At 71.8% G+C, this 112,633-nt stretch carries 101 protein-coding genes, 2 tRNA genes, 1 pseudogene and 1 riboswitch (2 of these 105 only partly in view); of the genes and pseudogenes, 44 read left to right on the top strand and 60 right to left on the bottom strand.

The annotated features are described in order from the left end of the window. From ACIRPX_RS11905 to ACIRPX_RS11895, 3 genes are all read right to left on the bottom strand, one after another. Positions 1-756, bottom strand: partial view of a carbohydrate ABC transporter permease gene (locus ACIRPX_RS11905; RefSeq protein WP_404191930.1) — the 5' portion only. Its footprint begins 102 nt before the window's first position; the window shows 756 of its 858 coding nt (coding positions 1-756); its start codon is at positions 754-756; its stop codon lies beyond the left edge, outside the window. After that, complete coding sequence (locus ACIRPX_RS11900; RefSeq protein ID WP_404191928.1) at positions 753-1,739, bottom strand: carbohydrate ABC transporter permease; 987 nt, start codon at positions 1,737-1,739, stop codon at positions 753-755. Before ACIRPX_RS11900 ends, ACIRPX_RS11905 begins: the two co-directional genes overlap by 4 nt. 106 nt (positions 1,740-1,845) lie before the next feature. Further along, on the bottom strand, positions 1,846-3,129 hold the full coding sequence (locus tag ACIRPX_RS11895; protein WP_404191925.1) for an extracellular solute-binding protein: 1,284 nt from the start codon (positions 3,127-3,129) through the stop codon (positions 1,846-1,848). Between the two features lie 305 nt (positions 3,130-3,434). Here ACIRPX_RS11895 and ACIRPX_RS11890 point away from each other — a divergent pair, with 305 nt between their 5' ends. The 7 genes from ACIRPX_RS11890 (at position 3,435) to ACIRPX_RS11860 (ending at position 12,942) form a co-directional block, all read left to right on the top strand. Beyond that, the gene (locus ACIRPX_RS11890) at positions 3,435-4,199 is read left to right on the top strand and encodes a GntR family transcriptional regulator (protein ID WP_404191922.1); all 765 of its coding nucleotides are present in this window, start codon (positions 3,435-3,437) and stop codon (positions 4,197-4,199) included. A 174-nt stretch (positions 4,200-4,373) separates the two neighbouring features. Further along, positions 4,374-4,637 carry a DUF3311 domain-containing protein gene (locus tag ACIRPX_RS11885; protein WP_404191919.1) on the top strand — a complete coding sequence of 88 codons (264 nt, stop codon included), beginning with the start codon at positions 4,374-4,376 and terminating at the stop codon, positions 4,635-4,637. Next, the gene (mctP, locus tag ACIRPX_RS11880) at positions 4,634-6,262 is read left to right on the top strand and encodes a monocarboxylate uptake permease MctP (RefSeq protein WP_404191916.1); all 1,629 of its coding nucleotides are present in this window, start codon (positions 4,634-4,636) and stop codon (positions 6,260-6,262) included. Before ACIRPX_RS11885 ends, mctP begins: the two co-directional genes overlap by 4 nt. A gap of 169 nt (positions 6,263-6,431) precedes the next feature. Then, positions 6,432-6,514: riboswitch (cobalamin riboswitch) on the top strand. Positions 6,515-6,659: 145 nt separating this feature from the next. Beyond that, positions 6,660-9,020 (top strand): ribonucleoside-diphosphate reductase subunit alpha, encoded by a 2,361-nt coding sequence (locus tag ACIRPX_RS11875; protein ID WP_404191913.1) that lies wholly within the window; start codon positions 6,660-6,662, stop codon positions 9,018-9,020. Then, positions 9,020-10,033 (top strand): ribonucleotide-diphosphate reductase subunit beta, encoded by a 1,014-nt coding sequence (locus tag ACIRPX_RS11870; RefSeq protein WP_404191910.1) that lies wholly within the window; start codon positions 9,020-9,022, stop codon positions 10,031-10,033. The genes ACIRPX_RS11875 and ACIRPX_RS11870 overlap by 1 nt, the downstream gene beginning before the upstream one ends. Positions 10,034-10,303: 270 nt before the next feature. Next, positions 10,304-12,352, top strand: a complete 2,049-nt coding sequence (locus tag ACIRPX_RS11865) for a putative Ig domain-containing protein (protein WP_404191907.1) — start codon at positions 10,304-10,306, stop codon at positions 12,350-12,352. Positions 12,353-12,462: 110 nt separating this feature from the next. Next, on the top strand, positions 12,463-12,942 hold the full coding sequence (locus tag ACIRPX_RS11860; RefSeq protein WP_404191904.1) for a hypothetical protein: 480 nt from the start codon (positions 12,463-12,465) through the stop codon (positions 12,940-12,942). Here ACIRPX_RS11860 and ACIRPX_RS11855 read toward each other — a convergent pair. After that, positions 12,909-13,133 carry a hypothetical protein gene (locus ACIRPX_RS11855; protein WP_404191902.1) on the bottom strand — a complete coding sequence of 75 codons (225 nt, stop codon included), beginning with the start codon at positions 13,131-13,133 and terminating at the stop codon, positions 12,909-12,911. The two genes, ACIRPX_RS11860 and ACIRPX_RS11855, sit on opposite strands and share 34 nt — an antisense overlap. A gap of 93 nt (positions 13,134-13,226) precedes the next feature. Here ACIRPX_RS11855 and ACIRPX_RS11850 point away from each other — a divergent pair, with 93 nt between their 5' ends. Then, on the top strand, positions 13,227-14,192 hold the full coding sequence (locus ACIRPX_RS11850) for a GlxA family transcriptional regulator (protein WP_404191899.1): 966 nt from the start codon (positions 13,227-13,229) through the stop codon (positions 14,190-14,192). Between the two features lie 5 nt (positions 14,193-14,197). Here the strand turns inward: ACIRPX_RS11850 and def are convergent, their stop codons facing one another. The 8 genes from def to ACIRPX_RS11810 all read right to left on the bottom strand — a co-directional run bounded on the left by def (position 14,198) and on the right by ACIRPX_RS11810 (position 21,503). Then, a complete protein-coding gene (gene def, locus ACIRPX_RS11845) occupies positions 14,198-14,848 on the bottom strand; it encodes a peptide deformylase (protein WP_404191895.1) in 651 nt (216 codons plus the stop codon). Positions 14,849-14,975: 127 nt separating this feature from the next. Continuing rightward, positions 14,976-15,956, bottom strand: a complete 981-nt coding sequence (locus tag ACIRPX_RS11840; protein ID WP_404191892.1) for a tetratricopeptide repeat protein — start codon at positions 15,954-15,956, stop codon at positions 14,976-14,978. 108 nt (positions 15,957-16,064) lie between these two features. After that, a complete protein-coding gene (locus tag ACIRPX_RS11835; protein ID WP_404191890.1) occupies positions 16,065-17,306 on the bottom strand; it encodes an HD-GYP domain-containing protein in 1,242 nt (413 codons plus the stop codon). After that, positions 17,303-18,613 carry an HD-GYP domain-containing protein gene (locus ACIRPX_RS11830; RefSeq protein WP_404191887.1) on the bottom strand — a complete coding sequence of 437 codons (1,311 nt, stop codon included), beginning with the start codon at positions 18,611-18,613 and terminating at the stop codon, positions 17,303-17,305. Before ACIRPX_RS11830 ends, ACIRPX_RS11835 begins: the two co-directional genes overlap by 4 nt. A 149-nt stretch (positions 18,614-18,762) precedes the next feature. Beyond that, a complete protein-coding gene (gene rsrA / locus ACIRPX_RS11825) occupies positions 18,763-19,065 on the bottom strand; it encodes a mycothiol system anti-sigma-R factor (protein WP_384250450.1) in 303 nt (100 codons plus the stop codon). After that, positions 19,062-19,745, bottom strand: coding sequence for an RNA polymerase sigma factor SigR (sigR, locus tag ACIRPX_RS11820; RefSeq protein WP_404191883.1), 684 nt, complete (start codon positions 19,743-19,745; stop codon positions 19,062-19,064). Before sigR ends, rsrA begins: the two co-directional genes overlap by 4 nt. Before the next feature lie 257 nt (positions 19,746-20,002). After that, positions 20,003-20,632: an alpha/beta family hydrolase gene (locus ACIRPX_RS11815; RefSeq protein WP_404192153.1), complete on the bottom strand. Its 630-nt coding sequence runs from the start codon at positions 20,630-20,632 to the stop codon at positions 20,003-20,005. Positions 20,633-20,687: 55 nt separating this feature from the next. Further along, entirely contained in the window at positions 20,688-21,503 is an 816-nt protein-coding gene (locus ACIRPX_RS11810) for an SOS response-associated peptidase (RefSeq protein ID WP_404191881.1), read from the bottom strand. A gap of 104 nt (positions 21,504-21,607) precedes the next feature. On the opposite strand from ACIRPX_RS11810, the gene ACIRPX_RS11805 reads away from it, so the two are divergent. From ACIRPX_RS11805 to ACIRPX_RS11790, 4 genes are all read left to right on the top strand, one after another. Continuing rightward, entirely contained in the window at positions 21,608-22,327 is a 720-nt protein-coding gene (locus ACIRPX_RS11805) for a M50 family metallopeptidase (RefSeq protein ID WP_404191878.1), read from the top strand. Between the two features lie 52 nt (positions 22,328-22,379). After that, a complete protein-coding gene (gene aroA, locus ACIRPX_RS11800) occupies positions 22,380-23,696 on the top strand; it encodes a 3-phosphoshikimate 1-carboxyvinyltransferase (protein WP_404191875.1) in 1,317 nt (438 codons plus the stop codon). Positions 23,697-23,708: 12 nt separating this feature from the next. After that, positions 23,709-24,719 (top strand): ribosome small subunit-dependent GTPase A, encoded by a 1,011-nt coding sequence (rsgA, locus tag ACIRPX_RS11795; RefSeq protein ID WP_404191872.1) that lies wholly within the window; start codon positions 23,709-23,711, stop codon positions 24,717-24,719. Between the two features lie 112 nt (positions 24,720-24,831). Next, positions 24,832-25,155 (top strand): DMT family transporter, encoded by a 324-nt coding sequence (locus ACIRPX_RS11790; RefSeq protein ID WP_404191869.1) that lies wholly within the window; start codon positions 24,832-24,834, stop codon positions 25,153-25,155. Between the two features lie 49 nt (positions 25,156-25,204). Here the strand turns inward: ACIRPX_RS11790 and ACIRPX_RS11785 are convergent, their stop codons facing one another. After that, positions 25,205-25,813, bottom strand: a complete 609-nt coding sequence (locus ACIRPX_RS11785; protein WP_404192150.1) for a TetR/AcrR family transcriptional regulator — start codon at positions 25,811-25,813, stop codon at positions 25,205-25,207. Between the two features lie 190 nt (positions 25,814-26,003). On the opposite strand from ACIRPX_RS11785, the gene hisN reads away from it, so the two are divergent. The 4 genes from hisN (at position 26,004) to ACIRPX_RS11765 (ending at position 28,816) form a co-directional block, all read left to right on the top strand. After that, positions 26,004-26,804 (top strand): histidinol-phosphatase, encoded by an 801-nt coding sequence (hisN, locus tag ACIRPX_RS11780; RefSeq protein WP_404191866.1) that lies wholly within the window; start codon positions 26,004-26,006, stop codon positions 26,802-26,804. A gap of 208 nt (positions 26,805-27,012) precedes the next feature. Then, on the top strand, positions 27,013-27,696 hold the full coding sequence (locus ACIRPX_RS11775) for an alpha/beta fold hydrolase (RefSeq protein ID WP_404191863.1): 684 nt from the start codon (positions 27,013-27,015) through the stop codon (positions 27,694-27,696). A 206-nt stretch (positions 27,697-27,902) separates the two neighbouring features. Further along, positions 27,903-28,295 carry a cyclic nucleotide-binding/CBS domain-containing protein gene (locus tag ACIRPX_RS11770; protein ID WP_404191861.1) on the top strand — a complete coding sequence of 131 codons (393 nt, stop codon included), beginning with the start codon at positions 27,903-27,905 and terminating at the stop codon, positions 28,293-28,295. A gap of 104 nt (positions 28,296-28,399) precedes the next feature. After that, entirely contained in the window at positions 28,400-28,816 is a 417-nt protein-coding gene (locus ACIRPX_RS11765; protein WP_404191858.1) for a Fur family transcriptional regulator, read from the top strand. Between the two features lie 133 nt (positions 28,817-28,949). Here ACIRPX_RS11765 and ACIRPX_RS11760 read toward each other — a convergent pair. From ACIRPX_RS11760 to ACIRPX_RS11745, 4 genes are all read right to left on the bottom strand, one after another. Then, positions 28,950-29,023, bottom strand: a tRNA-Met gene (locus ACIRPX_RS11760). Positions 29,024-29,092: 69 nt separating this feature from the next. Beyond that, complete coding sequence (locus ACIRPX_RS11755; protein WP_404191855.1) at positions 29,093-30,913, bottom strand: sel1 repeat family protein; 1,821 nt, start codon at positions 30,911-30,913, stop codon at positions 29,093-29,095. Between the two features lie 204 nt (positions 30,914-31,117). Next, a tRNA-Met gene (locus tag ACIRPX_RS11750) sits at positions 31,118-31,191 on the bottom strand. A 54-nt stretch (positions 31,192-31,245) separates the two neighbouring features. Continuing rightward, positions 31,246-34,203 carry a UPF0182 family protein gene (locus ACIRPX_RS11745; protein ID WP_404192147.1) on the bottom strand — a complete coding sequence of 986 codons (2,958 nt, stop codon included), beginning with the start codon at positions 34,201-34,203 and terminating at the stop codon, positions 31,246-31,248. 165 nt (positions 34,204-34,368) lie between these two features. Between ACIRPX_RS11745 and ACIRPX_RS11740 the strand changes: the two genes are divergently transcribed. After that, the gene (locus ACIRPX_RS11740; RefSeq protein ID WP_404191853.1) at positions 34,369-34,911 is read left to right on the top strand and encodes a PPA1309 family protein; all 543 of its coding nucleotides are present in this window, start codon (positions 34,369-34,371) and stop codon (positions 34,909-34,911) included. Positions 34,912-34,929: 18 nt separating this feature from the next. On the opposite strand, the gene ACIRPX_RS11735 is transcribed toward ACIRPX_RS11740, so the two are convergent. From ACIRPX_RS11735 to ACIRPX_RS11720, 4 genes are all read right to left on the bottom strand, one after another. Then, positions 34,930-36,024 (bottom strand): PDZ domain-containing protein, encoded by a 1,095-nt coding sequence (locus tag ACIRPX_RS11735; RefSeq protein WP_404191850.1) that lies wholly within the window; start codon positions 36,022-36,024, stop codon positions 34,930-34,932. Between the two features lie 56 nt (positions 36,025-36,080). Next, entirely contained in the window at positions 36,081-36,245 is a 165-nt protein-coding gene (locus ACIRPX_RS11730; protein WP_404191848.1) for a hypothetical protein, read from the bottom strand. Positions 36,246-36,366: 121 nt separating this feature from the next. Continuing rightward, positions 36,367-36,828, bottom strand: coding sequence for a molybdenum cofactor biosynthesis protein MoaE (locus ACIRPX_RS11725; RefSeq protein ID WP_404191845.1), 462 nt, complete (start codon positions 36,826-36,828; stop codon positions 36,367-36,369). Between the two features lie 272 nt (positions 36,829-37,100). Beyond that, positions 37,101-38,264 (bottom strand): SDR family oxidoreductase, encoded by a 1,164-nt coding sequence (locus ACIRPX_RS11720; RefSeq protein WP_404191842.1) that lies wholly within the window; start codon positions 38,262-38,264, stop codon positions 37,101-37,103. Positions 38,265-38,456: 192 nt separating this feature from the next. On the opposite strand from ACIRPX_RS11720, the gene ACIRPX_RS11715 reads away from it, so the two are divergent. Continuing rightward, positions 38,457-39,917 carry a zinc-dependent metalloprotease gene (locus tag ACIRPX_RS11715; protein WP_404191840.1) on the top strand — a complete coding sequence of 487 codons (1,461 nt, stop codon included), beginning with the start codon at positions 38,457-38,459 and terminating at the stop codon, positions 39,915-39,917. Further along, positions 39,914-40,450, top strand: coding sequence for an NUDIX hydrolase (locus tag ACIRPX_RS11710; protein ID WP_404191837.1), 537 nt, complete (start codon positions 39,914-39,916; stop codon positions 40,448-40,450). Before ACIRPX_RS11715 ends, ACIRPX_RS11710 begins: the two co-directional genes overlap by 4 nt. 64 nt (positions 40,451-40,514) lie before the next feature. Here the strand turns inward: ACIRPX_RS11710 and ACIRPX_RS11705 are convergent, their stop codons facing one another. The 4 genes from ACIRPX_RS11705 to ACIRPX_RS11690 all read right to left on the bottom strand — a co-directional run bounded on the left by ACIRPX_RS11705 (position 40,515) and on the right by ACIRPX_RS11690 (position 44,393). Then, on the bottom strand, positions 40,515-41,270 hold the full coding sequence (locus tag ACIRPX_RS11705) for an AIM24 family protein (protein ID WP_404191834.1): 756 nt from the start codon (positions 41,268-41,270) through the stop codon (positions 40,515-40,517). An 18-nt stretch (positions 41,271-41,288) separates the two neighbouring features. Further along, positions 41,289-41,969, bottom strand: coding sequence for an AIM24 family protein (locus tag ACIRPX_RS11700; protein ID WP_404191832.1), 681 nt, complete (start codon positions 41,967-41,969; stop codon positions 41,289-41,291). An 11-nt stretch (positions 41,970-41,980) separates the two neighbouring features. Next, positions 41,981-43,672, bottom strand: a complete 1,692-nt coding sequence (locus ACIRPX_RS11695; RefSeq protein WP_404191829.1) for a TerD family protein — start codon at positions 43,670-43,672, stop codon at positions 41,981-41,983. Between the two features lie 124 nt (positions 43,673-43,796). Beyond that, positions 43,797-44,393: a M48 family metallopeptidase gene (locus tag ACIRPX_RS11690; RefSeq protein WP_404191826.1), complete on the bottom strand. Its 597-nt coding sequence runs from the start codon at positions 44,391-44,393 to the stop codon at positions 43,797-43,799. A 270-nt stretch (positions 44,394-44,663) separates the two neighbouring features. On the opposite strand from ACIRPX_RS11690, the gene ACIRPX_RS11685 reads away from it, so the two are divergent. Both ACIRPX_RS11685 and ACIRPX_RS11680 read left to right on the top strand, forming a co-directional pair. Next, on the top strand, positions 44,664-45,878 hold the full coding sequence (locus ACIRPX_RS11685) for a TOMM precursor leader peptide-binding protein (RefSeq protein WP_404192145.1): 1,215 nt from the start codon (positions 44,664-44,666) through the stop codon (positions 45,876-45,878). Continuing rightward, positions 45,871-47,238, top strand: a complete 1,368-nt coding sequence (locus tag ACIRPX_RS11680; protein ID WP_404191824.1) for an ABC1 kinase family protein — start codon at positions 45,871-45,873, stop codon at positions 47,236-47,238. Before ACIRPX_RS11685 ends, ACIRPX_RS11680 begins: the two co-directional genes overlap by 8 nt. A gap of 113 nt (positions 47,239-47,351) precedes the next feature. Here the strand turns inward: ACIRPX_RS11680 and ACIRPX_RS11675 are convergent, their stop codons facing one another. The 4 genes from ACIRPX_RS11675 to ACIRPX_RS11660 all read right to left on the bottom strand — a co-directional run bounded on the left by ACIRPX_RS11675 (position 47,352) and on the right by ACIRPX_RS11660 (position 50,902). Next, on the bottom strand, positions 47,352-47,675 hold the full coding sequence (locus tag ACIRPX_RS11675) for a hypothetical protein (protein WP_404191822.1): 324 nt from the start codon (positions 47,673-47,675) through the stop codon (positions 47,352-47,354). Continuing rightward, on the bottom strand, positions 47,672-48,040 hold the full coding sequence (locus ACIRPX_RS11670; RefSeq protein WP_016437873.1) for a WhiB family transcriptional regulator: 369 nt from the start codon (positions 48,038-48,040) through the stop codon (positions 47,672-47,674). The genes ACIRPX_RS11675 and ACIRPX_RS11670 overlap by 4 nt, the downstream gene beginning before the upstream one ends. A 177-nt stretch (positions 48,041-48,217) precedes the next feature. Then, positions 48,218-48,541: a hypothetical protein gene (locus ACIRPX_RS11665; protein WP_404191819.1), complete on the bottom strand. Its 324-nt coding sequence runs from the start codon at positions 48,539-48,541 to the stop codon at positions 48,218-48,220. Positions 48,542-48,706: 165 nt separating this feature from the next. Continuing rightward, the gene (locus ACIRPX_RS11660) at positions 48,707-50,902 is read right to left on the bottom strand and encodes an ATP-dependent DNA helicase UvrD2 (RefSeq protein ID WP_404191817.1); all 2,196 of its coding nucleotides are present in this window, start codon (positions 50,900-50,902) and stop codon (positions 48,707-48,709) included. 185 nt (positions 50,903-51,087) lie between these two features. On the opposite strand from ACIRPX_RS11660, the gene ACIRPX_RS11655 reads away from it, so the two are divergent. Next, the gene (locus ACIRPX_RS11655) at positions 51,088-51,345 is read left to right on the top strand and encodes a mycoredoxin (RefSeq protein ID WP_404191814.1); all 258 of its coding nucleotides are present in this window, start codon (positions 51,088-51,090) and stop codon (positions 51,343-51,345) included. 823 nt (positions 51,346-52,168) lie between these two features. Here the strand turns inward: ACIRPX_RS11655 and ACIRPX_RS11650 are convergent. Continuing rightward, a complete protein-coding gene (locus ACIRPX_RS11650; RefSeq protein ID WP_404191811.1) occupies positions 52,169-53,854 on the bottom strand; it encodes a recombinase family protein in 1,686 nt (561 codons plus the stop codon). Positions 53,855-53,919: 65 nt separating this feature from the next. Here ACIRPX_RS11650 and ACIRPX_RS11645 point away from each other — a divergent pair. Next, positions 53,920-54,005 (top strand): annotated as a pseudogene (locus ACIRPX_RS11645) (NrdH-redoxin); the annotation flags it as partial. A 72-nt stretch (positions 54,006-54,077) separates the two neighbouring features. On the opposite strand, the gene nudC reads toward ACIRPX_RS11645, so the two are convergent. The 5 genes from nudC to ACIRPX_RS11620 all read right to left on the bottom strand — a co-directional run bounded on the left by nudC (position 54,078) and on the right by ACIRPX_RS11620 (position 64,529). After that, on the bottom strand, positions 54,078-55,022 hold the full coding sequence (gene nudC / locus ACIRPX_RS11640; protein WP_404191808.1) for an NAD(+) diphosphatase: 945 nt from the start codon (positions 55,020-55,022) through the stop codon (positions 54,078-54,080). A gap of 157 nt (positions 55,023-55,179) precedes the next feature. Then, positions 55,180-56,592, bottom strand: a complete 1,413-nt coding sequence (locus ACIRPX_RS11635; RefSeq protein ID WP_404191806.1) for a dipeptidase — start codon at positions 56,590-56,592, stop codon at positions 55,180-55,182. A 10-nt stretch (positions 56,593-56,602) separates the two neighbouring features. Then, positions 56,603-60,229, bottom strand: a complete 3,627-nt coding sequence (locus ACIRPX_RS11630; protein ID WP_404191803.1) for a UvrD-helicase domain-containing protein — start codon at positions 60,227-60,229, stop codon at positions 56,603-56,605. 101 nt (positions 60,230-60,330) lie between these two features. Further along, positions 60,331-63,885 (bottom strand): ATP-dependent helicase, encoded by a 3,555-nt coding sequence (locus ACIRPX_RS11625; protein ID WP_404191800.1) that lies wholly within the window; start codon positions 63,883-63,885, stop codon positions 60,331-60,333. Between the two features lie 257 nt (positions 63,886-64,142). Then, positions 64,143-64,529 carry an MGMT family protein gene (locus ACIRPX_RS11620; RefSeq protein ID WP_404191797.1) on the bottom strand — a complete coding sequence of 129 codons (387 nt, stop codon included), beginning with the start codon at positions 64,527-64,529 and terminating at the stop codon, positions 64,143-64,145. 186 nt (positions 64,530-64,715) lie between these two features. Between ACIRPX_RS11620 and ACIRPX_RS11615 the strand changes: the two genes are divergently transcribed. The 3 genes from ACIRPX_RS11615 to ACIRPX_RS11605 all read left to right on the top strand — a co-directional run bounded on the left by ACIRPX_RS11615 (position 64,716) and on the right by ACIRPX_RS11605 (position 70,876). Next, entirely contained in the window at positions 64,716-67,541 is a 2,826-nt protein-coding gene (locus ACIRPX_RS11615) for a lysylphosphatidylglycerol synthase domain-containing protein (RefSeq protein WP_404191794.1), read from the top strand. 94 nt (positions 67,542-67,635) lie between these two features. Then, positions 67,636-69,183: an alpha/beta hydrolase gene (locus ACIRPX_RS11610; RefSeq protein ID WP_404191791.1), complete on the top strand. Its 1,548-nt coding sequence runs from the start codon at positions 67,636-67,638 to the stop codon at positions 69,181-69,183. Positions 69,184-69,319: 136 nt separating this feature from the next. Next, positions 69,320-70,876, top strand: a complete 1,557-nt coding sequence (locus tag ACIRPX_RS11605; protein WP_404191788.1) for an alpha/beta hydrolase — start codon at positions 69,320-69,322, stop codon at positions 70,874-70,876. A gap of 80 nt (positions 70,877-70,956) precedes the next feature. Here ACIRPX_RS11605 and moeZ read toward each other — a convergent pair whose 3' ends face one another. The 7 genes from moeZ to ACIRPX_RS11570 all read right to left on the bottom strand — a co-directional run bounded on the left by moeZ (position 70,957) and on the right by ACIRPX_RS11570 (position 79,847). Then, positions 70,957-72,135 carry an adenylyltransferase/sulfurtransferase MoeZ gene (moeZ, locus tag ACIRPX_RS11600; RefSeq protein ID WP_404191785.1) on the bottom strand — a complete coding sequence of 393 codons (1,179 nt, stop codon included), beginning with the start codon at positions 72,133-72,135 and terminating at the stop codon, positions 70,957-70,959. Positions 72,136-72,198: 63 nt separating this feature from the next. After that, the gene (locus ACIRPX_RS11595) at positions 72,199-72,948 is read right to left on the bottom strand and encodes a spherulation-specific family 4 protein (protein ID WP_404191782.1); all 750 of its coding nucleotides are present in this window, start codon (positions 72,946-72,948) and stop codon (positions 72,199-72,201) included. After that, entirely contained in the window at positions 72,936-73,895 is a 960-nt protein-coding gene (locus tag ACIRPX_RS11590; protein WP_404191779.1) for an NAD-dependent epimerase/dehydratase family protein, read from the bottom strand. The genes ACIRPX_RS11595 and ACIRPX_RS11590 overlap by 13 nt, the downstream gene beginning before the upstream one ends. 175 nt (positions 73,896-74,070) lie before the next feature. Beyond that, positions 74,071-75,330, bottom strand: coding sequence for a hypothetical protein (locus ACIRPX_RS11585; RefSeq protein ID WP_404191776.1), 1,260 nt, complete (start codon positions 75,328-75,330; stop codon positions 74,071-74,073). Further along, positions 75,327-77,042: a DUF3492 domain-containing protein gene (locus tag ACIRPX_RS11580; protein WP_404191773.1), complete on the bottom strand. Its 1,716-nt coding sequence runs from the start codon at positions 77,040-77,042 to the stop codon at positions 75,327-75,329. Before ACIRPX_RS11580 ends, ACIRPX_RS11585 begins: the two co-directional genes overlap by 4 nt. 307 nt (positions 77,043-77,349) lie before the next feature. Then, positions 77,350-78,813 (bottom strand): DUF3152 domain-containing protein, encoded by a 1,464-nt coding sequence (locus tag ACIRPX_RS11575; RefSeq protein WP_404191770.1) that lies wholly within the window; start codon positions 78,811-78,813, stop codon positions 77,350-77,352. Positions 78,814-78,821: 8 nt separating this feature from the next. Next, a complete protein-coding gene (locus ACIRPX_RS11570) occupies positions 78,822-79,847 on the bottom strand; it encodes an alpha/beta fold hydrolase (protein ID WP_404191767.1) in 1,026 nt (341 codons plus the stop codon). 165 nt (positions 79,848-80,012) lie between these two features. Here ACIRPX_RS11570 and ACIRPX_RS11565 point away from each other — a divergent pair, with 165 nt between their 5' ends. From ACIRPX_RS11565 to ACIRPX_RS11550, 4 genes are all read left to right on the top strand, one after another. Continuing rightward, on the top strand, positions 80,013-80,237 hold the full coding sequence (locus ACIRPX_RS11565; RefSeq protein WP_404191764.1) for a hypothetical protein: 225 nt from the start codon (positions 80,013-80,015) through the stop codon (positions 80,235-80,237). Between the two features lie 206 nt (positions 80,238-80,443). Continuing rightward, the gene (locus ACIRPX_RS11560; protein ID WP_404191761.1) at positions 80,444-81,088 is read left to right on the top strand and encodes a TetR/AcrR family transcriptional regulator; all 645 of its coding nucleotides are present in this window, start codon (positions 80,444-80,446) and stop codon (positions 81,086-81,088) included. A gap of 145 nt (positions 81,089-81,233) precedes the next feature. Then, positions 81,234-81,461, top strand: a complete 228-nt coding sequence (locus ACIRPX_RS11555; RefSeq protein WP_404191759.1) for a DUF3107 domain-containing protein — start codon at positions 81,234-81,236, stop codon at positions 81,459-81,461. Positions 81,462-81,637: 176 nt separating this feature from the next. Beyond that, entirely contained in the window at positions 81,638-81,910 is a 273-nt protein-coding gene (locus ACIRPX_RS11550) for a hypothetical protein (RefSeq protein ID WP_404191756.1), read from the top strand. An 82-nt stretch (positions 81,911-81,992) separates the two neighbouring features. Here the strand turns inward: ACIRPX_RS11550 and ACIRPX_RS11545 are convergent, their stop codons facing one another. Beyond that, on the bottom strand, positions 81,993-82,730 hold the full coding sequence (locus ACIRPX_RS11545; RefSeq protein WP_404191753.1) for a ferritin-like fold-containing protein: 738 nt from the start codon (positions 82,728-82,730) through the stop codon (positions 81,993-81,995). A gap of 469 nt (positions 82,731-83,199) precedes the next feature. Here ACIRPX_RS11545 and ACIRPX_RS11540 point away from each other — a divergent pair, with 469 nt between their 5' ends. Further along, positions 83,200-85,674: a DEAD/DEAH box helicase gene (locus tag ACIRPX_RS11540; protein WP_404191750.1), complete on the top strand. Its 2,475-nt coding sequence runs from the start codon at positions 83,200-83,202 to the stop codon at positions 85,672-85,674. A gap of 124 nt (positions 85,675-85,798) precedes the next feature. Further along, positions 85,799-86,680, top strand: coding sequence for an alpha/beta fold hydrolase (locus ACIRPX_RS11535; protein ID WP_404191747.1), 882 nt, complete (start codon positions 85,799-85,801; stop codon positions 86,678-86,680). A gap of 343 nt (positions 86,681-87,023) precedes the next feature. Here ACIRPX_RS11535 and ACIRPX_RS11530 read toward each other — a convergent pair whose 3' ends face one another. Continuing rightward, entirely contained in the window at positions 87,024-87,917 is an 894-nt protein-coding gene (locus tag ACIRPX_RS11530) for an NYN domain-containing protein (protein ID WP_404191744.1), read from the bottom strand. Between the two features lie 173 nt (positions 87,918-88,090). Here ACIRPX_RS11530 and ACIRPX_RS11525 point away from each other — a divergent pair, with 173 nt between their 5' ends. Then, positions 88,091-88,243: a hypothetical protein gene (locus ACIRPX_RS11525; protein WP_384250585.1), complete on the top strand. Its 153-nt coding sequence runs from the start codon at positions 88,091-88,093 to the stop codon at positions 88,241-88,243. 123 nt (positions 88,244-88,366) lie between these two features. Here the strand turns inward: ACIRPX_RS11525 and ACIRPX_RS11520 are convergent, their stop codons facing one another. The 3 genes from ACIRPX_RS11520 to ACIRPX_RS11510 form a co-directional block, all read right to left on the bottom strand. Beyond that, positions 88,367-88,972, bottom strand: a complete 606-nt coding sequence (locus tag ACIRPX_RS11520; protein WP_404191741.1) for a MarC family protein — start codon at positions 88,970-88,972, stop codon at positions 88,367-88,369. 57 nt (positions 88,973-89,029) lie between these two features. Further along, a complete protein-coding gene (locus ACIRPX_RS11515; protein WP_404191739.1) occupies positions 89,030-89,887 on the bottom strand; it encodes a PHP domain-containing protein in 858 nt (285 codons plus the stop codon). A 180-nt stretch (positions 89,888-90,067) separates the two neighbouring features. Then, a complete protein-coding gene (locus ACIRPX_RS11510; protein WP_384250589.1) occupies positions 90,068-90,709 on the bottom strand; it encodes a DUF6758 family protein in 642 nt (213 codons plus the stop codon). 170 nt (positions 90,710-90,879) lie between these two features. On the opposite strand from ACIRPX_RS11510, the gene ACIRPX_RS11505 reads away from it, so the two are divergent. After that, positions 90,880-92,139 (top strand): MFS transporter, encoded by a 1,260-nt coding sequence (locus ACIRPX_RS11505; protein WP_404191736.1) that lies wholly within the window; start codon positions 90,880-90,882, stop codon positions 92,137-92,139. Between the two features lie 41 nt (positions 92,140-92,180). Here the strand turns inward: ACIRPX_RS11505 and ACIRPX_RS11500 are convergent, their stop codons facing one another. Further along, the gene (locus ACIRPX_RS11500) at positions 92,181-92,765 is read right to left on the bottom strand and encodes a suppressor of fused domain protein (RefSeq protein ID WP_404191733.1); all 585 of its coding nucleotides are present in this window, start codon (positions 92,763-92,765) and stop codon (positions 92,181-92,183) included. Positions 92,766-93,240: 475 nt separating this feature from the next. Here ACIRPX_RS11500 and ACIRPX_RS11495 point away from each other — a divergent pair, with 475 nt between their 5' ends. Beyond that, positions 93,241-94,359, top strand: a complete 1,119-nt coding sequence (locus ACIRPX_RS11495; RefSeq protein ID WP_404191730.1) for a magnesium and cobalt transport protein CorA — start codon at positions 93,241-93,243, stop codon at positions 94,357-94,359. Between the two features lie 23 nt (positions 94,360-94,382). Beyond that, entirely contained in the window at positions 94,383-94,895 is a 513-nt protein-coding gene (locus ACIRPX_RS11490) for a hypothetical protein (RefSeq protein WP_404191728.1), read from the top strand. 4 nt (positions 94,896-94,899) lie between these two features. Here ACIRPX_RS11490 and ACIRPX_RS11485 read toward each other — a convergent pair whose 3' ends face one another. Further along, positions 94,900-95,643 (bottom strand): hypothetical protein, encoded by a 744-nt coding sequence (locus ACIRPX_RS11485; RefSeq protein ID WP_404191725.1) that lies wholly within the window; start codon positions 95,641-95,643, stop codon positions 94,900-94,902. 215 nt (positions 95,644-95,858) lie between these two features. Between ACIRPX_RS11485 and ACIRPX_RS11480 the strand changes: the two genes are divergently transcribed. The 3 genes from ACIRPX_RS11480 to ACIRPX_RS11470 are packed head-to-tail and all read left to right on the top strand — an operon-like array spanning position 95,859 to position 98,906. Continuing rightward, a complete protein-coding gene (locus ACIRPX_RS11480) occupies positions 95,859-97,139 on the top strand; it encodes a magnesium transporter MgtE N-terminal domain-containing protein (RefSeq protein WP_404191722.1) in 1,281 nt (426 codons plus the stop codon). Beyond that, positions 97,136-97,729, top strand: coding sequence for a DUF1003 domain-containing protein (locus ACIRPX_RS11475; RefSeq protein ID WP_404191719.1), 594 nt, complete (start codon positions 97,136-97,138; stop codon positions 97,727-97,729). The genes ACIRPX_RS11480 and ACIRPX_RS11475 overlap by 4 nt, the downstream gene beginning before the upstream one ends. A gap of 43 nt (positions 97,730-97,772) precedes the next feature. Next, positions 97,773-98,906: an Mrp/NBP35 family ATP-binding protein gene (locus tag ACIRPX_RS11470; RefSeq protein ID WP_404191716.1), complete on the top strand. Its 1,134-nt coding sequence runs from the start codon at positions 97,773-97,775 to the stop codon at positions 98,904-98,906. Between the two features lie 54 nt (positions 98,907-98,960). Here the strand turns inward: ACIRPX_RS11470 and ACIRPX_RS11465 are convergent, their stop codons facing one another. The 5 genes from ACIRPX_RS11465 to sigE form a co-directional block, all read right to left on the bottom strand. Further along, positions 98,961-99,632: a hypothetical protein gene (locus ACIRPX_RS11465; protein ID WP_404191713.1), complete on the bottom strand. Its 672-nt coding sequence runs from the start codon at positions 99,630-99,632 to the stop codon at positions 98,961-98,963. A gap of 280 nt (positions 99,633-99,912) precedes the next feature. Further along, positions 99,913-100,350, bottom strand: a complete 438-nt coding sequence (locus ACIRPX_RS11460; protein ID WP_404191710.1) for a sec-independent translocase — start codon at positions 100,348-100,350, stop codon at positions 99,913-99,915. Between the two features lie 284 nt (positions 100,351-100,634). Beyond that, positions 100,635-102,428 carry a S1C family serine protease gene (locus tag ACIRPX_RS11455; protein ID WP_404191708.1) on the bottom strand — a complete coding sequence of 598 codons (1,794 nt, stop codon included), beginning with the start codon at positions 102,426-102,428 and terminating at the stop codon, positions 100,635-100,637. Positions 102,429-102,566: 138 nt separating this feature from the next. Further along, the gene (locus ACIRPX_RS11450; RefSeq protein ID WP_404191705.1) at positions 102,567-103,565 is read right to left on the bottom strand and encodes an anti-sigma factor family protein; all 999 of its coding nucleotides are present in this window, start codon (positions 103,563-103,565) and stop codon (positions 102,567-102,569) included. Beyond that, positions 103,562-104,263, bottom strand: coding sequence for an RNA polymerase sigma factor SigE (gene sigE, locus ACIRPX_RS11445; RefSeq protein ID WP_404191702.1), 702 nt, complete (start codon positions 104,261-104,263; stop codon positions 103,562-103,564). The genes ACIRPX_RS11450 and sigE overlap by 4 nt, the downstream gene beginning before the upstream one ends. Before the next feature lie 301 nt (positions 104,264-104,564). On the opposite strand from sigE, the gene ACIRPX_RS11440 reads away from it, so the two are divergent. Then, a complete protein-coding gene (locus ACIRPX_RS11440) occupies positions 104,565-105,212 on the top strand; it encodes an O-methyltransferase (RefSeq protein ID WP_404192142.1) in 648 nt (215 codons plus the stop codon). A gap of 93 nt (positions 105,213-105,305) precedes the next feature. On the opposite strand, the gene ACIRPX_RS11435 is transcribed toward ACIRPX_RS11440, so the two are convergent. Next, positions 105,306-105,473, bottom strand: coding sequence for a DUF3117 domain-containing protein (locus tag ACIRPX_RS11435; RefSeq protein WP_003966491.1), 168 nt, complete (start codon positions 105,471-105,473; stop codon positions 105,306-105,308). Between the two features lie 373 nt (positions 105,474-105,846). On the opposite strand from ACIRPX_RS11435, the gene ACIRPX_RS11430 reads away from it, so the two are divergent. After that, positions 105,847-106,650 carry an enoyl-CoA hydratase/isomerase family protein gene (locus ACIRPX_RS11430; protein WP_404191699.1) on the top strand — a complete coding sequence of 268 codons (804 nt, stop codon included), beginning with the start codon at positions 105,847-105,849 and terminating at the stop codon, positions 106,648-106,650. A gap of 70 nt (positions 106,651-106,720) precedes the next feature. Here ACIRPX_RS11430 and ACIRPX_RS11425 read toward each other — a convergent pair whose 3' ends face one another. Next, complete coding sequence (locus tag ACIRPX_RS11425; protein WP_404191697.1) at positions 106,721-107,305, bottom strand: DNA-3-methyladenine glycosylase I; 585 nt, start codon at positions 107,303-107,305, stop codon at positions 106,721-106,723. Then, entirely contained in the window at positions 107,302-107,658 is a 357-nt protein-coding gene (locus tag ACIRPX_RS11420) for a DivIVA domain-containing protein (RefSeq protein ID WP_404192139.1), read from the bottom strand. Before ACIRPX_RS11420 ends, ACIRPX_RS11425 begins: the two co-directional genes overlap by 4 nt. Positions 107,659-107,800: 142 nt before the next feature. Here ACIRPX_RS11420 and folP point away from each other — a divergent pair, with 142 nt between their 5' ends. Then, complete coding sequence (folP, locus tag ACIRPX_RS11415; RefSeq protein WP_404191694.1) at positions 107,801-108,661, top strand: dihydropteroate synthase; 861 nt, start codon at positions 107,801-107,803, stop codon at positions 108,659-108,661. 7 nt (positions 108,662-108,668) lie between these two features. Here the strand turns inward: folP and ACIRPX_RS11410 are convergent, their stop codons facing one another. Both ACIRPX_RS11410 and dapE read right to left on the bottom strand, forming a co-directional pair. Next, positions 108,669-109,427: a TIGR00730 family Rossman fold protein gene (locus ACIRPX_RS11410; RefSeq protein ID WP_404191691.1), complete on the bottom strand. Its 759-nt coding sequence runs from the start codon at positions 109,425-109,427 to the stop codon at positions 108,669-108,671. A 114-nt stretch (positions 109,428-109,541) separates the two neighbouring features. Continuing rightward, entirely contained in the window at positions 109,542-110,621 is a 1,080-nt protein-coding gene (dapE, locus tag ACIRPX_RS11405) for a succinyl-diaminopimelate desuccinylase (RefSeq protein WP_404191689.1), read from the bottom strand. An 85-nt stretch (positions 110,622-110,706) separates the two neighbouring features. On the opposite strand from dapE, the gene ACIRPX_RS11400 reads away from it, so the two are divergent. Both ACIRPX_RS11400 and ACIRPX_RS11395 read left to right on the top strand, forming a co-directional pair. Further along, positions 110,707-111,675: a heavy metal transporter gene (locus tag ACIRPX_RS11400; RefSeq protein ID WP_404191687.1), complete on the top strand. Its 969-nt coding sequence runs from the start codon at positions 110,707-110,709 to the stop codon at positions 111,673-111,675. A 279-nt stretch (positions 111,676-111,954) separates the two neighbouring features. Then, on the top strand, positions 111,955-112,419 hold the full coding sequence (locus ACIRPX_RS11395) for an ATP-binding protein (protein ID WP_404191684.1): 465 nt from the start codon (positions 111,955-111,957) through the stop codon (positions 112,417-112,419). 79 nt (positions 112,420-112,498) lie between these two features. Here ACIRPX_RS11395 and ACIRPX_RS11390 read toward each other — a convergent pair whose 3' ends face one another. Continuing rightward, positions 112,499-112,633: the 3' portion of a bifunctional succinyldiaminopimelate transaminase/glutamate-prephenate aminotransferase gene (locus ACIRPX_RS11390; RefSeq protein ID WP_404191681.1), read on the bottom strand. It continues 957 nt past the right edge of the window; only the last 135 of its 1,092 coding nucleotides appear in the window; its start codon lies beyond the right edge, outside the window; its stop codon occupies positions 112,499-112,501.

Here is a 112,633-nt window from a genome sequence, read left to right as displayed (position 1 = left end):
CATCGGGGCGTATTCGGTGCCGTGCTTGGTGGTGAAGTTGCCGAGCCAGACGGTCGCGGTCTGGTGCTTCTGGCTGAGCAGCATGAGGGCGTAGATGTACTCGTTCCAGGCCTGGATGAAGGCGTAGACCGAGGTGGCGACCATGCCGGGGGCGAGCAGCGGGAAGACCACGCGGACGAAGGCGCTCGTGCGGCTGCACCCGTCGACCATCGCCGCCTCCTCCAGCTCCTTGGGGATGTTGACGATGAAGCCGCGCAGCGTCCACACCGTGAAGGGGAGGATGAAGGTCAGGTACGTGATGATCAGGCCCGTGAGCTTGTCGTACTGCTCCAGGTCGTTCAGCAGCAGGAAGACCGGGATGATCATGGCGACCAGGGGGACCATCTGCACCGCCAGGATGCCGACGATGACCACCTTGCGGCCGCGGAAGGCGAACCGGGAGATGGCGAGGGCGGCCAGCACACCGACGACCATGCCGATCACGACGACCGAGAGCGACACGACGAGGCTGCGGCCGACCGGGCCCCAGAAGTCCGCGATGTCCATCGCCCGGCGGAAGTTGTCGAGCGTGAACCCGGTCGGGAACAGGCCCGGGTCCGGGTCGATGGCGTCCTTGGCCGGCTTGAAGGCCGTGTTGAGCATCCAGTAGAGGGGGAAGCCGGCGATCAGGAAGACGAGGAGGCCGAGCAGGTTCCAGCCGAGCTTCGACCTCCCGCGAGCCCGGCCGCCCGTCGTGGCGACGCTCGTGCTGGTCATTCGACCTCTCCGATCTTCAGCATCTGACGCATGTAGACGGCGACGACACCGAGCAGCAGCAGCACGGTCAGCAGGGCGATCGCCGAGCCCTGGGCGTAGTCGTTGACCACGAACGCCCGGTCGTAGGAATAGGTGTTGAGGATCTGGAACTCGGGCTCCGGGTGGCCGCCGCGCATCACGAAGACCTGCGGGAAGACGCCCATGTCCCAGATCACCGACAGGGTCGTGAGCATCACGATGATCGGCTTCAGGATGGGCAGGGTGACATAGCGGAAGACGCCCAGGGCGCCCGCGCCGTCGAGCCGGGCCGCCTCCTCCAGCTCCTTCGGGACCTGGGTGAGGCCCGCGCTGAGCGTGATGACGACGAAGGGCACGGCGCCCCACACCACCAGCAGCATGATCACGGCGAGCCCCTGGGGCCCGCTCGCGAACCAGTTGTGGCCGACCATGTCGACGCCGGGGAGCTTGCTCATCAGCGCGTTGAGGACGCCGTAGTCCGAGTCGAAGAGCCATTTGAAGACGGTCGTGGCCACGATGACCGGCATGCCCCAGCTGGCGATCAGCACGATGTTGATCATCGTCTTCACCCAGCCGGAGACCTTCTGCAGCAGCAGGGCCACCAGCATGCCGAGCACCATCGTGAGGATCACGCAGCCGGCCGCGAAGATGACGGTCCGCAGGACGACCGCCCAGAACTCGCTGTCGCCGAGCACCTTGGAGAAGTTGTCGAAGCCGACCCACTCGGCGGGCTTGAAGCCCCACAGCTGGGACTGCCCGAAGGTCTGGAAGGAGAGCGTGACCAGCCTGAAGAGCGGATACGCCATCACCAGGGCGAGGACCAGCAGGCAGGGCGCGAGCAGCAGCCACGGCGTGGCCGCGCCGCCCGAGGTCCGGCTTCTGCGCGGGTCCTTCGCGACCGGTGGTGGTGGCGCCTGCCGCGGCGGCGGCACCTTGGCGGGGGTGGTCGTGTCTGCGGCACTCATGGCGCGCTCCTCAGCGGTCCCTCAGGTCGTTCGAAAGCGAAGCCCGTACGCGTACGGGAAGCAGGGCCCCCGGCCTTCGAGGCCGTAGGGGGCCCTGCTGCGAAGGTCACTTGGTGTTGATGACCTTGTCGATCGCGGCGTCCGCCTCCTTCGCGGCGGCCTCGACCGACTTCTTGCCGGTGCCGATGTTCTGCAGCATCGTCTGCAGGACCTGGGCCTTCTCGACCTGACCCCAGCCGGGGGCCATCGGGACGAACCAGTTGGACTCGGCGGCGGTGGCCGGGACCGCGGTGGCCGGGTCGTTCTTCAGGGACGCGAGGTCCGTCTTGTTGTTGGGCAGGTTGCCCTTGGCCATCAGCCCCTTCTGGCCGGAGGGGCCGGTGAAGGCGTTGATCCACTCGGCGGCGACGGCCTGCGCCTTGGACTTCACCGGGACGGCGAGGTCCGAACCGCCCAGGAAGACGGGCATGTTCTTGCCGGACGGACCCGGCATCACGAAGTTCTCGAGGTTGTTCTTGAGCTTGCCGGTCTTGTCGTTCTTCGGGTCGGCGGAGGTCGCGCCCTCCCAGGCCGCGCCGAAGATCATGCCGGACTTGCCCTGGCCGTAGACGATGTAACGGTCCGACTCGTCCTTGGTCTTGTCGCCGTGCATGTACTTGTCGACGACGTTCTTGAACTCGGTGAGGCCCTTGACGGACTCGGGCGAGGACAGGTTGCCCTTCCACTGGCCGCCGTCCTCCTTGGCGATGGAGCCGCCGGCGTCGTAGACGAAGGACATGGCCGCGTACCAGTCACGGGTGGGCTGGTACCACGCGGAGAACTTGTCGCCCTCCTTCTTCTGCACCTTGTCGAGGGCGGCGGTGAGTTCGGCGTACGTCGTCGGCGGGGTCTTCACGCCGACCGAGGCGAAGACGTCCTTGCGCCAGTTGGCGACGCGGCCACCGGCGTAGTAGGGGACGCCGTAGGTCTTGCCCTGGTACGTCACCGAGGCCTTGAGGCCGTCAAGCCAGGCCGAGGAGTTGGCGAACTTCGCCGGGTCGAGGGGCGCGAAGGCGCCCTTGACCATGTAGCTCAGCATCTCGGTGTTGCCCATCTCGACCACGTCGGGCGCCTTGTCGGTGGCGAGGACCGCGTCGAGCTTGGTGTTCTTGTCCGGCCAGCCGTAGTACTCGTGGTTGATCTTGATGCCGGGGTGTGCCTTCTTCACCGCCGCGTCGGCGGACTTCACCAGGTCCGGCCAGTTGTTCTGGGCGTCGACGGTGAGCCAGACGGTCAGCTCCTTGGCGTCCGCGCCGCTGCTGGAAGAGCCTTTGTCGTCGTTGCCACCACACGCCGCGATGGAGACCATCATGCCCGCGATACCGATCGCGGCTATGAGCTTGCGCTTCACGCCACCCTCCTCAGGGATGCCCACACCTCCCGCCCCCAGGCCGGGACCTGAACCAATGGTGTAGACCAGTAGGGGGAGCTTGGACCAGACCAGAAGACCTGTCAAGAGTGCTCGAAACCCCTCTGACCAGCCGTTATGCGACCTACATATGCAAGGACCTTTAAGTAAGAAGGCAGCGAAAATCCCAACGCCGGAGTACTCTCTTCCGCTAGACCACTTGACCTGTGGACTAGACCAAAAGAGACGGCGCCGGTATACAGAAGGGATCACGAAGTGACCCTCATCCGGAGCCGGGAAGGCAGAACATGAGCACCGAGGTCAGCAGTGCGGAGAACGAGGGTGGAGCGAGTGTCCGTACCGCGCGCGTGCCCAAGTACTACCGCCTGAAGAAGCACCTGCTCGAGATGACGGAGACGCAGTCCCCGGGCACCCCGGTACCGCCCGAGCGCACCCTGGCCGCCGAGTTCGACACCTCCCGGACCACGGTGCGCCAGGCGCTCCAGGAGCTGGTGGTCGAGGGCCGCCTGGAGCGGATCCAGGGCAAGGGCACCTTCGTCGCCAAGCCCAAGGTCTCGCAGGCGCTGCAACTGACGTCGTACACCGAGGACATGCGGGCCCAGGGCCTGGAGCCGACCTCGCAACTGCTGGACATCGGCTACATCACGGCCGACGACCGGCTCGCCGAACTCCTCGACATCACGGCGGGCGGCCGGGTGCTGCGCATCGAGCGCCTGCGCATGGCCAACGCCGAGCCGATGGCGATCGAGACGACGCACCTCAGCGCCAAGCGCTTCCCCGCCCTGCGCCGGTCCCTGGTCAAGTACACCTCTCTCTACACCGCCCTCGCGGAGGTGTACGACGTCCATCTCGCCGAGGCCGAGGAGACCATCGAGACCTCACTGGCCACCCCGCGCGAGGCCGGCCTGCTCGGCACCGATGTCGGCCTGCCGATGCTGATGCTCTCCCGCCACTCGCTGGACCGGGACGGGCAGCCGGTGGAGTGGGTGCGCTCGGTGTACCGCGGCGACCGCTACAAGTTCGTGGCTCGCCTCAAGCGCCCCCAGGAATAGGGCCTGTTGCGAACGTCCCGCCGGAAGACGGGCCCGTCCGCCCGCCGCCGGGCCTTCACTGAATCGATACACCGATATGCGGACGAGGTCTTCCGTTTCCGGGACATGGTGACCTACATTGCCTGCGCATTACACAGGTGATCACAGGTGAACGCGAGGGGACGGAGCCGCACCATGTCCGAAGTGCCCGAAGTGAGACCACCGATGGTGACGCCGGTGCGCGTGGTCATCGCCATCTGCCTGATCGCACCGTTCGTGGCGACGCTCTGGGTCGGTTCGTACGCCAGGACCGGCCCCGAGTTCATCGGTATCCCGTTCTTCTACTGGTACCAGATGCTCTGGGTGCTGATCTCCACCGCGCTGACGATGACCGCGTACCAGCTGTGGCAGCGTGACCAGCGCGCCCGCGCCGCGCAGAAGGGCGGTGCGTCGAAGTGAAGGACGGCGTGAACGGCGTCGCGCTCGGCGTCTTCATCTTCTTCTTCGTGGCCGTGACCGTCATGGGCTTCCTGGCGGCACGCTGGCGCAAGGCCGAGAACGAGCACTCGCTCGACGAATGGGGCCTGGGCGGCCGGTCGTTCGGCACCTGGGTCACCTGGTTCCTGCTCGGCGGCGACCTCTACACGGCGTACACGTTCGTCGCCGTACCCGCGGCGATCTACGCGGCGGGCGCGGCCGGCTTCTTCGCGGTGCCCTACACCATCCTGGTCTACCCGCTGATCTTCACGTTCCTGCCCCGCCTGTGGTCGGTCTCGCACCGCCACGGGTACGTGACGACCTCGGACTTCGTGCGCGGCCGCTTCGGCTCGAAGGGCCTGTCGCTGGCCGTCGCGGTCACCGGCATCCTCGCCACCATGCCCTACATCGCGCTCCAACTGGTCGGCATCCAGGCCGTGCTGGACGTGATGGGCGTCGGCGGCGGCGACAGCACCAACGGGTTCGTGAAGGACCTGCCGCTGCTGATCGCCTTCGCCGTCCTCGCGGCGTACACCTACTCCTCGGGACTGCGGGCCCCCGCGCTCATCGCTTTCGTGAAGGACGCGCTGATCTACATCGTCATCGCGGTGGCGATCATCTACATCCCGATCAAGCTCGGCGGCTTCGACGACATCTTCGCGAAGGCGAGCGCGGCGTTCGCGCACACCAACCCGGCGACCGGCAAGCCGCGCGGCGCCCTCGTACCGCCGGGGACGGGCCAGTGGGCGTACGCCACGCTGGCGTTGGGCTCCGCGCTCGCGCTGTTCATGTACCCGCACTCGATCACCGCGACGCTCTCCTCGCGCAGCCGTGAGGTGATCCGCCGCAACACCACGATCCTGCCGCTGTACTCGCTGATGCTGGGTCTGCTGGCCCTGCTGGGCTTCATGGCGATCGCGGCCGGGGTGAAGGTCACCAACGGGCAGCTGGCGATCCCGCAGCTGTTCGAGAACATGTTCCCGGACTGGTTCGCGGGGGTGGCCTTCGCGGCCATCGGCATCGGCGCCCTGGTGCCGGCGGCCATCATGTCCATCGCGGCCGCGAACCTCTTCACCCGCAACATCTACCGGGACTTCATCAAGCCGGACGCGACACCGAAGCAGGAGGCCCAGGTCTCCAAGGTCGTGTCGCTGCTGGTGAAGGTCGGCGCGCTGGTCTTCGTCCTCACCATGGACAAGACGGTCGCCATCAACTTCCAGCTGCTGGGCGGCATCTGGATCCTGCAGACCTTCCCGTCCCTGGTCGGCGGCCTGTTCACCCGCTGGTTCCACCGCTGGGCTCTGCTCGGCGGCTGGGCGGTCGGCATGGTCTACGGCACCGTCGCCGCCTACGGCGTCGCCTCGCCGAGCCAGAAGCACTTCGGCGGCTCGGCGAAGGAGATCCCCGGTATCGGCGAGATCGGCTACATCGGCCTGACCGCGTTCGTCATGAACGTGGTGGTGACGGTGGTGCTGACCTTCGTCCTGAAGGCCGTGAAGGCGCCGGAGGGCGTCGACGAGACCGCGGTGGACGACTACACCGTGGACGCCGGCGACCCGGGCGTGCAGGTGGAACTGCCGCCCGCGACGGCGGCGGAGTCGCACTAGCGGAGGGCCGCTCGACGGGCCGCCGGGCAGACCCGGCGGCCCGTCGCCGTACCCCGGCACTCACTCTCCTCACCCATGAGTTGACGCTCTGACATCAGCGCGACACAACATATGGGGGTGCTTCTCACGCCCGGCACAAGATGTATGCTCATGCTCGCTGTCGCCGCAGGGGAATCCGGTGCGAATCCGGAACTGTCCCGCAACGGTGTACCCATCCGTGTTCGCACACGTATGGGCGTCAGTCCGAGGACCTGCCGACAGTGCGCCCGGCCGCCGTGGCCCGGGTGCTTCGACGTCCGGGCCTCGTGGAGTGGGCCGGTGGACGCGGCGCCGTCGTGCGCTCGTGGCTGCCCCCTGCCCTCCGCAAGGCCCCGTGCCGAGCGAGGGAGAGCCCCACGTGACCATCGCGCCAGCCGATCCGGCTTCAGCGACACCGTCCGCGACATCGGCCGACGACGGTCCCGGTGCCGCACTGCTGCGGACCCTGGCCGAACTGACCGCCGACCTCCCCGACGCCGACCCCGGCAGGGTCGCCGCCGCCGCGCTGCGCGGGCGGTCGGCGCGGGCGGACGAGACGGAGTTGCGCGAGCTGGCCACGGAGGCGGCCGCCGGCCTCATCTCGGAGGACCCCGCGTACTCGCGGCTGGCCGCGCGTCTGCTGACGATCGGCATCGCGGAGGAGGCCGCCTCGCAGGGCGTCACGTGCTTCACCGAGTCGGTCGCCGTGGGCCGTCGCGAGGGGCTCATCGCCGACCGCACGGCGGAGTTCGCCCGTCTGCACGCCGCGCGCCTGGACGCTCTCGTCGACCCCCGGGGGGACGACCGTTTCGGCTACTTCGGCCTGCGCACCCTGCACAGCCGCTACCTCCTGCGCCACCCCATCACCCGCAAGGTGATCGAGACGCCGCAGCACTTCATGCTGCGGGTGGCGGCCGGCCTCGCCGAGGACGACACCCCGCGGTCCGTCGACGAAGTCGCCGCGCTCTACGGCCTGATGAGCCGTCTCGACTACCTCCCCTCCTCCCCCACCCTCTTCAACTCCGGCACCCGCCACCCGCAGATGTCCTCCTGCTACCTCCTCGACTCCCCCAAGGACGAGCTGGACTCCATCTACGACCGCTACCACCAGGTCGCCCGCCTCTCGAAGCACGCGGGCGGCATCGGCCTCGCGTACTCCCGCATCCGCTCCCGGGGTTCGCTGATCCGCGGCACCAACGGGCACTCGAACGGCATCGTCCCGTTCCTGAAGACCCTGGACGCCTCGGTGGCCGCCGTGAACCAGGGTGGCCGGCGCAAGGGCGCGGCCGCGGTCTACCTGGAGACCTGGCACCTGGACATCGAGGAGTTCCTGGAGCTGCGCGACAACACCGGTGAGGACGCCCGCCGTACGCACAACCTGAACCTCGCGCACTGGATCCCGGACGAGTTCATGCGCCGGGTCGACGCCGACACGCAGTGGTCGCTGTTCTCCCCCGCGGACGTGCCGGAACTCGTCGACCTGTGGGGCGAGGAGTTCGACGCCGCCTACCGCGGGGCGGAGGCCGCGGGCCTGGCCCGCAAGACCGTCCCGGCCCGCGAGCTCTACGGCCGCATGATGCGCACCCTCGCGCAGACCGGCAACGGCTGGATGACCTTCAAGGACGCCGCCAACCGCACCGCCAACCAGACGGCCGAGCCGGGCCGCGTCGTCCACTCCTCCAACCTCTGCACCGAGATCCTGGAGGTCACGGACGACGGCGAGACCGCGGTCTGCAACCTGGGCTCGGTGAACCTGGGCGCCTTCGTCCAGGGGGGCGAGCTGGACTGGGAGCGGCTGGACCGGACCGTCCGCACGGCCGTCACCTTCCTGGACCGCGTGGTCGACATCAACTTCTACCCGACCGAGCAGGCGGGCCGCTCCAACGCGCGCTGGCGCCCGGTCGGCCTCGGTGTGATGGGCCTGCAGGACGTCTTCTTCCAGCTGCGCCTGCCCTTCGACTCCCCCGAGGCGAAGGCCCTGTCCACCCGCGTCGCCGAGCGCGTCATGCTCGCCGCGTACGAGGCGTCCGCCGACCTCGCCGAGCGCAACGGCCCGCTGCCCGCCTGGGAGCGGACCCGTACCGCCCGCGGCGTCCTGCATCCCGACCACTACGGTGTGGAGCCGGCCTGGCCGGAGCGCTGGGCGGCGCTGCGGGAGCGCGTCGCCGACGTCGGCCTGCGCAACTCCCTGCTCCTCGCCATCGCGCCGACCGCCACCATCGCGTCGATCGCCGGCGTCTACGAGTGCATCGAGCCGCAGGTGTCGAACCTCTTCAAGCGCGAGACCCTGTCCGGTGAGTTCCTGCAGGTGAACTCGTACCTGGTGAACGACCTGAAGGAACTCGGCGTCTGGGACGCCCGCACCCGCGAGGCGCTGCGCGAGGCCAGCGGCTCGGTGCAGGACCTCGCCTGGATCCCCGAGGACGTGCGGCGCCTGTACCGCACGGCGTGGGAGATCCCGCAGCGCGGCCTGATCGACATGGCCGCGGCCCGCACCCCGTACCTGGACCAGTCGCAGTCCCTGAACCTCTTCATGGAGACGCCGACCATCGGCAAGCTCTCCTCGATGTACGCGTACGCCTGGAAACAGGGCCTGAAGACGACGTACTACCTCCGCTCGCGCCCGGCGACCCGCATCGCCCGCGCGGCCCGCGCCACCGTCCCCGTCCAGCAGGTCGCCGACCCCGAGGCGGTCGCCTGCTCCCTGGAAAACCCCGAGTCCTGCGAGGCCTGCCAGTAATGACCACCCCTCACGCCCGTCTTCTCGACCCGGGCTTCGAGCTGACCCTGCGCCCCATGCGCTACCCGGACTTCTACGAGCGCTACCGGGACGCCATCAAGAACACCTGGACCGTGGAAGAGGTCGACCTCCACTCGGACGTCGCCGACCTCGCCAGGCTCAGCCCCGCCGAGCAGCACCTGATCGGCCGGCTGGTCGCCTTCTTCGCCACCGGCGACTCGATCGTGGCGAACAACCTGGTACTGACCCTCTACAAGCACATCAACTCCCCCGAGGCGCGGCTCTACCTGAGCCGCCAGCTCTTCGAGGAGGCCGTGCACGTCCAGTTCTACCTGACGCTCCTGGACACCTACCTCCCCGACCCGGAGGACCGCACCGCCGCGTTCGCCGCGGTGGAGAACATCCCCTCCATCCGTGAGAAGGCCGCGTTCTGCTTCACCTGGATGGACTCGGTGGAGAAGCTGGACCGCCTGGAGTCGCGGGCGGACCGCCGCCGCTTCCTGCTCAACCTCATCTGCTTCGCGGCGTGCATCGAGGGCCTGTTCTTCTACGGCGCCTTCGCCTACGTGTACTGGTTCCGCAGCCGCGGCCTGCTGCACGGCCTGGCCACCGGCACCAACTGGGTGTTCCGCGACGAGACGATGCACATGTCCTTCGCCTTCGACGTGGTCGACACCGTCCGCAAGGAGGAGCCGGAGCTCTTCGACGACGAGCTCCGCCGGCAGGTGACGGACATGCTGCGCGAGGCTGTCGAGGCCGAGCTGCAGTTCGCCCGCGACCTGTGCGGTGACGGCCTGCCCGGCATGAACACCGACTCGATGCGCCAGTACCTCGAGTGCGTCGCCGACCAGCGCCTGACCCGCCTCGGCTTCGCCCCGGTGTACGGCAGCGAGAACCCCTTCTCCTTCATGGAGCTGCAGGGCGTGCAGGAGCTGACCAACTTCTTCGAGCGGCGCCCGTCGGCGTACCAGGTGGCCGTGGAGGGCACGGTCGACCTCGACGAGGACTTCTGACGCCACCTTCCCGGACGGCCCATGGAGCGTCCATGGGCCGTTCATGGACCGTCCATGGATCTTCTATGGACCGGCCACGGAGCGGCAAAGTTCTGCGGCCGCTCCTTCTCCCGGGCCTCCGGGCGCGGCTAGGTTCTGCCTGTCCTGTTCATGCCATTCCCCATGGCATGGCGGGGTGTTCGAAATGTCATGCTCATGACTGCGCATTCTGCCGCCGCTACGCGCGTCACTGGGCCTGCCTGTAACCCCACCGATGGAGGCAGTACCCCCATGCGTGAGAAGCCCAGACGGAGTCTGCGAAGACTCCTCACCACCGCCATACCCGCGCTCGCCCTCGGCCTCGCCGGGCTCGTCGCGGCACCGGCACACGCGGCACCCGCGGTCCCGCACACCTCCCACGCCGCGCAGAACGCGAAAGCCCTCACCTCCCCCGAGCGGCAGACCTTCCACTCGACCGGCAAGGCCGGCCAGAAGGTGCCGACCACCCACCTGTGTGCCACGGCCGCGCCCGGTCACGCGTCCTGCTTCGCCCAGCGGCGCACCGACATCAAGCAGCGGCTGGCCTCCGCGGTCGCCGCCGCCGCGCCCTCGGGCCTCAGCCCGGCCAACCTGCACAGCGCCTACAACCTGCCCTCCACGGGCGGATCGGGCCTGACGGTCGCCGTCGTCGACGCCTACAACGACCCCAACGCCGCGTCGGACCTGGCCACCTACCGCTCGCAGTACGGCCTGTCCTCGTGCACCAAGGCCAACGGCTGCTTCAAGCAGGTCAGCCAGACCGGCTCCACCACCTCGCTGCCGTCCAACGACACCGGCTGGGCGGGCGAGGAGGCGCTGGACATCGACATGGTCAGCGCCGTCTGCCCCAACTGCAACATCATCCTCGTCGAGGCGAACTCCGCGAACGACACCGACCTCGGCATCGCCGAGAACGAGGCCGTCTCGCTCGGCGCCAAGGTCGTCTCCAACAGCTGGGGCGGCGACGAGGCCTCCTCGCAGACCAGTGAGGACACCGCGTACTTCAAGCACCCCGGTGTCGCGATCACCGTCTCCGCGGGCGACTCCGGCTACGGCGCCGAGTACCCGGCGACCTCCCAGTACGTGACCGCCGTCGGCGGCACCGCGCTCTCCAGCTCCGGCAACTCCCGCGGCTGGACCGAGTCCGTGTGGAAGACGAACAGCACGGAGGGCACCGGCTCCGGCTGCTCCGCCTACGACCCCAAGCCGAGCTGGCAGACCGACACCGGGTGCGGCAAGCGCATGGAGGCCGACGTCTCCGCGGTCGCCGACCCGGCCACCGGCGTGGCCGTCTACGACACCTACGGCGGCTCCGGCTGGGCGGTCTACGGCGGCACCAGCGCCTCCGCCCCGATCATCGCCGGCGTCTACGCCCTCGCGGGCACCCCGGGCTCGACCGACTACCCGGCGAAGTACCCCTACAGCCACACCGGCAACCTGTACGACGTCACCAGCGGCAACAACGGCTCCTGCTCCACGTCGTACTTCTGCACCGCGACCACCGGCTACGACGGCCCGACCGGCTGGGGCACCCCCAACGGCACCACGGCCTTCACCGCCGGCTCCAGCTCCGGCAACACGGTGAGCGTCACCAACCCGGGCAGCCAGTCCACCGCGACCGGCAGCTCGGCCGGCCTGCAGATCAGCGCGTCCGACAGCGCGGGCGCCACGCTCACCTACAGCGCCACCGGCCTGCCGACCGGGCTGTCCATCAACAGCTCGACCGGCCTGATCTCCGGTACGGCGTCCACCGCCGGCACCTACCAGGTCACCGTCACCGCGAAGGACAGCACGGGCGCCTCGGGCTCGACGTCCTTCACCTGGACGGTCAGCTCCAGCGGCGGCACCTGCACCGCGGCGCAGCTCCTGGGCAACCAGGGCTTCGAGTCGGGCAACACCGTCTGGAGCGCGACCAGCGGGGTCATCACCAGCGACAGCGGTGAGGCCGCGCGCAGCGGCTCCTACAAGGCCTGGCTCGACGGCTACGGCACCACCCACACCGACACCCTGTCCCAGTCGGTGACCGTGCCCGCCGGCTGCAAGGCCACCTTCACCTTCTACCTGCACATCGACACGTCGGAGACCACCAGCAGCACCGCCTACGACAAGCTGACGGTCACCGCCGGTTCCACGACCCTGGCGACGTACTCCAACCTCAACGCCGCCTCCGGCTACGCCCAGAAGTCCTTCGACCTGTCCTCGTACGCGGGCTCGACCGTCACCCTGAAGTTCAGCGGTGCCGAGGACTCCTCCCTGCAGACCAGCTTCGTCGTCGACGACACCGCCGTCACGACCAGCTGACCGGCATCACCCCCGGGCCCCGGCCGCCGCCTTCGCGGCCGGGGCTCCGGCGTGCGACGGGGCGTGGATCCGGGCGGGCGGGTGACACGTCAGAGGGAGAGGAGGTCCCCATGCGCCGAACGATCCCCCACACGACCCTCGCGGCCGCCGCGCTCGCCCTCGTCCTCGCCGGCTGCGGCGGCCCGTCCGACAGCGGCAAGGGCGGCGGCAGCAGCGTGTCGTCCTCGCCCACCCCCACCGCGAGTCCGTCCACCGGCCCGGCGAGCAGTCCCACGGGATGTGCGGCCCCGGCCCCGCTCACCGCCCACGACAGCGGCCGCACCGTGTGCCTGTCCGTCGGCGAGACGCTCCGCGTCAGCCTGGACGGCACCGCCGAGCGGCCCTGGAAGCCGGTCACCGTCAAGGGCTCCGGGCTGGAGGCCGCCAACAGCGGCATCGTCCTGCTGCCCGGCGACGCGAGCGCCGCCTACAAGGCCGTCTCCGCGGGAAGGACCCGGCTCGAGTCCTCACGGCCGCTGTGCGCCGCGCAGACCGGCCGGGTCTCGTGCCTCGGTATTCAGGAGTGGTGGGTGACCGTGGTGGTGAGGTAGCGCGGCCCGCGGGCGGGGTGTTCGGCCGGCCCGAGCACCCCGGCCGCGCGGTGCCCCCGCTCGGCCTCACGGATCTGCCGGTCGACACGACGGTCGTGGGCGATGCCGATCACCGCCGGGAGAACCATCAGGACGAGGATTCCGAGAACGGTCAGCATTCCGATCAGTCCTTCGATGTGTGCCGTATCCATAGACACCACTGTCGCGCCGTTAGCTCCTTACAAACAGTGGCAGGACTGCCGTAGACCCTCGATTTACTGCCAAGGGCGAGGCACACTGGAGAGATGCTGCAGAACGTCGCCGCCGTCGTCCTGGACGGTGTGAATCCCTTCGAACTGGCCGTCGTCTGCGAGGTGTTCGGCATCGATCGCAGCGACGACGGACTGCCCGTGTACGACTTCGCGGTCGCTTCGGCCGAAGGCCCGCTGCTGAACACGCGCGCGGGCTTCTCCATGAACGTCGCGCACGGCCTGGAGCGGCTGGAGGAGGCCGATCTGATCGCCGTGCCGGCCGGCGCCCGCTACGGGAGCCGGGAGTTCCCGCCCGAGCTGCTCGGCTCGCTGCGCCGCGGCGTCGAGCGCGGCGCCCGGGTGCTCAGCGTCTGCTCCGGAGTCTTCGTGCTCGCCGCGGCCGGACTGCTGGACGACCGCCGCTGCGCCGTGCACTGGCACGACGCGGACCAGCTGGCCCTGGCGTATCCGCGGCTGACCGTGGAGCCGGACGTGCTGTACGTCGACGAGGACCCGGTGATCACCTCCGCGGGCACCGCCGCCGGCATCGACGCCTGCCTGCACATCGTGCGCAAGGAGCAGGGCCCGGAGGTCGCCAACAAGATCGCCCGGCGCATGGTGGTACCGCCGCACCGGGACGGCGGGCAGGCCCAGTACATCGAGCGGCCGCTGCCCCCGTCGCACGGGGACACCGTCGCCGAGGTGCTGGTGTGGATGGAGCGGCATCTCGACGAGGAGGTCACGGTCGAACAGCTCGCGGCGCGCGCCCACATGTCGCCGCGCACCTTCGCCCGCCGCTTCCAGCAGGAGACGGGCACCACGCCCTACCGCTGGATCCTGCGGCAACGGGTGCTGCTGGCGCAGCGGTTGCTGGAGGGGACGGACGAGACGGTGGACGCGATCGCCTGGCGGGCCGGGTTCGGCAACGCGGCGGCACTGCGCCACCAGTTCGTGCAGGCGATCGGCACCACGCCGAACGCCTACCGGCGCACGTTCCGGGGCCCCGAGGCGGCCGCCTGACGGCCTCAGCCGTTGGCGACCACGGGGTAGCGGGGCTCGTTCTCCGCCATCTGCCGCAGCGCGTCCTTGCGTTCACGCTTGGAGAGACGGTCGATGTAGAGGTAGCCGTAGAGGTGGTCGGTCTCGTGCTGCAGGCAGCGGGCGAAGTAGCCGGTGCCGCGGACCTTGACCGGGTTGCCCTTCTCGTCCTGCCCGGTCACCTCGGCGTAGTCCGGGCGGGCCAGCGGGGCGTACGCGGTCGGCACGGACAGGCAGCCCTCGTTGCTGTCGTCCAGCCGGCGCCGCTCCGCGGGCAGGTCCACCAGCTTGGGGTTGCAGACGACACCGACGTGCCGCACGCCCTCGTCGTCGCCGCAGTCGTAGACGAAGACCTTCAGGTCGACGCCGATCTGGTTCGCGGCCAGGCCCACGCCCTCGGCGGTGCGCTGGGAGGCGAACATGTCCGCCACCAGCTGCTCCAGCTCGGGGCCGAACTCCGTGACGTCCCTGCACTCCTTGTGCAGCACCGGGTTGCCGACGACCGTGATCGGCCGCGAGGTGCCCCGCTCGCGCCAGGCCGCCTCGCGCTCCTCGGCCTCCCCGGTGTCGATGACGAAGCCCTCGTCGTCCACGGGGAGCACGCCCGCGTGCTGCTGATCGGTGTCCTGCTGCGCCATGACCGACGTAAGCCTTCCTCGGAAAAACAGGGGTGTGATGCTGATACAGGGTAAGGGGAAGCGCCCCCTTCAGGGGCGCGGGGAACTGCGCGACCAGCCACGACGAAACCGGCACTCGGCAACGGCGCTAGCAGACCTCCTCGAGATCCCGCCAGTCCCGCGAGTCAGGACTGTCGGCAACCCACCCGTCCAGCAGCCCCCGGACCAATGCGGCCGGGGCGGCGACGCCGCATTCCCGCTCCGGCACCCACAGCTGCCCGTCCGTCCGGTGCCCGAGCGGCCCCGGGTGCCCCGGCTCGCTGTGGTCGTGCGGATCGAGATGCTCACCGTCGCCCTCGTCCGAGGGCATACGGGACTCCGAGCACATGCGGCACAGCAGACGCACCGACGACGACCAGTCCTCCGCCGCGAAGCCGGCGTCGGAGGCGAGCTGCTCCAGGGCGTCCCGGTCCGCCTCCGTGGCGGCCTCCAGCAGCACCACCCAGGTCGGCACCGGCGAGGGCGCCCACAGCTCGATCTCGTCGAAGACCGGGTAGGAGTGCCCGGCCGCGGTGGTCCGCTCGCCGTGCGGGACCCCGTCGTGCAGCACGACCTCGCCCCAGCGCCGCCCGGAGGACGGCAGCGGGATGGACAGCACCTCGATCCGGGCGGGGTCCAGCCGCCGGCCCCACACCACCTCGGCCTCCCCCTCCGGGGACAGCCGTACGGCCGCGCTGCCCAGGTCCATGCCCACCGGCTCACCGGCCGACGTGCCGGCGCCCGGCACGTGCAGCCCGTACGCCTGCCAGGCCCGACGGGCCAGCGGCCAGTCCTGGAGCGCGGTGGCCGCGATGCCGACGTTCCACCAGTCGGGCGCCCCGGTCTCCCGGTCCAGCAGCGCGACGGCCCGCAGGCCGGCCGCGCGCGCCTGCTCCCAGTCGTGCCGGAACTTGTGCAGCAGCGCGAGGTTGAACCAGGACTCCGACAGCCAGGGCTCCAGGTCGGCGGCACGTGTCAGCAGCGCGCCCGCGTCCTCGTACCGGCCGTCGCCGATCAGGGTGAACGCGCGGTCCGTGGCCTGCCGCCAGGAGGCGGAGGGCCGGTGCCGTCCCTTGCCGAAGATCCTCACGATTCCCGCCTGCCAGTTCCTTGGAGTGGGCTGGCTAGTGCTGCCCCCGGACACCCTCTCATTCGCATCCAACCACGTACGGCTGGAAGGCCGCTCATTACCCATGGGTTACCCAGCCGAAGGCAAGGTCAGACTGTCTCGGGCCAGGACCCGGGCGAGCGATTCCACCACTTCGGGCGCGTACTCCTCCGCCGTGGCCAGCCGCAGTTCCTCCAGGGCCGTCAGGGGGCCGCCGGGCCCGGCGGCCCGCGCCTTCTCGTCGTAGGCGTTCACGGCCCGCACGATCCGCGCGGCGACGGGCTGGTCCCGGTAGGGGTCGGCCTGCCGCTCGACGACCACGGCGACCGCCGCGTCGACGCCGGTCTGGCGCACGACCGCCCCGCCGAGCAGGGCGATCCGCCGCTGCTCGGCGGTGGGCAGCAGCGCGGTCGCGCCCGCCGGCACCGGGTCGACCAGGCTGAGCTGGCCGATGTCGTGCATCAGGGCCGCGTACTCCAGCACGGTCAGCTCGGGGCGGGTGAGGCCGAGGTCCCGTCCGACGGCGCGGCTGAGGCCCGCCACCCGCCGGGCGTGCCCGGCGGGGGTGTACCCGGCGATCTCGGTGGCGCGGGCGAGGGAGGCGATGGTCTGCCGGTAGGTGGTCCGCACGGCGGCGTACCGGCGGAAGGACAGCTGGGTGAGCAGGAGCGGCAGTGAGAACACGGGCAGCGCCCACAGTCCTACGACGGCGACCGCGAGCGCCATGACCGCGCCCGTGGCACACACGGCCGAGCCGATGCCGAGGAGGGCGTGCAGTTCGTCACGCAGGAGCGGGCCGAAGGGCCACCGGGTGCGCGCGTGCGCCAGCGCGGCGGCGAGCACGGCGTCGCACAGCGCGGTGAGGGCGAGCAGGGCCAGCAGCAGCAGCGCGTACCCCGGACCGTGCCAGGCGTCGAACACGCCCCGGCTGTAGAGGGGCTGGAAGCACACGGCGGCGAAGCCGACGGTGATCACGCGCCGCGCCAGATGGTCGAGCACCGGCCCCTGCCCCCGCGCGACGTGCGGCACGCCGCCGATCAGTGCGGCCGCGAGCACGACGGCGACGACCTGGGTGACGCCGTGGTGCGTGGGCCGCCCGGCGTCCTCTCCGAGCAGCGCGTACGACAGGGCCCCGGCGGCCCCGAGGGGTGCGGCCTCCCTGACCCGGGCGCCGGTCCACCGGCTGAGCTCCCCGACGGTGACGAGCACCCCGAAGGCGAGTGCGGTGGGGCGCTCCTGCAGGCCGGTCCGGCAGGTGACGGCCAGCGAGCCCGCGGCGAGGAGGGCGGCGGCGGTGTGGATGAGGACCGTCAGCGGTGCCCGGCGGCTCATCGGTGGGCTCTCGGGCGGTCGGTGACGGGCACCGCCGGTGCCGGGACCTGCGGCCCCTCCTGAGCGGTGACCGAGGGATGCCAGCCGTGCCGGCCCAGCGCCCGCACCAGGGCCGTGACCATCCGCGGGTCGAACTGCGAGCCCGCGCACCGCCGCAGCTCCTCCAGCGCGACCGGCACCGGCCGGGCCCGCCGGTAGGAGCGCGTGGACGTCATCGCGTCGAAGGCGTCCGCCACGGCCACCACCCGCGCCGACTCCGGGATCTGCCCGCCCACCAGCCCGTACGGGTAGCCGCTGCCGTCCAGCCGCTCGTGGTGGTGCAGGACCGCGGCGCGGGCCTCGCCCAGAAAACCGATTCCGCGCACCATCTCGTGGCCGTACTCGGGATGCAGCTCGATCACCCGCCGCTCCTCGGGAGTCAGCGGCCCGTCCTTGCGCAACAGCCGTGTGGGGACGCCGAGTTTGCCCACGTCGTGCAGGATTCCGGCGAACCGCAGCACCTCGGTGCGCTCGTCGTCCAGGCCGAGCTCACGCGCGATCATCATCGAGGCCTGGCCGACGCGTTCGCTGTGGCCGCGGGTGTACTCGTCCTTGATGTCGACGGCCTGCACGAGCGCGCGGATGGTGGCCTGGTGGGCGGCGCGCTCACGGTGGGACTGCGCGAAGGCCCACCAGGACACGCACATCGGCAGCAGCACGAGCAGGGCGGCGACCGGTCCGTACGGGCTGCGCCACAGGACGGCCATCATCAGCCCGGCGAGCCCGTGCACGGCCACCGGCGCGAGGGAGCGCACGAACGGCCCGCGCCAGGCCCGGCGCAGCGGCACGCCCTCGGCCAGCGCGCGGACCCCGCCGTCCAGGGTGGCCAGCACCAGGCAGAACGCGAGCACCGCGGCACCGGCGGGCACCAGCAGGTAGGGGAAGTCGGAGGCCACGACCGCGTCCCGCCCGCTGAGCGCCCAGTGCACCCGGCTCGCGGCCCAGACCCCGAGGGCCAGCTGGGCGGCCCGCCAGATCCGGCGCACCTTCCGCGGCCGCTGGTGGACCGGGGAGAGCAGCGCCCCCGGCAGCGCCACCAGGGCGGCGGCAGGCGGGGGCAGCAGGAAGGCCCCGGCGAGGAGCACGGGGTAGAACGTTCCGGCAAAGCGCCGACGGGCGGCGGCCTGCTCGCAGCAGGCGTAGAGCGCGGCCAGCAGGGCGACCGCCCACCAGGGTGTGTGCGTGCCGGGCAGCGGGAGCAGGCACAGCACCACGCCCACGACCGCGCAGGCCACGTACGCGCGTGCCCGTGCCGGAACGACCTCCATCACGCCCCTCCGCCGGCCGATGCTGCTCAGGCTGAGGAGCGTAGAGGGGCTGGAGGGGGCCGCGGGGCCGGGAACGGTCGATTAGCACGTTCGGGTGACGGCGGCCCGTTCCAGGTGCGCCCGGCGCGAAGGCGTGCGCCGACGGGAGTTCAGGACTCCTGCGGGCTCGTGGTGATGTCGTGCTCGGGGACGGCCTGTCCGGAGCGGATCAGATCGATCCGCCCCATGACCTTGGACCGCAGGTCCGTCGGCACGTCGTCATGCCCGCAGCACCGCTTCACGAGCTTCTTCACGGCCTGCTCCAGGCCGTACTTCTCCAGGCACGGCGAGCACTCCTTGAAGTGCTGCTTGAACTTGTCGCGATCGACGTCCGGCATCTCACTGTCGAGGAACTCGTAGAGATGATCGAGGACCTCGCTGCAGTCCGTCTCGTGCGGCTCTCCGCAGCTCATGAGCCCGAGCCTTTCGCTTCGTTCGACTCTCCGGCGCCGGCCGGGACCAGCCCGCGCTCACGGGCGTAGTCCTCGAGCATGCCGCGCAGTTGACGGCGGCCCCGGTGCAGCCGGGACATCACCGTACCGATGGGTGTCCCCATGATGTCCGCGATCTCCTTGTACGCAAAGCCCTCTACGTCGGCGAGGTAGACGGCGATGCGGAATTCCTCGGGGATCGCCTGGAGCGCTTCCTTCACGTCCGAGTCCGGCAGATGGTCCAGCGCCTGCGACTCCGCGGAGCGCAGACCGGTCGACATGTGCGACTCGGCGCGGGCGAGCTGCCAGTCCTCGATCTCCTCGGCCGCGGAGCGCTGGGGTTCACGCTGCTTCTTGCGGTACGAGTTGATGAACGTGTTCGTGAGGATCCGGTACAGCCACGCCTTGAGGTTGGTGCCCTCGCGGAACTGGTGGAAGGACGCGTACGCCTTGGCGTACGTCTCCTGCACCAGGTCCTCGGCGTCCGCCGGGTTGCGCGTCATGCGCAGCGCCGCCGAGTACATCTGGTCGAGGAATTCGAGCGCGTCCCGCTCGAAGCGCGCGCTGCGCTCCGAAGTCGACTCCGCGCTCACGCCCTGGCCCTCGGGCTGCTCCGCCTGGCCGTTGTCGGTCCCTGCGTCGGTCCCAGTGACCGGACCCACCTCCTCAAGATTCCGGGCGGAGCCGAAACCGGTCCCACCAGAATCGGAGGATAGACGACGACCCGTCCCGCCCGCCCCTCGAATAGGGGTGGTCTTGGCCGCAGTCAGCACCGTCCAGTCCAGGTCAGTGCGGCTGCTGCGGCTCGGGCATGCGGTCGAACCCATGCGGCTGACTTCCTCTCCCACGACGTCGGTGCTGGTGTTTCAGCACTTCTGTGGGGCACAACAGAGGTCCGGGCCGCAACATTCCCGGGCCGTCACGCCAGTGACCCGGTCCACTTCACGGCCGCGTCCGTGATGATCGCCACGGCCTCCTCCTGGGTGACCTCCGCCCGCTTCGGCACCGCGAAGCCGTGATCGCCCCAGGGCACCTCCGTCAACTCGTAGGCCCCGTCGGGGAACTCCTCCGGCTTCCCGAAGGGATCGTTCCCGCCCTGGACGACGAGGGTGGGCACCCCCGAGCCGAGCAGCTCCCCGGCGCGGGACTTCTCCGGGCGGCCCGGCGGGTGCAGCGGGAAGCCGAGGGCGAGCACGCCGTGCGCGCCGAGCTCGCCGGCCGTGCGGCAGGCGACGCGTGCGCCGGCGCTGCGCCCGCCGGAGACCACCGGCAGGCCGGGGCCGGTCAGCGCGGGCCAGATGCCGCGCCAGCCGGTGTCCAGGGTCTTCGGCGGCGGCGCGACCTTCTTGCCCGCCACCCGCCAGGGCTGCTCCACCAGGGCGACGGTCACGCCGTGCCCCGGCAGGACCCGGGCCAGCGCCTGCAGGTCCCGCGCCTCGATGCCGCCGCCCGCGCCGTGGCCGAGCGCCAGCACGAGCCGTGCCTGCCGGGCCGGGTGCCAGGTGATGCGGGCGTCCCCCGCCTGTGTGGCCGTGGTCTCGGTCGTCACCGCGGTAGAGGTCGTCACGTCCGCAGAGGTCGTCGGATCGGAAGAGGTCGTCACGTCAGAAGAGTGTGCCCTCTTCCGGCCCTTCCAGCTCCTTCAGCAGCTCCGGCCCGTTGTTGCGGACGTTGCTGACGGCCGTCGAGACCGGGTAGGCGCGCATCAGGCCGGGCGGGGGCGGGGCCAGCAGCTCGCGCAGGCCGTCGACGTCGGTGCGGGCGGGGTCGAGCCAGGAGTCCCAGCGGTCCGCGGTGAGCATCAGCGGCATCCGGGGGTGGATGTCGGCCAGCGTGCGCGGTCCCTCGGCCGGGGAGACGGCGAGCGGGCTCGTCTCGGCCTCCGTGGTGATCACGGAGCACGTCACCCACCAGGCCTGCGGATGGTCGTCCGGCAGGGTCCTGTCCCGCCAGAACTCGTACAGCCCGGCCATCGCGAACACCGAGCCGTCGGCGGGCAGCACGAAGTAGGGCTGCTTGCGCGGCCGCTTCTTCTTCCCCTCGACCTCCAGGTCGCGCTCCTGCGTGCCGGTGACCCACTCGTAGTACCCGTCGGCGGGGATGATGCAGCGTCGGGAGGAGAAGGCCCGCCGGTACGACGGCTTCTCGTGCACGGTCTCCGCACGGGCGTTGATCATCCGGGCGCCGCCCTCGGGCGTCTTCGACCAGCTCGGCACCAGCCCCCACTTGAGCTTGCGGAGCTGGCGAACCGGCCGCGGGTCCTGCACGTCCTTGAGAGGGCGGTCGAGAACGGCGTAGACCTCCTTGGTGGGGGCCACGTTGTAGTCGGGGGCCAGGGTCTCCTCGGGCTCCCACTTCTCGATCTCAAAGATTCCTGCGAGATCCTCTGGCCTACGACTCGCTGCATACCGTCCGCACATACGTGCCACACTGCCAGGCCCGCCCGCCGCCCGGCCACCACCCCTCGACGAAGGCGCCCTGGGCGCCTTCCCCCTCCATCGACCTACGGGAGCCACAGCCACTGATGGACAGCATCGCCTCCTCACTCGCCTCCCTCTGGGACCGGGTCTTCGGCACCCAGCCCGACCCCGACCTGTGGGTGGTGATCGCGACGCTGGCCGCTGCGCTCGCGGTGACCGTCCCGCACAACGTCTGGCGCCTGTCGCGCAACGCCATCACCATCGCGCACGAGGGCGGGCACGGGCTGACGGCACTGCTCACCGGCCGTCAGCTCACGGGCATACGGCTGCACTCCGACACCAGCGGCCTCACCCTCAGCCGCGGCAAGCCGCACGGACTCGGCATGATCCTCACCGCGGCGGCCGGCTACACCGCTCCCCCGCTGCTCGGCCTCGGCGGCGCGGCCCTGCTCGCCGCCGGCCACATCACGCTGCTCCTGTGGCTGGCGACCGCCCTGCTCGTGGCGATGCTGGTGATGATCCGCAACGCGTACGGCGCGCTGACCGTGCTCGTCACCGGCGGCACCTTCCTTCTGGTGTCCTGGCTGGCGGGCCCCCAGGTGCAGGCGGCGTTCGCGTACGCGGTGGTGTGGTTCCTGCTGGTGGGCGGCGTGCGTCCGGCCTTCGAGCTCCAGGCGAAGCGGGCGCGGGGCGGGGCGGGGGACTCCGACGCGGACCAGCTCTCGCGCCTGACCCACGTGCCGGCCGGGCTGTGGCTCTTCCTGTTCCACGCGGTGTCGCTGTGCTCGCTGATGGGCGGGGGGCGCTGGCTGCTCGAGGTGTGACCAGCCCCGACGGCGCCGCACCGGACGCACCGGCTCCTTATAAAGTGGGCCCATGGCCCCACACGACGCACCTACCGCCCTCTGGCCCGCCCCCCACGCGAGCGGAGCCGTCGACGCGACGGTCCACGTACCGGGGTCCAAGTCCGTCACCAACCGCGCCCTCGTCCTCGCCGCCCTGGCGAGCGAGCCGGGCTGGCTGCGCCGCCCGCTGCGCTCCCGCGACACGCTGCTGATGGCCGGCGCCCTGCGCGCCATGGGCGTCGACATCGTCGAGGGCGTGGGCCCGGACGGCACGGGCGAGACCTGGCGCGTGCTGCCCACCGGCCTGCGCGGCCCGGCCACGGTCGACGTCGGCAACGCGGGCACGGTCATGCGCTTCCTGCCCCCGGTCGCCGCGCTCGCCGACGGCCCCGTCCGCTTCGACGGCGACCCCAGGTCCTACGAACGCCCGCTCAACGGCGTGGTCGACGCCCTGCGCGTGCTCGGCGCCCGTATCGACGACGACGGCCGTGGCGCGCTGCCGCTGACGGTGCACGGCGGCGGGGCGCTGGACGGCGGCCCGGTGGAGATCGACGCGTCCTCCTCCTCCCAGTTCGTGAGCGCCCTCCTGCTGTCCGGCCCGCGCTTCAACCAGGGCGTGGAGGTCCGTCACACCGGGTCCCTGCTGCCCTCCCTGCCCCACATCCGCATGACCGTCGACATGCTGCGCGCGGTCGGCGCCCAGGTGGACACCCCGGACTCGGGCGGCGAGCCGAACGTGTGGCGGGTGACGCCGGGCGCGCTGCTGGGCCGGGACCTGACCATCGAGCCCGACCTGTCCAACGCCCAGCCCTTCCTGGCCGCCGCGCTGATCACGGGCGGCAAGGTCGTGATCCCCGACTGGCCGGCCCGCACCACGCAGCCGGGCGACAAGCTGCGGGAGATCTTCACCGAAATGGGCGGTTCCTGCGAACTCACCGAGTACGGACTCGAGTTCACCGGTTCGGGTGCCGTGCGCGGTATCGATGTGGACCTGGGCGAGGTGGGCGAGCTGACCCCGGGCATCGCGGCGGTCGCGGCCCTCGCGGACTCCCCCTCCACCCTGCGGGGCGTGGCCCACCTGCGGCTGCACGAGACGGACCGCCTGGCCGCGCTCACCAAGGAGATCAACGAGCTCGGCGGCGACGTCACCGAGACCGCCGACGGGCTGCGGATCCGCCCGCGCCGCCTGCACGGCGGCGTCTTCCACACCTACGAGGACCACCGCATGGCGACCGCCGGCGCGATCATCGGCCTCGCGGTCGAGGGCGTGCAGATCGAGGACGTGGCGACGACGGCGAAGACCCTGCCGGAGTTCCCCGACATGTGGACCGGGATGCTCGGGGCGTAGGGGCGTAGGCAGATGCGCCGTTACGGCAAGCACACCGACGAGGACGACATCCGCAGCCGCCCGAACCGCAAGGGCAACCGGCCGCGCACCAACATCCGCCCCAAGCACGAGGACGCGGCCGAGGGCATGGTCCTGACCGTCGACCGGGGACGGCTGACCTGCCTGGTCGAGGACCGGATCGTGCTGGCCATGAAGGCCCGGGAACTCGGCCGCAAGGCGGCGGTGGTCGGCGACCGGGTGGCCCTCGTCGGGGATCTGTCCGGCAAGAAGGACACCCTGGCGCGCATCGTCCGCATCGAGGAGCGCGACTCGGTGCTGCGCCGCACCGCGGACGACGACGACCCGTACGAGCGCGTGGTCGTCGCCAACGCCGACCAGCTCGCCATCGTCGTCGCCCTCGCCGACCCCGAGCCCCGCCCCCGCCTCATCGACCGCTGCCTGGTCGCGGCCTACGACGGCGGCCTGGACCCTCTGCTGGTGATGACCAAGTCGGACCTCGCCCCGCCCGACAAGCTCCTCGAGCTCTACGGCGACCTCGACATCCCCTACGTCGTCACCAGCCGCGAGGAGCTGGAGAACGGCGGCGCGGCGGCCCGCGTGCGGGAGCAACTCGACGGCCTGGTCACGGCGTTCGTCGGGCACTCCGGCGTCGGCAAGACGACGCTCGTCAACGCGCTGGTCCCCGCGGACCGGCGCCGGCTGACCGGCCAGGTGAACGCGGTGACGGGCCGGGGCCGCCACACCACCACGTCGGCGCTGGCGCTCCCGCTGGGCGAAAACGACGGCTGGGTGATCGACACCCCCGGCGTACGGTCCTTCGGCCTCGCCCACATCGACCCCTCGCGGGTCATCCACGCCTTCCCGGACCTCGAACCCGGCACGGCCGGCTGCCCGCGCGCGTGCAGTCACGACGAGCCGGACTGCGCGCTGGACGCCTGGGTGGCCGAGGGCCACGCGGACCCGGCCCGGCTGTACTCGCTGCGCCGGCTGCTGGCGACACGGGAGCGCCGGGAGGGCGACTGAGCCACGGCCGCCCGCACACGGTTCACCCCCGCGTGACCACCGCGTTGTTTGCGTTCACACCGGCCCGGTAAGTGCATAATCGCACCCAGCCGGACCTACGGGAGGACAGCACATGGCGTGGCTGCTGGTGGTGGTGGCCGGGTTGCTCGAGACCGGCTTCGCCGTGTGCCTCAAGCTCTCGCACGGGTTCACGCGGCTGTGGCCCACCATCGCGTTCTGCATATTCGCGCTCGGCAGCTTCGGCCTGCTGACCCTCTCCCTGCGCAAGCTCGACGTCGGCCCCGCCTACGCCGTGTGGACCGGCATCGGCGCGGCGGGCACCGCGATCTACGGCATGATCTTCCTGGGCGACCTGGTCTCCGCCCTCAAACTCGTCTCGATCAGCCTGGTCATCGTGGGCGTGATCGGCCTGCAGCTGTCGGGCTCCGCGCACTAGGCTCAGTGCCCTGTGGGGTGGGGGACGCCCCGGCCGGGGGCGCCGTCCGTCAGACCGGCTGCTGCCTGGGCAGCGCCGTGCGGACCAGGTCCGCGACGCCCCCGTCGCCCGGCGGGGCCGCCACGCAGGACAGGGCGAGCCGCACCACCAGCTCGCAGGAGCGGGCCAGGTCCGCGGTGTCCGGCTTGAACGCTCCCGGTCCCGACAGCACGGCCACGGCCCGGTCGCGGACCATCGCCACGAAGTCGCCGGGCGAGGGCAGCGGGCCGTCCGCCCGCCGCTGCGCCGGCACCGCCGAGGACGAGGGGACCGCGGACAGCGTCGGAGCCGGCAGCCGCTCGCTCCAGCAGCCGGTCAGCATGGCCCGGACCAGTGCGTTGTCGCGGGCCACGGAGGCGGTCCACTCGGCGGTCGCGGTCAGCCGCTCCCGGGCGTCGCTGTGCGTGGCGAGCGCGCGCTCGACTCCGGCGAGATACGCGTCCGCCTCCCTTCTGACCAGGGCCCGGGCGAGACCTTCCTTGCTGCCGAACTCGTTGTAGAGCGTCTGGCGGGAGACTCCCGCCACCGCGGCGACGTCGACCATCCGTACGGCGGACCACGGCCGGCGCGCCAGCGCCGTGTACGCGGCGTCCAGTAGGGATTCCCGCGCTGCAGGCATCATCGCCTCCCTGGGGCGAGCAGCTCTGCGCCCAGATTTGACGCGCCCGGGGGCACTGTCAAGGGTTCGCGGGCGCGCGCGGGGGGCGCCCTTCGGCCACTGTGTAACGGCGCGACGGCGGCGATGTGCCGCCAAACCGTAAGCGGGGGCCGCTGGCCCGCTCCCCACCTCGGTGGATAGCGTTCGTCCCATGCCGGACTACCTCGACGACCTCCGCTTCGCCCATGTCCTCGCGGACGCCGCGGACGCGACCACCATGGACCGCTTCAAGGCACTCGACCTCAAGGTCGAGACGAAGCCGGACATGACGCCGGTGAGTGAGGCGGACAAGGCGGCGGAAGAACTCGTCCGCGGCCAGCTCCAGCGCGCCCGACCACGCGACGCGGTCCTCGGCGAGGAGTACGGCCTGGAGGGCACGGGCCCGCGCCGGTGGGTGGTCGACCCCATCGACGGCACCAAGAACTACGTCCGCGGCGTCCCGGTGTGGGCGACGCTGATCTCCCTGATGGAGGCGGGCGAGACCGGTTTCCAGCCGGTCGTCGGCGTGGTCTCCGCCCCGGCGCTGGGCCGCCGCTGGTGGGCCGCGAAGGGACACGGCGCGTTCTCCGGGCGCAGCCTCTCCTCCGCCTCCCGCCTGCGCGTCTCCCGTGTCTCGAAGCTGACGGACGCCTCCTTCGCGTACTCCTCGCTGACCGGCTGGGAGGACCAGGGCCGGCTCGGCGGCTTCCTGGACCTGTCCCGCGAGGTGTGGCGCACGCGCGCGTACGGCGACTTCTGGCCCTACATGATGGTCGCTGAGGGCTCGGTCGACCTCTGCGCCGAGCCGGAACTCTCCCTCTGGGACATGGCCGCCAACGCCATCGTCGTCACCGAGGCGGGCGGCACCTTCACCGGCCTCGACGGCCGCCCGGGCCCGCACAGCGGCAACGCGGCCGCGTCGAACGGCCTGCTGCACGACGAGTTGCTGGGGTATCTCAACCAGCGCTACTGACGCAGCTTCCGGCTTGACCTGCGGGTTTCCACCCTCGCCAATCCCCTTGGCCACCGGGCGCTCCGGCAGATCAGGGTCAGGCCGGCCGGAAGACCTGGACCTGGTGCCGGGCGAGCGACACCTGTGGTTCCCTCCTAGAATTGAACAAATTGATCAAAAGGAGTGGATCTCCACCAAAGGTATCGATCAAGCGGCAAAGGAGGCACTCATGGCCGGAAAAGCCAGCATCGTGCTGGCCCACGGCTTGTGGGCCGACGGTTCGTGCTTCGCAAAGCTCATCCCCGCACTCCAGGCCGAGGGTCGCGAGGTCTTCGCGGCGCAGCATGGGCTCGACTCGCTCGCAGGCGACGTCGATTGCGTAACCCGCGCGATCAACCACGTGCCCGGCCCGGTCGTGCTCGTGGGCCATTCCTACGGCGGCACGCTGATCACCAAGGCGGGCGTGCACGACCGGGTGGGCGCCCTGGTGTACATCTGCGCGCTCGCCCCGGACGACGACGAGACCTCGCAGCAGCACCTGGCCGCGTTCCCGAGCTCGCCGGTTTTCGACCACCTCGAGGTCGCCGACAACCGCATCTACCTCAAGGAGTCGGGCATCGCCGACTTCTGCGGCGACCTGCCGCCGGAGGAACAAAAGCTCGTGCTGGCGACCGCCAGCCCGCCGATCGCGGACCTCTTCGACCAGCAGGTCCCCGGCAATGCCTGGCGGGCCAAGCCGAGCTGGTACATCGTGGGCACCCAGGACCGCACGGTGAACCCGGACCGGGAGCGCGCTTCCGCCGAACGGATGAAGGCCACGACCGTCAGCCTCGACAGCAGCCACGTCCCGATGCTCTCTCAGCCCGACGCCGTCCTCGAGGTCATCCGCAACGCCGCGAAGACCCTGGACTAGCGCCGGGAACCGCGGGGACCGCCTGCGGGCCGCCCGAGAGCACTCGACGACGCCCGAACTGGACGCACGCGCCCTCTTGTTGACCCGTGCTTTACCTGCGACTCTGAGAGTCCCCCCACTTGTGAACTTGTGAATTCCTGAACTAGCGGCCCGGGAGACCGGAATCCGCAGGTCACCGGGGATTCCCTAGGAGGTGGCTCCAGTCCATGCTCGTCCGCGACGCCATGAGCACGGTGGTCCTCACCATCGGCCCTGCCCACACCCTCCGCCAGGCCGCCGCCCTGATGTCCGCCCGTAGGGTCGGCGCGGCCGTGGTCCTCGATCCCGACGCCGGCGGCATCGGGATCCTCACCGAACGCGACATCCTCAACTCCGTCGGCCTCGGCCAGGACCCCGACACCGAACGTGCGCACGCCCACACCACGACCGACGTCGTCTTCGCCGCCCCGTCCTGGACGCTGGAGGAGGCGGCCCACGCGATGTCCCACGGCGGATTCCGCCACCTCATCGTCCTCGACCACGGCGAACCCGCCGGAATCGTCTCCGTCCGCGACATCATCCGCTGCTGGGCACCGGTCCGGCAGCACGCGCCCGCCTGACCGCGCAGGGGGACCCCGAGCAGGTTGGACTCAGTCCAAGTCGAGTGGAGATCCAAAGTCACACCTGTTCGGAAAATGGTCCCCCTGCTGTTAGGCTGGGCGGCATGAGCGACCTTCTGGAACGGCTGCGCGGACGCGGATGGCGCATGACCGCGCAGCGGCGCGTCGTGGCCGAGGTTCTCGACGGCGATCACGTCCATCTGACGGCCGACGAGGTCCACACCCGGGCCGTCGCCAAACTGCCCGAGATCTCCCGGGCCACCGTCTACAACACGCTGGGTGAGCTGGTCTCCCTCGGAGAGGTCCTCGAGGTCTCCACCGACAAGCGCGCCAAGCGGTACGACCCGAACGCGCACCGGCCGCACCACCACCTGGTCTGCGCCCGCTGCGGCGCGATCCGGGACGTCCGCCCCGGCGGCGACCCGCTCGCCGACCTCCCGGACTCGGAGCGCTTCGGCTTCGCGGTCTCGGACGTCGAGGTGACCTACCGCGGCGTCTGCCCGGACTGCGCTTCGGCCTGAGACCACCCTGGAGCTTCACCGGAGCCCCGGCACCGTCAAGGTGCCGGGGTTTTCCCGTGCGCCTCGAACGCCGTCGACCGCGGACACACCGAGGGCCGGAGTCCGTTTCCGGATTCCGGCCCTCGGCCTTCAGTAGCGGGGACAGGATTTGAACCTGCGACCTCTGGGTTATGAGCCCAGCGAGCTACCGAGCTGCTCCACCCCGCGTCGTTGAACGCAACGTTACGTCAAGGACGTCGGCAGAGGCAAATCCATCAGGACCGCACTCGGCTCCGGCTAGGCGGACAGTTCCTCGCGCAGCGCGTCGCGGAGCCGGGCCGCGCGCTCCGACACCTCCGCCGGCCCCAGCGTGGCCGCGCGGTCCGCCCAGCGCTGCCCCTCGGCCAGCTCACCCCGACGCGTGTAGACCAGGGCCAGCCGGAGCGCCGCCCGTCCGTGACCGGCGTCGGCGGCCCGGGTCCACCACACGGCGGCCTCGGGCTCGCTGCCCTCGCGGGCCAGCAGCAGCCCCAGGTTGAAGGCGCCGTTGCGGGACCCGGCCTCGGCAGCCTCCCGGTACCAGCGGGCGGCCTCCACCACGTCCCCGCGGGCGGCGGCCAGCATGCCGACCCGCACCTGCGCGCGCCGGTGTCCCTGGGTGGCCGCCCGCTCGTACCACTCCTCGCACTCGGTCCGCTCGTGCGCGGGCTCGCCGAGCTCGTGCGCGGGCTCGGGCGGCCGGCGGGCGTCCAGGACCGTCGCCAGCCGGTAGGCGGCCTCCGCGCTGCCGCCTCCCGCCGCACACCGCAGATGGCGCTCGGCCGCCTGCTCGTCGCCGTCCCGCAGCCGCGCGATGCCCACCTGGAGCGCCGCCTCCGTGTGCCCGGCGGCAGCGGCCCGCCCGTACCACCGCAGCGCGGCCGCGGCGTCCTCGGCGGTGCCGCGGCCGGCGTGCAGGATTCCCAGGTTGAACGCGGCGTCCACGCTCCCGGCCTCGGCGGCCTTGGAGAACCACGGCTCGGCGCCGGTGGTGTCCCCGCCCTGCAGCAGCAGGATGGCGAGCGCGTTGGCCGCCTCGCGGTGCCCGGCGTACGCGGCCCGGCGGTACCACTGCTCGGCCTGCGCGGTCCGCCCCTGCTCGGCGCAGAGCAGCCCGAGGTTGTACGCGCCGTTGTCGTCCCCGGCGTCCATCGCCGCCCGGTACCAGCGCTCTGCGGTCTGCGTCTCGCCGCGCTCGGCGTGCAGCGCGCCCAGCGCGTTGGCGGCGTTGCCGTCGCCGTCCTGGGCGGCTCTGAGCCACCACACGGCGGCGCTCTCGGTGTCCCCGGCGTCGCGCAGCAGGAAGCCGAGCGCACAGGCCGCGCGCGCCTCCCCGTCCTTGGCCGAGGTCAGGTACCAGCGGCCGGCCTCCTTGAGCTCGCCGCGCCGCTCCAGGATCGCGCCGAGGTGCAGCGCGGCCCGCCGGTGCCCGCGCGCGGCGGCCTGCCGGTAGAACTGCTCGGCCTCGGCCAGCAGTTCGACACCGTTGTCACCCCCGCCCTCGCCCTCGACCGCCGCACGGCGGTCGATCGCACGTGCCAGCCGGTAGGCGGCCTCACGGTGCCCGTGCTCGGCGGCGGCCCGCATCCACTCCTCGGCCCCGGCGTCCCCGCGGTGCTCCAGCAGATCGGCCAGCGCGTAGGCGCCCAGGGCGTGGCCCTGCTCGGCGGACTGGCGCAGCCAGTACTCGGCGGCCGGCTCGTCCCCGCGCTCGCGGTGGTGGCGGCCCAGGGCGTGCGCGGCCGCCGCGGATCCGGCGACGGCGGCGATCCGCCACCAGCCGGCGGCCTCGTCGGCGTATCCGCGCTGCAGGAGGAGGACTCCGAGGTTGTTGGCGGCGGCGCGGTCTCCCGCCGCCGTGGCGGCACGCAGCTGGGGCTCGGCTCCGTCGAGATCACCGCGGCGCAGCAGCATGGCCCCGAGGACGCTCATGGCCTCGACGTCGCCGGCCTCGGCGGCGAGCCGTCGGCGGAGTTCCTCGACGGCCTCCTCGGCCACCTCCCCGGCTTCGTCCGGTTCGGAAGGCTGCACAAATCGCCCTGTCTCGAACAGAGTTGCCTTGTCCCCCATAACGTCCATCGTCGCACCACCTGCAACCCGGGTACACCTGGTATACCGCAGCCAGTGAGGTCACTTCAGCGTTTTGTCGACATGCCCACAGAGAGACAAGTCAAACACAGATCGCCCAACTCCCCGAGGGGGCACGGCCGTCCCTCGTACCGGCACATGCGTTCGCACATCACGAAGGCCCGGATCCTTGAGGATCCGGGCCTTCGATTTGAGTAGCGGGGACAGGATTTGAACCTGCGACCTCTGGGTTATGAGCCCAGCGAGCTACCGAGCTGCTCCACCCCGCGTCGTTGTGTGGCAACCGTACCACGACGCGGGGTGGACTTGATCAGCGGTGGCCGCTACCCACCTGCGCTGCCGCTCGGACTGGGACTGCCGCTCGGCTTGGCGCTGCCGCTCGGCTTGGCGCCGGCCGTCGGCGCGGCAGTGCTGCTGCCGCCCGTCTTGTCGGCCTTGGACTGCGCGTCCTCGGCCCTCTGCAGCGCGTCCTCCAGGTCCTTCTGCGCCTTGCCGTACGCCTGCCAGTCGCCCTTCTTCAGGGCCGCCTGGCCCGCGTCGAACGCCTTCTGGGCGTCGTTCAGCGCTTCCTGGACCGTCGGGTTGCTGGACGTCGGCGGCGGCTTGGTCCCCTGGTCCGTCGGCGGCGGGGTCGAACTCTCCGCTCCGAAGACCTTGTTGAGGGCCTCGTCGAGGGTGTCCTCGAAGGCGGTCTTGTCGCCGTAACTGACCAGCACCTTGCGCAGCAGCGGGTACTTCAGTCCACCACCGCGTACGTAGACCGGCTCCACGTAGAGCAGTCCTCCGTCGAGCGGCACCGTCAGCAGGTTGCCGTACTCGATGTCGGAATCGCCGCCCTTGAGGAGCTTGATGGACTCGGCGATGTCCTGTTCGGAGTTGAACTGGCTCTGGACCTGTTTGGGTCCGTCGACCGTCGTGCTCGTCGGCAGTTTCAGGATTCTGATCTTGCCGTAGTCACCGCTGCTCGCGTCGGCGTCGATCGCCATGAACGCACTGAGGTTGTCCCGGCCGTTGGGGGTGAACGTCGTCGTCAGCGAGAACGCCTGCGACGGCTGGTCGGGCATCTTCATGCTCAGGTAGTACGGCGGCACCGCGCTGCCCGACTTGTTGGTCGGGTCGTCCGGCACCTGCCACCTCTCGCTGCCGCTGAGGAACGTCGTCGGGCTGGTGACGTGGTAACGCGTCAGCAGCTCGCGCTGGACCTTGAACAGGTCCTGCGGATACCGCAGGTGGGCCATCAGGTCGGGCGAGATCGCGGTCTTCGGCTGCACCGTGTCCGGGAAGGCCTTCATCCAGGTCTTGAGCACCGGGTCCTTGGTGTCCCACTGGTACAGCTTGACCTCACCGGTGTACGCGTCGACCGTCGCCTTCACCGAGTTGCGGATGTAGTTGACCTGGTTCTGCTGGGCCACCACCGCGCGCGAGTTGTTGCTCGCGGTCAGCGAGTCGGCCGTCGTGTCACCGAGGGTCGTACGGGACGCGTACGGATAGCCGTTCGTCGTCGTGTACGCGTCGACGATCCACTGGATGCGGTGGTTGACCACCGCCGGATAGGCGTCGCCGTCGATGGTCAGCCAGGGCGCCACCGACTCGACGCGCTCCTTCGGCGTGCGGTTGTACAGGATGCGCGAACCCTCGCCGATCGCACCGGAGTAGAGGATCTGCGGCTCGTTGAACGCGACCGCGTACGCCGCCCGGTTGATCGGGTTGGCGAGGTTGACCCCGCTCTTGCCCTTGTAGCTGGTGGTCTTCTCACCGCTGTCGTCGGAGTAGTCGATCTCCTTCTGGGGACCGCCGACGATCGAGTACGTGGTGGTCTTCTCGCCGTAGTAGACCTGCTGCTCGTATGTCCCGAGGGTGCCCTTGGAGGGCAGGTCGTACTCGGTGAAGACCGGCTGGCCGTTGGCGTCGGCGGCGGTGCCCTTGGCGGCGACCACCCCGTAGCCGTGGGTGTAGCGGAAGTGGTCGTTGATCCAGTTGTTCTTCGGGATGCCGTTGAGGTTCAGCTCGCGCAGACCGATGACCGTGTCCTGGTCCTTGCCGTCCTTGCTGTACCGGTCGACGTCCAGATTGGTCGGGAACGCGTAGTAGTTCCTGATCTGCTGGAGCTGCTGGAACGTGGGCGAGACGATGTTCGGGTCCAGGATGCGGATGCTCGCCGTGGAACCGACGTCGTCGCGCAGCGTGGCCTTGTCCTTGGTCTTGCTCGTCCCCGAGTAGTCCGACACCTTGGCGCCGTCGATGCCGTACGCCTCACGCGTCGCCTTGAGGTTCTTCTCGACGTACGGCGCTTCCTTGGCCTGCTCGTTGGGCTGGACCTGGAACTTCTGGACGATCGCGGGGTAGAGCCCGCCGATGAGGATCGCCGAGAGCACCATCAGGCCGAAGCCGATGACGGGCAGCTGCCAGGTGCGCCGCCACAGGGTGGCGAAGAACAGCAGCGCGCAGATCACGGCGATGCAGAACAGGATCGTCTTCGCCGGCAGGTAGGCGTTCGCGTCGACGTACCGCAGGCCCGTCCAGTTGTCCGTCGCCTTGAAGTCGCTGGACTTCACCGCGAGGCCGTACCGGTCGAGCCAGTACGCGACCGCCTTCAGGGCGACGAAGATGCCGATCAGCACCGACAGATGCCCGGTCGCGGCCGCCGTGGCCCGCGCGCCCGGGGAGGTGACCCTCAGCCCGCCGTACAGGTAGTGCGTGAGCGCCGCGGCGATCAGGGACAGGATCGCCGCCGCGAAGCCGAAGCCCAGCAGGAAGCGGTACCAGGGCAGGTCGAAGGCGTAGAACGAGACGTCCAGGTGGAACTGCGGGTCCTTCTGGTGGAAGGGCACGCCGTTGACCCACATCAGCCAGGTGCGCCACTGGCTGGATGCCGAGGCACCGGCGATCAGTCCCACCAGGGCGGTGATCCCGAGCAGCAGCCAGGTCTTGTACGGCGCGATCCCCATCCGGTAGCGGTCGAGACTCTGCTGCTCCATCGACATCGCGCTCAGCGGCGGCCGCATGCGGTGCGCCAGCCAGATGTTGAAGCCGACCGCCAGGGCCATCAGCAGGCCGAAGACGAAGAACAGCCCGATCTTGGTCCACAGCGTGGTGGTGAAGACGGACGAGTACTGCACGGAGCGATACCAGAGCCATTCGGTCCAGAACCCCGCGAACATGGTGAACGCCATGCCGAGGACGGCCAGGACGCCCAGTGTCATGAGCAGGGTCCGGACACGCCGGGACGGGCGGCCCACTCTGATCCGCGGCCCCGTCGGGCCTCCGCCGCGGTCCGGCATCTGGAAAGCCAAGGTGCGCACCTCGAAGTTCGCTGTCGATACGTCAGGCCCGCGTCTTCACGGGTCCGCCGTGGCCCCCCGTGATCGTGGGCCCACTACCTATGCAACTTACTCACCGTTTACTCGGTTCCCGATTCCGGCCATGAACGAGGCAGGATTGTGACCATGTCCAACACTCCCATGGCAGCGAACCCGCTCACCCGGGCCGTGCTCGAGATCGACGAGTACACCTCCGGCCTCGGCTGGGACCAGCCCGCCCGCCTCTTCGCCCTCGTAGACACCGCTCGGCTGCGGTCCCAGGAACCCGCCCTCGCGGCCCAGCTCGGCCTGGAGGACGGCTCCGGGACCGGTGGCCTCACCCCCATCGAGCAGGACGAGATCCCGGCCGGGAAGCCGCTGGACGAGTTCCTCGCCACGATCGCCTGGCCCGACGCGGTGGCCGGCTGCGCGCTCACCGTGGAGCGGCTGATGCTGCCGCCGTCCGCCGAGGCCCAGGTTCCCGAGGACCTGGACGAGGCCGGCCTCGCCACGTGGGTGGCGGACCACCCGGAGCGCCAGGAGGTCCGCATGACGGTCGCGGTGCTGCGCGACGGCGCCCGCGACTCGGCCCTGCGCCTGCGCGCGAAGGACGCCCCGACGGAGGTCCTCACCGGCTCCGAGCTGGTGCCCGGGCTGGCGCAGGCCCTGTCGGCGACCTTCGAGGAGTAGCAGAACGCCGCGGCGGTCCTACTTGACCGTGCACTTCGGCAGGTCGGACGTCCGGCCCGCGCGAAGGTCCTTCAGCGCGCCGAGGGCGTCGTCGATGGTGTTCACCTTGACCAGGGTGAGCCCGCTCGGGGTGTCCTTGGCGGCGGCCGAGCAGTTGTCGGCGGGCGTCAGGAAGTAGCGCGCGCCCTTGTTGCGCGCGCCGACCGTCTTCATCTGGATGCCGCCGATCGGGCCGACCTTGCCGTCGTCGTCGATCGTCCCGGTGCCGGCCACGAACTTGCCGCCGGTCAGGCTGCCGGGCGTGAGCTTGTCGTAGAGGCCGAGCGAGAACATCAGGCCGGCGCTCGGCCCGCCGACGTCGGCGAGCTTGATGTCGATGCTGAACGGGAAGGTGTGGTCCGTCCCGGCCGAGATCCCGACGATGGCGCGCTTCTTGCCCTTGTCGTCGGAGGTCGTGGTCGTGATCGTGATCTTGCGCGTGGTGGTCGCCGTCTTGTTCTGCTTCTCGGCGGCGGCGTGCTCCTTGGCGGGCACGATGGTGAACACGACGTCCTGACCGGGCTGGTGCTTGGTCACCAGCCCGGCGACGTCCTCCGGCCGCTTCACGGCCGTGCCGTCCACGGCCTTGATGACGTCACCGGCGTGCAGCTTGCCCTCCGCCGGGGAGCCCTTGACCACCGTCGAGACGATCACCCAGGTCTTCACCGGGATGTGCAGCTCCTTCAGGGCGGCGACCTTGGCGCTCTCCTGGGACTGGCTGAACTCCTCGGCGTTCTCCTGCGTCGACTGCTGCTCGGTCTTGCCGTCCGGGTACAGGGTGTCGTGCGGGACGACCTTGCTGTCGTGGGCGAGCCATCCGTAGACCGCCTCGACGAGGTTCATGCGGTAGTCGGCGCTGGTGACCCGCACGGTGGTCATGTTCAGGTGGCCGCTGGTCGTGTAGGTCCGGTGCCCGGAGATCTGCAGCACCGGCTCGCCGTCGTGGTCCCCGAGCGTGTTCACCGTGGGTCCCGGGGACATCTCCGAGTACGGCACGGGGATGAACACTCCCGCGCACAGGAGCGCGATCAGCATCAGGGTGGAGGCGAGCATCGTCGCGGTGCGGCGTGGCATGCCAAGACAGTACGGGACGGCCCTGTCAGCGGACCGTCAGGCCCACCCCCGGCGTCTCACGTACCGGAGTCGGACCGCTCCATGGCCTCGCGGAAGCGGGCGTACCCGGTGAGCTCGGGACCGTCACCGCGCTGCTTGCGCGTCCGGCCGGCCCAGCTGCCCCACAGCCCGGCTCCGATCGCGGCGACGAGCGGAATGAGCAACCACAGAAGCGCACCCATGCCGACCTCCCAACCCCGGTGAGCAACCGCGCGAACTGACTGATCAGCAGATTAACCATCCGCACTGACAACGCTCACGGCAGGGGTGCGGTTACGCAACCCGAGGACGGCACAGGGGGGTTCAGCAGGCCCCCACCCACTCCTCCGTGCCGTCGGAGAAGGTCTGGTGCTTCCAGATGGGCACCTCGTGCTTGAGATCGTCGATCAGCTTCCGGCAGGCCTCGAAGGCCTCGGCCCGGTGCGGGCACGACACCGCGACGACGACGGCGAGATCTCCCACGGCCAGATCACCGACCCGGTGCACGGCGGCCAGCGCCCGCACCGGGTACTCGGCGACGACCTTCTCGGCGATCCGCCGCATCTCGGCCTCGGCACTGGGGTGGCACGAATAGCCGAGCTGATCGACGTCCGCGCCGCCGTCGTGGTTGCGCACGGTGCCCACGAACAGGGCGATCCCCCCGGCCGCCTCGTCCCCGACGGCCCTGAAGACCTCGTCCAGCGAGAGCGCGGTCTCCCGGACGGCGACGAGCTTGACGGGCTCCTGCGCGGCGTGCTCGCCGGGATGATCGTTCGTGGGTGCCATACCCCTATCGTGCCGCACGCTCCTGACGACGCGGAATAGACGTTTCACCCGGCACACGCGCGTGAAGGCTTGGAGTCTCCTACGAGCCCCGGGCTTCAAGGCTTCGCAGCTTCACGGCTTCACGGCCTCGGGGCCTCGGGGCTGGTGTGTCGCAGAGGCCCCTCTCCGAGGCCGGGCCCCTGCGGGCCCCAGGGGGTTCCTCCGCCCCTGGGGTGCTCCGCGAGGCCCGATGCCGTCTCCGGGGGGCGGCCCGGCCGGGTGGAGCCGCCGCCTCAGATGCGGCGCCGTGCCTTCCGCGCCCGGCGTACCACCGCCGCGGCGCCCAGCAGGGCCACGGTCGCGCCCGCCGCGCCGGCCGCCGTCGCGTCCTTGCGGCCCAGCCGGCGTCCGGCGACGGTGTGCCGTCCGGAGACCTCCGCGAGGAGCTCCGCGAGCACTTCCTCGTTGGTCCACCGAGGGCGCCAGCCCGCGTCGTGCAACCGGCTTCCGCTCACGACCCACGGGTACATCGTGTACGCCAGGTCACCGGCCGGGGACGGCGTCAGCCCGATCCGGTGCAGCCGGGCGGCCGCGCCCAGGGCCACCGCGGACGGCAGCTCCATCCGCCGGATGCCGCTCAGCTCCTCGACCTCCTCCTGCTCCAGCCATCCGTCGCAGCCGACCGCCAGCTCGCCGTCGGCCTTCTCCAGGACGACGTACTCCAGGGCGCTGCACAGATCCTCGACATGGCAGAACTGCCAGGCGGGCCGCGAATCGGCGACCACCAGCAGGCGAGGCGACTCGAAGTACCTGGTCAGAGCGGTGTCCGTGCCTCCCACCAACACCGCGGGCCGTACGACGCTGACGTTGAGCCCCGGGTGCGCGCGCGGGGCGCGCCGGGCGAGCCGCTCGATCTCCAGCAGGTCGCCGACCCCGGTGGCCTCGGCCGTGGCGCGCAGCTCGGCGTCCTCGGACAGCGGCAGCTCGTTGTCCGGCAGCGCCCCGTAGACCATCGCGGAGGTGCACAGGACGACCCGGTGGACCCCCGCGGCGGCCGCGGCGGTCAGCACGGTCTGCGTCCCGCGCACGTTGTAGGCCGTACGGGCGGCGGGGTCGGTCTCCAGATCGAGATCGAGGGCCAGGTGCACCACCACGTCCGCGCCCCGCAGCTTGTCCGCGATGGCCGGATCGCGCACGTCCAGGATGTGCCACTGCGCCGCCTCGCACTCGCCGCGCCGCTCGTCGATGGCGATGACCTGCTTGATCCCGTCCGAGGCGGCCAGCCGTTCGGTGAGCAGGGCGCCCACGCCGGAAGCGGCTCCGGTGACCGCGACGACCGGCCCGCGCACCGGGATCGACTCGCCGGCGCGAGACGCCGTCGTCGAGGGGCGTTGGTCGGGCGACGGGTGGGCCGACTCGTTTCGCGCTGCGCGAACCTGAGGATCTGGGGAACTCACCGGGCGTCTCCAGCGGTTGTCTTCAGTAAGAACGCGAGTGACGCGTCCGTACCAGGTGGCATCCATCCTGCCGCAGGCCGAGAGTCGGCGAAGCACCGAGGCCCGATCCGCCCATGGTGTCTACGCTGGGTGGTGTTATCGGGCAGTCGTGCCGTCGGAGAGAACCGGCGGCCTTACCAGCCGAGGAATCCCGTGAGTGACACCCCATTCGGATTCGGCCTTCCGCCGGAGGAGCCGGAAGACGGCGACGAGGGCAAGAAGAAGGACCAGGAGAGCGGTGGTGGTCAGGGCCCGGCCAACCCGTTCGGCTTTGGCGGGCTGCCCGGCGCCGGAGGCTTCGGCGGACCCGGCGCGGACAATCCGCTCGCTGCCATGTTCGGCTCGCTGAACCCCAACGACCTGGGCGCCGCCTTCCAGCAGCTGGGCCAGATGCTCTCGTACGAGGGCGGCCCGGTGAACTGGGACATGGCCAAGCAGATCGCCCGCCAGACGGTCTCCCAGGGCACCCCTGACGGCACCAAGGACTCCAGCATCGGCCCCGCCGAGCGCACCGCGGTCCAGGAGGCCGTCCGCCTGGCCGACCTGTGGCTGGACGACGCGACGTCGCTGCCGTCCGGGGCCGGCTCCGCGGTGGCGTGGTCCCGCGCGGAGTGGGTCGAGGCGACCCTGCCCGCCTGGCAGGAGCTCGTCGACCCGGTCGCCGAGCGCGTGGGCGCGGCGATGGGCGACGTGCTGCCGGAGGAGATGCAGGCCATGGCCGGCCCGCTGATCGGCATGATGCGCTCCATGGGCGGCGCGATGTTCGGCACGCAGATCGGCCAGGCCGTCGGGGTGCTGGCGGGCGAGGTCGTCGGCTCCACCGACATCGGCCTGCCGCTCGGCCCGGCCGGCAAGGCCGCGCTGCTGCCGGTGAACGTCGAGGCGTTCGGCAAGGACCTGGGCGTGCCGAAGGAGGAGGTGCAGCTGTACCTCGCCCTGCGCGAGGCCGCCCACCAGCGCCTCTTCGCGCACGTGCCGTGGCTGCGTTCCCACCTGTTCGGCGCGGTCGACGGGTACGCGCGCGGGATCAAGGTCGACACGGCGAAGCTGGAGGACGTGGTCGGCCAGTTCGACCCGCAGAACCCCGAGCAGCTGCAGGACGCCCTCCAGCAGGGCATGTTCCAGCCGGAGGACACCCCGGAGCAGAAGGCCGCCCTGGCCCGCCTGGAGACGGCTCTGGCGCTCGTCGAGGGCTGGGTGGACGCGGTGGTCCACGCGGCCGCCAAGCCGCGTCTGTCGTCCGCCGACGCGCTGCGCGAGACCCTGCGCCGCCGCCGTGCGACGGGCGGCCCGGCGGAGCAGACGTTCGCCACGCTGATCGGCCTGGAGCTGCGTCCGCGCCGGCTGCGCGACGCCTCCCGTCTGTGGGCCTCGCTCACGGACGCACGCGGTGTCGACGGCCGGGACGCCCTGTGGGCCCACCCGGACATGCTGCCGACGGCCTCGGACCTGGACGACCCGGACGGCTTCGTGCACCGCGAGCAGCTGGACTTCTCCGAGCTCGACAAGATGCTCGGCGAGGCGGCCGGCGGCTCCGCCGGGAAGCCGGACCTGACCAAGGACGAGCCCGGGGGCGACGCCGAGGACGACCGCAAGGGTGACGGCACCGAGTGAGCCTGTACGACGACACGGTCCTCGTCCTGAAGGGGTACGAGGGCCAGGAGGAGCTGCGCCAGGAGGAGCTGCGCCAGGCGTACCTGGACCACCTGTCGGCGCACGAGGACGGTCTGTGGAAGGCCTGCCAGGCGGGTCACATCACGGCGAGCGCCCTGGTGGTCGATCCTGAGCGGGGCCGGGTTCTGCTGACCCTGCACCGGAAGCTGCGGATGTGGCTCCAGATGGGCGGTCACTGCGAGCCGCAGGACAGCTCCCTCGCGGCGGCGGCGCTGCGCGAGGCCACCGAGGAGTCCGGCGTCCCCGGCCTGGTGCTGCTGCCGGGCGGCCCGGTCCGCCTCGACCGCCATCCCATCCCGGCACCCTGCCACTGGCACTTCGACGTCCAGTACGCGGTCGTGGCCCCGCCGGACGCGGTCCAGGAGATCAGCGACGAGTCGCTCGACCTTCGCTGGTTCGCCTACGACGAGGTGGCGGACGTCGCGGACGAGTCGGTGCTACGCCTGCTGGAGGCGACGCGCGCGAGGCTGTGAAGCGTGACCATGTGTAAGGGGCGCCCGCATAGGCGGGCGCCCCTTGCGTTTGCTTTCCGGACGCTCAGCTCCAGACGTTGCCCTGGTTCTGCCCACGCGCCCCGTGCTGCCCCATGCCGTACTGCGCGGCGAGGCCGGAACCGATCTGGGCGTTCTGCGGCGGCAGCAGCTCACTCGGCTGGACGAGCGCGAAGCCGCTGCCCATGAAGCTGAGCTCCCAGCCCTCACCGGTGCTGCCGCGGCGCCGCCACACCCCGGAGGAGTGCGTCTGGGCCTGCATCTGCACCCGCAGGCTCGTCGACCAGGCGACGATCGCGTCGGCGTCGCAGTTGACGTACTTGTCGGGCGTCACCTGCATCATCAGCGGCGCACCGGAGGTCATCAGGGCGACCTGGCCGTGGCCGGTGATGTTGAGCTGGTACTTCCCGGAGCCGGAGATGCCGTACTGGCTGTCGACGGCGATGACCTCGTGGTGCAGCGTGGAGTCCATCGCGAGGACGTAGCTGCTGTCGACCGTGAGGCCGTCCTGCTCCACGTCCACCACGTGGATGTGCTGGGCGAGGTTGGCGAAGAAGACGGTGCCCTGGCCGTGGCAGCGCATCAGGCTCAGGCCCTCGCCGGTGGCCGCACGCGCGTACGCCTGCTGGGTGTTCTGGTACTCGGCGTCGAACTCGACGAGCCCCTGGTAGGCGACCATGGTGCCCTTGCGGGCGAGGATGTCGTCATGGCCCTGCAGCGTGACCCGCAGCATCTGCTGGTTCTGCAGGCTGTAGCGCTCCTGGCTCTGCGAGTCGTTGAAGGCGAAAAGCGGACTCTGCATGGTGTTTCTGCCTCCCCCTCAGCCCCGGAACCGCAGGCGGTCGGTGCTGTCCTCGCTGGGCTGGACGACGACGATGCCCTGACCGGAGAAGGCCATCTGGTAGGCCTCGCCGCTGCCGCGGCCGATCAGCGACTGCGCCTTGAAGCTGCGCTTGCCCTTCACCTTGAGGTTCGGGGACCAGGCGACGAGCGCGTCCGGGTCGACGTACGTCTCGTCCTCACCACCGCCGCAGTCGACGACGATCGGCTTGCCCCGGGAGGTCAGCGCGACCCAGCCCTGCCCGGAGATCCTGGTGTTCCACAGGCCCTGGCCGGCGAACTTCGCGAGCCCCTTGACCCGCTCGACGCCCCAGCTGAGGGACGCGTCGAAGGCGAGCAGGTTGGTGGCGTTGACGGAGATGCCGTCGCCGTCGAGGTTCACGACGACGACGTCGGCGCCGTAGTCGGCGAGGTAGAGCAGTCCGTCGCCGGAGCACTTCATCAGGGGCGCGCCCTCGCCGGTGACCCAGTCGCGGGCGATCTGGCGCACGGCCGGCGGATTGGGCTCGTACTGGATGAAGCCTTCGTAGGCGACCATCGACCCCACGCGCGCGAGGAGGTCGTTCCCGGTCTGCATGGCGACCTTCAGCATGTTGTTGCCGTGGTTCTCCATGCGCGCGGTGACGGGTGCGGGGGCGTAGCCCGCGAGCGGCTGGTTCATGACGGGCTCCCTCAGACCTCGTAGGGCTGGACGACGACGAAGTTGCCGGGAGCGGCCCGGAACTGGAGGTTCACGCTCTCGCCGGTGTCGCCCGGGTAGGAGTTGCGGCGCATGCGGACCTGGCTGGAGACGATCACCTGGGCGGCCGCCGACCAGGCCACGACGGCGTTGCAGTCGGCGAAGGTGGTCGGCGTGACCGGCAGGACCACGGGCGTGCCGTGCGTCTTGACGACGATCGTGCCGGTCCCCTGGAACTGCATCGTGAACAGCGCGCCCCCGGGGATGCCGTGTCCCTCGATCCGGCGAACCTCGTGCTGGAGGCTCTCGTCGAAGGCGAGGACGTTCTCCGCGGACACGCAGATCGCGTCGCCCTGGAGCTCGATGGGGTGCAGGTAGGTGGCGCTCTCGGCGAGGAAGACCTGGCCCTGGCCGGTGCAGCGCATCAGCTGCATCTCCTGGCCGGTGGCGTTGCCCACGATGCGGCCGGCGAACCCGGCGCCCTTGTAGCCGAAGTCGACCTTGCCCTGGTAGAGCACCATGCTGCCCTGACGGGCGAGCACGGGCTGGCCGCCGATACCGAGGTCGACGCGGACGAGCTTCTTGTTCTGCTGCGTCCAGCGCTGCCCGGTGGGCGTCTCCTTGAACTTCTGCAGCGCGGCGGTCACGCCGGCGCCGCCCTGGGGTGCGCCCTGCGGAACGGCGTAACCCTGCTGCCCCGGGACCTGCCCGAAGGGCGGCTGCTGGCCGTAGCCGGGCGGCGGGGTCGGAGCCTGGGGCGCGTGCGGTGCCTGGGACCGGCCGTAGCCGGGCGGCGGAGGAGCGGCCGGAGCGCCGGGCCCGCCGTAGGGCTGCTGCTGGGGCGGCTGGCCGTACGGTGCGGGCGCCGGGCCGGGCGGCGGCACCGGGGCGCCGCCGGGCGGGGTCATCGGGGCGATGATGGTGGGCGCGGCGTGGACGTTCGGGGCCGCGGCGGGCGCCGGCGCCGGCGGCGGGGTGGGTCCCGGGGGCGGCGGCGGGGTGTGTCCCGGGGGCGGCGCGAAGCCCTGGGGAGCGGGCGCGGGAGCCGGGGCGGACGGCGCAGGCGGGGCGGACGGGGCGCCGAACGCGGGCGGGGCGAAGCCGGGCGCGGCGCCGCTCCGTGCCTGCTGCGGAGCGGGCGCCGCGGGCTGCTCCTCCTCGGCGACCTCGCCGCCGAAGTTCTTCAGCAGCGCCTCGAGGCCGCCGTCGAAGCCCTGTCCGACGGCGGCGAAGCGCCACACGTCCTTCAGGTAGAAGTCGCCCAGCATCACGGCACGCTCGGTGGAGAACTCCGCGCCGTTGAACGAGTACCGGGCCACCTCCTCACCGCCTGCGACGATACGGATGTACCCGGGGGCGATCTGCGACATCTGCCCGGCGCCGTCGAGGGCCGCGGTGAACGACAGCTTCTGGATCCGCGCCGGGATCCTGTCGAGCGTGATCCGGAAGGACTCCGTGTCCCCGGCCTGCGCACCCAGGAGCTGAATGGACTCCTCGGGCGACTTCGGCTGGTTGAAGAAGACGAAATAACGGTCGTCGGACAGCCGTTCGTCGGCGTCGAGACCGAAGCAGCTGATGTCGAAGGTCAGTCCGGGGCCGTTGATCTGCACGCCTACGTACAGATCCGTGCCCGCGGTGAGGTCACTGATCCTGGCCTTGTGGCCGCGTTGGAATTCCCTGGCCATGCGTAACGACCGTCCCCCATCCCGAATGTGAGTGCGTCGCGCCAGGCTAACGGCAAACCCGGACACCGGATGAAGTCGGTACAGACCCGGTACACAACGGCGGCCCCCCCGGCGGGAGCGGCCCTCACTCCCCGCCGGCCCCCGGCAGATGCGGCAGCCGTCCGGCGGCGACCACGCCTTCGAGGTACCCCCGGGCCCGCTCGGTGCGGGGATATGCCTCCAGAAGACGCCAGAACCGGGGGCCGTGCCCGGGGACCAGCAGATGCGCCAGTTCGTGGACGAGCACGTAGTCGACGACGTACTCGGGCATGCCCTGCAGACGGTGCGAGAGCCGGATGCTGCCCTCCGCCGGCGTGCACGAGCCCCAGCGGGTGTTCTGGTTGGTGACCCAGCGCACCGAGGTGGGCCGGGCGCGCCCGTCGAAGTACTGGGCCGACAGCCGCTCGGCGCGCTCGGTCAGCTCGTCGTCGCCCAGGACCCGTTTGCTCTCCTGGGCGGCCAGCTTGTCGAGCATGACGGTGACCCAGCGCTGCTCCTCCGCCTCGGACATCCGGGCAGGGATGAGTACAACGGTGCGATCGCCCTCGCGGTACGCGGAGACCGTCCTGCGTCGACGGGCGCTCCTGCGGACCTCGATCGCGCTCGCCCCCGAGCCGCTCGGCGGCTGGCTCGTCGTACTGCGCTGTGGCGTTCTGGCGCTGTGCAGTGGGTCGGCGGGCACGCCCCGACGTTACCTGTTGCACATGGGGGAAGTCCCGGCTCCGGGACGGTTCCGTGCCGATCGCCCACCAGGCGTTTGATTTGTACGACGAATGCTCGCAGGTTGTGGACAACTTTCGACGGCTGTCGCCCGGTTTGGGCATGCTGGTTCTCGCCGGGGAAGCCACGACCAGGCTCCGCGGACGGGACGTTCTACGAGGGCTTACGGGGGCCTGTCATGGATGTGATGGATGCAGAGGTTCCGGTTGCTGCGGCTGATGCGGCTGCTCCGATTGCTCCGGCGATGAAGCCGGCGCTCCGGCGCGGCTGGCGCGACCTCAGCACCGTGCAGTTCGGGATGGCCCCGGCGCACGCGCTGACGCTCGGCCCGATGGACACGGCGACGGGGAGCTTTCTCGACCTGCTCAACGGCACCCGCGGGCTGCCCCTCCTGCGGGAGGAGGGGCGCCGGATGGATCTGCCCGACGGCCATGTCGACGCACTGGTGCAGCGGCTGGCCCGGGCGGGCCTGCTGGACGACGCGAGGGGCGGCGGGCCGGACGCCGACGCGTTGCGCGGAAAGAAGGAGGCCATGGCCCGGCTGCGTCCGGACCTCGCCTCGCTGTCGCTGGTCACCACCGGCCCCGGCGAGCCGATGCGGCGGCTGGCCGCGCGCCGCTCGCTGCGCGTGCAGGTGCGGGGCGCGGGCCGGGTGGGCGCCACGCTGGCCTCACTGCTGGCGGGCGCGGGGATCGGGGAGGTCGACGTGCGGGACGTCGGCCGGGTCGAGCCGGAGGACGTGGCACCGGGCGGCCTGCCGGCCGGGTCCGTGGGCGACCGCCGGGACGAGGCCGCCCGGCAGGCCGTACACAGGTCCGCCCCCTGCCGCCCGCCCCGCCGCTCCCGCAGGACTTCGCCCACGGAGGGCGAGCCCGGCTTCTCCCTGGTGATCCTGGCCCCTCGGGACGACGTGGCCGTGCACGCCCCCGCACCGTCCACCGCGGAACCGCTCGTCGCCTCGGGTACGCCGCACCTGTACGCCGGCGTCGTGGAGGCAACCGGCGTGGTCGGCCCCCTCGTGCTGCCCGGCGAGACGGGCTGCGCGGGCTGTCTGGACGCGGCGCGCACCGACCGGGATCCGGCCTGGCCCCGCCTGGTGGCACAGTGGCGTTCGGGACCGCCGCGTCCGGCGCGGGCGTGCGATGTGACGATGGCCACAACGGTCGCGGGGTTCGCGGCGGCGCATGCGCTGGCCTTCCTGGACGGCCAGGTCCCGACGAGCGCCGGGGCACGCTGGGAGGTCTCCTTCCCAGGTCTGACCTGGCACGCACGGCCGGTCTGGGCGCATCCTGCATGCCCGTGCGGCGCCGCGGAGAAAGGTAAGGGAGAACACACCTCAAAGGACGGGGAGCCACACGGGACAATGGAGGGGCAACGGCCGCTGAAGACGTTGTGCCGTGAGGCAGAAGCGACGCGGCCGGCAGGGACTTGGAGGGCGCATGTCTGATCTTCCGCGCAAGGCGGTCACCCGGACCGCCAAGCTCGCCGCGCTCCCGCTCGGCTTCGCCGGGCGGGCGACCTGGGGTCTCGGCAAGCGGATCGTCGGCGAGTCCGCGGAGATCGTCGGCCGTGAGCTGCAACAGCGCACGGCGGAGCAGCTGTTCAAGGTGCTCGGCGAGCTCAAGGGCGGCGCCATGAAGTTCGGCCAGGCCCTGTCCGTCTTCGAGTCCGCACTGCCCGAGGAGGTCGCCGGCCCCTACCGCGCGGCGCTGACGAAGCTGCAGGAGGCGGCGCCGCCGATGCCGACCAGCACCGTGCACCGGGTGCTCGGGGAGCGGCTCGGCGAGGACTGGTCCGGCCTCTTCCTCGAGTTCGAGGACAAGCCCGCCGCGGCGGCCTCGATCGGGCAGGTGCACCGGGGGGTGTGGCACGACGGCCGCGAGGTGGCGGTCAAGGTGCAGTACCCGGGAGCCGGCGAAGCCCTCCTGTCCGACCTGAACCAATTGAGCCGCTTCGCCCGGCTGTTGGGTCCCCTCATTCCCGGCATGGACGTCAAGCCCTTGATCGCCGAGCTCAGGGACCGGGTCTCGGAGGAGCTGGACTACGGCCTGGAGGCCCAGGCCCAGCAGTCCCACGCCGAGGAGTTCGCGGACGACCCGGACGTGGTGGTGCCGGGCGTGGTCCACCAGTGCGACCAGGTGCTGATCACCGAGTGGATCGACGGCGTCCCGCTGTCGGAGATCATCGCGGACGGGACTCCGGAGCAGCGCGACCGGGCCGGTCAGCTCCTGGCCCGCTTCCTCTTCTCGGGCCCGGCCCGCACCGGCCTGCTGCACGCCGACCCGCACCCGGGCAACTTCCGCCTGCTGCCCGGCGGCCCGGAGGACGGGGAGGACTGGCGCCTGGGCGTCCTGGACTTCGGCACGGTCGACCGTCTGCCGGGCGGACTGCCGGCCCCCATCGGCAACTCCTTGCGCATGACGATCGACGGCGACGCGGAGGCCGTCTACGAACTCCTCTGCGCGGAGGGCTTCGTCAAGGAGTCCATAGAGCTCGACCCGGGCGCCGTCCTGGACTACCTGCTGCCGATCATCGAACCCGCCAGGGCCGACGAGTTCACCTTCACACGCGGCTGGATGCGCAGTCAGGCGGCCCGAATCGCCGACGTCCGCTCCCCCGCCTACCAGCTGGGCAAGCAGCTGAACCTGCCGCCGGCCTATCTCCTGATCCACCGGGTGACGCTGAGCACGATCGGCGTGCTGTGCCAGCTGAACGCGACGGTGCGGCTGCGCGAGGAGCTGGAGGAGTGGCTGCCGGGCTTCCTCGTGGAGGAGGACGAGGGCGAGGGTGAAGCCGTGGAGGCGTGAGGCTCCCCGCGGCCTGAACACGCCGCGGGGGCCGGTCCGTTCGGACGGACCGGCCCCCGCGAGGAGCTTTCGCCTCCCCCGTGGGGGAGGCCACCGCTTCAAGGTGTGGTTGCTTACTGCATGACCGCCACGGCCAGCGCGCGGCGAGCACGGCGCGAGGCGCGCTCGGCCCGGCGCTGCATCCGGCGGGCGACCACCAGGCGCACGGCCCGGCGTTCCTGCTCGGCCTCATGCAGCCGCTCGTGCATATGCGCACGAGCCAGGGCTTCTGGAATGAGTTGCATCTCTCGGGTCCTGTTCTGGCGCGAGCCGGTCACGCCGGTGGTGGTGAAATCTTCGATCGCGGAGCCGGTGGGCTCGTTGGTGGACGGCTTCATCGGGGCCTGCTTCTTGGGGTCGTTCGTGAGGGGACGGTCGATCGTTCCTGCGGTGTTCATGCCGTGACCGGGTTCTTGCGCGGGCGGCCACGCGGCCGCTTCCGGGCGACGACGACACCCTGGACGAAGAGCTCGCCACCCCAGACGCCCCACGGCTCACGCCGCTCCTTGGCGCCGGCGAGGCAGGCCTCGATCAGCGGGCAGGTGCGGCAGAGGGATTTGGCGTACTCGACGTCCGCGGGCGACTCGGCGAAGAAGACCTCGGGGTCGTACGAGCGGCACGGGACGGGTACGCCGAGGTTCTCGATGGCGTCGTCGAGCGCGGTGAGCGCGGTGAGCGGGATCAAGGTGGAGTCCTCCGTGGGGCCGGGCTTGGGGATCGTGTCTGAAGGCGGTACGGACGGGGCGTGCGCTTCGAGTTGCACGGTTGGTTTTCCTCGTCTGGTCGTTCCGGCCCTGTTGGGCCGGTGGTCGGCTGGTACCGGGTTCTTTTCTTGTCCCGGGGCCCCTTCGCTCCGTCGTCCCCGGATGAGGGACAAACAGAAGGGCCGCGGATCCCGGGTGGGGTTCCGCGGCCCTGAAGGCGCCGGCCTGATCGAAGATCAGGCTGGATCACTCCAGGGATCTGGCCCACGGAAGGCCCACATCAGGTGGTGCTGTGTCGTCTGCTTCCGGCTTCCGGCACCGGCCGCCGTAAAGGCATAGGCCTTCGCCTGTGCCGCTACTGCTTCCAGTGCCTTGATCGGTCGCTCATTGCGCTCACGGACGGGAAGGCCCACGAGAGACACGGCGGCGGACGCCGGACCGGCGGCAGGAATGCCGGACAGACCGGTGCCCTGGTGGGAGACGCCGAGCATGCACGCGGAGACGACCGAGCGATCGGTCAGTTTGGCGGTGCAGACAGAGCTGTTGCTGATGCTGATCACTTCAATCGCCTCCTCTCGGCGTCTCGGGGGACTGGGGCGAACCAGTCCGACGGATATGCAAGTAGAACACGGAATCGGAGCCTCCGAGAAGGCCTCCGTTCCCGTGGACAAGAACCTATGGGGATTGCTGGGGCATGCGCAAACTATTTTTTCGACGAGTTTGAATCAGTCCCGTTCGTCCTCTTCCACGAGCTCGCGACCGGCGCAGAGGGCCAGGACATCGGCCCCGTACCGGTTGAGCTTGCGCATGCCGACCCCGGGAATCCGTGCCAGTTCGCGCTCGTCGTCGGGCACCGCCTCGGCGATCGCCATCAGCGTCTTGTCGGTGAAGACGCAGAAGGCCGGCTGCCCGCTGCGCTCCGCCTGGACCGCGCGCCACGCGCGCAAGCGCTCGTAGAGCCCCTCGTCCATGTCGGAGGGACAGTCCTCGCAACGCATCAGCTTCATCTCGCCCGCGTCGGTGAGCGTGCGCCCGCAGACCCGGCACCGCGCCGGGGTGCGTTCCTTGCGCCGCGGCACCGCGGCCGGTGCTCTCGTGAAACCGCGCTCCACTCCCCCGGCGGCACCCGCCGCGGCGCGGCCGGCCGCGCCGGTGGACCCCGGACGCAGCCCGTCCAGGAACCGGCTGGGCCGGCGGTTGGGGCGGCCGCCGGGCGAGCGGGACAGCGACCAGGAGACGTGGAGGCGCTCGCGGGCCCGGGTGACGCCGACGTACAGGAGGCGGCGTTCCTCCTCGACCTGCTCGTCCGTCTTTGCGTAGGTGATCGGCATCATGCCCTCGGCGACTCCGGCCAGGAAGACGACGTCCCACTCAAGGCCCTTGGCCGAGTGCAGGGAGGCGAGGGTGACGCCCTGCACGGTCGGCGCGTGCTGCGCGTTCGCCCGCTCGTCCAGCTCCGCGACGAGGTCGCCGAGGGTGGCGCCGGGGGTGGCGGCGGCGAAGTCGTGCGCGAGGTTCACGAGAGCGGCCAGCGACTCCCAGCGCTCGCGCACCGCCCCGGACCCGGCCGGCGGCTCGGAGGTCCAGCCCTCGCCCGACAGCACGGCACGCACCTGGGAGGGGAGGTCGACGGCGTCGTCGAGGAGGGAGTCGTTGCCTCCGAAGCGGGCCGCGCCGCGCAGTGCGACGCCCGCCTTGCGGACCTCGGGGCGGTCGAAGAACCGCTCGGCGCCGCGCAGCTGGTAGGGGACCCCGGCATCGGCCAGAGCCTGCTCGTAGGTCTCGGACTGGGAGTTGGTACGGAACAGGATGGCGATCTCGCCGGCCGGGACGCCCGCGTCCATGAGCTCGCGGATGCGGTGGGCGGCGCCCTCGGCCTCGGCGGGTTCGTCCGTGTACTCGGTGTAGGCGGGATCGGGGCCCGCCTCCCGCTGGGAGATCAGCTCCAGGCGGTGGTCGGCGGCACGGCCGTGGGCCTGGGCGAGGAGCCCGTTGGCGAGGTGGACCACCTGCGGGGTGGAGCGGTAGTCGCGGACCAGCTTGACGACGGTGGCTCCGGGATGGCGGGTGCGGAAGTCGAGCAGGTGGTCCGGAGTTGCTCCGGTGAACGAGTAGATGGTCTGGCTGGCGTCGCCGACCACGCACAGGTTGTCCCGCTCGCCGAGCCACAGGTCCAGCAGGCGCTGCTGGAGGGGGCTGACGTCCTGGTACTCGTCGACCACGAAGTGCTGGTACTGGGCGCGGACCTGGTCGGCGATGTCGTGCCGGTCCTGGAGTACGGCGACGGTCAGCAGCAGGACGTCCTCGAAGTCGATGACGGAGCGGTCCCGCTTGAGGTCCTCGTAGACGGAGTAGAGCTGGGCGATCTCGGCCGGGTCCCGGGGGGATTCACGGCCGGCCTTGGCGGCGGCCGGGGCGTAGTCCGCGGGGACGGTCTGGGTGACCTTGGACCACTCGATCTCGGCGGTGACGTCCCGCAGCTCGCCCCGGTCGAGGCGGATGCGGCAGGCGGCGGCCGCGTCGGCGACGAGCTGGATCTTGCGGTCGACGAGCCGGGGCATGGAGCCGCCGACGGCCTTCGGCCAGAAGTACTGGAGCTGGCGCAGGGCCGCCGAGTGGAACGTACGGGCCTGGACGCCGGACGCGCCGAGCTGGCGCAGCCGGCCGCGCATCTCGCCGGCCGCGCGGTTGGTGAACGTGACGGCCAGCACGCTGGAGGGCTGGAGGATGCCGGCGCGCACCCCGTAGGCGATCCGGTGGGTGATCGCCCGGGTCTTGCCGGTGCCGGCGCCCGCCAGTACGCACACCGGGCCGCGCAGGGCGGTGGCAACCTCGCGCTGCTCGGGGTCGAGCCCTTCGAGCACCGCGTCGGCCGAGTCCGGTACCCGCGGGAAGAGCGTGGAGTGCGTTGCTGCTGTCACACGGCCATGCTGCCAGGTCGCCGGAGACGAGTGCGGCGGTTGTCCACAGGCAGGCACCTGCAGTCGTACCAATGCGGCAGGCGTCACGTCCGGCGGGATACCGCCGGGGGGGAATGGTGGCGCTTTCAAGTACGTTCCTCCTACCGCGAGCACCGATCCCCTAGCCGCCGAGGAGCACGAGAGACATGCCGGGCACTGTGACGATGTACAGCACCACGTGGTGCGGCTACTGCCGCCGGCTGAAGAGCCAGATGGACCGTGAGGGCATCACGTACGACGAGATCAACATCGAGCAGGACCCGGATTCCGCGGCCTTCGTCGAGAAGGCGAACGGCGGGAACCAGACGGTCCCGACGGTTCAGGTAGTTCCCGCCGATGGTGGCACTGAGGTCGTGATGACGAACCCGAGCCTTGCCCAGGTGAAGCAGGCGCTTGGCGTCTGACGACGCGTTCCCCGTCGCACGTAGAGACCCCCGTCATCGAAGCTCGACGGGGGTCGTCTGCTGTCTTGCGCCGCCCTTCAACAGGGGGCGGGCCCGACCAAGGGCACACCTCTCTCAGTCGGGGAGGGTCGAATACCGCTCAATGCTTGCGCACCCCGTGGAGCGGTCCCATGCTGCCTACCGCTTCGCCGGTGCCTGCCTCTTGGGGGCGCTGCCGCGCCCCTACTTCGCTTGCCGTAGGTCGAAGGTGCTTCCCTGTGTCGGCCCCTTCGGGGCCGCAACCGTGAGGACAAGAAGAAGTGAGAGGAGGCGAACGTTTCCGCAGGTCAGTGACCATGCCGCCACACGTACGGCGTGTGCTGGGTACACCTGCGGTGTGTGGTCACCGGTCCTGATGAGCGCGGCACGGTACCGGCGCACCCTTCCCCTTCTGGAACAGGTGAGGGGGGATGGCAAGGCAAGCGGCCCCCGACCGGGGCGAGACAAGGCCAAACCTCTTGGCCCGGTTGACCGCGTTGGTCGTGCTCTGGTCGGACAGGGGGTTGCCCTCCTTGCCCAGCAGAGAGGCCAGCTTCCCAGGGTCGAACGCTGCATGACCCTGGCGGTCGGCCCGGCCCAGCGCAGCGAAGTGCACTCGGTAGGCGAGCGGGTGCCAGGGTTCCTGCGCCATGCGCCGGTACTCGCGCTGGGAGACTCCACCCCACGGGCGGTTCGGTCTCGTGCAGTCGGGAGCGACGGCGGCGACCTGGCCCGGCATCGTACAACATGGCGAAACGGGAAAGATCCCCTTGATCGGGGGCCTTCCTCGCTGGCCCGACCTACGTCAGGCGGGAGCCGAGACTTTCTCGGCCACCTCTGCTCCCTTGGCTTGCTGCGCTGCCCGCTCCGCTTCGAAGTCCGCCCAACGGCTGACGATCTCCCACTCCGCCCCAGCAAGCGACTTCGGCTTCTCGTACGGCTTGCCCGGCACCGAGATCGGCGTGATCGGTGAAAGCACCTGAGAGGACTTGGAGGGCACATCCCAGTACGTGATGCCCTGTTGCTTGACGTTCTCGATCAGGTCTCCGGGATCGATGGCCAGGACGTCATGTCCGAAGTACGCCTTGACCTTGTGCTTCTTCAGCCATTCACGCCGTTCGTCGACACTCGACCGCTCCCACCACTCCGCGTAGCCCTCGCCCGTACCGGTCCACACGGTCACCGGCTTCGGCCCCTCCTCGCTGGTGACCTTCTCCCGATCCTGGGCAAGGCTGGCAACCTGCGAGCCGTACGCGACGGCACTGATCTCGCCCTGCTGAAGTTCCTTCAGAAGCTGGTTCATCCTGCCGTCGATCACGGCGAGCTTGGCCGCACGGCTGTCATCGATGGTCGTCTTCGACTCCATCCGCTCCAAGTGGCCGATCTCACCCAACAGGGCCGACTCCAGCCAGGGGTACAAGTCCTCCGCCCAGAACCTCTGCTTCGGGCAAGCCGCAATGCCCTTGGTCTTGTTGCCGTGACAGCGGTACCGCTCTCGCTTGCCCTTGGCCGGGTCGCCCTTCACGAAGTACAGAGAACTGCCGCACAACATGCAGAACGTCACACCCACCGTCGGCGACGTAGAGCCCTTCTGCCTCTTGTACTTGACCGAGGCGACAGCGTCCGACAGCTTCGCCCATTCCTCCTCGTTCAGCACCGGCTCAGACCGCATGACGGGGGTGCCGTCGTCATTGCGGACCACGGCCCCGTTGGCGCGTACGTACTCCCCAAGCAGAGACCGGCTGACCAGTACGGCCTGCACCGTGGTCGGCGTCCACCTGGCTCCCCGAGGCTTCGGGTCCGCCAGCCGAGTCGTGCTCCCGCCTGACGCCGCGCGGATGCGGGCGATGTCCTGTGCCGTGGGTACGCCTTGCTCGTTCAACCAGTCTGCGACGGCCGAGAAGCTCGGCTTCTCGATGAAGCGTCGGATCATCTCGATCAGTGTCGGGCCGTACTCGGGGTCGAGTTCCAGGGTGAAGCCCGCGTCGCCCTTCACCGCTCGGCGTCCGAACGGGACAAGGCCACCCGGCCAGCGGCCGGTCCTCCGCATGGTCTCCCGGGAAGCCTTGTTGCGGGCCTTGATGGCGTCCAGTTCGGCCTCTGCGACCACGGCCAGGATCTTGGCGATGGTCTTGCCCCACGGCTTCGAGAGGTCGAATCCCTCTTCGCAGGAGATCAGGCCCTTACCATTTGCCTCGCACCACTCGATGATGTCCGAGAGGTGGCGGACCGACCGGGCGATGCGGTCGATCTTCAGGACGATGATGTGGTCGAACTGGTCCTTCTTGTTGTTGAGCCAGTCCCCCAGGGACGGACGCACCCACGGCGAGATAGACGCCGACACGTCGATGTCGACGGCGAAGTCGACCAGCTCCATTTCCTCCGCGTCCGCCCGCTTGCTGATGCGGGTCCGCTGCGTTTCCTCGCCGGTCTGGTTCTCGTTGCCTACAGACAGACGGACCACGCCAAGAGCCCTGGGCTTATCGCTCACGACCTCCCCCTCCCGAACTTGTGGCGGCCTTCCCTGACCGCCACAAGCAGGGGAGGAGAAGTCTACAGACCGTGCCGACCGTGCTGTTCCCGGACGCTCGACGCTCACCAACCCGTCGCTGGCACAGGTCAAGCAGAAGATCGGCGTGTAGGCGCTCCGCGGTTTCAGCGGAAAGGCGGCTCCTGAGGCACCTCAGAGGCCGCCTTTTCGCGTGCCGTCAGGCTCAGACGAAGCTTCGCGTCGGCAGCGGCTTGCCGTACCACATCTCGATCAGGCGGGCCGCGATGGAGATGCCGTAGGGAGGCAGGACCTCACCCGCCTCGAAGGCGGCGCCGAGTTCGTCCCGGGAGAACCAGCGGGCCTCGTGGATCTCGTCCCCGTCGACCGTGATGTCGATCGAGGTGGCGCGGGCCATGAAGCCGAGCATGAGGCTGGACGGGAAGGGCCAGGGCTGGCTGGCGACGTACTCGACGTCGCCGACGAGGATGCCCGCCTCCTCGAAGACCTCGCGGCGCACCGACTGCTCGATGGACTCCCCGGGCTCGACGAAACCGGCGAGGGTCGAGAAGCGGCCCTCGGGCCAGTGCACCTGGCGGCCGAGCAGGATGCGGTCGTCCTCGTCGGTGACGGCCATGATCACGGCCGGGTCGGTACGCGGGTAGTGCTCGGCGCCGCAGGCGGGGCAGCGGCGGATGTGGCCGGCCGCGGCGATGACCGTGCGCTCGCCGCAGCGGGAGCAGAAACGGTGGGTGCGCTGCCAGTTCTCCAGACCCACCGCGTGCACCATCAGGCCCGCGTCGCGCGGCGACAGCAGCAGACCGGCCTCGCGCAGGCCGGCGGCGCGCGCGGACTGGTCGACGCGGCCGGGCAGCCCGTCCTTCTGGAGGGCGAAGTAGCTGACACCGTCCTCGTCGGTGCCCAGGAAGTAGCGGTGCGCCTCCGTCAGGGGGGCCTCGAAGGAGGGGGTCATGACGAGTTCGGTGCGGCCGTCGGCCGTCTCGTCGATGAGGACCTGGCCGCCGGAGACCACGAAGCAGCGCGTCGTGGGGTGGCTCCAGGCCGCCGCCAGCCACGCCTCGTCGAGCCGGTGGTGGGCAGCGCGGTCGATGCCGCTGGGGGCGGTGAGCGAGATGGGGCGGTCGGCGATGTGGTCGGTCCTGGTGGTCACGGGTGCTTCCAACTCCCCCGGTGGAACGGATTGTTTCGGCGGGCGGTTCGGCGGGACGTGCGTCACGGGATGACCGGACCCGGTGGGGCCGGGCGGTGCGGGGGCGGCTTTGTCGGTGTGCCCTTCGCGCGCTGCCCCTCCGGACGGTTCGGGACCCTCAGGGCGCATGGCGCCAGCTCTCGGCGAGGTCGCCCCACAGGCATGCGCTGGTCTCGACGCCCTTGAGGAGAAGGCCGAGCTCGACCTTCTCGTTCGGCGCGTGCCAGCCGTCGGACGGGACGGAGATGCCCAGGAAGAGCACGGGCGCGCCGAGCACCTCCTGGAGGTCGGCGGCCGGTCCGGAGCCGCCCTCGCGCGTGAAGCGGATCTTCCGGTCGAAGGCGCGGCCCATGGCCCGCACCACGGACCGCAGGGCCGGGTGGTCCAGTGGCGTCAGGCACGGGCGCGTGGCCGCGCCGAAGGTGATCTCGTACCGGATCCCGGCCGGCACCTGCTCGGCGGTCCATGCCCGCACGGCCTTCTCGACGTGGTCGGGGTCCTGCCCGGCGACCAGCCGGAAGGAGAGCTTCACCATCGCCGAGGACGGGATGACCGTCTTGCTGCCGGGGCCCTGGTAGCCGCCGCCGATGCCGTTGACCTCGGCCGTGGGGCGGGCCCAGACGCGCTCCAGGGTGGTGTACCCGGACTCGCCGTGGCCGGCGTACGACCTGGCGGTGCGCAGCCACTGCCGCTCGTCGAAGGGCAGCTCGGCGAAGAGCGCGCGCTCGGCTTCGGTGAGTTCGACGATGCCGTCGTAGAAGCCGGGGACCGTCACGCGTGCGTGCTCGTCGTGCAGGGCGGCGACGAGACGGGCCACGGTGGTGGCCGGGTTGGGGACGGCGCCGCCGAAGGAGCCCGAGTGGATGTCCTGGTCCGGGCCGTGGAAGTGGATCTCGCACTCGGCGAGGCCGCGCATGCCGGTGCAGACCGTGGGGGTGTCCTCGGACCACATGCCCGTGTCGGAGACGATCACGACGTCGGCGGCGAGCCGGTCCGCGTGCTGCTCGGCCAGGGCGCGGAAGTGCGGGGAGCCGGACTCCTCCTCGCCCTCGATCAACAGTTTGAGGTTGACCGCAGGGGTGCCGCGGCCGGTGGCGGCGAGGTGGGCGCGGACACCGAGTGTGTGGAAGAACACCTGTCCCTTGTCGTCGGCGGCGCCGCGCGCGTGGAGACGATTCTCGCGGACGACGGGCTCGAAGGGCTCGCTGTCCCAGCCGTCCTCGCGGGCGGCGGGCTGCACGTCGTGGTGGCCGTAGACGAGGACGGTGGGCGCCTCGGGGTCGGCGGAGGGCCACTCGGCGAAGACGGCCGGGGCGCCCGGGGTGTCCCAGACCTCGGCGGTCGTGAAGCCGGTCTCCCGGAGTTTGGCGGCGAGCCAGTCGGCGCTGCGGCGCACGTCGGGCGCGTGATCGGGCTGGGCCGACACGGACGGGATGCGCAACCACTCGACGAGGTCGTCGAGGAAGACGGCGCGGTGCTGTTCGATGTACGTACGGACGGCGCTGACGGCACTGTCAACGGGCTGGCTCATGGTCACGAGCCTATCGGCCCCCGCGGACATCCTCGTTGGGCGGTTCCTCACAGTTTGCTTGCGCGGCCGGGTCCTCCAGCAGCAGCCGCTCCAGTGCGGAACGGTCCGGCAGGTCGCCCGGTCGTACAACCTCACCCGTGCGTACGTAGACGAACGCCGCGTTGACGGATTCCAGCGGAACGCCCTGCTGCTCGGCCCAGGCGAGCCGGTACAGGGCGAGCTGGAGGGGGTCGGCGGAACGGGTGCGGTTGGTCTTCCAGTCGACGATCTCGTACGTCGTCCCGTCGCCGCCGCCCTCCTTGTAGACGGCGTCGATACGGCCCCGGACCACGCGGCCGGCGATGGCGAGCTGGAAGGGGGCCTCCACCCGGTGAGGCGTGCGGTGGGCGTACTCGGTGCGCTCGAAGGCCTCCTTGAGCGCCTCCAGGTCGCGCTCGTCGGCGATCTCCGCCTCGGCACCGGGCAGCTCCTCCGGCTCCAGCACGGGCAGGGTCAGCTCCTCGAACCGTGCCTCGACCCAGGCGTGGAACCGGGTTCCCCGGCGCGCGGCAGGTTGCGGAGGGCGCGGCATGGGGCGCGCGAGTTCCTGCGCGAAGCCCTCCGGGTCGGCGGCCAGGCGCAGTACCTGCGATGCGGTGAGGGACGCGGGCAGGGGGACCTCCGTGACGGTCTCCCGCGCGCGCAGGAGCTCACCGGTGAGGGCGTCGAGATCACGGTCCCAGGAGGCGAGGGTGCGCGCCTCCTCCGGGGTGAGGCGGGCGGGCCCGCGAGCCTGGCGCGGGTGGGGGTGCGGGCGGGCGCGCCCATGGGGCCCGGGGGTCTCCGGAGGCGGCGCCTGGTGCGGGACCGTGGGGCGGGCGGTGGGCCAGTCGTCGAACCCGGAGGGGTCCTCGGCCGCCAAGGCCCCCTCGCCCACGAAACCGTCCTCGTCCACGAAGCGGTCCTCGCCCGTGAAGTCCCCGTCCGCGAAGTCCTCGTCCGTGAGGTCTTTGGCCGTGAGGTCTTTGGCCGTGAAGGGATCTTCCTCGTCCGGCGGTTCGTCGTCGTAGGGCGGTTCGTCGTCCGGCGGCGGTGGCCAGTCCGGGTCCTCGTGGTCGTCCGGGTCGTGCGTGGCCGCGGGGTGGCCGTCCGCGTGGGCGGCGAGGTCTTCCAGGTGGGCGAGGACCGTCTCGGCCGCCGCCCGGCGCCGGGTGAGCGACGCCTCGTCCAGGGGCAGGGGCCAGGCCTGCTCGGCGCCCGCGGTGTGCAGGGCCGGGTTCTCCTCGTCCTCGGCCGGCTCGTCCGCCCATGCCTCGATCTCGCCGTACCCGGCCTGGCAGTGCTCGTACAGGGCCGTGAGGAAGTCCGAGGGGCCTCGGGGCTTCTTCTGGCTGGGGCCCCACCAATGGCCGGAGCCGAGGAGCAGGGAGCGGGGGCGGGTGAAGGTGACGTAGCCGAGGCGCAGTTCCTCGGTGTGCTGGTGCTCCTTCATCGCCTCCTGAAAGGCCTTCAGGCCCCGCGAGTCCCAGCTGCCGACGTCGGGGAGGGTGGCGGCGTCGCCGCGCAGCGCGTGCGGCAGCACCTTGCCCTGGGCGGTCCACCGCTCACGGCCCCGGGCGCTGGGGAAGGTACCGGTGACCAGCCCGGGGACGGCCACGACGTCCCACTCCAGGCCCTTGGACTTGTGGGCGGTGAGGACCTTCACGGTGTTCTCGCCGCCGGGCAGGGCGTTGTCGAGGCCCTTCTCGTACTGGGCGGCGGTGCGCAGGAAGGCCAGGAAGGCGAGCAGGGTGGCCTCACCGTCGCCGGCGGCGAACGAGGCTGCCGTGTCGAGGAAGTTGGAGAGGGTCTCGCGGCGGCGTGCGGCCAGGGCGTGCGGGGACGCCGACAGCTCGACCTCGAGACCGGTGACGGCGAGGACGCGGTGCAGGACGTCCATCAGCGGGTCGGACAACGACCGGCGCAGATCGCGCAGTTCGGCGGCCAGCCGCGCGAAGCGCACGCGCGCGTCCGGCGAGAAGGGCAGCCCGTCGTCCTCGTGCCCGGTGTCGAGCGGCATCTCCAGGAAGGTGTCGAGGGCGTCCGCGAGCGAGGTCACCTCCGAGGGGTCGGTCCCCTCGACGGCCTCGGCGAGCCGGCGGTCCCGGTCCTCGTCGCCCACGCGCGCGTGGGCGACGAGGAGCCGTGCTCGCCGGCCCAGAAGCGCCAGGTCGCGCGGGCCGATGCGCCAGCGCGGGCCGGTCAGCAGGCGGACCAGGGAGGCGTTGGCGCCGGGGTCCTGGAGGACCTCGCAGACGGCGACCAGGTCGGCGATCTCGGGCAGGTGCAGCAGCCCGGACAGACCGACCACCTCGACGGGGACGTCCCGGGCGACGAGCGCGCCCTGGATCTGCGCGAAGTCGGTGGCCGTACGGCACAGGACGGCGATCTCACCGGGCGCCTTCCCGGTGTTCACCAGGTGGGCGACGGAGTCGGCGAGCCACTCGATCTCCTCGGCGTGCGTGGACAGCAGCGCACAGCGCACCGTGCCGTCGCGTTCGGCGCCGGGGGCGGGGCGCAGTGCCTCCACGCCCGCGTGCATGGCGCGCAGCGGCTCCGCGAGGCCGTTGGCCAGGTCCAGGAGACGGCCGCCGCTGCGGCGGTTCTCGCTGAGCGCCTGCCGGGCGGCGGGCCGGCCGTCGGGGTGTGCGAAGTGCTCGGGGAAGTCGTCCAGGTTCGCGACGGAGGCGCCGCGCCAGCCGTAGATGGCCTGGCAGGGGTCGCCGACGGCGGTGACCGGGTGGCCGGTGCCGCCCCCGAACAGGCCCGCCAGGAGGATGCGCTGGGCCACCGACGTGTCCTGGTACTCGTCGAGGAGGACGACGCGGAACTCGTCGCGCAGGACGCGGCCGACCTCGGGAATCCGGGCCAGCTGCGCGGACAGGGCGATCTGGTCGCCGAAGTCGAGCAGGTCGCGCTCCCGTTTCGCGGCACGGTAACGGACGACGAGCTCGGCGAGGTCGTGGCGGGCCGCGGCCGCCTTGGGGACCTGCCGCAGGGCGTCGTTGCCGAGCTTGACGTGCTCCAGGGCGCGCAGCAGTTCACCGTCGTACGCGCGCAGCTCCCCGGGTGCCACGAGGTGCTCGGCGAGTTCGGCGTCGAGCGTGAGCAGATCGCTGACCAGGTCCGCGAAGGAGCGGGTCAGCGCGGGGTAGGGGCCCGGGGCCTCCCGCAGCACGCGTGCGGCGAGCTGGTAGCGGGTGGCGTCGGCGAGCAGGCGGGAGGTCGGCTCCAGGCCGATGCGCAGCCCGTGGTCGGTCAGCAGGCGGCCCGCGAAGGCGTGGTACGTCGAGATCACCGGCTCGCCCGGCGGGTCGTCGGGGTCGATGGCGTCCGGGTCGGTGACGCCCGCCTTGACAAGCGCCTTGCGGACGCGCTCGGCGAGTTCGCCCGCCGCCTTGTTGGTGAAGGTGAGGCCGAGGACCTGTTCCGGGGCGACCTGGCCGGTGCCGACCAGCCACACCACGCGCGCCGCCATCACCGTCGTCTTGCCCGACCCGGCTCCGGCGACGATCACCTGCGGAGCGGGCGGCGCGACGATGCAGGCCGTCTGCTCGGGGGTGAACGGGATCCCGAGGAGCTCCTTGAGCTGATCGGGATCGGTGATACGGGGCGGCACGTCAGAGAGGCTAGCGGTGGCCACTGACAGTGGAGTCCCCACTCAGCCCCGGATCGGAGAGAAACGCAGGTCAGCACATGTGGTGTGAAGGATCACCCGCGTCACTCGACCACGTGCCGTCCTTCGGGCCGGGCGCTGCAGGACGCCTGGAACGCGCAGTGTGCGCAGTGTTGTCCGGTGGTCGGCGTGAAGCGTTCGTCGAGGACCTTGCCGGCGGCGGTGGCGAGCAGTTCGCCGACCCACTCGCCCTCCAGCGGCTCCTGCGTCTGCACCTTGGGCAGCGCCTCGCCGCCGTCGCGCTGGGCGGCGCCCTGGCGCAGCTGGACCAGTTCGGCGCCCCCGGGCTCGGGGCGCTCTCCGTCGAAGACGTCGTCGACGGCACCCTCGCGGACGGCGAGCTGGTAGACGGCGAGCTGGGGGTGGCGCTCCACCTCGCGCGCGCTGGGGGTCTGTTTGCCGGTCTTGAAGTCGACGACGTAGGCGCGGCCCTCGCCGTCGGCCTCGACGCGGTCCATGGAACCGCGGATGCGGACCTCGTACGCGCCCGCCCCGAGAGTGACGTCGAAGCCGTGCTCGCCGGCCACCGGGGTACGTCCGGTGCGGTCCATGACGTGCCACTTCAGGAAGCGTTCGAGCGCCACGCGCGCGTTCTCCTTCTCCTGCGCCGACTTCCAGGGCGCGTCGAAGGCGAGCGCGTTCCACACGGAGTCCAGGCGCTCCATGAGGACGGCGAGGTCGGCCGGGGTGTGTCCGGAGGCGACCTCGTCGGCGAGGACGTGCACCACGTTGCCGAAGCCCTGCGCGGTCGTCGCGGGCGCGTCGGCCTTCACCTCGCGGCCCAGGAACCACTGCAGGGCACAGGTGTTGGCGAGCTGGTCGAGAGCGCTGCCGGAGAGCACGACGGGCTGGTCGCGGTTGCGCAGCGGCACCTTGCTCTCGGTCGGCTCGAACATGCCCCACCAGCGGTAGGGATGGGCCGACGGCACCAGCGGGCGGCCGTCCTCGTCGGCGAGCGCGGCGAGCCGGGCCAGCCGGTGGGCGGCGGCCTCCCTGAGGGTGTCCGAGACGCGCGGGTCGACCGTCGTCGCGCGCAGTTCGGCGACGAGCGCGGCGACGGACAGGGGGCGGCGCGGGCGGCCGGTGACGTCCCTGGGTTCGACGCCGAGTTCGGTGAGGAAGCGGGAGGGCTGGTCGCCGTCGTCGGCGGGGGCTTTCACGGCCGTGACGACGAGACGCTCACGCGCGCGCGTGGCCGCCACGTAGAACAGACGGCGCTCCTCCGCCAGCAGCGCGCCCGGGGTGAGCGGTTCGGCGAGTCCGTCGCGGCCGATGCGGTCGGCCTCCAGGAGTGAGCCACGGCGGCGCAGGTCGGGCCACAGGCCCTCCTGGACACCGGCGACGACGACCAGCCGCCACTCCAGGCCTTTGGACCGGTGCGCGGTCATCAGGCGTACGGCGTCGGGACGCACGGCACGCCGCGTGAGCGTGTCGGCGGCGATGTCCTCGGCCTCGATCTCCGCCAGGAAGTTGAGAGCGCCGCGGCCGCCGGTACGCTCCTCCGCGCGCGCGGCGGTCGCGAACAGGGCGCACACGGCGTCCAGATCGCGGTCGGCGTTGCGTCCGGCCGCACCGCCGCGCCGCGCGGACCGCTCCAGGCGGACCGGCCACGGCGTGCCCTCCCACAGGTCCCACAGCGCCTCCTCCGCCGTGCCTCCGTGGGCGAGGCGCTCCCGGGCCCGGCGCAGCAGGGCGCCGAGCCGCTGGGCACCACGCGCGTACACCGGGTCGTGGACGGCAAGGCGCTCCGGCTCGGCGAGCGCCCGCGCGAGCAGTACGTCCGAGGGCGGCGGCAGGGGGTTGCCCGCGGCCCGCTCCTCTTCCCGCAGGGCACGCCCGAGGCGGCGCAGGTCGGCCGCGTCCATGCCGGCGAGGGGCGAGGCGAGGAGGGTGAGGGCGGTCTCGGTGTCGAGCCACGACGCGGCCGGCTCGGCGGCCGGGACTTCTCCCGCGGCAGGCACCGCCTCCGCACCGGAGGACTCCGTTTCGAAGGACTCCGGTGCGGAGGACGCGCTTTCGGAGGACGCGCTTTCGGAGGACACCGGTCCGGACGACGCGGCCTCGGAGGACGTGTCTCCGGACGCCGTGGCTCCGGGCAGAGCGGCGTCGGACGATGCGGCTTCCGACGACGCGGCCTCGGAGGAAGCGGTTCCGGACGCCGCGGTTTCGGACGCCGCGATCTCGGGCGCCGCGGTTTCGGACGCCGCCTCCGCCGCGGCCACCGCCCGCAGCGCCGTCAGCAGCGGCGCCACGGCCGGCTCGTGCCGCAGCGGCAGGTCGTCGCCGTCTATGTCGAGGGGGACGCCGGCGGCGGTGAGAGCGCGCCGGACCGTCGGGATGGTGCGGGAGCCGGCCCGCACCAGGACGGCCATCTCACGCCACGGCACGCCCTCCTCCAGGTGCGCCCGGCGCAGGATGTCGGCGATGTTGTCCAGCTCCGTGCCGGGTGTCGGGTACGTGTACACCTCGACGCGGCCGCCGTCCCGCACGGGAGCCAGCTCGCGATGCGCGCGTACCTTCTCCGCCGGCAGGCGGGTCAGCGGCATGCGCTGGGTGAGCAGCCGGGTGGCGGAGAGCAGCGCGGCGCCGGAGCGGCGTGCGGTGCGCAGGACCTCGACGGGGGCCGTGCGGCCGTCCGCGCGCGGGAAGGCGCCCGGGAACTCCAGGATGCCGCCCACGTCCGCCCCGCGGAACGCGTAGATCGACTGGTCGGGGTCGCCGAAGGCGACGAGGGTGCGGCCGTCGCCGGCCAGCGCGTGCAGCAGCCGTACCTGGGCGGCGTCCGTGTCCTGGTACTCGTCCACGAAGACGGCGTCGTACTGCGCGGCGAGCTGCTCGGCCACCCCGGGGCGGCGGGCGAGGAGGACGGCGCGGTGGACCAGTTCCGCGTAGTCGAGCACGCCCTGCAGGTCGAGCACGTCGAGGTACTCGGCGAGGAAGGCGGCCGCGGCGCGCCAGTCGGGGCGGCCGATACGGTGGGCGAAGGCGTCCAGGGCAGCGGGGTCCAGGCCCAGTTCACGGCTGCGGGCGAGGACCGCGCGGACCTCGTCGGCGAAGCCGCGGGTGGTCAGGCAGGCGCGCAGGTCGTCGGGCCAGCGCACGTGCGCGAGGCCGAGCCGCTCCAGATCGGTCTGGCCGGTGAGCAGTTCACGGACCGCCACGTCCTGCTCGGGGCCGGACAGCAGCCGCAGCGGCTCGACGAACAGGTCGCTGTCCTGGTGGGCGCGGACCAGGGCGTAGCAGTACGAGTGGAAGGTGGTCGCCTGGGGTGCGCGCGCCGCCCCTATGCGCAGGGCCATGCGGTCGCGCAGTTCGACGGCCGCCTTGCGGCTGAACGTCAGCACCAGGATGCGCTCGGGGTCCGCGCCACGGGCGATGCGCGACGCCACGGCCTCGACGAGCGTGGTGGTCTTGCCGGTGCCCGGACCTGCGAGAACGAGCAGTGGACCGGCCCCGTGGTCAACCACCGAGCGCTGTGACGCGTCAAGACGAGGGGGATCCGGTCGGGTCGGCGCGGTACGCACCAGCCGGTAAGCGCCACTGTTCCCCTGCCGCACCCGTGGGTGCGGCAGGCGCCTGGTGGAGGAAGAGGAGCTCACGTGGTTCGCCGGTCCTGGTGGTTGTGCTGGTTGTCGGACCACCGTGCGTTCAGGACGGTGATCGGGGGGTGAGGGGGACTGGTGCAGGCGACGCTACGCCGAGGAACGGCACGGAAGCAGGGCTTCCGCTTCTTCCCTGTCGGCACTCGCGACCCACGGGCCCCTCGACCCACGAACGTACGGCATGCCACAAACGTGCCTCCGTTCCCCCGTACGGATCACGGGTCACACGAAGGCCCTCCGTATGGCGGAAGCTGTCAGGTGTGACCCTCCGCGCGTCCGCCGCCGTCCCACCGCGCCCGTCTCATGTCGAGGCGCGGCAGGTGACCCTCGGCGGCTCTGCTCGCCTCCTTCAAGGGGGTGCCTTCGGTGCGGTAGTGGTCGAGGGCCCGCAGTTCGTGGCCCGGCAGCAGCACCCCGTCCGCGCGCACCACGCGCCACCACGGAACGGCCCCGCCGTAGAGGGCCATGACGCGGCCGACCTGGCGCGGGCCGCCCTCCTCCAGCCACTCGGCGACGTCCCCGTATGTCATGACACGTCCGGGCGGGATCAGTTCGGCGACCTCCAGGACACGCTCGGCGTACTCCGGGAGCGCGTCCGGGGAGTCCGGGCGGGCGTCGTGCGGGAGCCTCTGCTCACTCATCCGGCTCATCCTGCCCCATACCACCGACAGTGTGAGCGCGTCGCGACCGAGCGTACGTCTCGCCCCACGGCGGCGCTTCCGGCAGACTGTGCGCCCCCGCATGTGCCCCCTGATACCCCCGCGTGTCGGTGGGGCATGCCACCATCATGCGGGCGGTGACCGGTGATACGAGATCAAGAAGAGACGATGAAGCAGCAGGGTGCGCACCCAGAGGACGCGGAAGGCACCTCTGACGCTTCGTCGCGCCCGGGAGGCGGCACCGGGTCCGGATCCGGAGGTGGGACGGCCGCTTCGGACGGCAAGGCGACCGCGCCGACAGACCTGCACAAGAAGGACCCGCACAAGAAGAGCGTCGAGAAGAAGGACCTGGACGAGAAGGTCCCGGACAACGGCGAGGACGGGTTCCTCGACGAGGTGCACATCGACGAGGTCGAGGGCGACGAACCGCTCCTGCCCGCGCGCGTGCACCGCCCCTCGGACCTGATGCGCCTGATGGTGGGCGTACTGGCCGTCGCCGTCCTGCTCGCGATCGCCGCGTTCGCGCACGGCACCACCTCGGGTCTCGAACAGGACATCAACAAGGGCACCGGACAGGCGCCCGACCTGCTCATCAAGCTCGCGGGCCTGGCCTCCAGCATCGCGATCCTGCTCGTGCCGGTCGCCTTCGCGATCGAGCGGCTGATCAAGCGCGACGGGCTGCGCATCGCCGACGGCGTGCTCGCGGCGGTCCTCGCCCACGGAGTGACGCTCGCCACGGACCTGTGGGTCGCCAAGGCCGCTCCCGGCTCCATCCAGGAGGCGCTCACCCAGCCCTCCCCCGGCAACATCCACGCCCTCACCGATCCGGTGCACGGCTATCTCGCGCCGGTGATCGCGTACATGACAGCCGTCGGCATGTCCCGGCGGCCGCGCTGGCGCGCGGTGCTGTGGATCGTGCTGCTCCTCGACGCCTTCTCGATGCTCGTCACGGGATACACGACCCCGTTCTCGATCATCCTGACGGTGCTGATCGGCTGGACGGTGGCCTACGGGACGCTGTACGCGGTCGGCTCGCCCAACGTCCGTCCCACGGGACGCACCCTGATGGCGGGCCTGCAGCACGTCGGCTTCCGCCCGGTGACCGCCTCGCGCGAGGAGGTGCCGGAGACACCGGAGACCGGCGACCGCGGCCGGCGCTACTTCGTCACCCTGGAGGACGGCCCGCCGCTGGACGTCACGGTCGTCGACCGCGAGCAGCAGGCGCAGGGGTTCTTCTACCGCGCGTGGCGCAATCTGACGCTGCGCGGCTTCGCCACCCGCAGCAGCCTCCAGTCGCTGCGCCAGGCGCTCGAGCAGGAGGCCCTGCTCGCGTACGCGGCGATCGCGGCCGGCGCCAACGCACCCAAACTGATCGCGACCTCGGAGCTCGGTCCCGACGCCGTGATGCTCATCTACGAGCACACGGGCGGGCGCACGCTGGACAACCTGCCCGACGACGAGATCACCGACGAGCTGCTGCACGGCACGTGGCACCAGGTGCGCGCCCTGCAGTCCCGGCGCATCGCGCACCGGCGGCTGGTGGGCGACGCGATTCTGGTGGATCGTTCCGGCACGGTGATCATCACCGATCTGCGCGTCGGCGAGATCGCGGCCGGCGAGCTTCTGCTGCGCATGGACATCTCGCAGCTCCTGGTGACGCTGGGGCTGCGGGTGGGCGCCGAGCGCGCGGTGGCCTCGGCGGTGGGCGTGCTCGGTCCGGACGCCGTGGCCGACTGTCTGCCGATGCTTCAGCCCATCGCGCTCAGCCGCACCTCCCGCGCGACCTTGCGCCGACTGGCCCGTGAGCGGGCCCAGCGCGAGCGCGATGCGGTCCTGGAGGCTTCCCGGCAGCTCAAGCAGGCCCGGCTGGAGGAGGCCTCGGAGGACGGCGAGGCCGTGGCCGAGAAGCCCGACAAGAAGGCCGTGCGCGCGGAGCAGCGGGCCGAGAAGCGGGCGCTGGACGAGGCGCTGAACGAGGCGCGCGAGGAGGATCTGCTCGCCCAGATCCGCCACCAGGTGCTGCTGATCAGGCCGCAGGCGCCGGTCGAGCCCGCCCGCCTGGAGCGGGTGCGGCCGCGCACCCTGATCAGTTTCATCGCCGGCGCCATCGGTGCCTACTTCCTGCTGACCCAGCTCACCCACATCGAGTTCGGCCCCCTGCTCGCGAACGCCCAGTGGGGCTGGGTCCTTGCGGCCGTGGCGTTCTCGGCGTGCAGCTACTTCGCGGCCGCGATGGCACTGCTGGGGTTCGTGCCCGAGCGCGTGCCCTTCCCCCGGGCGGTGGCCGCGCAGGTCGCCGGGTCGTTCGTCAAGATCGTCGCCCCTGCCGCGGTGGGCGGCGTGGCCCTCAACACCCGCTTCCTGCAGCGCTCGGGGGTACGTCCGGGGCTCGCGGTGGCGAGTGTCGGCGGTTCCCAGCTCTTCGGCCTCGGGTGCCACATCCTGATGCTGCTGTCGTTCGGCTACCTGACCGGCACCGAGAAGACGCCGTCCCTGTCGCCGTCCCGGACGGTCATCGCCGGCCTGCTGACCGTGGCCGTGCTCGTGCTCGTGGTCACCTCGGTGCCGTTCCTGCGGAAATTCGTCGTCACGCGCGTGCGGTCGCTGTTCGCCGGCGTCGTACCGCGCATGCTGGACGTGCTGCAGCGGCCGCAGAAGCTCATCAGCGGCATCGGCGGCACCCTCCTGCTGACCGCCTGCTTCGTGATGTGCCTGGACGCCTCGATCCGTGCCTTCGGCACCCAGGGGACCTCGCTCAGCATCGCCAGCGTCGCCGTCGTCTTCCTCGCCGGCAACGCGCTCGGGTCCGCGGCCCCGACCCCGGGCGGCGTGGGCGCGGTGGAGGCGACCCTGACGGTCGGCCTGATCGCCGTGGGCCTGCCCAAGGAGGTCGCGGCACCGGCCGTCCTGCTGTTCCGGCTGCTGACCCTGTGGCTGCCGGTGCTGCCGGGCTGGCTTGCCTTCAACCACCTCACCCGCAAGGGCTCGCTGTAGGACGAACGCCTTCTCGTACGACGGCTGTACGCGCGCGTACCTCGTACGGCCCGTGTCCCGAGCGCCCGGCCCCGCGCCGCAGCAGGATGGGAGCATGCCGAAGCCATCCCGCCTGCGCGCCGTCGCCGTGACCGCCTCCGCCGTGCTGCTGTGCTCCGTGCTGGCGGCCTGCAGCGACGACGACTCCAGCGGCGGGGACCTGTCGGCGCAGAAGCTCGACTGGAAGGACTGCCCGGCGCCGTCCGCCGCCGAGGGCGGCGGTGACGCCCCCTCGCCCCTGCCGCGCCAGGGCACCTGGCAGTGCGCCACCATGAAGGCGCCCCTGGACTGGAACAAGCCCAAGGGCGACACGATCGGCCTCGCGCTGATCCGGGCGAAGGCGAGCGGCGCGGCGAGCAGGCGCATCGGCTCGCTGATCTTCAACTTCGGCGGGCCGGGCGGCTCGGGCGTCGCCACACTGCCCTCCTTCGGCCAGGACTACGCGACCCTGCGCACCCGCTACGACCTGGTCAGCTTCGACCCGCGCGGAGTCGGCCGCAGCGCTCCCGTGACGTGCGAGGACGACCAGCAGCTCGACGTGTACTTCCAGCAGGACGCGACCCCGGACGACGCGCGTGAGCGGACCGAGTACGTGGACAGCACCAAGAAGTTCAACGCGGCCTGCGAGAAGAACTCCGAGAAGGTGCTGCCGCACGTACGCACCACCGACGCGGCCCGCGACATGGATCTGATGCGGCAGGTCCTCGGCGACGACAGGCTGTACTACTTCGGCATCTCGTACGGCACCGAACTCGGCGGCGTCTACGCCCACCTGTTCCCGAAGCACGTGGGCCGCGCCGTCTTCGACGCGGTCGTGGACCCGACGCAGGACGCCGAGCAGAGCTCGCTCGGGCAGGCGAAGGGCTTCCAGCTCGCGCTCGACAACTTCGCCGAGGACTGCACCTCCCAGACCACGGGCTGCCCGATCGGCGACTCCGCGCAGGACGTGAAGGACCGCATCGCCACGCTGCTGAAGGACCTCGACAGCAAACCGATCGCCGGCATCTTCCCCCGCCGGCTGACGCAGACCGCAGCGACCAACGGCATCGCGCAGGCGCTGTACTCGAAGGACTTCTGGCCGTACCTCACCGAGGGCCTGCAGCAGGCCTACCAGGGCGACGGCAGGGTTCTGCTGGCGCTGTCCGACTCGCTGAACGGCCGCAGCGAGAACGGCGAGTACAGCAACATCGCCGCCGCCAACGTCGCCATCAACTGCGCCGACGACAAGGCCCGCTACAGCCCGGACTTCGTGCGGCGGAAACTGCCCGAGTTCCGGTCGGCCTCGCCGCTGTTCGGCGACTTCCTGGCCTGGTCCATGCTCAGCTGCACCGACTGGGCCGTTCCCGGTGCGGCGGGCCACCCCGACGTGAGCGCGCCGGGCGCCGCTCCGATCCTCGTCGTGGGCAACACCGGCGACCCGGCCACGCCCTACGAGGGCGCGAAGAGGATGGTGGACTCGCTCGGCCCGGGCGTCGGCGTCGAGCTCACGTACAAGGGGCAGGGGCACGGCTCGTACGACAGCAAGAACAAGTGCGTGCAGGCCGCGGTCAACGGCTATCTGCTCGACGCAAAGGTGCCGAAGGCCGGGACCGTCTGCTCCTGAGGACCCACCACAGAGTGAAGAAAACCGCAGGTCAGAATGTTATCCACAGGCTTGGGCAGGTCCGGCTTGATCCGCATACCATGGCCTGACCGCCGTTCGCCGCACGATGCGAACGGCCTGCGAGGGGGGAAGGCACATGGCACGACTCGTACGGTGGGCGGCTCTGGGCGCCGCCGCGGCGCTCCTGGCGGGCGGGTGCAGCAGCGGCTCGTCGTCCGGCGACGGCAAGGGCGGTGAGCGGTCCAGCCCGCCTCCCTCGTCCCCGTCCGGTTCCTCCGGGACGAGCGCCGCGCTGCCCTCCTCACTGACCGGGCAGAAGCTCGCCTGGGGTCGGTGCAAGGCCACCGCCGACTCCCCCGCGCCGGGCAACGACTGGCAGTGCGCGACGCTCAGGACACCTCTGGACTGGTCGAAGCCCCAGGGCGAGACGATCGGCCTCGCGCTCATCCGCGCCAAGGCGAACGGCGGCCAGCGCATCGGCTCGCTCCTGTTCAACTTCGGCGGCCCCGGCGGCTCGGGCGTGTCCATGATGCCCACGTACGCCTCCACGGTGTCCACGCTGCGCGAGCACTACGACCTGGTGAGCTGGGACCCGCGCGGGGTCGCCGCCAGCGAGGGCGTGCGCTGCCGCAGCGACAAGGCCATCCAGGCCGCCGAGGACGTGGACGCCACCCCGGACACCCCGGCCGAGGAGAAGGCGTACTTCCAGGACGCCGCGAACTTCGGCCAGGGCTGCGAGAAGGCCGCCGGCAAGCTGCTGGCGCACGTGTCGACGACGGACACCGCCCGCGACATGGACCTGATGCGCCAGGTGCTGGGCGACACGAAGATGCACTACTTCGGCATCTCGTACGGCACCGAACTCGGCGGCGTCTACGCCCACCTGTTCCCGACGCACGTGGGCCGGCTCATTCTCGACGCGGTCGTCGACCCGACCGCCGACACCGTGGGCCAGGCGGAGAACCAGACCCGGGGCTTCCAGCGCGCCCTGGACGACTACCTCAAGTCGACCGGCCAGGACCCGAAGCAGGGCACCCGGAAGATCGCGGACCTGGTGCAGGGGCTCGACGCGAAGCCGCTGCCGACCTCCTCCGGGCGGAAACTGACGCAGACGCTCGCCCTCACCGGCATCGTCCTGCCCCTGTACAGCAAGGAGGGCTGGCCGACCCTGACCAGCGCCCTGAACGCGGCGGAGCAGGGCGACGGTTCGGAGCTGCTGGCACTCGCCGACGGCTACAACGAACGCGACGCCTCGGGTCACTACGCCACGACGACCCACTCGCAACGGGTCATATCGTGCCTGGACGACAAGCAGCGGCCGACCGCCGCGGAGACGAAGAAGCGGCTCGCGGCGTTCGAGAAGATCTCGCCCGTGTTCGGCGACTTCCTCGGCTGGGACACGGCCGGCTGGTGCCACAACTGGCCGGTGGCCGGGCAGTTCGACACACCGGAGGTCAGCGCGCCCGGTGCGGCACCGATCCTGGTGGTCGGCAACACCGGCGACCCGGCGACGCCGTACGAGGGCGCCCGGAAGATGGCCGACGAGCTGGGCAAGGGCGTGGGTGTGGAGCTCACCTGGAAGGGCGAAGGCCACGGTGCGTACGGCAGCGGGAGCGACTGCGTCGACTCGACCGTGGACGCCTATCTGCTGAAGGGGACCGTGCCGAAGGACGGCAAGGTCTGCTCCTCGTAGGCGGGGCAGCGGAAAGGGGCCCGGCACCCGTGGTGCCGGACCCCTCCCGGAAAGGCATGCGCCTGGTGGGCCGGTGCGGGCTAGTAGACCGGCTTGTCCGGCTCGATCTGGTTGACCCAGCCGATGACGCCGCCGCCGACGTGCACGGCGTCGGAGAAGCCCGCGGACTTCAGGACCGCGAGGACTTCCGCACTGCGGACACCCGTCTTGCAGTGCAGGACGATCTTCTTGTCCTGCGGGAGGCTCTCCAGGGCGGTGCCCATGAGGAACTCGTTCTTCGGGATCAGCTTGGCGCCCGGGATGCTGACGATCTCGTACTCGTTGGTCTCGCGGACGTCGATAATCTCGATGCTCTCGCCGTCGTCGATCCACTCCTTGAGCTGCTTGGGAGTGATCGTCGAACCGGCCGCCGCCTCCTGGGCCTCCTCGGAGACGACGCCGCAGAAGGCCTCGTAGTCGATGAGCTCGGTGACGGTGGGGTTCTCGCCGCACACCGCGCAGTTCGGGTCCTTGCGGACCTTGACCTGGCGGTACTGCATCTCCAGGGCGTCGTAGATCATCAGGCGGCCGACGAGCGGCTCACCGATGCCCGCGAGGAGCTTGATGGCCTCGTTGACCTGGATGGAGCCGATGGACGCGCACAGCACGCCCAGGACGCCGCCCTCGGCGCAGGAGGGGACCATGCCCGGCGGCGGGGGCTCCGGGTAGAGGCAGCGGTAGCAGGGACCGTGCTCGGACCAGAAGACCGAGGCCTGGCCGTCGAAGCGGTAGATGGAGCCCCACACGTACGGCTTGTTCAGCAGCACGCAGGCGTCGTTGACCAGGTAGCGCGTCGCGAAGTTGTCCGTGCCGTCGACGATCAGGTCGTACTGGCTGAAGATGTCCATCACGTTGTCGGCCTCGAGCCGCTCCTCGTGAAGGATCACGTTCACGTACGGGTTGATGCCCTTGACGGAGTCACGGGCGGACTCGGCCTTGGAGCGGCCGATGTCGGACTGGCTGTGGATGATCTGGCGCTGCAGGTTCGACTCGTCGACCTCGTCGAACTCCACGATGCCCAGGGTGCCGACGCCCGCGGCGGCCAGGTACATCAGCGCCGGCGAGCCCAGGCCGCCGGCGCCCACACACAGCACCTTGGCGTTCTTCAGCCGCTTCTGCCCATCCATCCCCACGTCGGGGATGATCAGGTGGCGGGAGTACCTGCGAACCTCGTCTACGGTGAGCTCGGCAGCCGGCTCGACCAGGGGTGGCAACGACACGGGGACTCCGTTGGTCGGTCAATCACTACGGGACTTCTCCCTGCAACATTGCCACGGCCTTTTTCATTCCGAGACACCCGTTCCGATCCGCGAGACGATTTCGTCCCAGTAGCCGGGCATGGCCTCCCACGGGTCGCCGCGGCCGCCCTGGTCCGTGCGGTCGGTGAAGTAGATGGTCGCGGCGCCCTGCCAGCGGGCGATGCGCAGCGCCTCGTCCAGGTGGGGCAGGGGCACGCCGTGGACGAAGTGGCAGAAGCGCTCGGGGGGATGCTCCGCGGTCCACTCCGCCACCTGCGACCAGCGGTAGTCGCTCCACGGACCGCAGAAGGTGACCAGCTGGTCGGCGCAGTCGAGATAGCCGGGGTGCGGGTGGGTGCCGTGGCCGAGGACGATGTGAGCGTCTTCACAGAGCGCGCGGAGCGTGGTGACGGTCCGGCGGGTCTCGGGGAGCGAGACGGCGTCGGCCGGACAGCGGTCCAGGAGGAAGCCGTCGACCTGGTACCAGTCGATGTGGCGCTGCGCCTCGGAGATCACCTCGCCGAAGACCTCGTCCCCGGACGCGCACGCGAGGTGGCCGAGGACCCGCACGCCCATGTTCCGCAGCCGCCCGGCCGCCTCCAGGCAGTGCGGGTCGGGGCGGGTGCCGGGGCCGTCGGCCACGTTGAGCACGACCCAGTGCAAAGGGGTCCCGGGACGCGTGAGTTCACCCCACTCGGTGGGCGCGACCAGGGGGTGGGCGTAGCCGGGGATGCCGAACCCGGTGCGGACGTCGGTGCTCGGGCTTCCCGCTCTGGTGCTGGTCACATACGGCATGCCGCCTCCATCCAGATGTCGGCGAGGGACTCCTCGAGGTTGATCCTCGGCCGCCAGCCGAGCCGGTCGCGTGCGGTGCGCACGTCGGCCTGCTGCCAGCTGCCGCAGCCGTCCGGGTACGGGTACGCCATCGGGGCCGCGTGGTCCGGGTCCTGGCGCTGGTGGCCGACGGTGGCCCGCAACGGGCCGGGCGGTCCGTCGAGTTCGTGGAGGGCGCCCCCGTACCCGGCGACGCGGGCGAGCACGGCGGCGGCGTCGCGCAGCCGGACGGCACGGCCCGAGCCGATGTTGATGACGCCCTGCGCGGCGGAGAGCGAGGCGGCGTGCACGGCGCGGGCCACGTCGCGTACGTCGACGAAGTCGCGCTGGACGCCGAGACCGCCGAGCTTGAGCTCGCCGTCGCCGGACTGCATGGCGCGGCGCATGGCCTCGGCGAGCCGGCCGAGCGGCGAGCCCGCGGGGGTGCCCGGACCGGCCGGCGAGAACACCCGCAGGACGACCGCGTCCAGTCCGGAGCCGAGGACGAGTTCGGTGGCGGCGAGCTTGCTCACACCGTACGGGCCGCCGGGGCGGGGCACGGCGTCCTCGGCCGTGGACGAGCCGGGCTGGCTGGGCCCGTACTCCGCGCTGCAGCCGATCTGCACCAGCCGGGCGTCGCAGCCGCTGCGGCGCAGTGCCTCGCAGACGGTGGCGACGGCGACGGTGTTGTGGCGGGTCAGATCCCGGGCGCCGCCGCGGGTGGCACCGGCGCAGTTGATGACGACGCCGGGGTGGACCGCGTCGAGGAAGCGGGTGAGGGCACCGGGGCTGCCGGACGCGAGGTCGAAGCGGACGTCGGCGTCGTCGCCGCGGCCGAGGGCGGTGAGCTGGACGGCCGGGTCGGCGAGCAGGCGGTCGGCGACGAAGCGGCCCAGGTAGCCGTTGGCTCCGATCAGCAGGACTCTCATCGGGCGGCTCCCGGGGCCGAGGCGTCGGATCGGGAGGTGATCATTTCGGGTTCTCCTTCGGAGGGTGTGGGGCGGTTGCCTCGGGCGGCGGGTCCTGGCGCCTGCGGCGGGTTCGGGGCCGGTGCGGTCCGGCGTGCGGGTGCGGCGCCCGGGCGCACCGGCGACCGTCGCGGGGTCACCACGGCCGGTCCGCGGGCGCGTGGGCGGAGGCCCGGGTGAGGGTGCGGGCCGCGTGGATCAGCAGGGTCAGGGCGGCCGCCGCGCAGAGGAGGGCCGGGACGCTGCCGGCGCCCCAGGCGTCGACGGCGGTCTCCACCGGGGTGCCGAGGAAGCCGCACCCGGGCAGACGGGCCGCGAAGACCGTGGCCAGGGCGGTCCCCTCGGCGGTCGCCGTGGCGGTGAGGACGACCGCGGGCGCGTGGAGGAAGCCGTGCGCGGCGAGGAGGCGGGCGAGGAACAGCAGGGCGCCCAGGGTGACGGTCTGGGCGTAGGCCGCGCTCTCGCCCAGGATCGTGCCGCACAGGGCGGACAGAGCCGTGACGGAGGACAGGAACAGGGCGAACGTGCCGAGCAGCAGGGGGCGGGCGGAGGCCGTGAACTCCTCCAGACCGCGGCTGGCGCTCAGTCTGCGGCGGGTGCACACGGCGAAGAGATGGGCGCACCAGGCGGCGGGCGCGCAGGCCAGGGCGAGCGCCAGGACGGGGGCCGTGGCGAGGGGCCAGGCGCCGTCGCCACTGCCGGTGGGCGGGCCGTCGGGACCGCCGGCGACGGCCACGCGCAGGAGTCCGTCGCCGAGGACGGCGTAGCCGACGAGCCAGTACGTCCACGTCCCGCTGCCGGAGGTGTGGTGGGCCGATCCCTGGGGAGCGCGGTCCGTGGGGCCGAGCGGGCCGCGCCCGAGCGCCGCGCGCAGGGCGAGCGCCACGCCGAGGACACCGGCGGCGGCCGCAATCGTGCGGGACTGTCCGTGGGTGAGCCGGAGGGCCGCCACGGTCGCGGCGCACAGGACCCCGGGCAGCAGGGTGAGCACGATCCAGGCGGGTCGCGCCCGTGGGGCCGTGAGGACCGTGGCGTGCGGCGCCGTCTCCTCGTCGCGGGCGGCGCGCGCGTACATCTCCTCCGCGAGGGAGAACACGTCCCGGTGGCGGAAGCGGGTCGCGGTCCGGTCGGTGACGCCGTGGGCCTCCAGGCCCGCCGCGATCTCCAGGGGGTCCACGGCTCGCTCGCACAAGGCGCGGTGACGGTGCATCAGCGTCTTCACCGGGTCGGCGGCGGTACGCCGGAGCTTCGGCAGACGGCCGGGGGACTGCGGGTGCGGGTCGGCGGTGCCGTCCGTAGTCGGCGCCTCCTCCGCGGCCCACTCCCGCGAGCGCTCGTCCCATGCCTGGGCGCTGCCCGGCACGCCGGGCCTGTCGAGTTCGCCCAGCCCGCTCATCGCGCCCCCTCCGTGGCCGGTGCCGTGGATCGCGCACGCACGGGGGTGTCCGTCGCCCAGCCGGGGCCGCCACGGACCACCACGCGCGCGGCCGGGTCGGTCCAGCGGCCGGGGACGTGTGCCTCGGCGGGGGCGGCGAAGGGCAGGGGCTCCCCGGTGTGGCCGAGGACGACCCGGCGCACCGGGGTGTGCGAGACGATCTCCAGGTAAATGCCGTGAAATGCCGTGGTGTTCTGCTCGACGGTGAACAGTTCGAGGGCACGCGCGCGTGCGGCGGCACCCAGGCGCTCCCGGCGCTCGGGGTCGCGCAGCAGCGCCAGGCAGGCCTCGGCGAGCGCACGGGGGTTGCGCGGGGGCACGACCAGCCCTGTGCCCCCGATGACCTCCACCACCGCGCCGACGTCGGTGGAGACCGTGGCCCGGCCGCAGAACATCGCCTCGACCAGGCTGATCGGGAAGCCCTCGACGACGCTGGAGAGCACGGTCACGCTGCCGGCCGCGTACGCCTCGGCGAGGGTCGGCAGCTCGGGGCCGCCGATCTCCTCGAAGGAGACGGGGTTGTCGCCGACGGAGTGCAGCCCCTCGGCCTCGTCGGGGAAGAGCTGCGCGGCCAGCGCCCGGCAGTGCCCGAGGTAGGACTCGCCCTCGGGCCCGGCCGGTGCGCCGACGATCCGCAGCCGCGCCTTCGGCTCCTCCTTGCGGACCTCGGCGAAGGCGTGCAGCAGCGACACCAGGTCCTTGGCGGGCTCGACCCGGCCCACCCAGACCAGCGCGTCGGGGTCGGCGCTCTCGGCGGACTCGCCGACCTCGGCGAAGCGGGCGGCGTCCATGCCCGGGTAGACGGTGCGGATCTTGGCGCGGTCGGCGCCGCAGCGCTCCTGCCAGCGGCGGGCGTGCGCGTTGCCGGGCGTGACGAGCGCGGCGCGGTCGTAGATCTCGGTGGCGAGCCTGCCGTGGAAGGCCGCGAGCAGGCAGCGCACGGCGGGCGGCGCGTCCGTGGCCGCGAGGTGGTGCGAGCGCAGCCGGACGCCGTACTCGGTCACCAGCAGGGGGACGCCGTGGAAGTGGCGGGCGAGCAGTCCGGGGAGGGCGGCGGGCCCGCCGGACGTCGCGTGGCACAGGTCGACCGAGCCGAGTCCGTCGTCCTCGTACCAGTCCAACGACAGGGGGCGCAGGGCGTGTTCGAGGTGTGCCGCGACGGCGAGCAGATCCGGTACGCGCGCCTCCCGCGCCGCCCGCGGGGCGCCGGTCGCACGACAGGCGCGCTCCAGGGCGCGTACGGCGGTCTCGGAGCGGAGCGCTCCCACCAGACCGCCGTCCTCACGGGCGAGCTCGGCCAGCCCGTACAGCGCACTGCCGAAACGGTCCGCCTCGGCGGCCTGGGAATCCTCGCCGAGAGCTCCGGCAGGATCGCCGGTGCTCCCCGCGCACAGCGCGGCCGCCAACGCGCCGTAGCACTCGGCGAACCGCCGGCGCGCCCGCCGTCCGTACCCGGCTCCGTCGTCCTCGGCCGCCCACATCGGCGCCGTACGCACGCCTGTGACCTGCGGCGGCAGCGAGATCCAGCCTTCGGCCTCCTGCCGCTCGGTGCGGCTGAGCGCGTAGACGTCGAACTCGTGCTGCCCGAGCCCGCGCACGAGCCGGTCGCACCAGAGCCTGGCGTCACCGCTCACATACGGATAGCCGCCCTCCGTAAGCAGTCCGATGCGCACGAGCGCACCCCCGATCTCCCGTATGAGGAGCCGCCGTTGACCCGGCGGCTCGCAGCGGGAAGAACGTATGCGGACAAGGCGGTGGCGCGATGGACGGTTGTCCGTCGCGCCACCAAAAGGGGTGAACGGTCGTAACTTTCGTGTGCGGTTCGCGTTCGATCGCGCTAAGAGATCATGCAGTCACGTTCCGTCAGGCGCCGGCGGGCTCCCGACGTGCCGGTACGGCGGCCGGGCGGGGTCCGCCGAGGTGCCCGTGGAGCAGTCCCGGCCGGCGGACGGGCCCGTCGGGGAGCACCGGTGGCGCGCGTCAACCCTTCGGATACGGCCAGGGGTTGGCCAGGCAGTGGATTCCGTCGTGGTCGAGGAACTTGGTCTGCTGCTGCATCACCGGCGCGAGCTGCCCGTTCCTGGTGCAGTTCACGTGGCCGCGGCCCAGGCGGTGGCCGATCTCGTGGTTGATCAGCATCTGCCGGTAGGCCTCGATCCGATCACCGTAGGTCTTGGACCCCTGAGCCCATCTGTAGGCGTTGATCATCACTCGCTCGGTGGCGGCCGAGTCGCAGGAGACGTTCTCCTCGGCGGTGTCGAGGCCGGACTTGGCGCACCACTGGGCGGTGGTCCCCGGGCTGGCGAGAGTGATCACGAAGTCGGGCTTGCCGGAGTCGACGCGCTCGAAGGTGCGGGCGCCGTCGTGCGCCCAGCTCCGGTTGTCGTTGAGGGTCGCCTGGACGGCCTGGGCGAAGAGCTCGCCGTCGAGCCCGAGCCCCTGCTCCACGTCCACGCGGTAGGTGTACCTGTGGCCCTTGCCGGGCGCCTTCGCGACCCCGGGGACCGCGGCGAACCTCCCGGACCCCTTGAGCGTGGCGCTGAGCGCGTACTTCTTCCCCATCGCCTGCTCATACGTCAGGGGCGTCGGGCTCGGCGAGGAGGAGGGCGACGCGCCCGGGTCCCGGGCGTCCCGCGCCTGGCCGGTGGCCGACTGCGTCCCGATGCCGCTGCCGTCGCGGCCGTTCGCGACCTGGCCGGCCACGACGACGGCCAGCACGGTGGTGACGGCGGCGGCCGCGATGCCGGTGAAGGTCCGCCCCTTGCCGCCGCTCGCCTGAGCCGGCACACCGGTCGGCGGCGCGTCCTCGTCGGCCTCGGACGGGACGCCGACGACCGGGCCGTGGTCCCAGTCGGTGACGGAGGCATACGGGTCCGGGGCGTGCGCGGACTCGCGGCCGCGCGGGGTGAAGACGTCGTCGTCCTCGTCGAAGGCGTCGACGTACTCCTGCCGCGGCCCGCCCGGCGGTGCCGCGCGCTGCCGCGGAACGGCGGCCCCCGACTGCCTCAGCTCGCCCCAGCCGCCGCCGGCCTCACGCTGCTCGGGGTGGCCGCCACGGACCTGGGGGGTGCCGTGTGCGGGTGTACCGCCGCCGGGGCGGGGCATGCCGTGCGCGGGCGTGCCGTCGGAGAATCTAGGAACTCCACGCGCGGGCGTGCCGTCGGAGAATCTAGGAACTCCACGCGCGGGCGTGCCGTCGGAGAACCGAGGAACTCCACGCGCGGGCGTGCCGTCAGGGAAACGCGGCACCCCCCGCGCAGGCGTGCCGCCCGGCACACGCGGCACCCCCCGCGCAGGCGTGCCGCCCGGCACACGCGGCACCCCGCGCGCGGGCGTGCCGTCCGTCCTCTCCGGCACCGCACGACCCGCGCCCCTGGCGTCACGACCCGCGTCCCTGGCGTCGCCCTTCGCGGTATCGGCCCCGCGGCGGCTGTGACGTCCCACCTCGCTCCTCAGTTCTCCGCGCCCTGGGCGGCGGTCCCGCCCTCACGGGCCTGCGCGACGGTCCGCAGGCCACCGGTCAACTCTCCACGTTCGGCGAGGAGTTCGCAGAACGCACGAGCCACCGTACCGGGATACTCCATCATCGCCACGTGCCCCGCCTCCGGCAGGGTGAGCAGGCGCGAGTCGCGGAAGGCGCGGGCCGCCTTCCGGGCCATCCGGAAGCCGACCAGCTGGTCCCGGCCGCCGTAGACGAGGAGGGTCGGGGCGAGGACGCGCTCCGCCTGGCGCCACAGGCCGTGCTGGCCGCCCAGGGTGTAGGCGTTGACGATGCCGCGCGCGGAACGCGTCATCGCGTCCCAGAGATACGGCAGCTGCATCCGCCGTTCCATCTCCTCCACGGCGTTGCGGAAGCCTTCCGGGGAGACCCGTCCGGGGTCGCCGTAGCAGAGCGCCAGCACGCCGCGGACGCGCTCCTCCGCGGTCCATCCGCCGGTGTAGCGGGTGAAGAGGCCGGCCGCTCCCGGCAGCGCCAGCAGCGCGGTGGGCACCGCGTTGCGCTGGACGAGGAGCTCCGGCAGCGCCGGTGACACCAGCGTCAGCGTGCGTACGAGGTCGGGCCGCAGGGCCGCGACGCGGGTGGTGACGGCGCCGCCGAGCGAGTTGCCGAGCAGATGCACCGGCCCGCGCCGGGACGCGTCGAGAAAACGGATCACCGCGCGCGCGTGCCCGGTGACGGAGTAGTCGCCGTCGTCCGGCGGCGGCGAGTCGCCGAAGCCCGGCAGATCGACGGCCTCCCCGTCGACGACGCCGTCGAGCTCCTGCATCAGCGCCGACCAGTTCTGCGAGGAGCCGCCGAGCCCGTGGACGTAGAGGGCGGGCGGCAGTCCCTCGCGCGCCGGTGGTCTCGACCGCACCGTCAGCGTGATGCCCGGCAGCCCGACCGACCTGAGCCGCTCGCCCTCGGCGACCCTGACGGGTGCCACCTTCGGGAGCACGGTGGTCGCCGGAACGGACGGCAGCTCGGTCGAAGACATGCGGCAATGTTACGAGACGATCACGTAGTGGCTCATGTGTTCGCCGTCACAGATTGCACGCGCACCGCATAGCATCCGGATCCGGTGTCTCCTAGGCTCGTATCGAGGGCACCCGCTGTGGCACCTGCTTCACTCAGGCACGTTCGTAGGAAGGGAGCCCACATCATGGCCGTAGACCCCACCGACCCCGAGACGTTCGAGGCCGACGGCGCGCAGGAACCCCGGGAGATCGACGTCGAGGCTCCCGAGGACGACGCGGCGGAGCAGTCCGCCGACCTTGCGGCGGACCACGACGACCCTCTCGAGGACGTGGACCCGGCCACCGCGAACGAGGCCGATCTCGTGGAGCAGCGCCGCGTCGTCTCCATCGACGAGGACGACTACCGCTGACGGGGGCGCACGGAAGCACCGGAGGGTGCTGCTGAGCTGGAACGAGGCGATTCGCCGCCCGCTTCGATCCGGTTTGGAGCGACCTGCATGGCTTTCGTCGCCGTCCGGTCCGTGAAATTCTGCGCTCGCACCGCGCACACCCGGGTTACCGAAAAGTACGATGGCGGCGCGGCGCACACCGCATGTGGACGAAATTGGGAGGCGGCGTGACAGCCATCGAGCAGACAGAGGCGGCACGCCCGCGGGGCACGCGCCTGCCGCGACGTGCCCGACGGAATCAGCTGCTGGGAGCCGCCCAGGAAGTCTTCGTGGCGCAGGGTTACCACGCGGCCGCCATGGACGACATCGCCGAGCGCGCCGGCGTCAGCAAGCCGGTGCTCTACCAGCACTTCCCGGGCAAGCTCGATCTCTACCTCGCGCTGCTGGACCAGCACTGCGAGTCACTGATCGGGGCGGTGCGGGGCGCGCTCGCGTCGACGACCGACAACAAGCAGCGCGTCCGCGCGACGATGGACGCCTACTTCGCGTACGTCGAGGACGACGGCGGCGCCTTCCGCCTGGTCTTCGAGTCGGACCTGACGAACGAGCCCGCGGTGCGCGAGCGCGTCGACAAGGTCACGAACGAATGCGCCGAGGCGATCTGCGACGTCATCGCCGAGGACACCGGCCTGTCGCGCGCCGAGTCGATGCTGCTGGCCTCCGGGCTCGGCGGGCTCGCCCAGGTGGTGGCGCGCTCCTGGCTGCACAGCGACCGCAGCGTGCCGCGCGACCAGGCGGTGCAGCTGCTGGCCTCGCTGGCCTGGCGCGGCATCGCGGGATTCCCGCTGCACGGCAGCGAACAGCACCACTGACGGCGCCGTACGGGCATGTGTTCCCGTGCCGTGTTCGCTCTTGGCGTTCCGGCGCGGAGCGTGCGCGTCCCCTCACCGGGCTAATGTGTGCTGGGTACGGCGCGTATTGGTCGCGCACTTCACTGACCGTCGGAGGGACATAGCCGTGGAGGTCAAGATCGGCGTGCAGCACGCGCCCCGCGAGATCGTTCTGGAGAGCGGTCAGAGCGCCGAGGAGGTCGAGCGCATCGTGGCCGAGGCGCTGGCCGGAAAGGCGCGGCTGCTGACCCTCGTGGACGAGCACGGCCGCAAGGTCCTCGTCCCGGCGGAGCGCCTCGCCTACGTCGAGCTCGGCGAGCCGGCCCCCCGCAAGGTGGGCTTCGGCGCGCTGTAGTCACCGGATCACGAGCTGGGGCCCGGCGGTCGTCGACCGCCGGGCCCCAGCTCGTTCCCCCGTTTCCTCTGTTCACATATGGAGCACAAGGGGCACACAGAGGAGGATTGCATTCCGCAGGTCACGGGTATGACGGGCTACGACCGTGACGCGCAGTCTGGCCGTGGGAGGGCCCCATGTTGTTGATCGAAGCGCTCGGCTCCGTGCTGCTCGGTCTGGCGCTGGGGTGGGCCGCGAGCCACCGGCTGGCCCACCGTCTGCCCGCCCGCTCCCTGGTGCTGGCGACGGGCGTCGCGGGAGCCCTGTTCGGCGCCTTCGTCACGCACAGCGCCTTCGACCCCGGCAACGTCCTGCTGAATCTTCTCGGCGCGGCGATCGTGTCCGCCGCCTCCCTCTCCCTGCTGGTGCGCCCGGCAGGGAGACTCCGCCGGCGCTCGGCGCCGGCGTGATCCCGACGGGAACCGACAGCACGGCCGGACCGGCCGCGAGGACCGGACCGGCCGTGACGACCGCGGAAGCGGGAGCTGACCGCTAGGCGGCCAGACCCAGGGCCGCCATCCGCTTCGTGTGCGCCTCGGTGATCCGGGAGAACATCCGGCCGACCTCGGCCAGGTCGAACCCGTCCGCCACGCCGCCCACGAGCATCGTGGACAGCGCGTCCCGGTCCGCGACCACCCGCTGCGACTGCGACAGCGCCTCGCCCATGAGACGCCGGGCCCACAGAGCGAGACGGCCGCCCACGCGCGGGTCGGCGTCGATCGCGGCGCGCACCTTCTCCACGGCGAAGCCGGCGTGCCCGGTGTCGTCCAGCACGGCGAGCACGAGCTCACGCGAGTCCGCGTCCAGCCGGGCCGCGACCTCGCGGTAGAAGTCGCTGGCGATCGAGTCGCCGACGTACGCCTTGACGAGCCCCTCCAGCCAGTCCGAGGGCGCGGTCTGCCGGTGGAAGCCGTCCAGCGCGGCGACGAACGGGTCCATCGCCTGCGTGGGCTCCTCGCCGATCTCCGTGAGCCGGTCGCGCAGCCTCTCGAAGTGGTGGAACTCCGCCGACGCCATCTTCGCCAGCTCCGCCTTGTCGGCCAGCGTCGGCGCCAGCTTGGCGTCCTCCGCGAGCCGCTCGAAGGCCGCGAGCTCGCCGTACGCGAGCGCACCGAGGAGATCGACGACCGCGGCCCGGTACTGCGGGTCGGCGGAGGCCTTCGCCCAGTCCTGGGCGGCGACTCCGGTGTGCTCGGAGGGTGCGTCAGAGGTGTTGTCAGACGTCGTCATGAAGCGCACAATAGTCCGCTTGCCGGGCGGCGGAAGTCCCTGGTCAATCAGTGTGATGGCGGCTACGTGACCAAATCGGCCATCGTGTGTGCGGGATTCCGGGGTATGGTGGTAATGCGCCTGCCGAGTAGTCGACGGGCCGCACGTATGAGGATGCCCGGTCGGTGGCCCGATCGGCTCCGACCCGACAGCCCTCCCAGGCCGTACGGCACATTGCGTACGACGGCCGGAGGGACACCTCAGCGGTACGAGCGCTAGAGCGTCGGCAGAGGTCCCGTGCCCTACGGCAGGATCGTAAGGCAGCCGACGTCCCCGGCACGGTCCGTCCACGACCCCCGCGCTCGCCTCGCACCGCGTACACAGAAGAGGCAGCACCCTGACTACCACGTTCAGAGATCTCGGCATCCTTCCCGAGACGGCCGAGGCCCTCGAGGCCGTCGGCATCATCACCCCCTTCCCCATCCAGGAGATGACCCTCCCCGTCGCCCTCTCCGGCACGGACGTCATCGGCCAGGCCAAGACCGGCACCGGCAAGACGCTGGGCTTCGGCCTCCCGCTCCTCGAGCGCGTCACCGTCCCGGCGGACGTGGAGGCGGGCCGCGCCAGGCCCGAGGACCTCACCGACGCCCCGCAGGCGCTCGTCGTCGTCCCCACGCGCGAGCTGTGCCAGCAGGTCACCAACGACCTCCTGACCGCGGGCAAGGTGCGCAACGTACGCGTCACCGCGATCTACGGCGGCCGGGCCTACGAGCCTCAGGTCGAGGCCCTGAAGAAGGGCGTCGACGTGGTCGTCGGCACCCCGGGCCGGCTCCTGGACCTCGCGGGCCAGAAGAAGCTCAGCCTCAAGCATGTGAGGGCGCTGGTCCTCGACGAGGCCGACGAGATGCTCGACCTGGGCTTCCTGCCCGACGTCGAGAAGATCATCAACATGCTGCCGGTCCGGCGTCAGACCATGCTGTTCTCGGCGACCATGCCGGGCGCGGTCATCGGGCTCGCGCGCCGCTACATGTCGCAGCCCACGCACATCCGCGCCGCCGCGCCGGACGACCAGGGCGTGACGGTCGCGAACATCTCGCAGCACGTCTACCGCGCGCACAACATGGACAAGGCCGAGATGGTCGCGCGCATCCTGCAGGCCGAGGGCCGGGGCCTCGCCATGGTCTTCTGCCGCACCAAGCGCACCGCGGCCGACCTCGCCGACCAGCTCAAGCAGCGCGGCTTCGCCTCCGGCGCGGTCCACGGCGACCTCGGCCAGGGCGCCCGTGAGCAGGCGCTGCGCGCCTTCCGCAACGGCAAGGTGGACGTCCTCGTCTGCACCGACGTCGCCGCGCGCGGCATCGACGTCGAGGGCGTGACGCACGTCATCAACTACCAGTCGCCCGAGGACGAGAAGACCTACCTGCACCGCATCGGCCGCACCGGCCGCGCGGGCGCGTCGGGTACGGCGATCACGCTGGTCGACTGGGACGACATCCCACGCTGGCAGCTGATCAACAAGGCGCTGGAGCTGACCTTCAACGACCCGCCGGAGACGTACTCCACCTCCCCGCACCTCTTCGAGGAGCTGAAGATCCCCGCGGGCACCAAGGGTGTCCTGCCGCGTGCCGAGCGCACGCGCGCGGGTCTGGACGCGGAGGAGCTGGAGGACCTCGGTGAGACCGGCGGCCGCGGTCGCGGCGGCCGGGGCGGACGGGGCGACCGGTCCGAGTCCCGGTCCGCCGGGCGGGAGCGGCCGGAGCGTTCGCCGCGCCGTCGTCGCCGCACCCGCGGCGGTACGCCGCTGGACACGACCGCCGCGCCCGAGGCCGTGGCGGAGACCGCCTCGTCCGAGGAGAGCGGTCCCCGCACCCTGCGCCGCCGTCGCCGCACCCGCGGCGGCGCCGCGTCCGAGCCGGTGCCGGCCACGGCCACCGCGCCCGAGGCCGCGGAAGCCGCCGTCACGACGGCGGAGGGCCCTGCCCTGGACGCCCCCGAGGCTCCGGAGAAGCCGCGCCGCCGGCGCACCCGTAAGTCCGCGCAGGCCACGTCCGTGGAGACGGCCGCCGAGCAGGTTCCGGTGGCCGCGGAGGTCCCGGCCGTCGCGGAGGCCCCGGCGACCGCGGTGGCCGATGCTCCCGCCGCCGCGCCGCGCCGCCGCACCCGCAAGGCGACGGCTGCCGCGGAGACGGCGGTCGACACGGCCGAGGCCGTGGAGGCCAAGCCCCGCACGCGGACCCGCAAGACCGCCGCCCCGGCGGAGACCGCGCTCGACACGGCCGTCGCCCCGGAAGCCGCCGAGGAGGCCAAGCCGCGCCGGACGCGCAAGACGGCCGCCGCGGCGAAGGCCGCCGTCGACACGGCCGAGGCCGTGGAGAGCAAGCCGCGCCGCACCCGCAAGACGGCCGCCGCCGAGATCCCGGCCCAGATCGCCGACGAGCCCGAGGCCAAGCCCCGCACGCGGACCCGCAAGACGGCCGCAGCGGCGGAGACCGCCGTCGACACGGCCGAGGCCGTGGAGGCCAAGCCGCGCCGCACCCGCAAGACGGCCGCCGCCGCCCCGGAGACCGCCGAAGCGAAGCCCCGCACGCGGACCCGCAAGGCCGCCGCCGTGGCGGAGACGGCGGTCGACACGGCCGAGGCCGCCGAGGCCAAGCCGCGCCGCACCCGCAAGACGGCCGCCGCCGCCCCGGAAGCCGCCGAGGAGGTCAAGCCCCGTCGTACGCGGAAGGCCGCGACCGCGGCGGTCGACACGGCCGAGGCCGCCGAGGCCAAGCCGCGCCGCACCCGCAAGACGGCCGCCGCCGAGATCCCGGCCCAGGTCGCCGACGAGCCCGAGGCCAAGCCCCGCACGCGGACCCGCAAGACCGCCGCCGTCGCCGAGGCCACCGCCGACACGGCCGAGGCGAAGCCGAGGACGCGTCGCCCGCGGAAGGCCACGGCCGCCGCGGAGCCCGCGGAGAGCTGAGCACTCGTCCGACCGACGGCCCGGCCCGCACGACGTGGGCCGGGCCGTCGGCGTACGGGCCCCTGGACCGTGCCCGTCCCCGCCCGTCCGCCGTCCCGACACCCACGCCGGATAACCTCACCCCATGAGCAGGCCTCCGACCTTCACCCCGCCCCCGGGCGCCCGCGCGTACCCGCTGCGCACCGCGCGCGGGGAGTTCGCCGCCGTCGACTCACCCGTCGCGGAGGGTGCCGCGCCCCGGGGAACCGCACTGCTGCTGCCGGGGTTCACCGGCAGTAAGGAGGACTTCAACCCGCTGCACGAGGTGCTCGGGGCGCGGGGCTACCGGACCGTCGCCGTGGACGGGCGCGGGCAGTACGAGTCCGACGGACCCGAGCACGACGAATCGGCCTACGCACAGCACGAGTTGGCGCAGGACGTGCTCGCCCAGGCCGCCGCCCTCGACACCCCCGTGCACCTCGTCGGGCACTCCCTCGGCGGGCAGATCGCACGGGCCGCGGTCCTGCTGGACCACGCCCCCTTCCGGTCCCTCACGCTGATGGCCTCCGGACCGGCCCAGATCTCCGTCTCCCAGCAGCAGCGCGTGAAGCTGCTCCGGGACGCGCTCGCCGTGATGGACATGGCCGAGGTGTGGGAGGCGATGCAGGCCCTGGAGCCGCCCGAGGAGACCGACACCGGCGGCCTGGACCCCGGGCTCGGCGACCAGGAGGACCTGCGCCGCCGCTGGCTCGGCAACAAGCCGGCCCAGCTCATCGCGACGGGCCGCCAGCTGTGCACCGAACCGGACCGCGTGGCCGAGCTGGCCGCCCTGCCCCTGCCGTTCCACGTGCTGTCGGGGGCCAGCGACGACACCTGGCCGGTGCCCCTGCTCGACGACATGGCGCTGCGCCTGCGCGCGCACCGCACAGTCGTCCAGGGCGCCGAGCACTCCCCCAACACGGACCAGCCGCTCGAGACGGCCCACGCCTTCGCCGACTTCTGGGACCGCGGCGCCCCTGCCGGCTAGCCGGTGCCGCGACCGGTGAGTTTCACCGGCTCGCGACGCCCGGCGGCGTCCGCGCACACCTTCCCGGCCACAGCACCGGAGGCCGTCGCGCGGCAGCCGGCACCGCGCCCACCCCTCCGCGCTCCCGTCCGGCACCGCACCCGTCCCCTCCGCCCTCCCGTCCGGCCCGCGCCCGCCCCTCCGCGCCCCGGACAGCCCGCGCCCACCCCTCCGCGCTCCGGGCGGCACCGCACCCGCCCCGGCCCGCACACGGCCCTCGCCCGCACCCGGCACTCGCCCGCACCCGGCACTCGCCCGCACCCGGCACTCGCCCGCACCGGGCCCTCGCCCTCGCCCCCAGCAGTCAGTACTGCGCCTGCAGGTGCTCCCAGAACCCGTCCCGCAGCGCCCGCCGCAGATCGGCCTGTCCGCGCAGCGAGTACTGGAGCAGGCCCTCCGCCTCCACCAGCAGGTCCTGGTCGACCGAGCCCGGCAGATAGGGGTGGCCGGGCAGCAGCTCGACCAGCGATTCCCGGCCCCGGGCCGCCAGCCACTTCGCCGCGATCTGCGCGCCGACGAAGCGGACGTCCTCGCGGGTGGGCCGGGAGGCGGTGGCCTCGTAGGCGGCCGCGGTGCGCCGGGCCACGTACGGCTTGAAGAAGTCGAGGTCGAGGGTGCGCTGGCTGTCCACCTCCCAGAGCAGGGGCTCCGCCTGGTTGCGCCCCTCCGGGGCCTCGATGCCCCACAGGTGCACCCGCGCGCCGTACCCCTGCGCCGCCTCGACCGCCGACACCAGGTCCTCGTCGCCGCCCAGCAGGGCCGCGTCGCTGATGGCGCGGTGCCGGGCCAGCGACTCCAGGTCCGACCGGATCAGCGAATCGACGCCCTTCTGCTGGTTGTTGGCGTTGAGATTGCCCAACCGGACCTTCACGTCCGGGAGTTCGGCGATCGACTGCTGCTCGGCGGTGTGGATACGGCGCCGCGCGCCGTCGTACCAGTAGACCCGCAGCAGCCGGCTGTCCGCGAAGATCGTGCGGGCCTTGTCGATGAGCGCCTCGATCAGCCCTTCCGCGTCGAGGTCGAACGCCCGGCGGTCCTCCGTGCCGGCGACGAGGCGCCCCGCGGCCGCGTAGAGGTATCCCGCGTCGACGAAGATCGCATGGGTCGAGGGCGTCTTCGCCACCTCGGCGAGCATGCGCTGCAGCAGCTCGTTCGTGCGGTCGATGCGGGCGTGGAGGGCCACGAGGTCGTCGTTCATCGCCTCCATTGTCCCGGCGGTCACGCTGCGAACACAACCGGTCCCGGTCGGTCTCCCGAGTTGTCCTTTACCGGTCAGTAGTTAGCCGTTCGAAAAATTTATTTAGCGTAGGGAATGTTTGTAACGCGGTAATCGTTGACTGCATCAGATGGCAGCGCGACGAAGGGAGAGGCATGCGCTTCGAAATCATGCGACTCGACGAGGTCAACGGCACGACCGTGGACAGCACCGTTGTGGACGCCGCCTCCGTCGACCGGATCGTCCAGCAGGCCGCGGCCATAGGACAGCGCCTCTGGATCCGGCCCGCCGAGAGTGCGGCCGTATGACCGCCTGACCGACGCGGATCACCGCGCAGTCTTCGAAGCCCCCGCCCGGCACCGACGCCGCGCGGGGGCTTCGCGCGTACCGGGCGCAGACGGCCCGGGGTCGCTCAGGCGCCCCGGAACCGCTCAGGCTCCCTTGACCACCTGCGTGACGCCGTTGATGATCTGCTGCACGGCGATCGCGGAGAGCATCATGCCCGCGAGCCGCGTCACCAGGACCACGCCGCCGTCCTTGATGACCCGGATGATCAGCAGCGAGTACCGCATCACCAGCCACAGCACGACATGGATGGCGAGGATCGCCGCCCACACCGACGCCTGCGTGGCGAAGCTGTCGGCCTTCTGCACGGCGAGGATGACGGAGACGATCGCCCCCGGGCCGGCCAGCAGCGGCATGCCCAGCGGCACGAGCGCCACGTTGACGTCCTTGGTCTGCTTCGGCTCCTCGTTCTTGCCGGTCAGCAGGTCGAGCGCGATGAGCAGGAGCAGCAGTCCGCCCGCGATCATCAGGGCGGGCACGGAGACGTGCAGATAGTCGAGGATCTGGTGCCCGAGCAGCCCGAAGACGGTGATCACGCCGGCGGCGACGCAGACGGCCTGGAAGGCCATCCGCCGCTGCACCTTGCCGGGACGCCCGGCGGTCAGCGCGAGGAAGATCGGGGTGATCCCGGGGGGATCCATGATGACGAACAGGGTCAGGAACAGGGAGCCGAAGACGGCGAGATCGAACATGGGTGAGCAACTGGCCTTGCGGTGACGGGAGGACGGACGGGGGAGGCGAGGACGGGCTCAGGCCCCGCCGGTCCCCGGCACCGGGAACGCTCCCGTCGCCCGCCGCACGATCTCGCCGTACACCTCGGGGTCGGTGACGTACTCGCCGAGCACGCAGGTCTTGCGGCTGCCGTGGTAGTCGCTGGACCCGGTCGTCAGCAGCCCCAGTTCCTTCGCCAGTCCGCGCAGCCGCGCCCGCGTCTCCTCGTCGTGGTCCATGTGGTCGACCTCGATGCCGTCGAGGCCGACGGCGGCCATCTCGGCGATCGCGGACTCCGGGACCGTACGGCCGCGCTTGGCCGCGGCGGGGTGTGCGAAGACGGTGACCCCGCCCGCCGCCTTGACCAGCCGGATCGCCTCGAAGGGGTCCGTCTCGTGCTTCTCGACGAAGGCCCGGCCCCCGTCGGCGAGCCAGTCCTGGGTGAACGCGTCGCCCACGGTCGGCACGACGCCGAGCTCGACGAGCGCGGTCGCGACGTGCGGACGCCCGACCGAGCCGTCCCCGGCGATCCGCCGCACCTGGTCCCACGTCACCGGCACGCCCAGCCCGTTCAGCCTGGCGACCATGCCCTGGGCCCGCGGCACGCGGTCGTCCCGCACCAGCTCGCGCTCGGCGAGCAGCGCCGGCTCCTCGGGGTCGAAGAGGTAGGCGAGCATGTGCATGGAGACGCCGTCGACACGGCAGGACAGCTCGGCGCCGGTGACCAGCGTGAGCCCCTGCGGCAGCGCGGCGACCGCCTCGGCGTAGCCGCGCGTGGAGTCGTGATCGGTGAGCGCGACGACGTCCAGCCCGGCAGCGGCGGCGTTCCGCACCAGCTCGGCGGGCGTGTCCGTGCCGTCGGAAGCGGTGGAGTGGGCGTGCAGATCGATACGCACCGAGCAGACTCCAGCCACCGACGGAACACAAGAGGACGCTCAAGGATAACCAGATTTCCCGGCCCCCATGTCACACCCGCACCTCACCCGTACCCCCTACAGCACCTCCGTCCGGGGGCGCGGGGAACCGTGCGGCGAGCCCACGCCGGCCCGCAGCCGCCCGCCACCGCCCCTCGGGCGCTACGGTTCGAGCAAGCGCGGCGACAACGCTCCGCAGGGCACCAGATCGACCTCGGCCCCCGCGTCCCGCAGATCCGTCAGCACCAGCTCGTCGTACATCAGCAGCCCCGACTGCTCGGGCCACACGACCGCCCACAGCCACAGCCCCCGCGCCTCGCCGGCGAAGACGGCGCGGTCGTCGGGGCTGTCGGTGACGTGCCAGAGCGGGGTGGGGCGGCCGCCGGCCAGCACCTTGGCCTGGGGCGGCTTCTCGACGTTCATGTACGGCCCCGGGTCCGGGCCGTCGATGCCCGCGTACCGCGCGCCGAGTCCGACGCCGAGCTCCTCGGCGACCAGGATCAGCTCCCCTATACCGCCGAGCGGCCCCGGTCCGGAGCAGGCCACCGCGGTGGCGCGGCCGCCGTGCCGGTCGTCGCCCGCGCACGCCACTCCCGTGAAGAGCCAGCCGACCGGCAGGGGCCAGGGCATCCACACCGGTACCTGCGTGCGGTGCACCACCACGCTGAGGGCCTCGACGCTGGGCGGGATCACGGGCTGCAGCGGATGCACGGTGCCGTGCACATCGCACTGCCAGGAATCGGCGAAGAGTCCGGGAGCCCTGACCCGGCCACCACACTTCGGGCAACTGGGTTCGCCCCTCATAGGGCCCCACGGTCCTACCCGCGCCCCCTCACGTCAAGGACGATCACCCGTCCGGACGGAACCCTTCACGGGGAGCCCCGGCGAGGGGAATAGATGCAGCTTGCATTATTTAGCCACTCTAACTTACTGTGTGCATATACCAACTAATCCTGAACGGGAGTGGAGGAGCAATGGACGACCCCTTCGACGTGGGAGCGGGCGGCATCCTGCGGCAGCCGAGGGCCGTGTGGGCGACGGCGGGCGCGTCCGTCGTCGCCTTCATGGGCATCGGACTCGTCGACCCGATCCTGCCGTCCATCGCCCAGGGCCTGGACGCGACGGCCGGCCAGGTCTCCCTGCTGTTCACCTCGTACTTCCTGATCACCGCCGTCGCGATGCTGATCACCGGCTTCGTCTCCAGCCGCATCGGCGGCCGCAGGACCCTGCTGCTCGGCCTCGCCCTCGTCGTGGTCTTCGCGGGCCTCGCGGGCACGTCGGACTCCGTCGCCCAGCTCGTCGGCTTCCGCGCCGGCTGGGGCCTCGGCAACGCGCTCTTCGTCTCGACGGCCCTCGCGGTCGTCGTCGGCGCGGCGGCGGGCGGCAGCGCCGCCGCGATCCTGCTGTACGAGTCCGCGCTCGGCCTGGGCATGGCGTGCGGCCCGCTGCTGGGCGCGCTGCTCGGCAACCAGAGCTGGCGCTACCCCTTCTTCGGCACCGCCTTCCTGATGGCGGTCGGCTTCCTGTGCATCACGGCGTTCCTGAAGGAGCAGCCGAAGCCGGCCCGCAAGACCTCGCTGCTCGACCCGCTCAGGGCCCTCGGCCACGGCGGCCTCGCCACGGCGGCCGCCTCGGCGTTCTTCTACAACTACACGTTCTTCACCGTGCTGGCCTTCACGCCGTTCGTGCTGGACATGACGCCGTACAGGTCGGGTGCCGTTTTCTTCGCCTGGGGCGTGCTGCTCGCCGTCTTCTCGGTGCTCGTGGCCCCGCGCCTGCAGGAGCGCCTCGGCTCGCTGAAGGTGCTCGGCGGCTCGCTGCTGCTGCTCGCCGCCGACGTCCTCGTCCTCGGCTACGGCAGCCACACCACGGCCGTCGTCTGCACCATTCTGTCGGGTGCCTTCATCGGCGTGAACAACACCGTCTACACGGAGCTGGCGCTCGGCGTCTCGGACGCGCCGCGCCCGGTGGCGAGCGCCGGCTACAACTTCGTGCGCTGGTTCGCGGCCGCGGCCGCGCCGTACTTCGCGCCGAAGATCGAGGAGTGGAGCGGCATCCGCGTCCCGTTCGTGGTGGCGGCGGTCACCGCCGTGCTGGGCGCGGTCGTGGTGGGCGTACGGCGGAAGGCGCTCACCCTCCCCCACTCCCCGCTCCCCTCGGGCGGGGCGAGCCCCGCCGGGGTGCCGGAGCCTCGGCGCGCCGCGGAGGACGGCGTCACCGTCTACGCCGACTGACGCCGTGCGGCCACCCGTTGGTGAGTTTGCTCACCCCGGCCTCAGTCCAGCGGGACGGACCTGCGGGACGGATCCCTCAGGTCCGTCCCGCTCGTCAGCCAGCGCTCCTGGAGCGCCTGGGCGCCGTGCACGCGCTTCCAGGCGGCCTCGTTCGACGTCATCGGGAGCACCGGCAGGAAGCGGACCGGCTCGAGCGGCTCGTCGAGTGCGAGGTCCTCGACCAGGCCGCCCGGCTCGGCGACCAGCACAGAACTGAACGGGGCGCCGGGCCAGAGGGGTTCACCGGTGTCGAGCGACGCGCCGGGCGCCACGACCACGCCCTCGACCTGCGGGGAAGCGGCGAGCACGGCGAGCGGGCGCAGCGCCTTGTCGGTGTCGGCGAGGCCGCCGCGCACCGACAGGACGAGTTCGGCGCGCGGGCCCTTGACGGGGTCGGCGAGCACCGCCGTGGGGTCGCTCATCGGCTGCGCGGACATGCCGAGGGTGGCGTAGCGGACGATGTCGCCCTCACGGAACCGGAGCACTTCGATGCGGTCGGTGCCGAGGAAGGTGACGGCCGCGCGGGCGTCCGGTTCGCCCAGCGCGCTGCGCAGCCGGGCCTCGACCAGAGGGAGAACATCAACCATGCCGCGAGCATAGAACTCGTCAGTACAGGGCAAAGCGGCGCCTTGACACATGGGGCTGCTGATAGTCTTGCCCGCGTCGTTCGGGGCAGCACGCAGAAGCGTCGCATCGAGTCCCGACGCCTGTGAGACTCCCTTACGGGAATGGAACGTCCCTTACGAGGGACCGGCCGGAGGAGGTGGGGCTGTCATGGATCGAAGTCACCCGTGCAGTACCACTCGCTCTTCCCGCCGCTGATACGGCTGATCCGGTCCTGGCTGACCGCCGCCTTTCATGCTCACGTCTTCACGTGGAAGAGCACTTCGTTTCGTTTTGCCTGATCTGTCTGATCTGAATCAGCAGCGAAGTCCGCCACCGCGACGGTGCGGTGCTCCCCGCTTTGTGGACGTGCCAAACACCTGACGTCAGGACGTCCCCATTCCGGGTAGTTCCAGCCGTCGTCGGCGCCTTTCGTCGCCTGACACGAAGGAGCCAGCCATGTCGATGATCCGTGACCTGCGCGCAGCGGTCCGGCCGTCCCGCGTCCCGGTCCGCACGGACGCCGGCGCGTACGACACGACGCGCGACCCCTCCACCCCCTCCGCCGTGGTCGACTGCGCCGTCTACCGGGACGGCGCCCGCGTCGACGTGGACAGGTCCCTGACCCCGCACGAGGCGATGCGCCTGGTGCGGCGCGACGGCGGGTTCGTCTGGATCGGTCTGCACGAGCCGACCGAGGCCGAATTCTCCGGGATCGCAAGCGAGTTCGGGCTGCACCCGCTGGCCGTGGAGGACGCCGTCCAGGCCCACCAGCGGCCCAAGCTGGAGCGCTACGACGACACCTTGTTCACCGTCTTCAAGACCATCCACTACGTCGAGCACGACCAGCTCACCGCCAACAGCGAGGTCGTCGAGACCGGTGAGGTCATGTGCTTCACCGGGCAGGACTTCTTCATCACCGTCCGGCACGGCGGCCAGGGCTCGCTGCGCGCCCTGCGGCACCGGCTGCAGGACGACCCCGAGCTGCTCGCCAAGGGCCCCTCGGCGGTGCTGCACGCGATCGCCGACCACGTCGTCGACGGCTACCTCGCGGTCGCCGACGCCCTCCAGGACGACATCGACGAGGTCGAGACCGAGGTCTTCTCGCCGGGCCGCCGGGGCGGTGTCTCGCGCGGTGTGGACTCGGCGCGGATCTACCAGCTCAAGCGCGAGGTGCTGGAGTTCAAGCGCGCCGTCTCGCCGCTGCTGCGCCCCATGCAGCTGCTGAGCGAGCGGCCGATGCGGCTGATCGACCCCGACATCCAGAAGTACTTCCGGGACGTCGCCGACCACCTCGTGCGGGTGCAGGAGCAGGTCGTCGGCTTCGACGAGCTGCTCAACTCCATCCTCCAGGCCAACCTCGCGCAGGCGTCCGTGGCGCAGAACGAGGACATGCGCAAGATCACGTCCTGGGCCGCCATCATCGCCGTACCGACCATGGTGTGCGGGGTCTACGGCATGAACTTCACGCACATGCCGGAACTGCACGCCAAGTACGGCTACCCGGTCATCATGAGCATCACCGTCTGCATCTGCCTGGGCATCCACCGCACGCTGAAGCGCAACGGCTGGCTGTGAGGGGGCCCGGATAGGCTGAGCCCATGACAAGCGAGCTGCTCGACCAGGCCCTCGTCGAGGAGGCCACCAAGAAGTCCGGCCTCATCTGGGTGGCCGGTCCCGGCGTGCCGGCGCGGGCACTGTGGCACGTGTGGCACGAGGGCGCCGCGTGCCTGGTCGGCGACGGACCGGGCGAGCAGCCGCTGCCGGGGCTGGCCGACGGGGCCGGGGCCGAGGTGACGGTCCGCAGCAAGGACAAGGGCGGCCGGCTGGTGACCTGGCCGGCGAAGGTGGTCGAGCTGACGCCCGGGTCCGAGGCGTGGACGGCCGCGGTCGCCGAGCTGAAGGGCAAGCGGCTCAACGCCCCCGACGGCGAGGCGATGACCGGGCGCTGGTCCCGCGAGTGCCGGGTGCTGCGCCTGGAACCTGCCGGGGCGACAACGGAGTTGCCCGACGGCGACCTGGCCCAGGCGCCGCTGCCGACGCCCGCCACCACGCGCCGGCCCGTCCCCGCGGGCCTGCCGAGGCTGCTGCTGAGGAAACGCAGGCGCCGGTAGAGGGTCAGGACGTCGGCAGCTGCTTGCCGTAGTCCACCGTCTCGTCCTTCTTGGGCTCGTTCAGGGCGAAGTCCTCGCCCCAGGACGAGAAGACGATCGTGCCCGCGCCGCCCGCCCGCTCCAGCCGGAGCGGATAGGGCTTGCCCTGCAGGGAGACGTCGAGGGTACCGCCGGATCCCTTGTCGCCGGTGATGCGGATGGTGCGGGTACCCGACTGCTCGTGATGCCCGTCCGTCGCCAGCGAGCCGTGCAGCGTGAGCAGACCCCCGAGGAGGACGTCCATGTCCGTGAAGCCGCTGAACTTCTTGTACGCGGGATCGCGCTGCGGCACCTTCACGTACTTGCCGTCGAGCTTGCTGGCGGACGCCTTGCCCGTGTCGCCGTCCGCGTGGTTCCAGAAGCCGGAACCGGCCTTCAGGTACAGCTGCTCGCCGATCCGCAGCAGCCCGAAGGCCACCCCGCCGGAGGTGACCGACCCGGTGGCGCCCTCCGACTTCAGGCGCATGTCGAGCTTGTACGTGCGCCCGTTGGTGACGACGCTGCCGGAGAGGTGCACGGCATCGGCCGCCGCGGCGGCCGCCCGGGTCTTCGCGCGGATCGTCGCGGCCGGCAGCTTGCCCACCCCGTTGGTGCCCGCGTCGGGGTCGTCGCTGCACCCCGCCAGCACGCCCGTCCCCGCCACGACCAGTGCGCACATCGCTCCCAGCAGCGTGGTCCGGCGCGTACGGCCCGGGGCAATCGCAGTCACGGAAGGGGCTGCCTTTCGGTGGTGGGGCGTGAGCGGCGTACCGCAGCGTACCCGGGGTCCCCACGCCCCGCGGAAGCAGTCCGTCCGGACGTCCCACCAGGGCGGACCCGATCGGTACGGGCTAGCCTGAAGCCCACCTGAGCGGGCAATTCGGAAAGAAATCACAGCAGGAAACAAGCACTGCGAAACACCCCGCAAGCAAAGGAGCGCAGCCCATGGCAGCGGGCGCCCCCAGGATCTTCGTCTCGCACCTCGCCGGTGTCGCCGTCTTCGACCCCAACGGCGACCAGGTGGGCCGCGTGCGCGATCTGGTCGTGATGCTGCGCGTCGGCCGGCGGCCCCCGCGCGTGCTCGGGCTGGTCGTCGAACTGCCCACCCGGCGCCGCATCTTCCTGCAGATGACCAGGGTGACCAGCATCGAGTCCGGACAGGTCATCGCCACCGGCGTGCTCAACGTCCGGCGCTTCGAGCAGCGGCCCACCGAACGCCTCGTCTTCGGCGAGCTGCTGGACCGCCGGGTCACGCTCGTCGAGACCGGCGAGGAGGTCACCGTCCTCGACGTGTCGGTGCAGCAGCTGCCGGCCCGCCGGGACTGGGAGGTCGACCGCGTCTTCGTCCGCAAGGGCAGGCGCACCGGCGCCTTCCGGCGCGCCAAGGGCGAGCAGCTGACGGTCGAGTGGTCCGCCGTCACCGGCTTCTCCCTGGAGGAGCACGGACAGGGCGCCGAGAGCCTGCTCGCGACCTTCGAGCAGCTGCGCCCCGCGGACCTCGCCAACGTGCTGCACCACCTGTCGTCCAAGCGCCGCGCCGAGGTGGCCGCCGCCCTCGACGACGACCGGCTGGCCGACGTCCTCGAGGAGCTCCCCGAGGACGACCAGATCGAGATCCTCGGCAAGCTGAAGGAGGAGCGCGCCGCCGACGTCCTGGAGGCCATGGACCCGGACGACGCGGCCGACCTGCTCGCGGAACTCCCCGAGGCGGACAAGGAGCGGCTGCTGAGCCTGATGCAGCCCTCGGACGCGGCGGACATGCGGCGCCTGATGGCCTACGAGGAGCACACCGCGGGCGGCCTGATGACGACCGAGCCGATCGTGCTGCGGCCGGACGCCACGGTCGCCGACGCGCTCGCCCGCGTGCGCAACCGCGACCTCTCCCCCGCCCTCGCCGCCCAGGTCTACGTCTGCCGCCCGCCCGACGAGACGCCGACCGGCAAGTACCTCGGCACGGTGCACTTCCAGCGCCTGCTGCGCGACCCCCCGTACACCCTGGTCAGCTCGATCATCGACGACGACCTGCAGACCCTCGCCCCGGACGCCGCGCTGCCCGTCGTCGCCGGGTTCTTCGCCACGTACGACATGGTGGCGGCACCGGTGGTCGACGAGGCCGGCGCGCTGCTGGGCGCGGTGACGGTGGACGACGTACTGGACCACATGCTGCCCGACGACTGGCGGGAGACGGAGTTCCATCTGGACGAGGGCGAGGGGGTGGGCGCATGACGCCTGAGCGGGAGAGCACACGCGAGCGCACGCCGTCCGGGGCGACGGCCGCCACCCGGCCGCGCGCCCGGCTGGACCAGCCGCGCGCACCGCGCCGGCGGCTGCTGCCCGAGTGGGACCCGGAGGCGTTCGGCCGGCTGTCGGAACGCATCGCGCGCTTCCTGGGCACGGGGCGGTTCATCGTCTGGATGACGATCGTCATCATCCTGTGGGTGGCGTGGAACGTCTTCGCGCCGAGCGGCCTGCGCTTCGACAACTACCCGTTCATCTTCCTGACCCTGATGCTGTCCCTCCAGGCCTCCTACGCGGCCCCGCTGATCCTGCTCGCGCAGAACCGGCAGGACGACCGCGACCGGGTCAACCTCGAACAGGACCGCAAGCAGAACGAGCGCTCCATCGCGGACACCGAGTACCTGACCCGCGAGATCGCCGCCCTGCGCATCGGCCTGGGCGAGGTCGCCACCCGCGACTGGATCCGCTCCGAGCTCCAGGACATGGTCAAGGAGCTGGATGGGCGGCAGAACGGCCACCACGAGCACGCCGTATTCCCGGCAGAACGGTCGCGCGGACGTGACGTAGACGACCGGTGACCGGCATCCCGGGGCGCCCGTGCGGCGCCGTACCATCGTCCTTATGGCTAGCGAAGACGCGGTGCGCGAGGCACTGGCGACGGTGAACGACCCCGAGATCAACCGGCCCATCACCGAGCTCGGGATGGTCAAGTCGGTGGACATCGACGCGGACGGGACGGTCGCGGTCACCGTGTACCTCACGGTCTCCGGCTGCCCGATGCGCGAGACGATCACGCAGCGCGTGACCGAGGCGGTCTCCCGGGTCGAGGGCGTCGCCCGCGTCGACGTCACGCTGGACGTCATGAGCGACGAGCAGCGCAAGGAGCTGGCGAACGCCCTGCGCGGCGGCACCGCCGAGCGCGAGGTCCCCTTCGCCAAGCCCGGCTCGCTCACCCGTGTCTACGCGGTCGCGTCCGGCAAGGGCGGCGTCGGCAAGTCCTCGGTGACGGTGAACCTGGCGGCGGCGATGGCGGCCGACGGGCTGAAGGTCGGTGTCGTCGACGCCGACATCTACGGCCACAGCGTGCCGCGCATGCTCGGCGCGGACGGCCGCCCCACCCAGGTCGAGAACATGATCATGCCGCCGTCGGCCAACGGCGTGAAGGTCATCTCCATCGGCATGTTCACCCCGGGCAACGCCCCGGTGGTGTGGCGCGGCCCGATGCTGCACCGCGCGCTGCAGCAGTTCCTCGCGGACGTGTACTGGGGCGACCTGGACGTCCTGCTGCTGGACCTGCCGCCCGGCACCGGCGACATCGCCATCTCGGTCGCCCAGCTGGTCCCGAACGCGGAGATCCTGGTCGTCACGACGCCTCAGCAGGCGGCGGCCGAGGTCGCCGAGCGGGCCGGCTCCATCGCCGTGCAGACGCACCAGAAGATCGTGGGCGTCGTCGAGAACATGTCCGGCCTGCCCTGCCCGCACTGCGGCGAGATGGTCGACGTCTTCGGCACCGGCGGGGGCGAGACGGTGGCGGACGGCCTGACCCGTACGACGGGTGCGACGGTCCCCGTCCTCGGCGCCATCCCGATCGACGTCCGCCTGCGCGAGGGCGGCGACGAGGGCAGGCCCGTGGTCCTGACCGACCCGGACTCCCCGGCGGGCGCGGCCCTGCGGGGCATCGCGGGCAAACTGGGCGGCCGCCAGCGGGGCCTGTCGGGCATGTCCCTGGGGATCACGCCGAAGAACAAGTTCTGAGACGTGGCCGAGTGCTGAGGCGAAGGGGCGCCGCATCCGCACGGCGCCCCTTCGTCATGCGTACGCCTTGATGTCCTTGATCACGGCGAAGGCGAGGCCGTAGGCGCTCATGCCTCTTCCGTACGCGCCCAGGTGCACCCCTTCCGGCGTGGATCCGGCGAGGACCCAGCCGAACTCGGACTCCCGGTAGTGGAACGGCGTGGGAACGCCGTCCACCGGCAGGGAGAGCGTCGACCACTCGGAGCCCGACAGGTCGTCGGCCAGCGCCCACGCCGTCTCCGTCTGCTGCTCCAGCCAGTCGTCCCGCAGGGAGTGGTCCATCTGGCCGGGCCAGGTGAAGGACAGCAGCCCCACACCGGCCAGCCAGGCCGCCGAGGAGACCGACGTGGCCTCCAGCAGCCCCGTGCCGTCGGCGCTGCGCCGTACGGGGCTCGCCGCGACGGTCACCACCACCGCGAACTTCTCCCGCGGCTCGTCGGGCGAGCCGACCGCGAACTCGTTCTTCACGGAGGGCTCGTCGCCGTGCCCGATCGAACCGTGCTCGACGGCGCCGTCGGCCGCCGTCCCGACCTGCATCAGCCAGCGCGGACCCGTGAACGCCTCATCGAGGCCGTACCACGGGAAGGGCGCCAGCAGGTAGCCGTCGACGGTGCGCCGGGCCGCGGGGAACTGTTGTCCACCCTCCGTCCCCGGCGCCTGCGCGACTGCCTGACTCGTCGTCTCCATGTGCCCGGACGCCTCCTCGTTCTCGTCGGACCGGAGCGGCCCGCCCCCCTTCGGGCGGCTTTACTCCTCGAAGTACGGTCCGCACAACAACTCGGCAGCATAGCCACCCCACTCCGGACAGCACGGAAATCGCCCGGCGCGTGGGTCGCGCCGAGGGGCGGGTTCCGGCCGCGCGCGGCCACCGCCGGGTATGAAACGCATCACGTACGGCGCATGCGGGCACGTGCGTGAACAGCACCGGAGTACGGCCGGACGTGCCTCGGCGGTGCGGGCGTACGGCTCAGGTGGCGTCCGCGTCGAAGGGCGGGCGCTCGTCCTCGTCGGGCTTCTTCGTCATGTCGACGCGGCCGCCGGAGGAGGACGAGGAGCCGGAGGACGAGGACGGCGCATCGGTCTCGCGGCCGTGCACCGCGTCCGTGACCTCGGCCATCTCCTTCTTCAGGTCGAAGCCGTTGCGGATCTCCTTGAGCCCCAGCTCGTCGCTGTCCATCTGCTTGCGGATGAACGCCTTGGGGTTGAGGTCCTCGAACTCGAAGTCCTTGAACTCCGGGCCGAGCTCCGACCGGATGTCCTGCTTGGCGCTCTCCGAGAACTCCCGGATCTTGCGGATCGTCCGCGTCACGTCCTGGATGAACTTCGGGAGCTTGTCCGGACCGAAGACGAGCACGCCAAGGACAACGAGCGTCACCAGCTCGAGCGGTCCTATGTCATTGAACACCTGAAGCTCCTTGCGAGTCCCTCGGTCCTCGGCCCTCGGTGGTCTGTGCGGGTCTTCCGTGGTCCGGGCCGGATCCACGGTACCCGGCGTTCCCGTACGACCGGTACTGTCCCGGGCGTTCCGAGTGCGCTCGCGTGCGCGGTTTGGGGGGTTGTTTGCCTTGTGGGGCCCCGGATGGCGGGGCGGCCGGGGGACCGCGCCGTGACGGCCCGTGCGTCCTGACCGCGAGTTGTCACACTCAGCTCTTACCCACGGCCCTCGCGCCCCGGTCCCGTACCCGGCCCTCAGCCGCCCCCGGAGGAACCGAGCACCAGCGAGATCTTCCTCTCCTTGCCGTCGCGCCGCACGGTCAGCTCCAGGCGGTCGCCGGGGCGGTGGGCACGGGTCTTGACGATCAGTTCCTCGCCGGAGTGCACGCGCTGGCCGTCCACCGCGGTGATGACGTCGCCCGCCTCGATGCCCGCCCTGTCGCCGGGGCCGCCGCGCGTGACGGCGGGACCGCCGCTCTCGGCCTTCACCCCGACACGCGCGCCGTCGCCGGTGTAGCCCATGTCGAGGGTGACGCCGATGACCGGGTGGGTCGCCTTGCCGGTGTTGATCAGTTCCTCGGCGACGCGCTTGGCCTGGTTGACCGGGATGGCGAAGCCGAGACCGATGGACCCGGCCTGTCCGCCGCCCGCGTCCGAGCCGTCGTCGGCGGACCGGATGGCGGAGTTGATGCCGATGACCCGGGCCCGGGTGTCGAGCAGCGGCCCGCCGGAGTTGCCGGGGTTGATCGGCGCGTCGGTCTGGAGGGCGTCGACGTAGGAGACGTCGCTGCCGTCGGAGCTGTCGCCGCCGGCCGTGATCGGCCGCTCCTTGGCGCTGATGATCCCGGAGGTCACGGTGCCCTCCAGGTCGAAGGGGGCGCCGATGGCGACGACGGGGTCGCCGACCTGGACGTTGTCGGAGTTGCCCAGGGGCATGGGCTTCAGCCCGCGTACGCCTCCGACCTTGACCACGGCGAGGTCGTAGCCGCTGTCCCGGCCGACGACGGTCGCCTTGGCCGTGTCCCCGCTGTTGAAGGTCACCGATATCCGGCCGGCGGAGCCGTCGGCCGGTTCGACGACGTGGTTGTTGGTGAGGATGTGGCCCTGCGCGTCGAGCACGAAGCCCGTCCCGGTGCCGGACTCCTCGGCGCCGGACACATGCAGGGTGACCACGCTGGGCAGTGCCCGCGCGGCGATCCCGGCGACGCTGTCCGGTGCCCGCCCCGCGGGCTCCTTGCCCGCCTGCGGCAGCTCCACGGCCCCTATGCCGCCGTTGCGCTCCAGGTAGGACCCGAGGACGCCGCCGACGCCGCCGGACACCAGCGCGAGGGCCACGGCGCCGCCGATGAGGGCCCGCCGGACCCGCCTGCGCCGCTTGTCCTTGTCCTCCACGGCCGCGCCGTGGAGCTGGAGGGGAGCGGACGACCAGGGGTCGTAGTGGCGCCAGGGCGTGGCGGGGTGGGCCGGAGCCGGGGCTCCGGGGGCGGGAGCCCCGGGAGCGGGCGGGGTGTGGGTCTGCGGCGGCGCGGGAGCCGGCGCCGGCGCGCCGGGCGACGGCGGCGGCGCGGGCACGGGCGACGGCGCCGGTATCGCGGTGTCCTGTGCGGGGGTGCCCGCCGCCGGGTGCTGCACGGGCGGGGCGGGCGCCCAGGGGCCCGGTTCGCCGTACGGCGGGGTGCTGTAGGGGTCGGGATCGTGCAGCGGCCCGGGGCGCTCATGGGCGGGCGCCGCAGCGGGAGCGTCCTGCTCGACGTCGCCCTCGCCCCCAAAGACGCCGCCGGCCACGTCCTCGGGACGCCTCAGCTCGAAGTCGCCGCCGGGCGGGGCCGCGGCAGCCGCGCCGTCGGCGACGGCCTCGCGGCCGGTGTCGGCCGGCCGGGCCAGTTCGAAGTCTCCGTCGGGCAGGGGGGTACGCCCGCCGCCGGCCGCCTCCGGCCCGCTCAGCTCGTGGTCACCGCCGGCGGGCGGGGCTGCCGCCGCCTCCCCCACGGAATCCTGCCGGCGGGGCAGACCCCACCGCCTCGGCTTCGCGGGCTTCCCCTCGTTCATGCGCTCCCCACAGCCGGCCACCGCACCGCACCGCTCGTCGGGCATGGCCTCGGTTGTCCACTCCGCGCACGGCTTGCTGCCATGGACGCGGTCCACCCTGGATTCAACCAGGTTCGCGGGCCGTGCCGCAGAGACCGGTCAGCGCGTGGTGCGGGGGGAGGCGGAAGGGGAGGAGGAAGCGGACGTCACGTCGGGGACGGGTGCGGCGAGCAGGCCGGGGGACGAGACCTCGGGGGCCTTGGACCACGAGGTCGGGGTGAAGGGCGGGGGCGCCTCGAGCGGCCGTATCAGCGGGGACATCACGGCGGCGCCGGCCATCACGGGAGTGGTCAGCGTGTGCATGGTCTGCTGCCGGGCCCGCAGCGCGCCCGTCTGGTCCGCCGCGCCGGGCAGCAGCGGTGCGGAGACCGAGGTCGGGGCCGCCACCGCCACGCCGTTCAGCGACTGCCGGCCCTGTGCGAGCAGCGGGGTGCCGCCACGGCGCCGCTGGTTCTCGGGGGCCGTCGCGGCGCCCGTCCCCTGGGTGCGCGCCGGGGTCACGTTGCTCCCCGCGCCGCGGGCGTCCGCGGTGTCGGTGGGCGTGCCCGCCGTGACGCCGCCCAGCGCGATCGCGGCGAGCGAGACGGCGCCCGCGGCGACGAACGCGAACCGCATCCCGCGCGACGCAGAGCGCTCGGGCTCATGACGGCTGACGTCGTGGATACGGAAGCCGCGGTCGGCGGCGGGCGGCAGTGCCGGAGCGTGCGCGGACGCGGCGGGGACGTAGCCGAACTCGAAGCTCTCGCCCCGCTTCAGGCCGAAGACCCCGGTGACGCCAGGCCGTCCGGGCAGTCCGCCGGGGAGTCCTCCCCCACCGAACGGCGAGCCACCGCCGTCCGGGTCACCTCCCCCGGGAAGCCCCTGAAGGCGGGCCAGGAAACTCTCGGAGGGGGGCGGCGGGGCCGCCTCGGCGAAGACGTTCTTCAGCTGTCGCTGCGCCTCCGCCTCCGCCTTGCACCTGCCGCAGGTGGCCAGGTGGGCGAGGACGCGCTCACGCGTGTCATGACCGAGCTCTCCGTCCACCAGGGCGGAGAGTCGGTCTCCCAGATGCTGTTCGGCCAGCCGCCTCTCGGCGGGGCTTGGTCGTGATGCGCTCACGCGGTCGCGCCCCCTCCTCCCAGCGCGGGCACACGGGCGAAGGAGCGCCGCTCCTTCGCCCGGGCCTGGGGCGCACGGTGCGCGAGGGCCTTGCGCAGCTGTGAACGGCCGCGGTGGATGCGGGAGCGGACCGTGCCGAGCTTGACGCCGAGGGTCGCGGCGATCTCCTCGTACGACAGTCCTTCGATGTCGCAGAGCACGACCGCGGCGCGGAACTCGGGCGCGAGGGTGTCGAGGGCCTGCTGGACGTCGGCGTCGAAGTGCGCGTCGTTGAAGACCTGCTGCGGCGACGGCTCGCGGCTGGGCAGCCGCTCCGCGGCGTCCTCGCCCAGCGCGTCGAAGCGGATGCGCTGCTTGCGGCGGACCATGTCCAGGAAGAGGTTGGTGGTGATGCGGTGCAGCCAGCCCTCGAAGGTGCCCGGCGTGTACGTCGACAGGGAGCGGAAGACACGGACGAAGACCTCCTGGGTGAGGTCCTCGGCGTCGTGCTGGTTACCGGTCAGGCGGTAGGCCAGCCGGTAGACGCGGCCGCTGTGGGTGCTGACGATCTCCTCCCAGGTGGGCGGAGTCCACGCCTGCCCGTCCGCGTCGGTGGAGAAGGTCGCGGTCTGGGCCTGGTCAGCGGCGTGGCTGGGGTCAGCAGCGGTGTCGTTCACGGATTTCGGCCTGCCCGCTGATCCGAGGAAGCGCCGCAGCACTCCCGCCCGGTCCTCGGACGCAGCCGCACCTCCCCTGTCGGCTCTGGTGGTGTCCAGTGGAGCCCCTACCATAGCCACCTCGCCCGTTAGCTCCGGATAAGCGGTTTTACGAGAATTTGATCGGGGCCGCCACCCCTCGGACCCCTGCGTCCGCAGGTGCTCCGGGGCCTTCCCCTCATCGTGATCCAACTGTGTCCCCCCGGCGTCGTCCCTACCCCTCTTAACGCCCGGTCCCATCTGCGGGTTCCCGGGCGCAACGGATACAGTCACGCCGAGGCAACCACGGGGACAGGAGAGGGCCATTACCGGCAACCGGCAGACGAGCTGGGCGTTCGCCGACGCCTACGTCGCCGAGGACGAGGTGCTGCGCTGGGCCCGCGACCGGGCCCGTGAGGCAGGGCTGCGCTCGGTGGCGCCCGGCACGGGCTTCGCGCTGCGGTTGCTGGCGGCCTCCGTCGACGCCAAGGCGGTCGCCGAGATCGGCACCGGTACCGGCGTCTCCGGCATCCATCTGCTGCACGGGATGCGCCCGGACGGGGTGCTGACCACGGTGGATCCCGAGCCGGAGCACCAGCAGTTCGCCCGCCAGGCCTTCCGCGCCTGCGGTTTCGCCAGCAATCGTGCCCGTTTCATCCCGGGCCGCGCCCTGGACGTCCTGCCCCGGCTCGCGGACGCCGGCTACGACCTCGTCTTCTGCGACGGCGACCGGCAGGAGGTCATGGAGTACCTCGCTGAATCGTTGCGCCTGCTGCGCCCGGGGGGCCTCGTCGTCTTCGAGGGGGTCTTCGCGAACGGCCGCACGGTGGGCTCCGGACCGCAGCCGTCGGAGGTGCTGCGGCTGCGGGAACTGCTGCGAGCGGTGCGCGAGAGCCAGGAGCTGCTGCCGTCCCTGCTGCCGGTGGGCGACGGTCTGCTGTGCGCGGTCAAACGGCCGGCACAGGACCTGTGAGCCGCCCGGCGAGCGGATGCCGGACCCGGCGAGACAGCCGCCCCGGCACCACGTGGGTGCCGGGGCGGCCGAAGGGGTATGGTCGCTGCCGCGTCAGCCGACGACCTTCTTGAGGGCGTCGCCGAGCGCGTCGGCCTCGTCAGGGGTCAGCTCGACGACGAGCCGACCGCCGCCTTCGAGCGGAACGCGCATGACGATGCCCCGCCCCTCCTTGGTCACCTCGAGCGGGCCATCGCCCGTCCGCGGCTTCATGGCCGCCATGCTCGTTCCCCTTCCTGAAACCAGCTCATCGTCAAAGCCGACGGCCCGGGAGGGCACGCGCGGGCCACAGCGTGGGACTGGGACACGCGACACCGGCATCGAACACATTGCTTCCAAGCCATTATCCCGCATCTCAGGACCCGATGACCAACATCAGTCGGCATCGCTTGGGCAACGCGCGCGAGCAAAACCACTCAATTCGGCGATCCGACTGCGATACTGCGCCACCCCGTCGACTTCCGCCGTCCGGAAATCGACGGGAATTCTTTGACGCAGGTCACACGTCCGCTCCGGTGTCTCTCCGCCATGCTGTCCTACGGACAGGGGCGTACCGGCCGGTACGCCTGAACCGCGACAGCGGAGGGGACACACCATGGCCGACACCGTGCTCTACGAGGTGAGCGACGGGCTCGCGACGATCACGCTCAACCGCCCCGAGGCGATGAACGCGCTGAACGTCGCGGCCAAGGTCGCCCTGCGGGAGGCGGTCCGCTCCGCGGCCGAGGACGAGGCGGTACGCGCGGTGCTGCTGACCGCCGCCGGCGACCGGGCGTTCTGCGTGGGGCAGGACCTCAAGGAGCACATCGGGCTGCTGCTGCAGGACCGGGAGACGGGCTCCGGGCAGACGATGAGCACGGTGAAGGAGCACTACAACCCGATCGTGCGGGCGCTCGCCGGGATGCCGAAGCCCGTGGTGGCCGGGGTGAACGGGGTCGCGGCCGGCGCCGGGTTCGGCTTCGCCCTGGCCGCCGACTACCGGATCGTGGCCGACACCGCCGCCTTCAACACGTCGTTCGCCGGGGTGGCCCTGACGGCCGACTCGGGCGTCTCGTGGACGCTGCCGCGGGTGGTGGGCCCCGGCCGCGCCGCCGACCTGCTGCTCTTCCCGCGCAGCATCAAGGCCCAGGAGGCGTACGAACTCGGCGTCGCGAACCGTCTGGTGCCGGCCGCCGCGCTGCGGGCCGAGGCGGAGAAGGTGGCGCGGGCGCTGGCCGAGGGGCCGACGGTCGCGTACGGGGCGATCAAGGAGGCGGTGGCCTACGGGCTGTCGCACTCCCTGTCCGAGACGCTGGACAAGGAGGACGAGCTGCAGACGCGGGCGGGGTCCTCCGAGGACCACGCGATCGCCGTGCGGGCCTTCGTCGACAAGGAGAAGCCGAAGTATCTGGGGCGGTGAGCGCCGACGCGGGGTGCGGGTGCGTGGGGTGCGGGTGCGTGGAGGCCGGTCGCGCGGTTCCCCGCGCCCCTCAGGGCCTGCTCCGCGCGACGCACGTCTGCAAGTGGTCGTCCACCAATCCGCACGCCTGCATGAGGGCGTATGCCGTCGTCGGCCCCACGAACCGCAGGCCCTTCTTCTTCAGGGCCTTGGACAGGGCCGTCGACTCGGGTGTGACCGCGGGGACGTCGGCGAGGGTCCTGGGGGCCGGGCGGCCGGGCGCCGGGGCGTGCGACCAGATCAGCTCGTCCAGCTCGCCGGGCGCCCAGCCGGCGAGCGCGCGGGCGTTGGCGAGGGTCGCGTCGATCTTGGCGCGATTGCGGATGATGCCCGCGTCCGCGAGCAGGCGCTCGCGGTCCTCGTCGGTGAAGGCGGCGACCTTCTCGATCCTGAACTCGGCGAAGGCGGCGCGGAAGCCGGGGCGGCGGCGCAGGATCGTGATCCAGGACAGGCCGGACTGGAAGGCCTCCAGGCTCAGGCGCTCGTACAGGGCGTCGTCGCCGTGGACCGGTCGGCCCCACTCCTCGTCGTGGTACGCCACGTAGTCCTCGGTGGACAGCGCCCAGGGGCAGCGCAGGGCGCCGTCCGGACCCGCGATGGCGGTGCCCTCGCTCACCGCTGCTCCTCCTGGCCGTGGTCCGGCTTGTGCATGGAGACGTGGTGGGCGGCGGCCCGGGCGCCCGCCAGCGCGGACTCCAGGTCGGCGATGCGGGCGTCGCGCTCGGCGAGCTCGGCGCCGAGGCGGCTGAGGGCGTCGTCGACGTCCGACATGCGGTAGCCGCGGGCGGCGAGCGGGAAGCGCAGGGCGTCCACGTCGGCGCGCCCGACCGGGCGGTCCGGCGGCAGCGGGTCCTGCAGCCGCTCGGGCGCCACCTCGGGCAGCGGGCCCTGGCCTTCGCCGCCGCCCACCACGGCGAGGGTCACCGCGGCGACCACGACGGCGAGAGCGACGACCAGGAACAAGAACATAACCATCGCTGTGGTCCCCACGCTCGATGCTCGGAAAGCGGAAAGTGTCAGGGTCCGATCGTGCCATGCGCCTGCGACAGTTAGGGTCGCAGGCGGCCGAAAGGCCACCACACCCAGGACGTACCAGGAGAGGTCACAGGGGATGCTCAGGCTGGGCAGGCGTGCGTTCGGTCCCCACGAGCCGGTGATCATGGCGATCGTGAACCGGACCCCGGACTCCTTCTACGACCAGGGGGCGACCTTCCGCGACGAACCCGCCCTCGCGCGCGTGGAGCAGGCCGTGGCCGAGGGCGCCGCCATCATCGACGTCGGCGGGGTCAAGGCCGGCCCCGGCGAGGAGGTGACCGCGGCGGAGGAGGCGCGGCGGACGGTGGGCTTCGTCGCGGAGGTGCGGCGGCGCTTCCCGGACGTCGTCATCAGCGTGGACACCTGGCGGGCCGAGGTCGGCGAGGCGGTGTGCGCGGCCGGGGCCGACCTGCTGAACGACGCCTGGGGCGGTGTCGACCCCGAGCTCGCGCGGGTCGCGGCCCGCCACGGCGCCGGGCTGGTGTGCACGCACGCGGGCCGGGCCGAGCCGCGGACCCGGCCGCACCGGGTGACGTACGACGACGTCATGGCGGACATCCTGGAGGTGACGCTCGGGCTGGCCGAGCGGGCCGTGGCGCTGGGCGTGCCCCGGGAGTCCGTGCTGATCGACCCCGGCCACGACTTCGGGAAGAACACCCGGCACAGCCTGGAGGCGACGAGGCGGCTGGGCGAGATGGTCGCGACGGGGTGGCCGGTGCTGGTGTCCCTGTCCAACAAGGACTTCGTGGGCGAGACCCTGGACAAGCCGGTCAAGGAGCGGGTGGTGGGGACCCTCGCGACCACCGCCGTCTCGGCGTGGCTCGGGGCGCAGGTCTACCGCGTGCACGAGGTCGCCGAGACCCGGCAGGTGCTGGACATGGTGGCGGCGATCGCGGGCCACCGGCCCCCGGCGGTCGCCCGCCGGGGACTGGCGTAGGGCGTGGTCAGCGGGCGGCTTCCTTGGAGACCAGGGCGACCGCCTCCTCCACGTCGTCCGTGACGTGGAACAGCAGCAGGTCCTTCTCCGCCGCCTTGCCCTGCGCGACCAGGGTGTTCTTCAGCCAGTCGACCAGTCCGCCCCAGTACTCGCCGCCGAACAGGACGATCGGGAAGCGGGTGACCTTCTGCGTCTGGACCAGGGTCAGCGCCTCGAAGAGCTCGTCGAGGGTGCCGAGGCCGCCGGGGAGGACCACGAAGCCCTGCGCGTACTTGACGAACATCATCTTGCGGACGAAGAAGTAGCGGAAGTTCAGGCCGATGTCGACGTAGGGGTTGAGTCCCTGTTCGAAGGGGAGCTCGATGCCGAGGCCGACCGAGATGCCCTTCGCCTCGCAGGCGCCCCGGTTGGCCGCCTCCATGGCGCCGGGACCGCCGCCGGTGATCACCGCCCAGCCGGCCTCCACGAGGCCGCGTCCCAGGCGTACGCCCGCCTCGTACTCCGGCGAGTCCGCCGTGGTGCGCGCCGAGCCGAAGACGCTGATCGCGGGCGGGAGTTCGGCCAGCGTGCCGAATCCCTCGATGAACTCCGACTGGATGCGCAGGACGCGCCAGGGGTCGGTGTGCACCCAGTCCGAGGGGCCTCCGGCGTCGAGCAGCCGCTGGTCCGTCGTGCTCGCCGTGACCTGTCCCCGCCTGCGCAGGACCGGACCCAGACGCTGCTCGTCCGGCGGCACCCTCTTGCCTTCTGGGTTCCCGGTGGCCATGTGCGCTCCCTCCGCTTGCGGGGTGTTTCCACCTCAGCGTAGATCTACGCGGGTTACCGACGGGGGACGCGCGCGTGTCCGGGGTGGAGCCGCCTCGGCACGGCGGTCGCCGCGTCAGGCGGTCAGCCAGGCCCGCAGGCGCTCCTCACCGGCCAGGATCTTCGCCGTTTCGACCCGTTCGTCCCGTTTGTGCGCCAAGTGTGGATTTCCCGGGCCGTAGTTGACCGCGGGGATGCCGAGGGAGGCGAAGCGCGACACGTCCGTCCAGCCGTACTTGGGCCGCGGGGTGCCGCCCACCGCCTCGATGAAGGCCGCCGCGGCCGGGTGGCCCAGGCCCGGCAGGGCGGCGCCGCTGTGGTCGTCCACCACGAACTCCGCCACACCGCAGTCCGCGAAGACCTCACGGACGTGGGCCAGGGCCTCCTCCTCCGTGCGGTCGGGCGCATAGCGGAAGTTGACCGTCACGACGCACTCGTCGGGGATGACGTTGCCCGCCACACCGCCCGAGACGCCCACCGCGTTCAGGCCCTCGCGGTACTCCAGGCCGTCGATCACCGGGTGGCGCGGCACGTACGCCGCGAGGCGGGCCAGGATCGGCGCGGCCGCGTGGATCGCGTTGGAGCCCATCCAGCCGCGCGCCGAGTGCGCCCGCTCCCCCGTGGTCCTCAGCAGCACCCGCAGGGTGCCCTGGCAGCCGCCCTCGACCTCGCCGTCCGACGGCTCCAGCAGCACCGCGAAGTCGCCCTGGAGCCAGTCCGGACGGGCCTCGGCGACGTGCTTGAGGCCGTTGAGCTCCGCCGCCACCTCCTCGTTGTCGTAGAAGACGAAGGTCAGGTCCCGGTTGGGGGCCGGCACCGTCGCCGCGATGCGCAGCTGGACCGCCACTCCCGACTTCATGTCGCACGTGCCGCAGCCCCACAGGACGCCGTCCGCGTCCAGCCGCGAGGGGACGTTGCCGGCGATCGGCACCGTGTCGATGTGCCCCGCCAGGACGACCCGCTCCGGGCGGCCGAGGTCCGTGCGCGCGACGACGTTGTTCCCGTACCGCTCGACCGTCAGGTGGGGAAGGGCGCGCAGGGCCGCCTCGATCGCGTCGGCGAGCGGCTTCTCCGTGCCGCTCTCGGAGGGGAGGTCGACGAGCCGCGCGGTGAGCTCGGCGGCGTCCAGGGTGAGGTCAAGTGCGGTGTCGGCCATGCCGTCGACCCTAACCCGCCACCGCCCGGCCCCACCGCCCCCATCGGGCGCATGGGCCACGACGGCCTCCGCTACCTTGTACGGCGTGCCAGAGCCGTCCGCCTCCCCCAAACGCCGTGGCCGCCTCCTCCGGTTCGGAGCGGCCCTCGTGGTCCTCCTCGCCCTCGCGGGCTACCTCGCGGTGCAGTACGTCACCGGGGGCCGGGGGGCGCCCGGCTGCCGGGTCGTCTCCGGCGGGGACGACAAGGCGGCCTACGACCTCACCCCGGAACAGGCGGTGAACGCGGCGACCATCGCCGCCGTGGGGACCGGGCGCCGCATGCCCGAGCGGGCGGTGACCATCGCGCTGGCCACCGCGCTGCAGGAGTCGGGCCTGCGCAACATCGAGCACGGCGACCGCGATTCGCTCGGGCTGTTCCAGCAGCGGCCCTCGCAGGGCTGGGGCACCGAGCAGCAGATCCTCGACCCGACGTACGCGGCGGGCGTCTTCTACCAGCACCTGGCCGAGGTGCACGACTACGCCAAGCTGCCGCTGACGGTGGCCGCGCAGCGCGTGCAGCGCAGCGGCTTCCCGGAGGCCTACGCCAAGCACGAGCCGGACGCCGAGCTGCTCTCCGCCGCCCTCACCGGCCACTCGGCCGCCACGCTGACCTGCGACGGCCGCCCGGCCGCGACGCCGGCGACGGGCCCGGACGGGGTACGGGCCGCGCTGGTACGGGACTTCGGGCGGGACGCGCTCCAGCCGGCCGCCGTCGAGGTGGGCGCCGCCTCCACGCCCGCGCCCGCCTCGACCCCGGGCGCGCGGACCGTCACGCTCCCCGTCGACACGGACACGAGCCCCGCCAAGGGGCGCGGCGCCCGGCAGCGCGGCTGGCAGCTCGCCCACTGGGCCGTGGCCAACTCCTCGGCGCTGCACATCGAGCGGGTCCAGTACGGCGGCCGGGAGTGGATCGCCGGGAACACCGACAGCCGGTGGCGCACGGTCGCCGCCGGGAGCGGTGCCGGCGGGGCCCGGCAGGGCTCGGGCGCGGTGCGCATCGTCACTGCGCAGTAGTACGGTCCGTCACCCGCACGGGTTAGGCGGGGCGGATGCGGCCTCTGAAGTGGGCAGGTTTTCGCGCCCTCACCCTCGGCACCGTAGAAGCCCTTGAAAACAAAGGGACGTAAGGATTCCGCAGACTTTCGCACCGCGCGTATTTTGCCCCTTTTTATCCGCAGCCGATAATGCGACGCATTGCCAACTCTTTACGTTGGGGCGCCGCAACCTTCGCGACCTTCGAGCGGTAACCACTGCGTCCGAGACCGGACGATCAACCTCCATCGAAGGAGCACCATGTCCCTCCCCCTGACCCGTCGGATCGCCCGTGCCGCGCTGCTCGTCGCAGCGGGGACGGCTGCCGGGGTCGGCGCGGCCGGCGCGGCGAGTGCGGCAAGCGCGGCCCCCCAGCTCCCCGCCACCCCGAACGTCGGTGGCCTGACCGCGCTGGACGGGGCGAGCGTCGGCAGCACCGTCGACGGCGCGGCGCAGAACGTCACCGGGATCGCGGGCGACGCGGGCGCCAACGCCGTGAAGAAGGCGGTGCCGAACGCGGGCAAGACCGGTGGCAGCGTGGCCAAGAAGGCGGCCCCGGCCGCGCAGAAGGCGGCGGGCAGCGCGGCCGGCTCCGTCGGCGAGATCGTCGGTGTCACCGCGCAGTCGGCCACCAAGGACGGTGGCCTGCCGACCGACTCGCTGACCAAGGGCGGCCTGCCGGCTCCCGCCACCCTGCCGGTGAAGGGCCTGCCGATCGGCGGCTGACACTCCGTACGGCGAAGGGGCCCGGGATCTCTCCCGGGCCCCTTCGCCGTGCCTGCGGCCGCCGCGGACCGCGCCGGCGTCACAGACGCCCGGCTGCCGCCCGTACCCGCTCGTCCGTCGCCGTCAGCGCCACACGGACGAACCGCTCGCCCGCCGGGCCGTAGAAGTCGCCCGGCGCGACCAGGATGCCGAGCCCGGCCAGGTGGGCCACGGT

The organism is Streptomyces sp. NPDC101225 (assembly GCF_044767585.1).
Classification (GTDB): domain Bacteria; phylum Actinomycetota; class Actinomycetes; order Streptomycetales; family Streptomycetaceae; genus Streptomyces.
The sequence above is the reverse complement of the archived record's forward strand: the minus strand, read 5'-3'. Positions and strand labels throughout refer to the sequence as shown.

Coding starts and splice junctions, on each gene's coding strand:
- aroA (WP_404191875.1), top strand. CDS start 22,380: ATGGCCCCACACGACGCACCTACCGCCCTCTGGCCCGCCCCCCACGCG.
- ACIRPX_RS11900 (WP_404191928.1), bottom strand. CDS start 1,739: ATGAGTGCCGCAGACACGACCACCCCCGCCAAGGTGCCGCCGCCGCGG.
- ACIRPX_RS11470 (WP_404191716.1), top strand. CDS start 97,773: ATGGCTAGCGAAGACGCGGTGCGCGAGGCACTGGCGACGGTGAACGAC.
- ACIRPX_RS11835 (WP_404191890.1), bottom strand. CDS start 17,306: ATGAGCCGCCGGGCACCGCTGACGGTCCTCATCCACACCGCCGCCGCC.
- ACIRPX_RS11610 (WP_404191791.1), top strand. CDS start 67,636: ATGCCGAAGCCATCCCGCCTGCGCGCCGTCGCCGTGACCGCCTCCGCC.
- ACIRPX_RS11490 (WP_404191728.1), top strand. CDS start 94,383: ATGACAAGCGAGCTGCTCGACCAGGCCCTCGTCGAGGAGGCCACCAAG.
- ACIRPX_RS11790 (WP_404191869.1), top strand. CDS start 24,832: ATGGCGTGGCTGCTGGTGGTGGTGGCCGGGTTGCTCGAGACCGGCTTC.
- ACIRPX_RS11865 (WP_404191907.1), top strand. CDS start 10,304: ATGCGTGAGAAGCCCAGACGGAGTCTGCGAAGACTCCTCACCACCGCC.
- ACIRPX_RS11480 (WP_404191722.1), top strand. CDS start 95,859: ATGGCAGCGGGCGCCCCCAGGATCTTCGTCTCGCACCTCGCCGGTGTC.
- ACIRPX_RS11525 (WP_384250585.1), top strand. CDS start 88,091: ATGCGCTTCGAAATCATGCGACTCGACGAGGTCAACGGCACGACCGTG.
- ACIRPX_RS11855 (WP_404191902.1), bottom strand. CDS start 13,133: ATGGATACGGCACACATCGAAGGACTGATCGGAATGCTGACCGTTCTC.
- ACIRPX_RS11605 (WP_404191788.1), top strand. CDS start 69,320: ATGGCACGACTCGTACGGTGGGCGGCTCTGGGCGCCGCCGCGGCGCTC.
- ACIRPX_RS11695 (WP_404191829.1), bottom strand. CDS start 43,672: ATGGCCAGGGAATTCCAACGCGGCCACAAGGCCAGGATCAGTGACCTC.
- hisN (WP_404191866.1), top strand. CDS start 26,004: ATGCCGGACTACCTCGACGACCTCCGCTTCGCCCATGTCCTCGCGGAC.
- ACIRPX_RS11860 (WP_404191904.1), top strand. CDS start 12,463: ATGCGCCGAACGATCCCCCACACGACCCTCGCGGCCGCCGCGCTCGCC.
- ACIRPX_RS11675 (WP_404191822.1), bottom strand. CDS start 47,675: ATGAACACCGCAGGAACGATCGACCGTCCCCTCACGAACGACCCCAAG.
- ACIRPX_RS11635 (WP_404191806.1), bottom strand. CDS start 56,592: ATGAGCCAGCCCGTTGACAGTGCCGTCAGCGCCGTCCGTACGTACATC.
- rsrA (WP_384250450.1), bottom strand. CDS start 19,065: ATGAGCTGCGGAGAGCCGCACGAGACGGACTGCAGCGAGGTCCTCGAT.
- ACIRPX_RS11590 (WP_404191779.1), bottom strand. CDS start 73,895: ATGAGAGTCCTGCTGATCGGAGCCAACGGCTACCTGGGCCGCTTCGTC.
- ACIRPX_RS11850 (WP_404191899.1), top strand. CDS start 13,227: ATGCTGCAGAACGTCGCCGCCGTCGTCCTGGACGGTGTGAATCCCTTC.
- ACIRPX_RS11395 (WP_404191684.1), top strand. CDS start 111,955: ATGTCCCTCCCCCTGACCCGTCGGATCGCCCGTGCCGCGCTGCTCGTC.
- dapE (WP_404191689.1), bottom strand. CDS start 110,621: ATGGCCGACACCGCACTTGACCTCACCCTGGACGCCGCCGAGCTCACC.
- ACIRPX_RS11770 (WP_404191861.1), top strand. CDS start 27,903: ATGCTCGTCCGCGACGCCATGAGCACGGTGGTCCTCACCATCGGCCCT.
- ACIRPX_RS11505 (WP_404191736.1), top strand. CDS start 90,880: ATGGACGACCCCTTCGACGTGGGAGCGGGCGGCATCCTGCGGCAGCCG.
- ACIRPX_RS11535 (WP_404191747.1), top strand. CDS start 85,799: ATGAGCAGGCCTCCGACCTTCACCCCGCCCCCGGGCGCCCGCGCGTAC.
- ACIRPX_RS11510 (WP_384250589.1), bottom strand. CDS start 90,709: ATGAGGGGCGAACCCAGTTGCCCGAAGTGTGGTGGCCGGGTCAGGGCT.
- ACIRPX_RS11435 (WP_003966491.1), bottom strand. CDS start 105,473: ATGGCGGCCATGAAGCCGCGGACGGGCGATGGCCCGCTCGAGGTGACC.
- ACIRPX_RS11550 (WP_404191756.1), top strand. CDS start 81,638: ATGTTGTTGATCGAAGCGCTCGGCTCCGTGCTGCTCGGTCTGGCGCTG.
- ACIRPX_RS11810 (WP_404191881.1), bottom strand. CDS start 21,503: ATGTGCGGACGGTATGCAGCGAGTCGTAGGCCAGAGGATCTCGCAGGA.
- ACIRPX_RS11740 (WP_404191853.1), top strand. CDS start 34,369: ATGTCCAACACTCCCATGGCAGCGAACCCGCTCACCCGGGCCGTGCTC.
- ACIRPX_RS11745 (WP_404192147.1), bottom strand. CDS start 34,203: ATGCCGGACCGCGGCGGAGGCCCGACGGGGCCGCGGATCAGAGTGGGC.
- ACIRPX_RS11725 (WP_404191845.1), bottom strand. CDS start 36,828: ATGGCACCCACGAACGATCATCCCGGCGAGCACGCCGCGCAGGAGCCC.
- ACIRPX_RS11870 (WP_404191910.1), top strand. CDS start 9,020: ATGACCACCCCTCACGCCCGTCTTCTCGACCCGGGCTTCGAGCTGACC.
- ACIRPX_RS11495 (WP_404191730.1), top strand. CDS start 93,241: ATGTCGATGATCCGTGACCTGCGCGCAGCGGTCCGGCCGTCCCGCGTC.
- ACIRPX_RS11585 (WP_404191776.1), bottom strand. CDS start 75,330: ATGAGCGGGCTGGGCGAACTCGACAGGCCCGGCGTGCCGGGCAGCGCC.
- ACIRPX_RS11465 (WP_404191713.1), bottom strand. CDS start 99,632: ATGGAGACGACGAGTCAGGCAGTCGCGCAGGCGCCGGGGACGGAGGGT.
- ACIRPX_RS11775 (WP_404191863.1), top strand. CDS start 27,013: ATGGCCGGAAAAGCCAGCATCGTGCTGGCCCACGGCTTGTGGGCCGAC.
- ACIRPX_RS11890 (WP_404191922.1), top strand. CDS start 3,435: ATGAGCACCGAGGTCAGCAGTGCGGAGAACGAGGGTGGAGCGAGTGTC.
- ACIRPX_RS11805 (WP_404191878.1), top strand. CDS start 21,608: ATGGACAGCATCGCCTCCTCACTCGCCTCCCTCTGGGACCGGGTCTTC.
- ACIRPX_RS11500 (WP_404191733.1), bottom strand. CDS start 92,765: ATGGTTGATGTTCTCCCTCTGGTCGAGGCCCGGCTGCGCAGCGCGCTG.
- ACIRPX_RS11430 (WP_404191699.1), top strand. CDS start 105,847: ATGGCCGACACCGTGCTCTACGAGGTGAGCGACGGGCTCGCGACGATC.
- ACIRPX_RS11455 (WP_404191708.1), bottom strand. CDS start 102,428: ATGAACGAGGGGAAGCCCGCGAAGCCGAGGCGGTGGGGTCTGCCCCGC.
- ACIRPX_RS11475 (WP_404191719.1), top strand. CDS start 97,136: ATGACGCCTGAGCGGGAGAGCACACGCGAGCGCACGCCGTCCGGGGCG.
- ACIRPX_RS11620 (WP_404191797.1), bottom strand. CDS start 64,529: ATGAGTGAGCAGAGGCTCCCGCACGACGCCCGCCCGGACTCCCCGGAC.
- ACIRPX_RS11830 (WP_404191887.1), bottom strand. CDS start 18,613: ATGGAGGTCGTTCCGGCACGGGCACGCGCGTACGTGGCCTGCGCGGTC.
- ACIRPX_RS11655 (WP_404191814.1), top strand. CDS start 51,088: ATGCCGGGCACTGTGACGATGTACAGCACCACGTGGTGCGGCTACTGC.
- ACIRPX_RS11540 (WP_404191750.1), top strand. CDS start 83,200: ATGACCCTCCCCGTCGCCCTCTCCGGCACGGACGTCATCGGCCAGGCC.
- folP (WP_404191694.1), top strand. CDS start 107,801: ATGCTCAGGCTGGGCAGGCGTGCGTTCGGTCCCCACGAGCCGGTGATC.
- ACIRPX_RS11520 (WP_404191741.1), bottom strand. CDS start 88,972: ATGTTCGATCTCGCCGTCTTCGGCTCCCTGTTCCTGACCCTGTTCGTC.
- ACIRPX_RS11420 (WP_404192139.1), bottom strand. CDS start 107,658: ATGTTCTTGTTCCTGGTCGTCGCTCTCGCCGTCGTGGTCGCCGCGGTG.
- ACIRPX_RS11730 (WP_404191848.1), bottom strand. CDS start 36,245: ATGGGTGCGCTTCTGTGGTTGCTCATTCCGCTCGTCGCCGCGATCGGA.
- ACIRPX_RS11545 (WP_404191753.1), bottom strand. CDS start 82,730: ATGACGACGTCTGACAACACCTCTGACGCACCCTCCGAGCACACCGGA.
- ACIRPX_RS11705 (WP_404191834.1), bottom strand. CDS start 41,270: ATGCAGAGTCCGCTTTTCGCCTTCAACGACTCGCAGAGCCAGGAGCGC.
- rsgA (WP_404191872.1), top strand. CDS start 23,709: ATGCGCCGTTACGGCAAGCACACCGACGAGGACGACATCCGCAGCCGC.
- ACIRPX_RS11755 (WP_404191855.1), bottom strand. CDS start 30,913: ATGGACGTTATGGGGGACAAGGCAACTCTGTTCGAGACAGGGCGATTT.
- ACIRPX_RS11700 (WP_404191832.1), bottom strand. CDS start 41,969: ATGAACCAGCCGCTCGCGGGCTACGCCCCCGCACCCGTCACCGCGCGC.
- ACIRPX_RS11570 (WP_404191767.1), bottom strand. CDS start 79,847: ATGTCTTCGACCGAGCTGCCGTCCGTTCCGGCGACCACCGTGCTCCCG.
- ACIRPX_RS11785 (WP_404192150.1), bottom strand. CDS start 25,813: ATGCCTGCAGCGCGGGAATCCCTACTGGACGCCGCGTACACGGCGCTG.
- ACIRPX_RS11680 (WP_404191824.1), top strand. CDS start 45,871: ATGTCTGATCTTCCGCGCAAGGCGGTCACCCGGACCGCCAAGCTCGCC.
- ACIRPX_RS11765 (WP_404191858.1), top strand. CDS start 28,400: ATGAGCGACCTTCTGGAACGGCTGCGCGGACGCGGATGGCGCATGACC.
- ACIRPX_RS11410 (WP_404191691.1), bottom strand. CDS start 109,427: ATGGCCACCGGGAACCCAGAAGGCAAGAGGGTGCCGCCGGACGAGCAG.
- ACIRPX_RS11885 (WP_404191919.1), top strand. CDS start 4,374: ATGTCCGAAGTGCCCGAAGTGAGACCACCGATGGTGACGCCGGTGCGC.
- ACIRPX_RS11595 (WP_404191782.1), bottom strand. CDS start 72,948: ATGCCGTATGTGACCAGCACCAGAGCGGGAAGCCCGAGCACCGACGTC.
- ACIRPX_RS11615 (WP_404191794.1), top strand. CDS start 64,716: ATGAAGCAGCAGGGTGCGCACCCAGAGGACGCGGAAGGCACCTCTGAC.
- ACIRPX_RS11530 (WP_404191744.1), bottom strand. CDS start 87,917: ATGAACGACGACCTCGTGGCCCTCCACGCCCGCATCGACCGCACGAAC.
- ACIRPX_RS11735 (WP_404191850.1), bottom strand. CDS start 36,024: ATGCCACGCCGCACCGCGACGATGCTCGCCTCCACCCTGATGCTGATC.
- def (WP_404191895.1), bottom strand. CDS start 14,848: ATGGCGCAGCAGGACACCGATCAGCAGCACGCGGGCGTGCTCCCCGTG.
- ACIRPX_RS11565 (WP_404191764.1), top strand. CDS start 80,013: ATGGCCGTAGACCCCACCGACCCCGAGACGTTCGAGGCCGACGGCGCG.